Origin of the sequence: Microbacterium sp. 4-7, assembly GCF_014332665.1 — a bacterium.
Lineage (GTDB): Bacteria > Actinomycetota > Actinomycetes > Actinomycetales > Microbacteriaceae > Microbacterium.
On record NZ_MCRH01000005.1, the window covers coordinates 55,926 to 169,812 of the forward strand.

General features: G+C 68.8%; 100 protein-coding genes and 2 tRNA genes (1 of these 102 running past the window's edge). 62 read left to right on the top strand and 40 right to left on the bottom strand.

From position 1 onward, the window contains the following. Nucleotides 1–934, top strand: the final stretch of a protein-coding gene (locus tag BEP68_RS10355) for a glycoside hydrolase family 3 C-terminal domain-containing protein (RefSeq protein WP_187249922.1). Its footprint begins 1,355 nt before the window's first position; the window shows 934 of its 2,289 coding nt (coding positions 1,356–2,289); the start codon falls outside the window, past its left edge; it ends in the stop codon at nt 932–934. 23 nt (nt 935–957) lie between these two features. Here the strand turns inward: BEP68_RS10355 and BEP68_RS10360 are convergent, their stop codons facing one another. From BEP68_RS10360 to BEP68_RS10375, 4 genes are all read right to left on the bottom strand, one after another. Then, entirely contained in the window at nt 958–2,061 is a 1,104-nt protein-coding gene (locus BEP68_RS10360) for a mandelate racemase/muconate lactonizing enzyme family protein (RefSeq protein WP_315985301.1), read from the bottom strand. Beyond that, nucleotides 2,058–2,954: an NAD-dependent epimerase/dehydratase family protein gene (locus BEP68_RS10365; protein WP_187249923.1), complete on the bottom strand. Its 897-nt coding sequence runs from the start codon at nt 2,952–2,954 to the stop codon at nt 2,058–2,060. Before BEP68_RS10365 ends, BEP68_RS10360 begins: the two co-directional genes overlap by 4 nt. Further along, the gene (locus tag BEP68_RS10370; protein WP_187249924.1) at nt 2,951–4,279 is read right to left on the bottom strand and encodes a Gfo/Idh/MocA family protein; all 1,329 of its coding nucleotides are present in this window, start codon (nt 4,277–4,279) and stop codon (nt 2,951–2,953) included. The genes BEP68_RS10365 and BEP68_RS10370 overlap by 4 nt, the downstream gene beginning before the upstream one ends. A gap of 85 nt (nt 4,280–4,364) precedes the next feature. Continuing rightward, complete coding sequence (locus BEP68_RS10375) at nt 4,365–5,369, bottom strand: LacI family DNA-binding transcriptional regulator (RefSeq protein ID WP_187249925.1); 1,005 nt, start codon at nt 5,367–5,369, stop codon at nt 4,365–4,367. A gap of 74 nt (nt 5,370–5,443) precedes the next feature. Here BEP68_RS10375 and BEP68_RS10380 point away from each other — a divergent pair, with 74 nt between their 5' ends. After that, nucleotides 5,444–6,487 (top strand): M24 family metallopeptidase, encoded by a 1,044-nt coding sequence (locus BEP68_RS10380; RefSeq protein ID WP_261987822.1) that lies wholly within the window; start codon nt 5,444–5,446, stop codon nt 6,485–6,487. Nucleotides 6,488–6,579: 92 nt separating this feature from the next. Here the strand turns inward: BEP68_RS10380 and BEP68_RS10385 are convergent, their stop codons facing one another. Next, nucleotides 6,580–7,587: a LacI family DNA-binding transcriptional regulator gene (locus tag BEP68_RS10385; RefSeq protein ID WP_187249926.1), complete on the bottom strand. Its 1,008-nt coding sequence runs from the start codon at nt 7,585–7,587 to the stop codon at nt 6,580–6,582. Between the two features lie 150 nt (nt 7,588–7,737). Between BEP68_RS10385 and BEP68_RS10390 the strand changes: the two genes are divergently transcribed. From BEP68_RS10390 to rhaS, 4 genes are read left to right on the top strand one after another with little or no spacing between them, the layout of a single operon-like run. Continuing rightward, a complete protein-coding gene (locus tag BEP68_RS10390) occupies nt 7,738–9,267 on the top strand; it encodes a sugar ABC transporter ATP-binding protein (protein WP_187249927.1) in 1,530 nt (509 codons plus the stop codon). Then, on the top strand, nt 9,264–10,295 hold the full coding sequence (locus BEP68_RS10395) for an ABC transporter permease (protein ID WP_053098750.1): 1,032 nt from the start codon (nt 9,264–9,266) through the stop codon (nt 10,293–10,295). The genes BEP68_RS10390 and BEP68_RS10395 overlap by 4 nt, the downstream gene beginning before the upstream one ends. After that, a complete protein-coding gene (locus BEP68_RS10400) occupies nt 10,292–11,344 on the top strand; it encodes an ABC transporter permease (protein WP_053098751.1) in 1,053 nt (350 codons plus the stop codon). The genes BEP68_RS10395 and BEP68_RS10400 overlap by 4 nt, the downstream gene beginning before the upstream one ends. Before the next feature lie 55 nt (nt 11,345–11,399). After that, nucleotides 11,400–12,443 carry a rhamnose ABC transporter substrate-binding protein gene (gene rhaS, locus BEP68_RS10405; protein ID WP_056276817.1) on the top strand — a complete coding sequence of 348 codons (1,044 nt, stop codon included), beginning with the start codon at nt 11,400–11,402 and terminating at the stop codon, nt 12,441–12,443. 175 nt (nt 12,444–12,618) lie between these two features. Here rhaS and BEP68_RS10410 read toward each other — a convergent pair whose 3' ends face one another. The 6 genes from BEP68_RS10410 to BEP68_RS10435 form a co-directional block, all read right to left on the bottom strand. After that, nucleotides 12,619–14,016: a rhamnulokinase gene (locus tag BEP68_RS10410; RefSeq protein WP_187249928.1), complete on the bottom strand. Its 1,398-nt coding sequence runs from the start codon at nt 14,014–14,016 to the stop codon at nt 12,619–12,621. After that, nucleotides 14,013–16,049 (bottom strand): bifunctional aldolase/short-chain dehydrogenase, encoded by a 2,037-nt coding sequence (locus BEP68_RS10415; RefSeq protein ID WP_187249929.1) that lies wholly within the window; start codon nt 16,047–16,049, stop codon nt 14,013–14,015. The genes BEP68_RS10410 and BEP68_RS10415 overlap by 4 nt, the downstream gene beginning before the upstream one ends. Continuing rightward, nucleotides 16,046–16,900, bottom strand: a complete 855-nt coding sequence (locus tag BEP68_RS10420; protein WP_315985302.1) for an alpha/beta hydrolase — start codon at nt 16,898–16,900, stop codon at nt 16,046–16,048. The genes BEP68_RS10415 and BEP68_RS10420 overlap by 4 nt, the downstream gene beginning before the upstream one ends. A gap of 74 nt (nt 16,901–16,974) precedes the next feature. Beyond that, nucleotides 16,975–18,141, bottom strand: a complete 1,167-nt coding sequence (gene rhaI, locus BEP68_RS10425) for an L-rhamnose isomerase (RefSeq protein ID WP_053098756.1) — start codon at nt 18,139–18,141, stop codon at nt 16,975–16,977. Beyond that, the gene (locus BEP68_RS10430; RefSeq protein WP_072590718.1) at nt 18,138–18,530 is read right to left on the bottom strand and encodes an L-rhamnose mutarotase; all 393 of its coding nucleotides are present in this window, start codon (nt 18,528–18,530) and stop codon (nt 18,138–18,140) included. Before BEP68_RS10430 ends, rhaI begins: the two co-directional genes overlap by 4 nt. A gap of 95 nt (nt 18,531–18,625) precedes the next feature. Next, nucleotides 18,626–19,591, bottom strand: a complete 966-nt coding sequence (locus BEP68_RS10435; RefSeq protein ID WP_187249931.1) for a serine hydrolase domain-containing protein — start codon at nt 19,589–19,591, stop codon at nt 18,626–18,628. A gap of 65 nt (nt 19,592–19,656) precedes the next feature. Between BEP68_RS10435 and BEP68_RS10440 the strand changes: the two genes are divergently transcribed. The 9 genes from BEP68_RS10440 to BEP68_RS10480 all read left to right on the top strand — a co-directional run bounded on the left by BEP68_RS10440 (nt 19,657) and on the right by BEP68_RS10480 (nt 28,960). Next, on the top strand, nt 19,657–21,432 hold the full coding sequence (locus BEP68_RS10440; RefSeq protein WP_187249932.1) for an ABC transporter ATP-binding protein: 1,776 nt from the start codon (nt 19,657–19,659) through the stop codon (nt 21,430–21,432). Between the two features lie 28 nt (nt 21,433–21,460). Then, nucleotides 21,461–22,552 carry a Gfo/Idh/MocA family protein gene (locus tag BEP68_RS10445; RefSeq protein ID WP_187249933.1) on the top strand — a complete coding sequence of 364 codons (1,092 nt, stop codon included), beginning with the start codon at nt 21,461–21,463 and terminating at the stop codon, nt 22,550–22,552. Continuing rightward, a complete protein-coding gene (locus BEP68_RS10450) occupies nt 22,549–23,478 on the top strand; it encodes a hypothetical protein (RefSeq protein ID WP_187249934.1) in 930 nt (309 codons plus the stop codon). Before BEP68_RS10445 ends, BEP68_RS10450 begins: the two co-directional genes overlap by 4 nt. A 163-nt stretch (nt 23,479–23,641) precedes the next feature. Further along, on the top strand, nt 23,642–24,937 hold the full coding sequence (locus BEP68_RS10455) for an ABC transporter substrate-binding protein (protein ID WP_053098762.1): 1,296 nt from the start codon (nt 23,642–23,644) through the stop codon (nt 24,935–24,937). A gap of 67 nt (nt 24,938–25,004) precedes the next feature. Beyond that, a complete protein-coding gene (locus BEP68_RS10460) occupies nt 25,005–26,006 on the top strand; it encodes a carbohydrate ABC transporter permease (RefSeq protein ID WP_053098763.1) in 1,002 nt (333 codons plus the stop codon). Next, nucleotides 26,003–26,944 (top strand): carbohydrate ABC transporter permease, encoded by a 942-nt coding sequence (locus BEP68_RS10465; protein ID WP_187249935.1) that lies wholly within the window; start codon nt 26,003–26,005, stop codon nt 26,942–26,944. The genes BEP68_RS10460 and BEP68_RS10465 overlap by 4 nt, the downstream gene beginning before the upstream one ends. Before the next feature lie 2 nt (nt 26,945–26,946). Continuing rightward, the gene (locus BEP68_RS10470) at nt 26,947–27,624 is read left to right on the top strand and encodes a hypothetical protein (RefSeq protein WP_187249936.1); all 678 of its coding nucleotides are present in this window, start codon (nt 26,947–26,949) and stop codon (nt 27,622–27,624) included. 42 nt (nt 27,625–27,666) lie between these two features. Continuing rightward, nucleotides 27,667–28,668 (top strand): LacI family DNA-binding transcriptional regulator, encoded by a 1,002-nt coding sequence (locus tag BEP68_RS10475; protein WP_056276845.1) that lies wholly within the window; start codon nt 27,667–27,669, stop codon nt 28,666–28,668. 203 nt (nt 28,669–28,871) lie between these two features. Next, nucleotides 28,872–28,960, top strand: a tRNA-Ser gene (locus tag BEP68_RS10480). Nucleotides 28,961–28,997: 37 nt separating this feature from the next. Here BEP68_RS10480 and BEP68_RS10485 read toward each other — a convergent pair. Further along, entirely contained in the window at nt 28,998–31,622 is a 2,625-nt protein-coding gene (locus BEP68_RS10485; protein ID WP_187249937.1) for an excinuclease ABC subunit UvrA, read from the bottom strand. A 228-nt stretch (nt 31,623–31,850) separates the two neighbouring features. Here BEP68_RS10485 and BEP68_RS10490 point away from each other — a divergent pair, with 228 nt between their 5' ends. The 3 genes from BEP68_RS10490 (at nt 31,851) to BEP68_RS10500 (ending at nt 34,660) form a co-directional block, all read left to right on the top strand. Beyond that, a complete protein-coding gene (locus tag BEP68_RS10490; protein WP_187249938.1) occupies nt 31,851–32,891 on the top strand; it encodes an aldo/keto reductase in 1,041 nt (346 codons plus the stop codon). A 99-nt stretch (nt 32,892–32,990) separates the two neighbouring features. After that, on the top strand, nt 32,991–33,647 hold the full coding sequence (locus BEP68_RS10495) for a GntR family transcriptional regulator (protein ID WP_187249939.1): 657 nt from the start codon (nt 32,991–32,993) through the stop codon (nt 33,645–33,647). A gap of 38 nt (nt 33,648–33,685) precedes the next feature. After that, complete coding sequence (locus tag BEP68_RS10500; RefSeq protein ID WP_187249940.1) at nt 33,686–34,660, top strand: NAD-dependent epimerase/dehydratase family protein; 975 nt, start codon at nt 33,686–33,688, stop codon at nt 34,658–34,660. A 9-nt stretch (nt 34,661–34,669) separates the two neighbouring features. Here BEP68_RS10500 and BEP68_RS10505 read toward each other — a convergent pair whose 3' ends face one another. The 3 genes from BEP68_RS10505 to BEP68_RS10515 are packed head-to-tail and all read right to left on the bottom strand — an operon-like array spanning nt 34,670 to nt 37,049. Further along, complete coding sequence (locus BEP68_RS10505; RefSeq protein ID WP_053098770.1) at nt 34,670–35,065, bottom strand: VOC family protein; 396 nt, start codon at nt 35,063–35,065, stop codon at nt 34,670–34,672. A 39-nt stretch (nt 35,066–35,104) separates the two neighbouring features. Beyond that, the gene (locus BEP68_RS10510) at nt 35,105–36,043 is read right to left on the bottom strand and encodes an NAD(P)-dependent oxidoreductase (protein WP_187249941.1); all 939 of its coding nucleotides are present in this window, start codon (nt 36,041–36,043) and stop codon (nt 35,105–35,107) included. 22 nt (nt 36,044–36,065) lie between these two features. Next, nucleotides 36,066–37,049: a LacI family DNA-binding transcriptional regulator gene (locus BEP68_RS10515; RefSeq protein WP_053098772.1), complete on the bottom strand. Its 984-nt coding sequence runs from the start codon at nt 37,047–37,049 to the stop codon at nt 36,066–36,068. A 99-nt stretch (nt 37,050–37,148) separates the two neighbouring features. On the opposite strand from BEP68_RS10515, the gene BEP68_RS10520 reads away from it, so the two are divergent. Genes BEP68_RS10520 through BEP68_RS10530 form a run of 3 tightly spaced genes read left to right on the top strand, consistent with a single transcriptional unit; the run spans nt 37,149 to nt 40,065 of the window. After that, nucleotides 37,149–38,279, top strand: a complete 1,131-nt coding sequence (locus BEP68_RS10520) for a Gfo/Idh/MocA family protein (protein WP_187249942.1) — start codon at nt 37,149–37,151, stop codon at nt 38,277–38,279. Then, nucleotides 38,276–39,007: a cupin domain-containing protein gene (locus BEP68_RS10525; RefSeq protein ID WP_157538080.1), complete on the top strand. Its 732-nt coding sequence runs from the start codon at nt 38,276–38,278 to the stop codon at nt 39,005–39,007. Before BEP68_RS10520 ends, BEP68_RS10525 begins: the two co-directional genes overlap by 4 nt. Further along, complete coding sequence (locus BEP68_RS10530) at nt 39,004–40,065, top strand: Gfo/Idh/MocA family protein (protein WP_187249943.1); 1,062 nt, start codon at nt 39,004–39,006, stop codon at nt 40,063–40,065. Before BEP68_RS10525 ends, BEP68_RS10530 begins: the two co-directional genes overlap by 4 nt. Nucleotides 40,066–40,201: 136 nt before the next feature. On the opposite strand, the gene xylB is transcribed toward BEP68_RS10530, so the two are convergent. Together xylB and xylA are read right to left on the bottom strand one after the other, a co-directional pair. Continuing rightward, the gene (xylB, locus tag BEP68_RS10535) at nt 40,202–41,488 is read right to left on the bottom strand and encodes a xylulokinase (protein ID WP_187249944.1); all 1,287 of its coding nucleotides are present in this window, start codon (nt 41,486–41,488) and stop codon (nt 40,202–40,204) included. Between the two features lie 5 nt (nt 41,489–41,493). Continuing rightward, nucleotides 41,494–42,681, bottom strand: a complete 1,188-nt coding sequence (gene xylA / locus BEP68_RS10540) for a xylose isomerase (RefSeq protein WP_056276871.1) — start codon at nt 42,679–42,681, stop codon at nt 41,494–41,496. An 86-nt stretch (nt 42,682–42,767) separates the two neighbouring features. Between xylA and BEP68_RS10545 the strand changes: the two genes are divergently transcribed. From BEP68_RS10545 to BEP68_RS10560, 4 genes are all read left to right on the top strand, one after another. Next, the gene (locus BEP68_RS10545; protein ID WP_053098778.1) at nt 42,768–43,937 is read left to right on the top strand and encodes an ROK family transcriptional regulator; all 1,170 of its coding nucleotides are present in this window, start codon (nt 42,768–42,770) and stop codon (nt 43,935–43,937) included. Nucleotides 43,938–44,026: 89 nt separating this feature from the next. Next, on the top strand, nt 44,027–44,890 hold the full coding sequence (locus tag BEP68_RS10550) for an AraC family transcriptional regulator (protein WP_187249945.1): 864 nt from the start codon (nt 44,027–44,029) through the stop codon (nt 44,888–44,890). Between the two features lie 107 nt (nt 44,891–44,997). Next, entirely contained in the window at nt 44,998–45,630 is a 633-nt protein-coding gene (locus tag BEP68_RS10555; RefSeq protein ID WP_187249946.1) for a GyrI-like domain-containing protein, read from the top strand. Nucleotides 45,631–45,697: 67 nt separating this feature from the next. Further along, a complete protein-coding gene (locus tag BEP68_RS10560; protein ID WP_187249947.1) occupies nt 45,698–46,495 on the top strand; it encodes a DUF1206 domain-containing protein in 798 nt (265 codons plus the stop codon). Nucleotides 46,496–46,504: 9 nt separating this feature from the next. Here the strand turns inward: BEP68_RS10560 and BEP68_RS10565 are convergent, their stop codons facing one another. Continuing rightward, nucleotides 46,505–47,152 (bottom strand): LysE family translocator, encoded by a 648-nt coding sequence (locus tag BEP68_RS10565; RefSeq protein ID WP_072590739.1) that lies wholly within the window; start codon nt 47,150–47,152, stop codon nt 46,505–46,507. A 210-nt stretch (nt 47,153–47,362) separates the two neighbouring features. On the opposite strand from BEP68_RS10565, the gene BEP68_RS10570 reads away from it, so the two are divergent. From BEP68_RS10570 to BEP68_RS10590, 5 genes are all read left to right on the top strand, one after another. Further along, complete coding sequence (locus tag BEP68_RS10570; RefSeq protein WP_187249948.1) at nt 47,363–49,888, top strand: prealbumin-like fold domain-containing protein; 2,526 nt, start codon at nt 47,363–47,365, stop codon at nt 49,886–49,888. 67 nt (nt 49,889–49,955) lie between these two features. Further along, a complete protein-coding gene (locus BEP68_RS10575; protein ID WP_053098784.1) occupies nt 49,956–51,437 on the top strand; it encodes a SpaH/EbpB family LPXTG-anchored major pilin in 1,482 nt (493 codons plus the stop codon). Between the two features lie 102 nt (nt 51,438–51,539). Continuing rightward, nucleotides 51,540–52,502 carry a class C sortase gene (locus BEP68_RS10580; protein WP_056276889.1) on the top strand — a complete coding sequence of 321 codons (963 nt, stop codon included), beginning with the start codon at nt 51,540–51,542 and terminating at the stop codon, nt 52,500–52,502. Further along, nucleotides 52,499–53,092: a hypothetical protein gene (locus BEP68_RS10585; RefSeq protein WP_053098786.1), complete on the top strand. Its 594-nt coding sequence runs from the start codon at nt 52,499–52,501 to the stop codon at nt 53,090–53,092. Before BEP68_RS10580 ends, BEP68_RS10585 begins: the two co-directional genes overlap by 4 nt. Before the next feature lie 259 nt (nt 53,093–53,351). Next, nucleotides 53,352–55,250: a sigma-70 family RNA polymerase sigma factor gene (locus BEP68_RS10590; protein ID WP_187249949.1), complete on the top strand. Its 1,899-nt coding sequence runs from the start codon at nt 53,352–53,354 to the stop codon at nt 55,248–55,250. Nucleotides 55,251–55,254: 4 nt separating this feature from the next. On the opposite strand, the gene BEP68_RS10595 is transcribed toward BEP68_RS10590, so the two are convergent. Then, nucleotides 55,255–56,841, bottom strand: a complete 1,587-nt coding sequence (locus BEP68_RS10595) for a PucR family transcriptional regulator (RefSeq protein WP_187249950.1) — start codon at nt 56,839–56,841, stop codon at nt 55,255–55,257. Between the two features lie 154 nt (nt 56,842–56,995). Between BEP68_RS10595 and BEP68_RS10600 the strand changes: the two genes are divergently transcribed. From BEP68_RS10600 to BEP68_RS10635, 8 genes are all read left to right on the top strand, one after another. Continuing rightward, complete coding sequence (locus tag BEP68_RS10600; RefSeq protein ID WP_187249951.1) at nt 56,996–59,017, top strand: RNA polymerase sigma factor; 2,022 nt, start codon at nt 56,996–56,998, stop codon at nt 59,015–59,017. Nucleotides 59,018–59,073: 56 nt separating this feature from the next. Beyond that, a complete protein-coding gene (locus tag BEP68_RS10605; RefSeq protein WP_187249952.1) occupies nt 59,074–60,396 on the top strand; it encodes a cysteine desulfurase in 1,323 nt (440 codons plus the stop codon). Continuing rightward, nucleotides 60,393–60,827, top strand: a complete 435-nt coding sequence (sufU, locus tag BEP68_RS10610; RefSeq protein ID WP_056276906.1) for a Fe-S cluster assembly sulfur transfer protein SufU — start codon at nt 60,393–60,395, stop codon at nt 60,825–60,827. Before BEP68_RS10605 ends, sufU begins: the two co-directional genes overlap by 4 nt. Nucleotides 60,828–60,858: 31 nt before the next feature. Then, nucleotides 60,859–61,806 (top strand): GNAT family N-acetyltransferase, encoded by a 948-nt coding sequence (locus BEP68_RS10615; protein WP_187249953.1) that lies wholly within the window; start codon nt 60,859–60,861, stop codon nt 61,804–61,806. A gap of 56 nt (nt 61,807–61,862) precedes the next feature. Then, nucleotides 61,863–62,504, top strand: a complete 642-nt coding sequence (locus tag BEP68_RS10620; protein ID WP_187249954.1) for an NADPH-dependent F420 reductase — start codon at nt 61,863–61,865, stop codon at nt 62,502–62,504. A 138-nt stretch (nt 62,505–62,642) separates the two neighbouring features. Continuing rightward, entirely contained in the window at nt 62,643–63,293 is a 651-nt protein-coding gene (locus tag BEP68_RS10625) for a GntR family transcriptional regulator (RefSeq protein ID WP_053098794.1), read from the top strand. A 151-nt stretch (nt 63,294–63,444) separates the two neighbouring features. After that, a complete protein-coding gene (locus BEP68_RS10630) occupies nt 63,445–63,690 on the top strand; it encodes a hypothetical protein (RefSeq protein ID WP_072590746.1) in 246 nt (81 codons plus the stop codon). A 10-nt stretch (nt 63,691–63,700) separates the two neighbouring features. Further along, nucleotides 63,701–64,564 (top strand): hypothetical protein, encoded by an 864-nt coding sequence (locus tag BEP68_RS10635; protein WP_315985303.1) that lies wholly within the window; start codon nt 63,701–63,703, stop codon nt 64,562–64,564. Between the two features lies 1 nt (nt 64,565). On the opposite strand, the gene BEP68_RS10640 is transcribed toward BEP68_RS10635, so the two are convergent. After that, the gene (locus tag BEP68_RS10640; RefSeq protein ID WP_187249955.1) at nt 64,566–65,405 is read right to left on the bottom strand and encodes an SDR family NAD(P)-dependent oxidoreductase; all 840 of its coding nucleotides are present in this window, start codon (nt 65,403–65,405) and stop codon (nt 64,566–64,568) included. A gap of 128 nt (nt 65,406–65,533) precedes the next feature. Here BEP68_RS10640 and BEP68_RS10645 point away from each other — a divergent pair, with 128 nt between their 5' ends. Continuing rightward, a complete protein-coding gene (locus BEP68_RS10645) occupies nt 65,534–66,115 on the top strand; it encodes a hypothetical protein (RefSeq protein WP_056276922.1) in 582 nt (193 codons plus the stop codon). Between the two features lie 66 nt (nt 66,116–66,181). Further along, nucleotides 66,182–66,254: transfer RNA gene (locus BEP68_RS10650), tRNA-Arg, on the top strand. A 248-nt stretch (nt 66,255–66,502) separates the two neighbouring features. Here the strand turns inward: BEP68_RS10650 and BEP68_RS10655 are convergent. Continuing rightward, nucleotides 66,503–67,549, bottom strand: a complete 1,047-nt coding sequence (locus tag BEP68_RS10655; protein WP_315985304.1) for a LacI family DNA-binding transcriptional regulator — start codon at nt 67,547–67,549, stop codon at nt 66,503–66,505. A gap of 168 nt (nt 67,550–67,717) precedes the next feature. Between BEP68_RS10655 and BEP68_RS10660 the strand changes: the two genes are divergently transcribed. From BEP68_RS10660 to BEP68_RS10680, 5 genes are all read left to right on the top strand, one after another. Then, nucleotides 67,718–69,043 (top strand): ABC transporter substrate-binding protein, encoded by a 1,326-nt coding sequence (locus tag BEP68_RS10660; protein WP_295101751.1) that lies wholly within the window; start codon nt 67,718–67,720, stop codon nt 69,041–69,043. Between the two features lie 63 nt (nt 69,044–69,106). Then, a complete protein-coding gene (locus tag BEP68_RS10665) occupies nt 69,107–69,991 on the top strand; it encodes a carbohydrate ABC transporter permease (RefSeq protein WP_053098799.1) in 885 nt (294 codons plus the stop codon). Between the two features lie 4 nt (nt 69,992–69,995). Next, nucleotides 69,996–70,901 carry a carbohydrate ABC transporter permease gene (locus BEP68_RS10670; protein ID WP_315985305.1) on the top strand — a complete coding sequence of 302 codons (906 nt, stop codon included), beginning with the start codon at nt 69,996–69,998 and terminating at the stop codon, nt 70,899–70,901. A 1-nt stretch (nt 70,902) separates the two neighbouring features. Further along, nucleotides 70,903–73,527 carry an alpha-L-rhamnosidase gene (locus BEP68_RS10675; protein ID WP_187249956.1) on the top strand — a complete coding sequence of 875 codons (2,625 nt, stop codon included), beginning with the start codon at nt 70,903–70,905 and terminating at the stop codon, nt 73,525–73,527. After that, nucleotides 73,524–74,570: a family 43 glycosylhydrolase gene (locus tag BEP68_RS10680; protein WP_053098800.1), complete on the top strand. Its 1,047-nt coding sequence runs from the start codon at nt 73,524–73,526 to the stop codon at nt 74,568–74,570. Before BEP68_RS10675 ends, BEP68_RS10680 begins: the two co-directional genes overlap by 4 nt. A gap of 6 nt (nt 74,571–74,576) precedes the next feature. Here BEP68_RS10680 and BEP68_RS10685 read toward each other — a convergent pair whose 3' ends face one another. Beyond that, on the bottom strand, nt 74,577–75,509 hold the full coding sequence (locus BEP68_RS10685; RefSeq protein ID WP_056276933.1) for a LysR family transcriptional regulator: 933 nt from the start codon (nt 75,507–75,509) through the stop codon (nt 74,577–74,579). Between the two features lie 71 nt (nt 75,510–75,580). Here BEP68_RS10685 and BEP68_RS10690 point away from each other — a divergent pair, with 71 nt between their 5' ends. Beyond that, nucleotides 75,581–77,311 carry an L-aspartate oxidase gene (locus BEP68_RS10690; RefSeq protein WP_187249957.1) on the top strand — a complete coding sequence of 577 codons (1,731 nt, stop codon included), beginning with the start codon at nt 75,581–75,583 and terminating at the stop codon, nt 77,309–77,311. Nucleotides 77,312–77,387: 76 nt separating this feature from the next. Here the strand turns inward: BEP68_RS10690 and BEP68_RS10695 are convergent, their stop codons facing one another. After that, entirely contained in the window at nt 77,388–77,705 is a 318-nt protein-coding gene (locus tag BEP68_RS10695) for a hypothetical protein (protein ID WP_187249958.1), read from the bottom strand. Nucleotides 77,706–77,823: 118 nt separating this feature from the next. On the opposite strand from BEP68_RS10695, the gene BEP68_RS18200 reads away from it, so the two are divergent. From BEP68_RS18200 to BEP68_RS10720, 5 genes are all read left to right on the top strand, one after another. Continuing rightward, nucleotides 77,824–79,317, top strand: coding sequence for an L-serine ammonia-lyase, iron-sulfur-dependent, subunit alpha (locus BEP68_RS18200; RefSeq protein WP_072590750.1), 1,494 nt, complete (start codon nt 77,824–77,826; stop codon nt 79,315–79,317). Between the two features lie 52 nt (nt 79,318–79,369). Then, nucleotides 79,370–80,122, top strand: a complete 753-nt coding sequence (locus BEP68_RS10705) for an AAA family ATPase (RefSeq protein ID WP_187249959.1) — start codon at nt 79,370–79,372, stop codon at nt 80,120–80,122. 34 nt (nt 80,123–80,156) lie between these two features. After that, entirely contained in the window at nt 80,157–80,753 is a 597-nt protein-coding gene (locus tag BEP68_RS10710; protein WP_053098805.1) for a TetR family transcriptional regulator, read from the top strand. Nucleotides 80,754–80,849: 96 nt separating this feature from the next. After that, nucleotides 80,850–81,626 carry an ABC transporter ATP-binding protein gene (locus BEP68_RS10715; RefSeq protein WP_187249960.1) on the top strand — a complete coding sequence of 259 codons (777 nt, stop codon included), beginning with the start codon at nt 80,850–80,852 and terminating at the stop codon, nt 81,624–81,626. Beyond that, nucleotides 81,623–82,357 carry an ABC transporter permease gene (locus BEP68_RS10720; RefSeq protein WP_053098806.1) on the top strand — a complete coding sequence of 245 codons (735 nt, stop codon included), beginning with the start codon at nt 81,623–81,625 and terminating at the stop codon, nt 82,355–82,357. The genes BEP68_RS10715 and BEP68_RS10720 overlap by 4 nt, the downstream gene beginning before the upstream one ends. Nucleotides 82,358–82,364: 7 nt before the next feature. Here BEP68_RS10720 and hrpB read toward each other — a convergent pair whose 3' ends face one another. The 3 genes from hrpB to BEP68_RS10735 all read right to left on the bottom strand — a co-directional run bounded on the left by hrpB (nt 82,365) and on the right by BEP68_RS10735 (nt 87,300). Then, the gene (gene hrpB / locus BEP68_RS10725; protein ID WP_187249961.1) at nt 82,365–84,917 is read right to left on the bottom strand and encodes an ATP-dependent helicase HrpB; all 2,553 of its coding nucleotides are present in this window, start codon (nt 84,915–84,917) and stop codon (nt 82,365–82,367) included. A 103-nt stretch (nt 84,918–85,020) separates the two neighbouring features. Further along, nucleotides 85,021–86,622 carry an SPFH domain-containing protein gene (locus tag BEP68_RS10730; protein WP_053098808.1) on the bottom strand — a complete coding sequence of 534 codons (1,602 nt, stop codon included), beginning with the start codon at nt 86,620–86,622 and terminating at the stop codon, nt 85,021–85,023. Between the two features lie 249 nt (nt 86,623–86,871). Then, complete coding sequence (locus BEP68_RS10735; protein ID WP_187249962.1) at nt 86,872–87,300, bottom strand: MarR family winged helix-turn-helix transcriptional regulator; 429 nt, start codon at nt 87,298–87,300, stop codon at nt 86,872–86,874. Nucleotides 87,301–87,608: 308 nt separating this feature from the next. On the opposite strand from BEP68_RS10735, the gene BEP68_RS10740 reads away from it, so the two are divergent. Beyond that, entirely contained in the window at nt 87,609–89,192 is a 1,584-nt protein-coding gene (locus tag BEP68_RS10740) for an SLC13 family permease (protein WP_187249963.1), read from the top strand. Nucleotides 89,193–89,209: 17 nt separating this feature from the next. Here the strand turns inward: BEP68_RS10740 and BEP68_RS10745 are convergent, their stop codons facing one another. Together BEP68_RS10745 and BEP68_RS10750 are read right to left on the bottom strand one after the other, a co-directional pair. Continuing rightward, a complete protein-coding gene (locus BEP68_RS10745) occupies nt 89,210–90,112 on the bottom strand; it encodes a PfkB family carbohydrate kinase (protein ID WP_187249964.1) in 903 nt (300 codons plus the stop codon). A gap of 124 nt (nt 90,113–90,236) precedes the next feature. Beyond that, nucleotides 90,237–91,253 carry an NAD(P)-dependent alcohol dehydrogenase gene (locus BEP68_RS10750; protein WP_187249965.1) on the bottom strand — a complete coding sequence of 339 codons (1,017 nt, stop codon included), beginning with the start codon at nt 91,251–91,253 and terminating at the stop codon, nt 90,237–90,239. A 131-nt stretch (nt 91,254–91,384) separates the two neighbouring features. On the opposite strand from BEP68_RS10750, the gene BEP68_RS10755 reads away from it, so the two are divergent. The 4 genes from BEP68_RS10755 to BEP68_RS10770 all read left to right on the top strand — a co-directional run bounded on the left by BEP68_RS10755 (nt 91,385) and on the right by BEP68_RS10770 (nt 95,711). Further along, nucleotides 91,385–92,083 carry a DUF2306 domain-containing protein gene (locus tag BEP68_RS10755; protein ID WP_187249966.1) on the top strand — a complete coding sequence of 233 codons (699 nt, stop codon included), beginning with the start codon at nt 91,385–91,387 and terminating at the stop codon, nt 92,081–92,083. 4 nt (nt 92,084–92,087) lie between these two features. Beyond that, nucleotides 92,088–93,203: a sensor histidine kinase gene (locus tag BEP68_RS18380; protein WP_150115155.1), complete on the top strand. Its 1,116-nt coding sequence runs from the start codon at nt 92,088–92,090 to the stop codon at nt 93,201–93,203. After that, nucleotides 93,200–93,886 carry a response regulator gene (locus tag BEP68_RS10765; protein ID WP_053099383.1) on the top strand — a complete coding sequence of 229 codons (687 nt, stop codon included), beginning with the start codon at nt 93,200–93,202 and terminating at the stop codon, nt 93,884–93,886. Before BEP68_RS18380 ends, BEP68_RS10765 begins: the two co-directional genes overlap by 4 nt. Nucleotides 93,887–94,136: 250 nt before the next feature. Next, nucleotides 94,137–95,711 carry an Ig-like domain-containing protein gene (locus BEP68_RS10770; protein ID WP_187249967.1) on the top strand — a complete coding sequence of 525 codons (1,575 nt, stop codon included), beginning with the start codon at nt 94,137–94,139 and terminating at the stop codon, nt 95,709–95,711. A 66-nt stretch (nt 95,712–95,777) separates the two neighbouring features. On the opposite strand, the gene BEP68_RS10775 is transcribed toward BEP68_RS10770, so the two are convergent. Beyond that, the gene (locus BEP68_RS10775; RefSeq protein WP_053098813.1) at nt 95,778–96,320 is read right to left on the bottom strand and encodes a hypothetical protein; all 543 of its coding nucleotides are present in this window, start codon (nt 96,318–96,320) and stop codon (nt 95,778–95,780) included. 154 nt (nt 96,321–96,474) lie between these two features. Here BEP68_RS10775 and BEP68_RS10780 point away from each other — a divergent pair, with 154 nt between their 5' ends. Both BEP68_RS10780 and BEP68_RS10785 read left to right on the top strand, forming a co-directional pair. Continuing rightward, entirely contained in the window at nt 96,475–97,695 is a 1,221-nt protein-coding gene (locus BEP68_RS10780) for a sensor histidine kinase (protein ID WP_187249968.1), read from the top strand. Then, the gene (locus BEP68_RS10785) at nt 97,692–98,294 is read left to right on the top strand and encodes a response regulator transcription factor (RefSeq protein WP_053098815.1); all 603 of its coding nucleotides are present in this window, start codon (nt 97,692–97,694) and stop codon (nt 98,292–98,294) included. The genes BEP68_RS10780 and BEP68_RS10785 overlap by 4 nt, the downstream gene beginning before the upstream one ends. Before the next feature lie 206 nt (nt 98,295–98,500). On the opposite strand, the gene BEP68_RS10790 is transcribed toward BEP68_RS10785, so the two are convergent. Continuing rightward, nucleotides 98,501–99,217 carry a cation transporter gene (locus tag BEP68_RS10790; RefSeq protein WP_187249969.1) on the bottom strand — a complete coding sequence of 239 codons (717 nt, stop codon included), beginning with the start codon at nt 99,215–99,217 and terminating at the stop codon, nt 98,501–98,503. After that, nucleotides 99,217–99,552, bottom strand: coding sequence for an ArsR/SmtB family transcription factor (locus BEP68_RS10795; RefSeq protein ID WP_053099385.1), 336 nt, complete (start codon nt 99,550–99,552; stop codon nt 99,217–99,219). Before BEP68_RS10795 ends, BEP68_RS10790 begins: the two co-directional genes overlap by 1 nt. 121 nt (nt 99,553–99,673) lie before the next feature. On the opposite strand from BEP68_RS10795, the gene BEP68_RS10800 reads away from it, so the two are divergent. After that, nucleotides 99,674–100,144, top strand: a complete 471-nt coding sequence (locus tag BEP68_RS10800) for a GNAT family N-acetyltransferase (RefSeq protein WP_072590771.1) — start codon at nt 99,674–99,676, stop codon at nt 100,142–100,144. 16 nt (nt 100,145–100,160) lie between these two features. Here the strand turns inward: BEP68_RS10800 and treZ are convergent, their stop codons facing one another. The 4 genes from treZ to BEP68_RS10820 are packed head-to-tail and all read right to left on the bottom strand — an operon-like array spanning nt 100,161 to nt 106,751. After that, nucleotides 100,161–101,918, bottom strand: a complete 1,758-nt coding sequence (gene treZ / locus BEP68_RS10805; protein WP_187249970.1) for a malto-oligosyltrehalose trehalohydrolase — start codon at nt 101,916–101,918, stop codon at nt 100,161–100,163. Next, nucleotides 101,915–104,263 carry a malto-oligosyltrehalose synthase gene (gene treY / locus BEP68_RS10810; RefSeq protein WP_187249971.1) on the bottom strand — a complete coding sequence of 783 codons (2,349 nt, stop codon included), beginning with the start codon at nt 104,261–104,263 and terminating at the stop codon, nt 101,915–101,917. Before treY ends, treZ begins: the two co-directional genes overlap by 4 nt. After that, entirely contained in the window at nt 104,260–106,470 is a 2,211-nt protein-coding gene (glgX, locus tag BEP68_RS10815; protein ID WP_053098819.1) for a glycogen debranching protein GlgX, read from the bottom strand. The genes treY and glgX overlap by 4 nt, the downstream gene beginning before the upstream one ends. After that, the gene (locus tag BEP68_RS10820) at nt 106,467–106,751 is read right to left on the bottom strand and encodes a hypothetical protein (protein ID WP_053098820.1); all 285 of its coding nucleotides are present in this window, start codon (nt 106,749–106,751) and stop codon (nt 106,467–106,469) included. The genes glgX and BEP68_RS10820 overlap by 4 nt, the downstream gene beginning before the upstream one ends. Nucleotides 106,752–106,929: 178 nt before the next feature. On the opposite strand from BEP68_RS10820, the gene thrC reads away from it, so the two are divergent. Then, nucleotides 106,930–108,333 carry a threonine synthase gene (gene thrC, locus BEP68_RS10825; protein ID WP_072592216.1) on the top strand — a complete coding sequence of 468 codons (1,404 nt, stop codon included), beginning with the start codon at nt 106,930–106,932 and terminating at the stop codon, nt 108,331–108,333. A 5-nt stretch (nt 108,334–108,338) separates the two neighbouring features. On the opposite strand, the gene BEP68_RS10830 is transcribed toward thrC, so the two are convergent. The 4 genes from BEP68_RS10830 to BEP68_RS10845 all read right to left on the bottom strand — a co-directional run bounded on the left by BEP68_RS10830 (nt 108,339) and on the right by BEP68_RS10845 (nt 110,622). Continuing rightward, nucleotides 108,339–108,749, bottom strand: a complete 411-nt coding sequence (locus BEP68_RS10830; RefSeq protein WP_187249972.1) for a VOC family protein — start codon at nt 108,747–108,749, stop codon at nt 108,339–108,341. 94 nt (nt 108,750–108,843) lie between these two features. Further along, entirely contained in the window at nt 108,844–109,110 is a 267-nt protein-coding gene (locus tag BEP68_RS10835; protein WP_187249973.1) for a thioredoxin domain-containing protein, read from the bottom strand. 62 nt (nt 109,111–109,172) lie between these two features. After that, nucleotides 109,173–109,571 carry a DUF1801 domain-containing protein gene (locus BEP68_RS10840; RefSeq protein WP_187249974.1) on the bottom strand — a complete coding sequence of 133 codons (399 nt, stop codon included), beginning with the start codon at nt 109,569–109,571 and terminating at the stop codon, nt 109,173–109,175. Nucleotides 109,572–109,611: 40 nt separating this feature from the next. Next, nucleotides 109,612–110,622 (bottom strand): FUSC family protein, encoded by a 1,011-nt coding sequence (locus BEP68_RS10845; protein ID WP_187249975.1) that lies wholly within the window; start codon nt 110,620–110,622, stop codon nt 109,612–109,614. Nucleotides 110,623–110,709: 87 nt separating this feature from the next. Here BEP68_RS10845 and BEP68_RS10850 point away from each other — a divergent pair, with 87 nt between their 5' ends. Together BEP68_RS10850 and BEP68_RS10855 are read left to right on the top strand one after the other, a co-directional pair. Next, nucleotides 110,710–112,053: a M20/M25/M40 family metallo-hydrolase gene (locus BEP68_RS10850; protein ID WP_187249976.1), complete on the top strand. Its 1,344-nt coding sequence runs from the start codon at nt 110,710–110,712 to the stop codon at nt 112,051–112,053. Nucleotides 112,054–112,111: 58 nt separating this feature from the next. Further along, a complete protein-coding gene (locus BEP68_RS10855) occupies nt 112,112–113,566 on the top strand; it encodes an MFS transporter (RefSeq protein ID WP_072590778.1) in 1,455 nt (484 codons plus the stop codon). Between the two features lie 31 nt (nt 113,567–113,597). Here BEP68_RS10855 and BEP68_RS10860 read toward each other — a convergent pair whose 3' ends face one another. After that, complete coding sequence (locus BEP68_RS10860; protein ID WP_072592217.1) at nt 113,598–113,855, bottom strand: hypothetical protein; 258 nt, start codon at nt 113,853–113,855, stop codon at nt 113,598–113,600. Nucleotides 113,856–113,887 lie beyond the last annotated feature (32 nt).

The window sequence follows — 113,887 nt, forward strand, 5'->3', positions numbered from 1 at the left end:
CTCGAACGGCGGCGTCGTCGCGCTGCCCTTCGCCGACCGGGTGCCCGCGATCGTCGAGACCTGGCTGCTCGGACAGGCGGGCGGCGGAGCGGTCGCCGACGTGCTCTACGGCGCCGTGAACCCGTCGGGCAAGCTCACCGAGACGGTGCCGGTGCGTGTGGAGGACAACCCGTCGTTCGGCAGCTTCCCCGGCGAGTTCGGTCATGTCCGCTACGGCGAGGGAGTGCTGGTCGGCTACCGCTGGTACGACGCCAAGGGACTCGATGTCACGTTCCCGTTCGGCCACGGGCTCTCGTACACGGCCTTCTCGTACGGCGAGGCAACGGTCGAAGCGGCCGAGAACGGTGACATCGCCGTGCGCGTCGACGTGACCAACACCGGAACCCGCGACGGCCGCGAGATCGTGCAGGTGTACGCCGCTCCGGTGTCCTCGGTCGTCCAGCGCGCGCCTCGCGAGCTCAAGGCCTTCGCCTCGGTGGCGATCGCCGCGGGCGAGACCCGGACGGTCGAGCTGGTCATCCGTCGCGAGGACCTCGCCTACTGGGACGTCCGCGTCGACCGCTGGATCGTCGAGCCCGGCGAGTACCGCATCGATGTCGCGGCATCGAGCCGCGACATCCGCTCCACCGCGACCGTCGAGGTGGCGGGTGATGTGGTCTCGCTGCCCCTCACCATGAACTCCTCGATCGGCGATGTGATGGCGCACCCCGTCGCGGGGCCGATCATGATGGGCGCGCTCGGCGGCTTCCTGGGCGAACTGAGCGGCGCCGATTCGTCGGCGGCATCGATGATGCCCAACGACGAGGCCATGGAGAAGATGATGGCGTCGTTCCCGATCGGCCGCCTCATCGGATTCCCGGGGGTGGACGTGACGCACGAGCAGGTCGAGGAGCTGCTCGCCGGAGCGAACGCCGGCGCGCTGCCGCAGGCCTGACCGCACGCCTCGGCGCCGAGAACTCAGGCGCCGAGGCGGGCCCCGTCGTCGAGCAGGGGAGCGAAGCGGAGCCCGAGGCCGTGGTGCGGGTTCTCGGTGAGGTGGCCGTCGGCGATCGTCACCGGCGAGGGGTCGGCGAGAGCTCCCAGTGCACCGAAGCCGGCGTCTTCGACGTCTTCGACCAGGACCTCGTGGCCGGTGTCGGGCAGAGTCAGCGCGAGCTGACCCGAGAGCTCGGGCAGAAGGTGCGGGTGCAGGGTCGCACCGTGCGCGGCGACCAGCTCGGCGATGCGGAGGAACGGCGTGATCCCGCCGACCCGCACGATGTTGGGCTGCAGGATCTGCGCCGCACCCGCGCGCAGGAAGTCGCCGAAACGGTGCGCGGTGTGCAGATTCTCGCCGAGCGCGATAGGCACGTCGATGCGCCGTGCGAGTTCCTTATGTCCGTCGAGGTCATCGGCGCGCAGGGGCTCTTCGATCCAGGCGAGGTCGAAGCGCGACAGGACCTCGACGGATGCGGTCGCCCGCGCCAGATCCCACCGCTGGTTCGCGTCGATCATCAGCCCCCGATCAGGGCCGAGCAGCTCGCGGACGGCGGCGACGCGATCGGCGTCCTCGGCGATGTCGGGCTTTCCGACCTTGATCTTGACCGCCTCGAACCCCGCATCGATCCAGCGCTGCACCTGGGCGAGCAGTTCGTCGAGCGAGTAGTGCAGGTTCACGCCTGAGCCGTAGGCGCGCACCCGTTCGCGGCGGCGGCCGATCGACTCCGACACCGAGACGCCGGTCGACCTCGCCTCCGCATCCCACAGCGCCAGGTCCAGACCGGCGAGTGCGATCGTCGTGATCCCCCCGCCTCCGGCTTCGTGCAGGTGCTCCCACATCCCCTGCCAGCTCTCGGCGGGCGTGGCGGAGCGGCCGACCGCGGCGGGAGCGATGTCATGCTCGAGCAGCGCCTGCACGGCGGGCGCACCGATCTGCGGACTCCAGGAGAAGCCCCATCCCTCGCCACCGTCGGAGCGCACGACATGAGTCGCGATCACGCCGACGGAGGTGACGTCGGCAGCCCACGGACGAGTCAGCGGCACTCTCTGCAGACGAGTCGACAGGCTCCGGATCGTGGTCACAGCAGTGCCAGCTCTGCGCGCCAGGTGCGGGACGGGCGCCAGCCGAGGAGTCGGGCGGCCTTGTCGGACGAGAAGGCGGGGGAAGTGTCGGTCAGCGCCGCGGCCGCGTGCTCGGTGCCGGGGTGGAACTCGGGCAGCAGCTCGCTCAGCGGGCGGCGGGCGAGGGCATCGTCGGCTCCCACGAAGAATCTCTCGCCGTTCGGGATGTGGTCGAGCGCGGCGAGGAGGGTGTCGGTGAAGGCTGCGACGTCGCGGGCGTCGACATAGTTGAAGAGCGCCGGCGCGGAGAGCGCCGGATCGTCGAGACGATCGAGAACGGTGTGGCCCTGCTGGGTGAGAGCGCCGGCCCACTCCTCCGGGGCGATCACGTAGCAGGGGCGGAAGGAGGCGAAGCGCACGTCGTCGCCGGCCTGACGCCGCAGCATGTCGACGGTCTGCTCGATGAGCAGCTTCGACAGGGCATAGGCGTTCCAGGGCTCGGTCGGCGACGTCTCGTCGAGGGGGAGGCGCTCAGGGGTCCAGCCGCGAGGTGCGCCATAGCCGACCACGGTGGGACTCGACGCCGCGACGACGCGGTGGATGCCGGCCCGTACGGCTCCGCCCAGCACCGACTGGGCGAGAGCCGCGTTCGTGCGGATGATCACGTCCTCGGGTGCGCTGAAGGGCACCGCGATCGCCGCGAGATGGATCAGTGCATCCGCCGACGTCGCGGCGAGAGCGGATGCCGTGGCATCCGCGTCCGTCAGGTCGAGGGACGCCTGCGTGATCCCGTCCCGGTCGAGGGCCGCGCTCGGCTCCCGGTCGATCGAGACGATCTCGTGCCCGGCATCTGCGAGGCCCGTCACCAGGGTGCGTCCGAGTCTGCCCGAACCGCCGGTGACGATGATCCTCATGGCCGCGCCAGCAGGGCGATCCCGAGCTCGTCGACCTTCACGGGAAGGCCCGTCTCGAGTGAGCGGTTGCCCGCGATGCCCACCGCGATCGAGCGGATGCCGTCGGTCCAGTCGGCCGGACGCGCGAGGGGGTCGTCCCCGGGGCCCTCGAAGACATCGGACAGCAGCAGCTCGTCTCCACCGCCGTGGCCTCCGTCGCCGCCGTCGATCGGCACCTCGTAGGCCTCTTCCCAGTGGCGCTGCACGATCAGACGCTCGCTCTCAGGGCGCAGTGCGGTCGTGCCGTGGCCGCCGGAGAGGCTGGGGTCGATGTGCGGGTGCAGTCCCTCGCCCGCGAGCACGGCGCCGCGCTCGACCACCTCGAGCTCGACCCGGCCGAGGGTGCCGTTTACGGCGACGCGGTAGCCCTCCCAGGGGGAGTGCGCGTTCAACGAGTACGACATCGTCGCGCCGGACGCATAGTCGACGACGAGTGCGAGGTTGTCCTCGATCGTGATGCCTTCGCTGAACACGTCGAGATCGCGCCGGTACCCGTCGTGCTCCTCGGCGTCGAGGTAGAGCGCGGTGAGACGCTCATCGGTGCGCAGGTCGAGTTCGAACAGGTCGCCGTCGTCGTGGGTGCCTCGCGCCGGTCGCTCGCCGAGGCCACGGCCGGCCGCGTTCTCGGCTCCGTAGAAACGCAGGCCGCCGGACGCGAAGACGCGGGTCGGCTGTGAGCGGATCCACCAGTTGACGAGGTCGAAGTGGTGGCTCGACTTGTGCACGAGCAGACCGCCCGAGTTCTTCTTCTCGCGGTGCCAGCGGCGGAAGTAGTCGGCGCCGTGGTTCGTGTCGAGCATCCACGAGAAGTCCACGGACGTGACGTCGCCGATCGTGCCGTCCTGGATCACCTGGCGCAGTGCGCTGTTGCGGGGCGAGTAGCGATAGTTGAAGGTCAGCACGACCTGGCGACCGGTGCGCTCGACGGCGTCTTCGATGCGGGCGGCGCTCGCCGCGTCGATCGTGAGCGGCTTCTCGACGACGACGTCGGCGCCCGCTTCGAGCGACCGGACGATCAGCTCGGCGTGGAGGTCGTCGCGGGAGCAGATGATGACCCGGTCGACCCGCTCGTCGCCGATCACCTGCTCGAGCTCGTCGGGGGTGGCGAGGCGGGGCGCCGGCGCGCCGACCTCCGCGATGCGGTCGGCGTAGTGCCCGGCCCGCACCGGGTTCGGCTCGATGATCGCCACGAGCTCGGCGCGGTCACGGTGCGTGCCGATGATCCCCTCGACGTACATCTGCGCGCGGGCTCCGGCACCGGCGAGGGCGTAGCGGGTCTTCGTCATCGTGATCTCTCTTCGATCTCCGGTCAGGAAACGTTTTCTCGACGATAGCACAGGAGAGGTGTCAGGCCCCGGGACCGCCGACGGTTCAGGGCGTGTGCACGGTGGCGGTGCTGCCGCGCACGATCAGGGTCGGCGTGAAGGTGAGCGCTGCCGTGGGATCGCCGTCGGTGAGCTGGTCGTGCATCGCAGCCCATGCGGCTGCGCCGATCTCGACCGCGGGAACGGCCACGGTCGTGAGCGGGGGTGAGGTGTAGGCGGCGAAGGGAATATCGTCGAAACCCGTGATCGACAGCTGCTCCGGCACGTCGACGCCGCGCACGGTCAGGGCCGAGAGCAGCCCCATGGCGACGAGGTCGTTGTAGGCGATCACTGCGGTGGCTCCGCTCGCGAGAACCTGGTCGGCGACCGCGGTGCCGCTGTCGAAGTCGACGCCTGCGGTGATCTCCTCGACTTCGAGCCCGTCGGTCCGGGAGAGCTCCGCCGCGATCGCATCCTGCCGCGCCCTGTGCGTCACGCTGCGGGTGGCGCCGGCGAGATAGACGAGCCGGCGGTGGCCGAGCGAGGTGAGGTGGCCGACGATCTCGCGCATGCCGGATCCGTAGTCGGCGCCGACCACGGGAGTGCTCGTCTGTGGGCCGCGGTTGATCACGACGGCGGGGGAGAGCATCGGCAGCAGTCGGCCGAGGTCCTCCTCGGGCATTCGAGGGGCGCAGAGGATCACGCCGTCGGTGCGCAGCCTGGTCGCTCGGGCGAGCGCCTGCTCTTCGTCCAGATCCTCACGCGAGTCGGCGACCAGCACGTGGTATCCGTCGTCCGCGGCCGCGCGGCTGAGGCCACGCAGGATCGCCTGGAACGTCGGGTTCTCGAGGTCGGGGATCACGACGGCGATGGTCTGGGTGCGGCCGAGCACCAGGCTCCGTGCCACGGGGTTCGCCGTGTAGCCGAGCTGCGCAGCGGCTGCCTGCACGCGCTCGGCGAGCGCCCGATCGACCGTCGGGTTGCCGTTCATCGCGCGCGACACCGTCGACAGTGAGACGCCGGCGAGTTTCGCGACGTCGGTGATGCCGGGGCGTGTCGATTCGCGTGCCATCGGCATCCCTTCGTGTCCGCGAGAGGTCGCGGCTGTCGTCATACTACGAGAAAACGTTCTTCAGGGAGGGTCTCATGGCTGGAGCATCCGAGGACCGCGCCGAGAAGCAGGATCGGCTGGCGCGCGTGCGCCGAGAGGTCGACGGGGCGCCCGTGGTGCTCGTCTCTCACGAATCGCTGTCGTGGTACCTCGAGGGCGTGCGCACGCATGTGTCGCTCGCGGGTCCTCCGGTGCTCGCGGTGCGGGCGGAGGCGCAGGGCGATGTGCTCTTCATCGCCGAGAACGAGGCCGATCGGCTGATCGCCGAGGAGCTGCTGCCGGAGGATGCCGCGCGCGTGGTGCGCGTGCCGTGGTGGATCCCACCCGCTGCCGCCGCGGCTGAGGAGGCCGGCGTCGCCGAATCGCACGTCGCGGCTGAACTGCGCGCGGCTCGCGCGCGCCTGCTGCCGGCCGAGCGTGCCAGATATCGACTTCTCGGACGGGAGACAGCAGAGGCGCTGACGGATGCGCTCGCCCGCGTCGGTCCGGAGCAGAGCGAGCGGATGGTCGCCGCAATCGTCTCCGCCGAGCTCATCGCCCGAGGGATCGATCCGCTCGTCGTGCTGGTCACCGGTTCCGAACGGACTGCGTTCCGGCATCCGCTTCCGACTGCCGGGCTGCTCGGAGAGCGGGCCATGATCGTCGTGTGCGGGCGTCGGAACGGGCTCATCGCCAACGCGACACGCTGGGTTGGCGCATCCGTCGATGACGAGCCGATCTGGGGCGTGGAGCGGGCTCTCCTCGATGCGTCAGTGCCGGGAGCCCGTCTGAACGACGCGTTCACGGCGGGCATCGCGGCGTACGGCCGCTACGGGTTCGACGCTGACGAATGGCAGCGCCACCACCAGGGCGGACCGACCGGGTATGCCGGTCGCGATCCCCGCGCCACGGCATCCACTGCGGATCTGATCGTCGAGGATCAGGCGTTCGCCTGGAACCCGACCGCACCGGGCCGCAAAGTCGAAGACACCCTGCTGCGCACAGATGACGACTGGGAGGTGCTCACGGTCGATGAGCGCTGGCCGTCGGTCGAGTACGAGGGGCTGCATCGGCCGGTCTCGAGGGCGTACGGGACCTGATCGGGGGCTCGATGGCGGGGCTCTGGGCCGAAATGCATGCTCAGGTTGCGGATGCACGTGAGCCGCCGAGGTCCGGGGAGGGCCGCCCCAGGTCAGCCGACGGTCGAGCTGCGTACGATCAGCTCGGGCGGGAACACGGTCTGACGGGGGATGCTCTCGGGGTCGGCCGCCTCTTCGAGCACGATCCGCAGCGCCGTGCGACCGATCATGCGGCTGGGCTGCCGGATGGATGACAACGGCACCGCGGCGGCGGCCGCGAACGGATTGTCGTCGAAGCCGATCAGCGCGATCTCGTCGGGGACGAGCAGGCGTCCGCCCGACACGAGCGACTGCAGCAGGCCGAGGGCGAGCAGATCGTTGGCGGCGAAGAGCGCGTCGGGCCACTCGCGCCGAGGGCGGGTGAGCAGGCGCGCTCCGGCGGCGACGCCCTCTTCGACCGTCATCGCCGCCGTCGGCACGACCTCGAGCTCGACGTGCACCGCCGCGTTCTCGGCCGCCGCGCGAGCGCCCGCGAGACGGTCGGTGACCTGACGCATGTCGAAGGGGCCCCCGACGAAGGCGATCCGCCGCCGACCGCCCTCGATGAGGTGCTCGACCGCCAGTCGCCCACCCGCGACGCTGTCGACCGACACCGACGAGAACCCGCTGTCGGCGCTGAATCGGTCGACGAGAACCGTCGCGATCCCGCTCGCTCGGAACTTGCGCAGCTGCGTCATGACGTCGCCGTAGGGGGCGATGAGCAGGCCGCGCACCTGCTGCTCGCGAAACAGGTCGAGATAGACCTTCTCGCGGGACGGGTCGTCGTCGGTGTTGCCGTACAGGATCGCGATGCCGTGGCTGGACGCCTCGTCTTCGGCACCGCGCACCACATCGTTGTAGAAGGGGTTCTGGCCGTCGAGCACGACGAATCCGACGGTCGTGCTCACGCCGGCTCTGAGCTTGCGGGCGGCGTCGTTTCGCACGTAGCCGAGCTCTTCTATCGCCTGCGTCACTCGCTCGACCGACTCGCTGGAGACCTCGTCCGGTCGGTTCAGGACGTTCGAGACGGTGCCGACGGAGACGCCAGCGCGAACGGCGACATCGCGGATGCTGACCGGCATTCGGCAGTCCTCTCGTCGTCGGGCGGATCACGCTTCGGCATCGGGGGTTGACCTGAGACCGGCATCACATACACTAGCCTGAAACGAGCTTGAATCGATTCAGGTAAAGTTCATTCCGATCATCATCCCCCTCAACGGAGAGGAAAGCCAGTGGTAGACGCAGCCTCCGCCCGCAGCGCTCCCCCCACCGCGCTCGAGCTGCATCGGGTGGTGAAGTCCTTCGGCCCCGTCGTCGCACTCCGCTCCGGCAGCCTGACGCTCCGCCCCGGCTCGATCCACGCCCTCATCGGCGAGAACGGCGCGGGCAAGTCCACGCTCGTGAAGATCATGGCCGGTCTGTACCGCCGCGACTCGGGCGACTTCCGTCTGCACGGCGACGATGTCGATTTCACCAGCACCGCCCAGTCGAAGGCCGCGGGCATCGCGGTCATCTACCAGGAGCCGACGCTGTTCCCCGATCTCTCGGTCACCGAGAACATCTTCATGGGACGTCAGCCCACCGGCTTCCTCGGCCGCATCGACCGCAAGGCCATGCGCACCGAAGTCGACCGGATCTTCCGCCGCCTGGGCGTGACGCTCGACCCCGACCGCATCACCGAGGGTCTGTCGATCGCCGACCAGCAGATCATCGAGATCGCCAAGGCCATCTCCCTCGACGCGAGCGTGCTGATCATGGACGAGCCGACGGCCGCACTCAGCGGCGTCGAGGTCGACCGACTCTTCGCGGTCGCGCGGAGCCTCCGCGACGAGGGACGCGCGATCCTCTTCATCTCGCATCGCTTCGACGAGGTGTTCGACCTGTGCGACACCGTCACCGTCATGCGTGACGGGGCATACATCGACACCACTCCCATCGCCGAGACCACGGTCGACGAACTGGTGCGCCAGATGGTCGGCCGCGACGTCACCGAGCTGTTCCCCAAGCAGGAGGCCGTCATCGGCGAGCCGCTGCTCGAGGTCACAGCGCTCACCCGTCCCGGCGTCTTCCACGACATCTCGTTCACGGTGCGCGCGGGCGAGATCGTCGCACTGGCAGGTCTCGTCGGTGCCGGTCGCTCGGAGGTCGCCCGCGCGATCTTCGGCGTCGATCCCTACGACGAGGGAGAGGTGCGGATGCTCGGCGCGGGCGTCGCCCGCCGCAACCCGACCGCCGCGATGCGCAGCGGACTCGCGCTCGTTCCCGAGGACCGCCGCAAGCAGGGCCTCGTGATCGACGCGAGCGTCGGAGGCAACATCACGCTCGCCATCCGCCGGCGCCTCTCGAAGTGGGGACTCATCACGAGCGGCATCGAGAACCGTGCGGCGAAGGAGTGGGCGTCGCGCCTCGAGGTGAAGACGCACGCGCTCGACACCGTGGCGTCCACGCTCTCGGGCGGCAATCAGCAGAAGGTCGTGCTGGCCAAGTGGCTGGCCACCGACCCGCGCGTCCTCATCATCGACGAACCGACTCGCGGCATCGACGTCGGCACCAAGTCCGAGGTGCACCGACTGCTGTCGCAGCTCGCCGGCGAGGGCATGGGCATCCTGATGATCTCGTCCGAGCTGCCCGAGGTGCTCGGCATGGCGGATCGCGTGCTCGTGATGCGCGAAGGACGCATCACCGCCGAGATCTCCCGCGACGACGCCACCAGCGAGAACGTCATGTTCGCCGCCACCCACTCATCGGAGCTGCACTCATGAGCACCACCACCGCACCCGCGGCCGCCGCTCCGGCGATCGCGAAGAAGCCCGGCGGCATCGGCCGTGCACGCGAGTTCGGCATCCTCGCCGCGCTCGTGCTCGTCGTGATCGCCGCGACCGTCAAGAATCCGGCGTTCCTCTTCAGCTCCGACGGCTGGCGCGATCTGCTGCTCACGCCGTCGATCCTCATGCTCGTCGCGGTGGGCCAGGCGATCGTCATCATCACGCGCAACGTCGATCTGTCGGTGGGCTCGGTGATGGGCCTCACGGCCTACCTGACCGGACGCCTCTTCGTCGACGTCCCCGGCATCCCCATCGTGGTCGTCGTGATCGCGGCCGTCCTGCTCGGTGCCTTCCTCGGCCTCGTGAACGGCGCGCTGGTCGCCTTCGCGAAGGTGCCGGCCATGGTGATCACGCTCGGCACGCTCTATGCCTACCGCGGCATCAATGTGCTGTGGACCGGCAGCGATCGCATCAACGCCTCCGACATGCCCAAGGACTTCCTCGCACTCGGCACGCAGCAGATCCTGTTCATCCCTGTGCTGACGATCATCGCGGTGATCGTGCTCGCGCTCGCGGCCTGGTATCTGCGCAACATCCGGGGCGGACGCGAGTACTACGCGATCGGCTCCGACCCCTCGGCGGCCGAGCTCTACGGCCTCAAGGTCACCCGTCGGGTGCTCTCCGCGTTCGTCCTCTCGGGTGCACTCGCAGGTCTCGCCGGCGTCTTCTACGCCGCGCGATACGGATCCATCAGCTCGCAGGCGGGAAGCGGCTGGGAGCTGGATGCCGTCGGCGCAGCCGTCATCGGTGGCATCGCGATCACCGGCGGTGTCGGCACGGTCTGGGGCGCGGCCATCGGCGCGATGCTCCTGATGACCATCAACCGCGCGCTGCCCATTCTCGGCATCCCGGACTTCTGGCAGCGTGCCGTGGTCGGTGTGCTCATCATCGGGGCCATCGTGCTCGACCGGGTGCTCGCGGTCAGACAGAGACGCCAGCTCATCGAGGCGAGGGACGAATCATGACCACGACAACGACGACGACGTCGACCCGCGTCATCCGCGACTACGACCGTCCGCTGTGGCGGCGCATCTTCATCAACCGCGAGTTCGCGATCATCGCGCTCCTCGTGCTGGTGACGATCGTGGCGGCCGTCACGATCCGCGGCTTCGCCCAGCCGATCACCGCGAACTACCTCCTCCTCGACGTCGCACCGATCCTGCTCATCGCGCTGCCCATGACGCTCGTCATGATCACGGGCGAGATCGACCTGTCGGTGGGATCCATGGTGGGGCTCGCCAGCGTCGTCACCGGAGTCCTCACCGAGTCGGGTGCTCCCTTCGAGGTCGCCGCCCTTGCGGCCCTCCTCGTCGGCGTCGTCGGCGGAGCCTTCAACGGGTTCCTCGTCACGATCGTCGGGCTGCCGTCGCTCGCCGTCACGATCGGCACGCTCGCACTCTTCCGCGGGCTTGCGGTCGGCCTGCTCGGCACCACGGCCGTCACGGACTTCCCCGAGACATGGACGGCGCTCGCGAAGGCGAAGATCGCCGGGACGACCATCCCGTACATCGTCATCCCGTTCCTGATCCTGCTGGTGCTGTTCGCGGTGCTGCTGCACTTCACGCCCTTCGGCCGTGGTGTCTTCGCGATCGGTCTGTCGAAGGACGCCGCGCGGTTCTCGGGCGTCGACGTCGAACGGACGAAGTTCATCCTGTTCGTGCTCTCGGGCGTGGTCGCCGCCTTCGCAGGCATCTTCTACACGCTGCGGTTCGGCAGCGCCCGAGGCGACAACGCCACCGGGCTCGAGCTGCAGGTGATCGCGGCCGTGGTGCTCGGCGGAGTGTCGGTGTTCGGCGGACGGGGACACCTCCACGGCGTCGTCGCCGCCGTTCTCCTGATCGGGGTGCTGGGCAGCAGCCTGCGCCTCGCCGGAGTCACATCCGACGTCATCAACATCATCACCGGCGGGCTGCTGATCTTCTCGGTCGTCGCAGCGAGCGTCCTCGCCTGGGCGCAGCGCGTCCGCGCGAAGGCCGGTCCGCCACTGCGCGTAGCAGCCTCTCCCGCACCATGAGGCAGCCTCTCATCGCCGGCACCCGCCAGCGGTGATCATCACGAAAGGAAGAACAATGACGTTTGCACGTAAGAAGATCGCGGGGTTCGCGGCGGTCGCCGTGGCCGCAGCGCTCGTGCTGAGCGGCTGCGCCGACACCAGCGGCGGATCCGGAGGCTCGGGTTCAGAGGGTGAAGGCGGATCCGACAACCTCGCGATCACGTTCCTGCCCAAGAACCTCGGCAACCCGTACTTCGACACCTCGAGCGAGGGCGGCAAGACCGCCGTCGACGAGTTCGGCGGCACGTTCGCCGAGGTCGGCCCGGCCGAGGCCACCCCCGACGCCCAGGTCAGCTACATCAACACCGCGACGCAGCAGGCCGTGGGCGCGCTCGTCGTCTCGGCGAACGACCCGAAGGCGATCTGCGACGCGCTGAACGAGGCCCGTGACGCCGGCGTCAAGGTCGTCACCTTCGACTCCGACACGAACCCCGAGTGCCGCGACCTGTTCATCAACCAGGCCGACTCCGAGGGCATCGCCAAGGTGCAGGTCGACCTGATCGCCGACCAGATCGGCGGAGCCGGCGAGGTCGCGATCCTGTCGGCATCCGCCAACGCGACCAACCAGAACGCCTGGATCGACCTGATGAAGGAGTACGTCGCCAGCGAGTACCCCGACATCACGATCGTCGAGACCGTCTACGGTGACGACGACGACCAGACGTCGTTCGACAAGACCGCTGCGCTGCTGCAGAGCCACCCGAACCTGAAGGGCATCATCTCGCCCACCACGGTCGGCATCGCGGCTGCGGCGCGGTACGTGTCCACCTCGGACTACAAGGGCAAGGTCGCCATCACCGGTCTCGGCACCCCGAACCAGATGCGCGAGTACGTCGAAGACGGCACCGTCACCGCGTTTGCGCTGTGGAACCCGGCCGACCTCGGCTACCTGGCCGCGTTCGCCTCCAAGGCGCTGATCGAGGGCGAGATCACCGGCGAAGAGGGCGACACCTTCGAGGCCGGAGACCTCGGCGAGTACACGGTCGGCGCCGACGGCGTCGTTCTTCTCGGCGACCCGTTCGAGTTCAACGCAGACAACATCGGCGAGTTCGACTTCTGAGTCGAGTTCGGGAGGGGCGTCGGGGCTTCGGCCTCGGCGCCCCTTTCCGTGTGCGCCGCGGTGTGCCGTCTCCGGCGCCTGAGAGGGCGGGCATCCGCACCCGCACAGGGATTCGCACCGGCATCCATCGGGGATACGGGCGGTCGGATGAGGGGCTGCGACGGGCGTGAGGGAGTCAGCGCGGGTCGAAGCGCTCCGGTTCGTGCGTCGCGGCGACGAGGGCGCGCAGCTCCTCGAGGGATGCCGGGGCGGCGCCGAGAGCCCGTGCCTGCACGAGCACGTTGCCGAGGGCTGTCGCCTCGACGGGGCCGGCGAGCACGGGACGGCCGGTGCGATCCGCGGTGGCCTGGCACAGCAGACGGTTCAGCGAGCCGCCTCCCACGAGGTGGATGCTGTCGAGTGCGCGCCCTGACAGATCGGCTGCCGTCTGCACGGCATCCGCGAAGGCGGTCGCGATCGACTCGACGATCGACCGGGCGAAGGCGGGTCGCGTCGTCGGAGCCTCGGCCCCGAGCAGTGTCGTGATGCGCGCGGGCATGTCTCCCGGTGCGCTGAGCGACGCGTCGTTCGCGTCGAAGAGGGGCACGTCGTCTGTCACGGCGGATGCCGCGGCCAGCAGCTCGGGCAGGTCGATCCGCGAGCCGTCCTCCGCCTCCCACGCGCGCACGGTCTCGCTCAGCAGCCAGAGCCCCGTCACGTTGTGCAGGAAGCGGTAGCGACGGTCCACGCCGAGCTCGTGCGTGAAGTTCGCCTCGCGCGCGGCATCCGTCAGCACCGGCTCGGTCAGCTCGACGCCGACCAGCCCCCAGGTGCCGCACGAGATGTAGGCGGAGTGCGGGGTCGACAGGGGAGCGGCGACGACGGCGGATGCTGTGTCGTGCGACCCGACCGCGATCACCGGCAGCTTCTTGCCGATGCGCTCGACCAGGTCCGCGCGGAGTGTGCCGATCGTCTCGCCCGGATCGACGAGCGTCGGCAGGATGTGCGTCGGGATGCCGATGCGCTCGGCGAGCTCGGCGTCCCACTCGCCCGACTCGACGCCGAGGAGCCCGGTGGTCGAGGCGTTCGTCCGCTCGGCCACCGCTGTTCCGGTGAACAGGAACGCGATGAGGTCGGGAATGAGCAACGCGGTGTCGGCGTCGGCGAGGCGGGCATCGACGCGGTACTGGTACAGCGTGTTGAACGGCAGGAACTGCAGTCCGTTGCGGCCGTAGAGCTCGGCGAAGGGCGCGACCGTGTGCACCTCCTCGACCCCGCGCGCCGTGCGCGCGTCGCGGTAGTGGAACGGCTCGGCGAGGAGTTCGCCGTCTCGCAGCAGGCCGTAGTCGACGGCCCACGAGTCGATGCCGACGCTCTCGATCGCCGGTTCGCGCCGTACCGCCTCGGCGAGCCCTGCGACGACGTGCTCGTAGAGAGCGCCGAAGTCCCAGTGCAGACCGTCTTCGCGCTCGACGGGCCCGTTCGGGAACCGCGAGACGAGTTCGAGGTCGAGCCGGCCGTCGCCGATCCGGCCGATCATGACGCGACCGCTGGTCGCCCCGAGGTCGACGGCGGCGACGGACCGCACCGTCATCGCAGGAACGCCGCGGCGACGCCGGAGTCGACCGGGATGTGGAGACCCGTCGTGCGGCTCAGCTCGGGACCCGTCAGCACGTAGACGGCATCCGCCACGTTCTCGGGAACGACCTCGCGCTTGAGGATCGTGCGGTTGGCGTAGAACTGGCCGAGGTCTTCTTCGGCGACACCGTAGGTCGCGGCACGGTTCGCGCCCCAGCCGGAGGCGAAGATGCCCGAGCCGCGCACGACACCGTCGGGGTTGATGCCGTTGACGCGGATGCCGAACTCGCCGAGCTCGACGGCCAGCAGCCGCACCTGGTGGGCCTGGTCGGCCTTGGTCGCCGAGTAGGCGATGTTGTTGGGGCCGGCGAAGACGGAGTTCTTCGACGAGATGTAGATGATGTCGCCGCCGAGCTTCTGGTCGATCAGCACGCGGGCCGCGGCCTTCGACACGAGGAACGAGCCCTTCGCCATGACGTCGTGCTGCAGGTCCCAGTCCTTCTCGGTGGTCTCGAGCAGCGGCTTCGACAGCGAGAGACCGGCGTTGTTGACGACGAGGTCGACGCCGCCGAACGCGAGCACGGCGTCGTTCAGCGCCGCCTGGATGGCATCCGCATCGGCGACGTTCGCCGCGACGCCGATCGCGACGTCGGTGCTGCCCAGCTCGGCGGCGGCCGCCTGTGCCTTCTCGAGGTCGAGGTCGGCGATGACGACGCAGGCGCCCTCTGCGGCGAGGCGGGTGGCGATGGCCTTGCCGATGCCGCTGGCGGCTCCGGTGACGAAGGCGATGCGTCCCTGGTGCGACTTCGGCTTCGGCATGCGCTGCAGCTTGGCCTCTTCGAGCGCCCAGTACTCGATGTCGAACTTCTCGGCGTCAGAGATGGGCGAGTAGGTCGACAGTGCCTCGGCGCCGCGCATGACGTTGATCGCGTTGACGTAGAACTCACCGGCGACGCGGGCGGTCTGCTTGTTGGCGCCGTAGGAGAACATTCCGATGCCGGGCACGAGCACGATGAGCGGGTCGGCGCCGCGGATCGCGGGCGACTCGGCGGTCGCGTGCGCGTCGTAGTAGGCCTGGTAGTCGGCGCGGTACTCGGTGTGCAGTTCGTGCAGACGGGCGATCTGCTCATCGGCGGATGCCGTGACCGGCAGGTCGAGGATCAGCGGCTTGACCTTGGTGCGCAGGAAGTGGTCGGGGCAGCTCGTGCCGAGAGCCGCGAGTTCAGGGGCGCGCTCGGAGGCGAGGAAGTCGAGGACGACGTCGGAGTCGGTGAAGTGGCCGACCATCGGCTTGTCGGTCGACGCGATCCCGCGAATGGTGCCGGCGAGGGTCGCTGCGCGCTCACGCCGCTCGGCCTCGGGGAGTGCCTCGAAGCCGGCACGGACGCCGCCGAACGGATCGGCCTTGCCGTTGGCCTCGATGTAGGCGGCCGCGGTGTCGATGATCCAGAGGGAGTTGGCTTCGGCCTCCTCCGACGTGTCGCCCCAGGCTGTGATGCCGTGGCCGCCGAGGATCGTGCCGATGGCCTGCGGGTTCTTCGCCTTGATGGCGGCGATGTCGAGTCCGAGCTGGAATCCGGGGCGACGCCACGGAACCCACACGACCTTGTCGCCGAAGATCTTCGCCGTCAGCTCTTCGCCGTCGGCCGCGGTGGCGATCGCGATGCCCGAGTCGGGGTGCAGGTGGTCGACGTGCGCGGCGTCGACGAGCCCGTGCATCGCGGTGTCGATCGACGGAGCTGCACCGCCCTTGCCGTGCAGGCAGTAGTCGAACGCGGCGACCATCTCGTCCTCACGGTCGAGGCCCGGGTAGACGTCGACGAGTGCGCGCATGCGGTCGAGGCGCAGCACGGCGAGACCCTGCTCTGTGAGCGTGCCGAGGTCTCCACCCGAACCCTTGACCCACATCAGCTCGACGGGCTGACCCGTGACGGGGTCGGTCTCCGTGCCCTTCGCCGACGTGTTGCCACCGGCGTAGTTGGTGTTCTTCGGGTCGGCGCCCAGGCGGTTCGACCGCTCGATGAGGGCGGCGGCGGTGGGGTTGGTCATGGCTGTTCCCTGTTCTGTGGAGACGTGGCGAGGATGCGGGCGGCGAAGCGGTCGATCGATGCTGTCGCTGCCGCGAGTTCGGGCTGATTGAGGTGGCCGTGGCGGGTGCCCGCCTCGGTCGAGATGTCGATTTCGACGCCCGCGTCGCGCAGCAGGGCGCCGAACGCCTCGCCGGAGACACGGAGCTCGTCGACCTCGCCGTTGATCATGATCGTGGCGGGGAAATGCGAGAGCTGGGCGGGGGACGCGGTGCCGGGCACGGCGTAGACGTCGCCACCGTCGACCGGTCCGCCGAGGTAGTTCTCGTACATGCCGCGCACCGGGTCGGGGCCGAACACGTCGGCATCGGGGTCCGCGTCGAGAGCGGCGCGCAGCGCAGCATCCGGGGCTGCCTGCACGGCGTGGAGCGTCGGATAGGCGAGCACCGCGAGCGCAGGGAAGGGCCCGGGGCCGTGACTGAGACGCAGAGCCGCGCCGGTCGCGAGGTTGCCGCCGGCGCTCGCTCCGCCGATCGACCACGGCCCCTCGGCGAGGCCGGAGTCGACCGCCCAGCGGAATGCGGCCTCGACCTCCTCGGAGGCGACCGGGTAGTGCACGCCCTCTCGCTCGGGTGCCCCGGCTGCCGCAGCCCAGGTGCGAGGGAAGGGAGCCAGCGCGTAGTCGACCGACACCAGGGCGATGCCGCGCTCGGCGAAGCTCTGCGCGACCCAGTCGGCCTCCGGCATGTCGATCTCACCGGCGGCGAACCCTCCGCCGTGCACCCAGACGAGTCCGGGTCCGACGGGAGAGGTCGGGGTGTACACCCGCACGCGCAGCGGTCCGTGCGGTCCGTCGAGCACCTGCTCGTTCACGGTGTCATCCGTTCTGTCGGGGGCGTCGGGATGCGGGGATCGGCTCCCGCATCCCGACGGGTCGGGGTGCGGGCTCAGGCGCCCCAGCCGGCCTGCACGCCACCGACGCGGTCGGCGGCGATCTTCTGCTGGTAGCCCGACTCGGCGTAGGCCGCCATCGGGTCGGCTGCGAGGCCGCGCGACTCTCGCCATTCGGCGAGCGCGGGGCGCACGTCGGTGTAGAACGCGTCCATGAAGACGGCGTTGGCGGCGAGCACGTCGCCGGACTTCTGCGCCGCGGTCAGGGCGTCGCGGTCGACGATCAGCGCACGCGCCGTCATCTCCTGCACGTTGAGCACCGAGCGGATCTGACCGGGGATCTTGTCCTCGACGTTGTGGCACTGGTCGAGCATGAACGCCACATCGGGGTTGTTCAGGCCGCCGCCGCGCACGACCTCGAACAGGATGCGGAACAGTTGGAAGGGATCGGCCGCGCCCACGATGAGATCGTCGTCGGCGTAGAAGCGCGAGTTGAAGTCGAACGACCCGAGCTTGCCGAGGCGCAGCAGCTGCATGACGATGAACTCGATGTTGGTGCCGGGTGCGTGGTGGCCCGTGTCGAGGCACACCATGGCCTTGTCGCCGAGGGACGAGACCTGGGCGTAGGACGTGCCCCAGTCGGGAACATCGGTGTGGTAGAACGCCGGCTCGAAGAACTTGTACTCGAGCACGAGGCGCTGGTCGTCGCCGAGGCGTGCATAGATCTGCTGCAGCGACTCCTGCAGGCGGTCCTGACGGCCGCGCAGGTCGGCCTGCCCCGGGTAGTTCGAGCCCTCGGCGAGCCAGATCTTCAGGTCGCGGCTGCCCGTGGCATCCATCACGTCGATGCAGGCGAGGTGGTGGTCGATCGCCTTCTGGCGGATCGACGGGTCTTCGTGGGTCAGCGCGCCGAACTTGTAGTCGTCGTCCTGGAACGTGTTGGAGTTGATGGTGCCCAGTGTCACGCCGAGGTCCTCGGCGTGCTTGCGCAGGTCGGAGAACGAGTCGACCAGGTCCCACGGGATGTGCAGGGCGACCGAGGGCGCGAGCGCCGTGTACTTGTTCACCTGCGCGGCATCCGCGATCTTCTCCCACGGGTCGCGGGGCGTGCCGGGCGTGCCGAACACCTTGAAGCGCGTGCCGGAGTTGCCGAACGCCCAGCTGGGGAGTTCGATGCCCTGCTGTTCGAGGGCGGCGAGGTTGTCGGACGAGAGGATGCTCATGAGGCGCTGCCTTCGGTGTCGGTGCGGTTGTCGATGTCTGATGCGGGGGAGTCGCCGGCGTCGGCGAGCTGGTCTTCGAGGTGGAACACCTCGGCGAGTGCGGTGGCGGCCTGGTCGGGGCGTCCGTCGAGACCGATGAAGAATCGGCTCATCTCGGACTCCCAGCGCGCGGCGACGGGGGAGGCGGCGAGATACGCCTGGGCGGCGGCATCGTCGTCGGTCTCGTAGTAGCCGACGAGCGTGCCGCCCTCGGCGAGGAACAGCGAGTAGTTGCGGCGGCCGGCTGCCGCGATCTCGCCCAGCATCTCGGGCCAGACCGGCGAGTGACGGGCGAGGTATTCGTCGAGCAGTTCAGGACGCACCTGCAACTGGAACGCGACGCGGGTCATGTTGGTTCTCTCTTCATCGAGCGGGTTTTGAATCGTTTCATTCAATGTCTCAACCCTAGACACGGGCGGGCGACGTGTCAAGCGAGCGTCGGCGGTCACACCGCGGTGATGACCGCGTTGTCGAGCTGATCGGCGTCCACGCCCGGGCGCACGGCCGCGTTCGTGAGCAGCACCCAGCAGACGCCCGCCGTCGGGTGCACCCAGAACTCCGTGCCCGCCCACCCGCCGTGGCCGAAGACGTCACGGTCCACCAGCCCCGGCGCTCGTGAGCGCAGGTTGAACGTGAAGCCCCAGTCCTGACCGCGCTCAGAGGGGTACGGGTCGAGGCGGGGGATCGCGCCGGTCAGCGGGCGGAGCATCATGGCCAGTCCCGCCGGAGACAGGATGCCGTCTTTCGCGCCCTGGCCGATGCGCAGCAGCTCGGCGCCGAGGTGCAGGAGATCCTCGGCTCTGCCCAGGAGTCCTGCGCCGGGAGCACGCGTGGCGTGGAACCGGTCGAGGTCGAGTCCGCCGGCCGCGGCATCCGGAACCCCGAGGGACTCGCTCGGGTCGAGGGTCAGGCCGATCGCGCCGATGCGATGCGCCCAGTCGAATGTGCCGGCATCCCAGGTCGAACCGGTCGCGTGCTCGATCAGCGCCGCGATCCCCTCGAAGGCCATGGTGGAATACCGCGACGCGGTGCCGGCGGCGAAGTCCCGCCCCTGGCTGAGCAGCTCGTCGCGCAGCGGAAGCGCGGTGTCGAGAGCCGGCTCGGAGATCCCCGAGGTGTGGGATGCCAGGTGCCACAGCCGCACGATGTCGTCACGAGAGATGCCGAACTGCGGCAGGGCGTCGGCGAGCGGAGTGTTCGGGGTGAGCAGACCCCTCTCGATGGCGCGCGCCGCCGTGATGCCGGTGAGCACCTTCGTGATCGAGAACAGCGGATAGACGGCATCCGTCGCGGCCCCGAAGCCCTCGAGGTCGACGATCCCGTCGGCGGTGGCCATGCCGAGCACGGCTGTCGGCAGGCGCTCCGCCTGCACGTGACCACGTGCCCAGTCGAATGCTGCGTCGAAGGTCATGGCTGCTCCTGCTGATTCGGATGGTCCCGCTTCCCAGACGGGTGCGGTGACTCTACGATAGGACCATGGCACAGAAAGCGCTTTCCCATCCGGCCGCGCTCATCGACGGTGATCACCCGACCCGCTCCGTGCTGCGCCTCGTCGCCCGCCGTCCCTGGCGACTGACCTTCGCGATCACGGCCTTCGCGATCAAGGAGATCCCGCTCTGGTTCCTGCCGGTGATCACCGCCGCGATCATCGACGTCGTGGCGAGCGACGGCGATGTCACCGAGGTGCTGTGGTGGTTCGCGCTGGCCGCCGTGCTGCTGCTGCAGAACTACCCGAACCACATCATCTACACCCGCAACTTCATGACCGTGGTGCGAGACCTCGGTGCCGATCTCCGCAACGCCCTCACCGCGCGACTGCAGAGCCTCTCGATCGGGTACCACACGAGGATGAGCTCCTCGATCGTGCAGACGAAGGTGGTGCGCGACGTCGAGAACGTCGAGCTCATGCTGCAGCAGGTCACGCATCCGCTCCTGTCGTCGACCATGGTGATGCTCGGCGCACTCAGCATGACGGCGGTCACCGTGCCGCAGTTCCTTCCCGTGTACGCCCTCGCCGTGCCGATCGCGATCGGCATCCGCTACGGCATGCGCAATCGATCGCAGCGTCGCAACGAGGTCTTCCGGCGCGAGATCGAGACGCTGTCGGCCCGCGTCGGCGAGATGGCGTCGCTGATCCCGGTCACCCGCGCTCACGGGCTCGAGGAGACGGCGATCAACCGCGTCGCGGGCGGGGCGGATGGCGTGCGCCGCGCCGGACTCGACCTCGACCTGCTGAACGGCCGGGTGGCCTCGATCTCCTGGGTCGCGATGCAGCTGCTCGGCGTCGCCTGCCTCATGCTCGCCGCCGTGTGCGCGCTCACCGGCTTCCTCCCGATCACGCCGGGCGAGGTCGTGATGCTCTCGAGCTACTTCACGCTGCTGACCGGCGGGCTCACCCAGCTGCTCATGCTCATTCCCGTCGGCGCCCGCGGGCTCGAGTCGGTGCGCTCGATCGCCGAGGTGCTGCAGGAGCCCGACGTCGAGCAGAACTCCGGCAAGCGCGTCGTCTCGGCGGTCGCCGGCGAGATCGTGCTCGACTCTGCGACGCATCGCTACGCGGATGCCGACGACGACGCCCTGTTCGAGATCGATCTGCGGATCGCCCCCGGCGAGACGGTCGCCTTCGTGGGATCGTCGGGCTCGGGCAAGTCGACCCTCCTGAACCTCGTGCTCGGATTCGTCCGTCCGACGAGCGGCCGCATCGTGCTCGACGGCGCCGACATGCAGGAGCTCGACCTGCGCACAGTGCGCCGGTCGATCTCGGTCGTGCCGCAGGAGTCGGTGCTGTTCGAGGGATCGGTCTTCGACAACATCGCCTACGGCATGCCCGACGTCACGCCCGATCGCGTCGAACAGGCGCTGCGAGACGCCAACGCATGGGAGTTCGTGAGCGAGCAGTCGCAGGGGTGGGACACGGTGGTCGGCGAGCGCGGAGCGCGCCTCTCGGGTGGTCAGCGCCAGCGTCTGGCGATCGCCCGCGCGCTCGTGCGCGATCCGCGGATCCTGCTGCTCGACGAGGCGACGAGCGCGCTCGACCCCGAGTCCGAGGGACTCGTCAAAGAGGCCCTCGAACGGCTCATGCGCGGTCGCACGACGCTCGTGGTCGCGCACCGGCTGTCGACGATCCGGCAGGCCGATCGCATCGTCGTGCTCGAGCACGGACGTATCGTCGAACAAGGCTCGCACGATGAGCTGCTCGCCGCCGACGGGCGATACGCCCGCCTGCACCTGGTGCAGAACGGCATCAGATGACCCCGGCTCAGCGTCCTGAGGAGGAACGATGACAACCGAGAAGACCCTTCGCGCGGCCCTGGTCGGCACCGGGGCGGTGGCGAACGCGCACGCCCGCGCGGTCGCCGCGTACCCGCGCGCCGAGCTCGTCGCCGTCGCCGACCTCAGCCGGGAGAAGGCGCAGGAGTTCGCCGGCCGATACGGCATCGATGCCGCCTACGGCGACCTCGACGAGATGCTCGCCGCCGAGCACCCCGACGTCGTGCTCATCTGCACGCCGCCCGGGCCGCACCGTTCGCAGTCGCTCGCAGCCTTCGCAGCCGGCGCGCATGTGATCGTCGAGAAGCCGCCGGCACCCTCGCTCGATGAGCTCGACGAGATGCGCGCCGCGGCCGAGGCCGCGGGCAGGCAGCTGGCGGTCGTCTTCCAGCAGCGCACCGGCACGGCCGCGGCGCACGTGCGCGGGCTGCTGCAGAGCGGAGCCCTCGGCCGCCCGCTCGTCGCCGTGTGTCAGACGCTCTGGTTCCGTGACGCCGACTACTTCGCGGTGCCGTGGCGCGGCAAGTGGGAGACGGAGGGCGGCGGAACGACCCTGGGCCACGGCATCCACCAGATCGACCTGCTCGCGCACCTGCTGGGCGACTGGTCGTCGGTGCAGGGCAGGCTCTGGCGGCTCGACCGCGAGACCGAGACCGAGGACGTCTCGACCGCGACCATCGTCTTCGACCGGGGAGTGGTCGCGCAGCTCGTCACCAGTGCCGTGTCGCCGCGAGAGACGAGCTCTATCCGCATCGACACCCAGAAGGCCACGGTCACGGTCGACCACGTCTACGGCCACGGTCATGAGAACTGGCGGATCACCCCGGCGCCCGGCTTCGAGTCGGAGGCCGAGGGATGGGCGCTCCCGGATGCCGAGGAGCGCAGCGACCACGAGCCGCTGCTGCGCGACGTGTTCGACGCTCTGCTGGAGGGAGCAGCCCTGCCTCCTACCGCTGATGCACCCGCACGCTCGCTCGAGATCGTGGCGGCCATCTACGCCTCGGCCGCTGCAGACGGCACGGTGATCACCCCCGAGCTGCTGGGCTCGCACCCCACGCACCGGGCCGGCTTCGCGAGTCCGGTCACCGATCTCCGCAGATGAGAGAGCTCTACCGCGACCCCGTCTACGACGGCGCCACCGACCCGCGGGTCGTGGTCGACGCCGACGGGCTGTGGTGGATGTTCTACACCCAGCGTCGGGCGAGCCTCGCCGATGCGGGACCGGGGGTGTCGTGGGTGCACGGCAGCCGGATCGGGGTCGCGACATCGACCGACGGTCTGGACTGGCGCTACGACGGAACGCTCGAGCCCGCGGCATCCGATCTCGTCCTCGAGCCCGGCCCGCCGCCCGCCGAGGTCGACCGCACCCACTGGGCCCCGGAGGTCTTCTGGGACGGTGCGCGCTGGCGGATGCATCTCACCGAGATCGACGGAATCCCCGACCGCTGGCCGGGGTTCGCTCGCGCCATCGTCGAGTACGTCTCCGACGACCTGCGGCACTGGTCGAGATGCGGCCCGCTCGTGCTGAGCAGCGATCGTGTGATCGATGCGGCCGTCGCGCGCACGCCCGACGGACTGTGGCGCCTCTGGTACAAGGATGAGGCGGCGGACTCGGTGACCATGGTCGCGTCATCGCCCGACCTCGTGGACTGGTCCCTCGACGGCGTCGCGATCGGAGGACGGCCGCACGAGGGGCCGACCGTGTTCGAGCTCGGCGGTCTCTGGTGGCTGATCGTGGACGAGTGGCGGGGGATGGGCGTCTATCGCTCCGACGACGGCACGCGCTGGACGCGTCAGGGTGATGCGGATGCCGTGATCCTCGCTGATCTGCCGACCGGAGGGGTCGGCAGTCACGGCGCGCAGGTGCGCATCGGCGACGACCTGTGGTTCTACTTCTTCGCCGCCGCCGCGGAGCGGGCTCCGGCCCACGCTGCGACGGGCGAGCAGAGGCGATCCGCCGTGCATCGCGTGGGGCTCGAGGTCGAGGGCGGGAAGCTGATCGTGAGAGGATCGAAGACCCCGCGGTAATCGATGTAATCCCCGCCGCGAATTGCCGGTTGCGAAACGTTTCAATCTGGATTAGCGTGCAGGTAAGCGTTTTCCCCGCACGATGGAGATCGCATCCCGCACCACATGGACACAGGCGTTCCGCGGCCCTGCCGAACGAGGACGTTCATCAGAGAGGACAACGATGTTCAGCAAGAAGCGTCTGGCGGCCGCAGCGGCCGTCGCCACCAGCGCAGCGCTGGTACTCGCCGGCTGCGCCGGCGGAGGCAGCCCCGAGGGCGAGCCCACGTACGACCCCGACGAGAAGGTCACCCTCGACCTGGCGTTCTGGGGCAACGACGTCCGCGCCGATCTCTACAACCAGGCGATCGAGGCGTTCAACGAGGAGTACCCGAACATCACGGTGAACGCGACGTTCCTCGGGTTCCCGGAGTTCTGGGAGAAGCGCCAGACCGAGGCCGCCGGCGGCGGACTCCCCGACGTCATGCAGTTCGACTACTCGTACCTGCGTCAGTACTCGGAGAACGGCCTGCTGCTCGACCTCGAGCCCTACCTCGGCTCGGTCATCGACACCGAGCCGCTCTCCGAGAACATCCTCGGCATCGGCGTCGTCGATGACACGACCTACGGCATCACCACCTCGACCAACGCGTGGGGCGTCTTCACCAACCCCCAGCTGCTCGAGACCGCAGGCGTCGAGGAGTTCCCCGGGGGCGACTGGGAGGACTACGACGAGTGGATGGGCGAGATCACCGATGCCGGCGCGGGTGAGTTCTGGGGCGGGTCCGACTGGACGGGGCGCATCCAGAACTTCGAGCTGCAGCTGCGCAGCGAGGGCAAGAACCTGTTCGACGAAGACGGCACGCCCGGCTTCGACGAAGACCGTCTGAAGGAGTTCTGGGAGGCCGGAGACGACATCCGCGACGGAGTCGTCGTTCCGCAGCAGGTCGTCGAGGAGCTCAACCCCCTCACCGCGTTCGACGCCGCGAAGAACGCCAGCGAGCTGACGTGGGACAACTTCGGTGCGGGCTACCTGGCCAACCTCGGCGAGAGCTACACCGAGCTCGGCCTCGTCGCCCCGCCGGTCACGAAGGAGGGCGCGAAGGATCTGTACCTGAAGCCCTCGATGCTGCACACGATCTCGGCCAAGACCGAGCACCCGGAGGCGGCGGCGACGCTCGTCAACTTCCTGGTCAACTCGCCCGAGTCCGGCGAGATCTTCGGCACCAACCGTGGCCTCCCCGCATCCGAGACCGCTCTCGAGGCCGCAGAGCTCGATCCCATGAGCCAGCTCGTCAAGGACTACGAGGAGTCGATCGCCGACCGCCTCGGCGACGCTCCGCCCGTGCCGATCGTCGGCTACGGCACCCTCGAGGAGAAGTTCCGGGTGCTGGGCACCGAGCTGAACTTCGGCACCACGACGGTCGACGAGGCCGTGACGCAGTTCTTCTCCGAGATGGACGTCGTCCTCAACCAGTGATCCCGTCGGTGGGCCGGGTGGCATCCGCCCGGCCCACCGCATCCCATCCACTTCGGAAGGAGCTGTCATGAGCACGACGGCGACCAGGACGATCGTCACGGGCAAGAAGTCCGGGCGAGGGCGGGCGCTGCGCAGCGGCCGCCGCCCCGAGAACGAACTCGCGCGGCCGGGCCAGCGCGCACGTCTGCGGCGTGAGACGGCGACCGGCTATGCGTTCCTCACCCCGTGGCTCATCGGCTTCTTCGGTCTCACCGCCGTGCCGATGATCTACTCCCTGTACCTCTCCTTCACGAAGTACAACATCTTCCAGCCGCCCAAGTGGATCGGGCTGGACAACTACATCCGACTCTTCACGAGCGACCCGAACTTCATCCAGTCGGCGCAGATCACCCTCGTCTACGTCTTCATCGGCACTCCGATCACCCTCGCGGCCGCCCTCGGCGTTGCGATGCTCCTGAACTACCGCGACAAGGGCGCCGGCTTCTTCCGCTCCGCCTTCTACGCGCCGTCCCTCATCGGCGGCTCGGTCTCGGTCGCCATCGTGTGGCGGGCCATGTTCTCCTCCGACGGTCCGGTCGACAGCGGTCTGCAGATCTTCGGCGTGGATCTCGGCGGATGGATCGGCAACCCGAGCCTCGTGCTCCCGATGATGATCCTGCTCGCCGTCTGGCAGTTCGGAGCCACGATGGTGATCTTCCTCGCGGGTCTCAAGCAGATCCCCAAGGAGCTGTACGAGGCCGCAGAGATGGACGGCGCGAACGCCTACCGTCGGTTCCGCGCGGTGACGATCCCGATGCTCTCCCCGGTGATGTTCTTCAACCTGCTGCTCGGTCTCATCGGCGCGTTCCAGGTGTTCGCCTCGGCGTACATCATCTCGAACGGCACCGGCGGCCCCGCCGGCATGACGAACTTCATCACCGTGTACCTGTACAAGCGAGGGTTCTCCGACGGACAGATGGGCTACGCGGCCGCGATCGCGTGGGTCCTGCTCGTCGTCGTCGCGATCATCGCCTTCATCCTCTTCCGCACTCAGAGGTCGTGGGTGCACTACTCGGGAGACGACAAATGAGCACCTCCAATCAGGCGACCACGTCCGGCGCCGCATCCACTCCGGTCTTCGCCGCGCAGCAGACGACGCCCGTCGGTCCGTCCGCCCCGCGTCGCCGCATCAAGCGCAAGACCTGGCAGACCGTCATCTGGTTCATCGGTCTCCTCGTGCTCACCGCGGTGGTGCTCTACCCGCTGCTGTGGCTGTTCCTGTCGACGTTCAAGCCGAACTCCGAGTTCGGTCAGAACCCCGGTCTGCTGCCGCAGGCGCCGACGCTCGACAACTACGGGAAGGTCATGGAGGGCATCGCCGGAGTGCCGATGTGGCGCTTCTTCCTGAACTCGCTGATCCTCGCGGTCTCGGCCGTCGTCGGCACGGTGCTCTCGTCGGCGCTCGCCGCCTACGCCTTCGCACGAGTGCAGTTCAAGGGACTCGGCGTGCTGTTCGCCGCGATGATCGGCACGCTGCTGCTGCCGTTCCACGTCGTGATCATCCCGCAGTACATCATCTTCAACCAGCTCGGATGGGTCGACACCTTCATCCCGCTGATCCTGCCGAAGTTCCTCGCCACCGAGGCGTTCTTCGTCTTCCTTCTCGTGCAGTTCATCCGCCAGATGCCTCGCGACATGGATGAAGCGGCGCGCATCGACGGAGCAGGCCACCTGCGGATCTTCTGGTCGATCATCCTGCCGCTCATCAAGCCCGCCCTGATCACCTGCGCGATCTTCTCGTTCATCTGGGCGTGGAACGACTTCCTCGGCCCGCTGCTCTACCTGACGAGCCCCGAGAACTACCCGCTGCCGATCGCGCTGCGCCTCTACAACGACCAGACCTCGTCGTCCGACTACGGCGCGACGGTCACGGCGTCGTTCGTGGCGCTCGTGCCGGTGCTGCTGTTCTTCGTGGTCTTCCAGCGCTTCCTCGTCGACGGAGTCGCCACGCAGGGACTGAAGGGCTAGTCATGTCGGTCATCAACGCAGAGCGTCGGGCGCACCGGGCGGCGAAGCGCGAGGCGCGGTCGGGCGCCGGCCCGACGGTCGCCGGTGTCGAGCCCGGGGTCAACCCCGGAGCGACCGCCAAGTTCGGTCTGTTCGGCGAGGTGCTCACGGTCGGGCTGCTGATGACGATCATCGCCCTCGGCGTCGTCACGCTGCCGATCGCCCTGGCTGCCGGCATCCGTCACCTGCGTCGCTTCGTCGCCGCGGAGGACTCGCGCACGGCCCTGTTCTGGGACGACGTGCGCACCGGCATCCTGCCCTCGCTCCGCGTCGGGGTGCCGGCGGCGCTGATCGCCGCCGTGCTCACGGTCGACGTCGTGCTCGCAGGCTCGGGCGCACTGCCCGGTGGCGATATCATCGCGGTCATCGGCTGGGCGGGGCTGCTCGCTCTCGCGGTCGCCGTGCTGCTCGCCGCCGGCGCCTGGTCGCCGTCGACCGGGTGGACCGCCGCGGTGCGCGCGGTGCCGGGGATGATCACAGCGGATGCCGCCGGAGCCGCGTACATCGCGGCCGCGGCCGTCTTCACCGGCGTCGTGACCTGGGCGCTCGCGCCCCTGTTCATCGCGGGCATCGGCTGCGCGGCGCTCGCCGTCGTCGCGGTTCCGGGGCGTCGCCGGCGCGGAGTTCACCCCGCGGAATGAGAAGGTAGTCGTGGCGCACGCGCGGACGGACGGAGGCAGGCCATGGCGGTAGGGGTGAAGGACGTGGCGGCTGCGGCCGGCGTCTCGGTCGGCACCGTCTCGAACGTGCTCAATCAGCCCGAGCGCGTGTCCGCCAAGACGGTCGAGCGCGTGCAGCGGGTGATCCAGGAACTCGGCTTCGTGCGCAACGACGCCGCCAGGCAGCTGCGCGCGGGTCGCAGCCGCAGCATCGGACTCGTGGTGCCCGACATCGGCAACCCGTTCTTCGCCGAGGTCGTGCGCGGCGCGGAGGACCGGGCAGCGGATGCCGGCATGACGGTGCTGCTCGGCAACAGCGACGAGCGAGATGAGCGCCAGGTCGCGCACCTCGAGCTCTTCCAGGAGCAGCGGGTCAACGGCGTGCTGCTCACACCCGCCACCGACGACCTCTCGGCCGTGCATCGATTCGCCGCGGGCGGCATGCCGGTGATCCTCGTCGACCGCGAGGTGGAGGAGGGGCTGCTGCCGTCGGTCTCGGTCGATGACGTCGAAGGCGGACGCCTGGCTGCCGATCACCTGCTGGCTTCGGGACGTCGCCGGCTGGCATTCGTCGGAGGACCGCAGTCGGTGCAGCAGGTCGCCGATCGTCTGCGCGGCGTGCAGGCGGCCGTCGCCGCTCACCCCGATGTCACTCTCGAGATCTTCGAGCAGTCCGCGCTCACGGTGCTCCAGGGCAGGGCTGCGGGCGAGGCCATCGCGGCGCGTGGGCCTGAATCGCGCCCGGATGCCGTCTTCGCCGCGAACGACCTGCTCGCCGTCGGGCTGCTGCAGGCGTTCAGCTTCGGCTCCGGCATCCGTGTGCCACAGGACATCGCCATGGTCGGCTATGACGACATCGACTTCGCCTCGGCGACCGTCGTGCCGCTGAGCTCCGTGCGCCAGCCCGCCAGGCTGCTCGGCTGGACCGGGGTGGATCTGCTGCTGAAGGAGCTCGACGGCGTCGAGCACGACCGTCGCGTGCGGTTCCAGCCCGAACTCGTGGTGCGCGAATCGAGCGCCGGCTGAGGGATCGTCTCGGGTCACGCGCCGTCACCCGTGCCGTGTGCATGACCGGAGCACGGATGCGGGAGCATCCGTCGGGTCTCGTCCTGCAGATGTGCTTTCGTCCTGCAGGCGGCCCGGCCGAGGACCCTGAGCCCCGATTCGTTCCAGCCACGGGAACCCGTTATGATTGCAAGGTGCATCCGCTCTTCACGGTTCGGATGCCTGGAGACGTCGCATAGTCCGGCCGAGTGCACCACCCTGCTAAGGTGGAGTCCCCTCACGGGGACCAGGGGTTCAAATCCCCTCGTCTCCGCAGAAAGAATCCCTGCCTCGGCAGGGATTTTCTGTTCTCAGGCGCTGACTCCGAGTTCCTGAGCCGCGATGGCATCCGCGAGGTACGACGCCGTGGTGCTTCCGCTCGCGGAGGCGACGGAACGCGGAGTTCCCTGCGCCACGACAGTGCCGCCGAGCTCTCCGGCTCCCGGTCCCATGTCGATCACCCAGTCGGCCTGTGCGACCACGCGCATGTCGTGCTCGACCATCACGACCGTGTTGCCGGCGTCGACGAGATGCTGAAGATGGACGAGCAGCCGATCGGTGTCCGACGGATGCAGTCCTGAGGTGGGCTCATCGAGCAGGTAGAGGGTGTCGCCGTGCTGGGCGCGCCGCAGTTCGGACGCCAGCTTCACGCGCTGCGCCTCGCCGCCGGAGAGCTCGGTCGCCGACTGGCCCAGCGGCAGATACCCGAGCCCCACGTCGAGGAGGGCATCGAGATGTCGCGCGACGTCGGCATCGTCCTCGAAGAGGACACGCGCGTCGTTCACGCTCAGGGCGAGGACGTCGGCGATGGTGTGCCCGTGGAGCTCGATCTCGAGGGTCTCCGGGTTGTAGCGCGTGCCGCCGCAGGTGCCGCAGGGGGCGTGGACGGTGGGGAGGAAGAGCAGCTCCACCTCGACCGTGCCCTCGCCCTTGCAGGTGGGGCATCTCCCGCTCGCCAGGTTGAACGAGAACCGGCTCGCGGCGTAGCGCCTCCGACGCGCTTCCGGTGTCGCGGCGAACAGCGCGCGGACGCGGTCGAAGAGCCCGGTGTACGTCGCCACGTTCGATCGAGAGGTGCGGCCGATCGGCTTCTGACTGACCTGCACCACGCGTCGCACGCGGTCGGCGGGGCCGGAGGCGCGACCCGTCGTGTGGGCGATCGGTGCGGAGAACAGCGGATCAGCTGCTGCGCTGCCCTGCTCTTCCCTCGTCGACGTGTCGGTCGACGAGCCGTCCACCTCGCTGGAGAGGCTGCTCTGCAGCAGGTCGGGCAGGGCCTGGGTGACGAGAGACGACTTGCCCGAACCGGAGACGCCCGTGACGGCGGTGAGGCAGCCGAGGGGGATCGACACCGAGACGCTGCGGAGATTGTTCCGCGAGACGTCGACGAGCACGAGTTCGGCGTCGGGCTCGCGAGGGGCCCGCCGCTGTGCCGTCGGCTGCTCGGCCCGCAGGTCGTCGGCGAACAGATATCGTCTCGTCTGGGAGCGCTCCGCGTCCCGCAGCCCATCGATCGGGCCGGAATAGACGATCTCACCGCCGGTGGATCCCGCTCCGGGGCCGATGTCGACGATCCAGTCCGCATGCCGGATCACGTCGAGGGAGTGCTCGACGAAGAAGACCGTGTTTCCGGAGTCTCGCAACGAGCGGAGGATGCGCACGAGCGCTTCGCCGTCGGCGGGGTGGAGGCCGGCAGACGGCTCGTCGAGCACGAACATGACCCCGAACAGCTGTGACAGCACCTGGGTCGCGAGCCGCATACGCTGCAGCTCACCCGACGAGAGCGTCGGGGTCGAGCGATCCAGCGAGAGGTAGCCCAGACCGAGCTCGATGATGGGGGAGATCCGATCGCGCAGCTCGTCGACCAGCCGGTGCGCCGCGAGGTTCTTCTCGGGTGGGAGCGCTTCGCCACCGGCACCGGGGGCATCCGTTCCGTTGCCGGAGGAGTCGAGTGCCGTCTCGAGGAGTGCCTCGAGGTCCGCGAGTGGCATCGCGGCCATCTCGGTGATGTCGAGACCGGCGAACGTCACGGCGAGCGCCTCGGGCTTCAGGCGGCGTCCGTCGCACATCGGGCAGCGGACGCTGACCATGAAGCTCGCCGCCTTCTCGCGCATCTTCGCGCTCTTCGAGTTGGCGAAGGTGTTGAGCACGTACTGCCTCACGCCGACGAACGTGCTCATGTACGAGGGCTCGATGCCGGCCGCGACGGCCTTGCGCACCTGCGCCGGGCCGCGGTCGGTGAACACCGGAACCTGAGGCGACTCCTCGGTGTAGAGCACCCACTGACGCTGCTTCTCAGGCAGATCGCGCCACGGGATGTCGATGTCGTAGCCGAGCGATATCAGGCTGTCGATGAGCTGCTTGCCGTGCCAGGCGCGCGGCCAGGCGTCGAGCGCACGGTCGCGGATCGACAGCGACTCGTCGGGGACCATGAGGTGCAGCGGCACGTCGTACACCTGCCCGATCCCGTGGCAGCGCGGGCACGCGCCCTGCACGGTGTTCGCGGAGAAGTCCTCGGCGAACAGCGGCTCCGCCCCACTGGGGTATGTGCCCACTCGCGAGAACAGCATGCGGATGACGTTGCCGATCGACGTGGCGCTGCCGACGGTCGATCGAGCGCTTCCCGCGGTGCGCTGCTGGGGGAGGGCCACCGCCGGAGGCAGCCCGCCGATGGCGTCGACGTCGGGGATGTCGACCTGGCTCATCAGGCGCCTCGCGTAGGGCGCCACCGACTCGAAGTACCGACGCTGCGCCTCGGCGTACAGCGTGCCGAATGCGAGGGAGCTCTTGCCCGAGCCGGAGACGCCGGTGAAGGCCACGAGGGCGTCGCGGGGTATCGCGACGCTCACGTCGCGAAGATTGTGCACCCGTGCTCCGGTCACGACGATGGCGTTCGACGTGCCGGACAGCTTCGACGGTGGGGTGCCGCCCATCATGGACCTCTTCTCGTTTCCCGCGGGGAGCGGGGGTGAATGCGATGATCGCCGTCTCTCCGTCACGCTACCCCGACCGTCGGACTTCGTCGGTGTGGTTGACAGCGGTCGGTCGGGCCTGCGAGCGCGGACACCCGTATGCCGGCGCAGCATGCATCGGAGTCCTGGTTCCGCTGTGCGAGAAAGCGCTATCCTGAAGCTCTTCCCGCCTCGGATCCAGGAGCGTCCCTCATGCCCCTCGCCGCCGATGACCCCCGCCTGACGCATGCCTACGAGGCTGCGGCCACCCGCTACACCGACGTGCCGTTCCAACGCGCAGGCTCCAGCGGGGTGAAGCTGCCGAAGGTGTCGCTCGGACTCTGGCAGAACTTCGGTCGTGACCGCACCTTCGACAGTCAGCGCGAGATCGTGCTGCACGCGTTCGACCGCGGTGTCGTGCACATCGACCTCGCGAACAACTACGGCCCGCCGTACGGGTCCGCCGAGTCGACGTTCGGCGCCGTTCTCGACAGCGGGCTCGCCCGCTACCGAGACGAGCTGTTCGTCACGACCAAGGCCGGCTACGACATGTGGCCGGGGCCGTTCGGCGACGGCGGATCGCGCAAGTACCTCATGCGCTCGCTCGAGCAGAGTCTGCAGCGCATGAACACCGACTACGTCGACGTGTTCTACTCGCACCGCCCCGACCCCGAGACCCCGCTGGAGGAGACGGTCGCGGCGCTCGCCGACATCGTGCGCAGCGGCAAGGCGCTGTACGTGGGCATCTCGAACTACCCGGCCGAGCTGGCGCGTCGCGCGTATCAGCTGCTCGCGGATCAGGGCGTGAGGCTGCTGCTGCACCAGCCGCGGTACTCGCTGTTCGACCGCACTCCCGAGGCCGAGCTGTTCCCGGCGCTGCGCGAGCTGGAGATCGGCAGCGCCGTGTTCTCGCCGCTCGCGCAGGGCCTGCTCACCGGCAAGTACATCGACGGTGACGTCCCGGCCGACTCGCGTGCCGCGAACAGCCATTTCCTGAACGGGTCCGCGCTCACCGACAGCTACCTCGAGCGCATCCGCGGCATCGACCGCGTCGCGAAGGACGCGGGCCTCTCGATTCCCCAGCTCGCCGTCGCGTGGGTGCTGCGGGACTCCGTGGTGACCACCGCGATCATCGGAGCATCGCGCACGGGCCAGATCGACGACGCGGTGGCGGCCAGCCAGGTCGAGCTCTCCGACGACGTCGTCACCGCTCTCGAGGAGTTCGCTGCGGCGCCCGGCGCCAGCGTCGTCTGACTTTTTCCCTGGCGCTGCGTAATATTCCGGGCGGCAGCGAGTCTGTCTAGTGGGGGCCCCTGTCACAGGGGGCGTACACAACGGACCTGGGGAGCACCAATGACCATCGCCTACGCGGATCCACGGACGCACCACTGGACCCATCGCGGTGCCGTGCCACTGCCCGAACTTGCCTTCCAGCACATCCTCGGGGCGATCCTGCGGGGGGACTGCCGGTCGGGCGACACGCTCAACACGATGCGCTTCGCCCGAGAGCTCGACATGTCGCTCAACCCGATCCGCGAAGCGATCATCCGGCTGCGTGACATCGGACTGGTCGAGGTCACTCCCGCGCGCTACACCAAGGTCGCGGACCTCACCGCACCCGAGTCGCGTGCCGCGATCAGCTACGCCGGCGTGCTCGCGGGGACGGCGCTCCGCATGGCACTGCCCACGACTGCGGAAGGTGTCCGCTCCGATCTCGCGGCGTATGCCGAGGAGATCGGTCGCGCGCAGGCCGCACCCGACCGCGACGCCGCGGCCATCGCGTTCCTCACCGCCGTCGACGACCTCGTGCGGCATCCGCGACAGGCGATGCACCTGGTCGAGGCCACGATCCTCGCTCAATGCGCGCTGCAGTTCTCCGAGACTGCGTCCGGAGACGACGAGACGCCCGGGCTGGTCGCTGCGGCCGAAGCCGTCGCCCACGCGATCCGTGCGGAAGATCCGGATGCCGTCGAAGGGGCCGTCCGCGCGCTCTTCGAGCACTTCGCCTAGGCGGCCTCCCCGCCTGACCCGTCGCTAGAGTCGGATGCATGACTGCGACGACGGTGTTGTTCATCGGTGGAACCGGAATCATCTCCTCGGCGGCGAGTGCGCTCGCGGCGTCCCGGGGGATGGAGGTCACTCTGCTGAATCGCGGACAGTCGCAGCGCGAGCCCGCTGACGGCGTCGAGGTGCTGACGGCGGATGTGTCGGATGCAGCAGCGGTCGACGCCGCCCTCGCCGGTCGTGAGTTCGATGTCGTCGCCGACATGATCGCCTTCACGCCGGATCAGGTGCAGCGGGACATCGAGCGCTTCGAGGGCCGGACGGGACAGTACGTCTTCATCAGTTCGGCATCCGCCTACCAGAAGCCGGTCTCTCGTCTTCCGATCACCGAGTCCACACCGCTGCGCAATCCGTACTGGCAGTACTCGCGCGACAAGATCGCCTGCGAGGACCTGCTGACCGCGGCGTACCGGGATCGCGGATTCCCGGTCACGGTGCTGCGGCCTTCGCACACCTACGACAAGTGGACGATCCCGGCGTTCGGAGGGTGGACGGCGATCGACCGCATCCGCCGGGGCGAGGAGATCATCGTCCACGGCGACGGCACGTCGCTGTGGACGCTCACGCACTCGAGCGACTTCGCGGTCGGCTTCGCGGGGCTGCTCGGCAACCCGCTCGCCTACGGCGACACCTTCCAGATCACGAGCGACTTCGTCTACACCTGGAACGAGATCTACGCGATCCTCGGTCGCGCGGCGGGAGCAGAGCCGAAGATCCGGTACGCCACGAGTGCGGCGATCGAGGATGCCGCACCCGACCGCGCCGGGCAGCTCACGGGTGACATGGCGCACTCCGTCGTCTTCGACAACACCAAGGTCCGCCGCCTCGTGCCGGACTTCGCCCCGCTCGTGCCACTGCACACCGCGGCGCGCGAGATCATCGACTGGCACGACGCGCATCCCGAGCTGCAGCGAGTCGACCCGGCCGTGAACGAGCTCTTCGACTCGCTCCTCGCCTGAGAGCGGCGCTCAGCCGGCGGCGAGCACGGCGAGGACGTTGCCGGCGGGGTCCGTGAACCAGGCGATGTCGGGCCCTCGATCGGGACCGCCTCGCAGGATGCCCTTCTCATCGGTGGCGAACTCCGAGTCGTCGTAGATCTTGGTCACGACGCCCCGCTCGTTGAGCTCGTCGACGGCTGCTTCGACGTCGTCCACCGGGAAGTTCAGGATCGTGAAGCTCGCGGGCTCATGGTTCGGCTTGCCGTAGACGAGGATCGATCCGCCGTCGGGCAGGCTGATGTCGAGGAACCCCATGGCATTGGTGGTGACGTCCATGCCGAGGGTGTCGCCGTAGAAGGAGCGGGCGGCGTCGATGTCGTCGACGCTGAACCCGCTGAACGCGTGTGTGGTCTGAAAGGCGGTCATGCCCTCAGCATGCGCCGCTCGCCCCGCGGTGTCCAGACCCTAGGGGTGCACCTGGTTGAGGAGATCATCGCCCGCGAGGAGGCGGGTCACGTTCTGGTCGACCAGGCGTGCCGCTCCGACCGGACGGTTGCCGGCGATGTGAGGGGTGATGAGCAGGTTCGGTGCGTCCCACAGCACGTCGGATGCCGGAAGCGGCTCGGACTTCGCGACATCGATCGCCGCGGCGCGCAGCTGTCCCGACTCCAGCGCCGCGATCAGCGCAGCCTCGTCGACGGTCACACCACGACCGACGTTCACGAACACCGCGCCCGGCTTGAGCGCGAGGAAGAGCTCGGCGTCGAACAGGTCGGCGGTCTCGTCGGTGGCGGGCAGGATCGAGACGAGCACGTCGGTGTCAGCCAGCACGGCGGCTGCATCGGCATCCGAGTGCACCCGATACCCGGATCGCTCTCCGGCGGTGCGGGCGATGCCCTGCACCTCCGCGCCGAGTGCGGTGAGGAACGGCGCGAGCGTCGAGGCGATCGAACCGAATCCCCAGATGGTCACGCGGGCGCCGGACAGCGTGTAGAGCGCGCGAGTGGGCGCGGCGCTCTGCTCCTCGTTGAACGCCTCGTCCCAGACGTGCTCGCGCTGAGCGTCGCGCAGCCGGTCGAGACGTCGAACGGCGCTCAGGATCAGGGTCAGCGCATGCTCGGCGACGGGTCCGTCATGCAGCGAGCGACCGGAGCAGATGCGCACGTCGGCGCCGAACCCGGCGTGGAGAACCGCATCCGCGCCGGAGGCGAGGGCCTGGACGAGACGCAGGCGGGGCAGTGCGCGGGCGGCGGCTTCCCGGAGCCACGACGAGGAGTTGTGCCAGACGACGAGCGCTTCGGCGTCACGGTGCTCGGCGGGAATCTCGGCGTCGATGTCGTAGACGACGGTCTCGACGTCTGCGGTCACCGGCAGCTCGATGGTGTTCGGGATCAGGATCTTCATGTGCGCCTCCAGGTCTCGGCGGTCAGTGGGGAGAATCGGTCGACTCGCGCCAGATGACGGTCAGCAGACCGTCGGGCTTCATCGGCTCATCGCCGCCGCGGACGGCTGCGATCAGACGGTGCATCGAGTAGGCGCCCAGTCTCTCGCGGTCCTGCGACACGCTCGTCAGCGACGGCACGAGGAACGCGCTCTGGGGGTGATCGTCCCACCCCGTGACGGCGACGTCGTCGGGCAGCGTCCATCCGCGTCGTGTCGCCGCTCGGATGGCTCCGGTCGCGATCACGTCGTTGGCGGCGATCACGGCGAGCGGCGGTGCGTCTGCGGGCAGCCTGTCGACGGCGGCCTCGCCGGCGCTGCCGCTCCATTCCTCTCCGAACACACCGAGCGACTCGAGTCCGAGACGCTCGATCGCTTCGAGGTAGGCCGCGCGACGGGCTCGTGCCGACGGGAAGTCGTCGGGGCCGGCCAGATGCACGAATCTCCGATGTCCCTGTGCCGCGAGGCGTTCGATCATCTCGGTGATGGGTCGCGAATCGGTGAATGCGCCGGTCATGTGCATCGCGTCGTCGAACTCGCCGACCGAGAGCACGACGGGGCCGTCGGCGGGGGAGTCGGTGGCGGGCAGCGGCGTGAACGCGAGCACGCCCTCGTACTGCCCCGACCCGATGAGATCGGCGAGGCGATCGTCGCGCGCGGTCGCCTCCTCGGGCAGGCTCACCACCTCCACGACGTAGCCTGCCTCGCGCGCGGCGGAGATCGCGCCGGAGAGCAGAGTGAGCGGATTCATCGTGGCGATCGGCACGACGACGGCGAGGCGGCCGGTGCGCTGGGTGCGCATGGACCGGGCGGCCAGGTTGGGTCGGTAGTTCAGCTCGGATGCTGCGCGAAGCACCCGCTCGCGCGTCGCCTCGGAGATCCCCGGCCGCCCGGTGAAGACGAAAGAGACGGTGGACTGCGAGACCCCGGCGAGGTGGGCGACGTCGTGGCTGGTCGGGCGTTTCTCCACGGCATCCTCCTTTCCGGGCTTGACGTGGCGGGTGTCTGTCTCGATAGTATCTACTACGTCTTAGTAATACGTAGTAACACCTCATCGGGGAGGCAGCGAATGCTCAGGATCGGCATCATCGGCACCGGCGGGATCGCCGACGCGCACATCAGCGGATACCTCGCCTTCGCGGGCGACTGCGAGATCGCCGCGCTCGCCGACGTCATCCCCGGGCGGGCCGCGCAGAAGGCCGAGGCGTTCGGGCTCACGCGGGCGGCGACGTTCGATGATCCGCTCGCGATGATCGCCTCGGGTCTCGTCGACCTGGTGAGCATCGCGACCCCGCCGTCGACGCACGCCTCGCTCGCGACCGCTGCGCTCGATGCCGGCATCCACGTGCTGGTCGAGAAGCCCATGGCTCCGTCCCTCGAGGAGTGCGATGCGATGCTCGCCGCGCAGGAGCGTTCGGGCCGTGTGCTGTCCGTCGTCGCGCAGAACCGATTCCGCGACGATCTCGCCGCGCTGAAGGAGGTCGTCGACTCGGGTCTGCTCGGATCGATCTCGCACGTCCGGGTCGACTCGGCGTGGTGGCGTGGGCTGCCGTACTACGACCTCTGGTGGCGCGGCACTTGGGAGAAAGAGGGGGGCGGCTGCACGCTGAACCACGCCATCCACCACATCGACCTGCTGTTGTGGCTGCTCGGACGCCCGGCCGAGATCACGGCCATGCTCGCCAACGCGCAGCACGACAACGCCGAAGTCGAGGATCTCTCGGTCGCCGTCTTCCGCTACGAACGGGGGCTCGCGCAGCTGACCAGCTCCGTGGTGCACCACGGGGAGGAGCAGGCGATCGTGATCCAGGGGGCGAACGCCCGGGTGTCCCAGCCGTTCTCCGTCGTCGCCGAGCAGTCCCGACGCGACGGATTTCCCGCTGACGGCGGAGACCCCGAGGCCGTCGCACGCATCGAGGAGCTCGTCGCCGGCCGTGCCCCGCTCGCCCACCTCGGGCATGAGGGCCAGATCGGCGACCTGCTCAGCGCGATCCGTGACGGGAGAGTCCCGATCGCCGGCGGACAGGACGGCCGCGATGCGGTCGAGGTGGTGACCGCGATCTACAAGTCCGGCTTCGAGCGCCAGTTCGTCTCGCTGCCGATCACGGCGTCCGATCCCTACTATCGGGCGGGACAGCTGGTGGCGAACGCCCCGCACTTCTTCGAGAAGACCGCGTCGCTCGTGGAGGCGGCGTCGTGACCGCATCCTCGTTCCCCGGCGGCACATCGCTGTCGCACCTCGACGTCTACCCGGATGCCGCGCCGGACGGCATCTGCGGCGGCAGCCCTCACATGCACCTCGTCTCGACCGAGGCCTATGTCGTGATCTCCGGTGAGGGAGCCCTGCAGACGATCGACGCCGCCGGGTTCCATGAGACCCCGCTGAGGTCGGGGTCCGTCGTCTGGTTCACCCCTGGCACCATCCACCGTGCCGTGAACGGCGGCGACCTGCGGGTCGTCGTGCTGATGAGCGACGCCGGACTCCCCGAGGCGGGTGATGCGGTGATGACGTTCCCCGCCGAGATCGTGGGCGACCCCGACGCGTATGCGGCGGCGGCCTCGCTCGGAGACGATGCAGATGAACGCGCCGAGCGAGCGGCCCGACGACGCGATCTCGCCGTGACGGGATTCGAGACGCTGCGGGATGCCGTCTCGGGTGGGGATCACGGCGCGCTCCGCGCGTTCCATGCCGCCGCCGGTGTGCTCGTACGCCACCGCGCCGAGGCGTGGGGCGACCTCGTGCGCCAGGGTCCGCTGGCTCAGGCCGAGCGCTCGGTGGCGCTCGCCGATGCCGTGGCATCCGGTTCGGTGGCGCACCTGGCCGATGCTCGCGTGCACGAAGCCGTACCCTCGGGGGGAGACCGCGGATTCGGCATGTGCGGACGCCTGCGCACCTATGACATGAACCACGAGGAGACCCGGCGATGACCCGCACCTACACCTTCGATCCGCTCCCCGAACCTGTCGTCGCACCCGGCGAGTTCGTCTTCGCCGCGATCGGACTGGACCACGGTCACATCGTCGGCATGGTCGAGCAGCTGATCGAGGCCGGCGCAACCCTTTCGCTGGTCTTCGACGAGGACCCGGTGAAGATCGCCGACTTCCTCGAACGCTTCCCGCAGGCGCGTGCCGCCGCGAGCGAGCGGGAGGTGCTCGACGACTCGGAGGTGCGGCTCGTCGCCAGTGCATCGATCGCGAATCGGCGGGCTCCACTCGGCGTGCGCGTGCTCGACGCGGGCAAGGACTTCTTCGCCGACAAACCCGCCATCACGACGATGCACGACCTGGATGCCGCTCGAGAGGCCGTCGAGCGCACCGGGCGGAAGTTCGCCGTGTACTACGGCGAGCGCGTGCATTCCGAGGCGGCGATCCTCGCCGGCCAGCTGATCGATCGGGGCGCGATCGGCACCGTGCTGCAGGTCGCGTCATTCGGCCCCCATCGCATCGGCACGGGGCGGCCCGACTGGTTCTACGACCCCGAGCAGTACGGCGGCATCATCTGCGACATCGGCAGTCACAACTTCGAGCAGATGCTGTACTACACGGGCGCGACGACCGGCGAGATCGTGAGCTCGACCGTCGCCAACTACGCGCACCCCGACACTCCGGGCCTGCAGGACTTCGGAGACGCCCACGTCGTGCTCGACAACGGCACCACCGGCTACGTGCGCGTCGACTGGTTCACCCCGGCGGGGCTCGACGTCTTCGGCGACGGTCGCACCGTGCTGCTCGGCACCGACGGATACATCGAATTGCGCAAGTACACCGACATCACGACCGACAACGGCGGCGGACAGGTGCTGCTCGTCGATCAGGACGGACAGTTCCGCTTCGACGCGACAGGCAAGACGGGGTTCCCCTTCTTCGGTCAGCTGATCCGCGACTGCATCGACCGCACCGAGCACGCGATGACACAGGCGCACGCCTTCGCGGCGGCGGAGCTGAGCATCATCGCCCAGCGGGACGCCAGGGTGCTGGCCGGCTGACGGCATCCGCCCCGCTCGTGTGCTCGGTCGTTCGGTCGCCCGCTCGGGAGGAGAACTGCGCTTCGGGAGGACGGATGCGGCGAATTCGTCCTCCCGACAAGGAGATCTCCTCCCGACGGGGTGCGTTCCGGCGGGATCAGCCGACGAGCTGTGATGCCTGCCGGGCGGCGCCGAGGGCGACGTACTCGCCGGGCTCGGGCACCTCGACCGGCAGGCCGAGGATCTCCGGCGCGATGCGACGCACGGCCTCCGACTGCGCTCCGCCGCCGATCAGCAGGGCGCGTTCGAGCGGGATGCCGAGATCGCGCAGTGCGTCGAGCCCGGCGCCGAGTCCTCGGAGCATCCCCTCGACGGCGGCGCGGGCGAGGTTCTCCCTCGTCGTCGAGGCGAGTGTCATCCCCGAGAGGGAGGCCGTGGCATCCGGCAGATTCGGGGTGCGCTCGCCCTCGAAGTAGGGGAGCAGAGTGAGGCCGCTCGCGCCGGGGGCGGCCCGCAGCGCGAGGTCGCTGAACTCGCTGTGCGTGACCCCGAGCAGCGCAGCGGTCACGTCGACCACCCGCGCGGCGTTGAGCGTGGCGACGAGAGGCAGGAAGTTGCCCGAGGTGTCGGCGAAGCCCGCGACGGTCCCGGTCGGGTCACTCAGAGGAGTGGTGCTGACGGCGCAGACCGTGCCCGAGGTGCCGATCGACACGACCACATCACCCGGCACGGCGCCGAGTCCGAGCGCGGCGGCCGCGTTGTCACCCGCTCCCGCACCGACGCGCCGGTCGTCGGCATCCGTCACCCACTCGTCGTGGGCGAGCACCCGGGGGAGGATCGCGTCATGGCCGAGCGCCGCCACCAGCAGCTCGCGGTCATAGTCGCCCGTCGACGGGTTCCAGTATCCGGTGCCGGAGGCGTCGGACCGATCGGTCACCAGCTCGTCGAGCACGGGGTTGTCGGGTCCGAACCCGCGCAGACGCCACGTCAGCCAGTCGTGCGGCAGAGCGACGGCGGCGACCCGTGCCGCGTTGTCCGGTTCGTGGTCGCGCAGCCAGCGCAGCTTGGTGATCGTGAACGAGGCGACGGGCACGAGGCCGGTGCGGTCGGCGAGTTCGGACGCACCGAACTCGCCGATCAGATCCTGCGCCGCACCGGCGGAACGTGTGTCGTTCCACAGCAGCGCGTCGCGGATCACCGCGCCCGACTCGTCGAGCGCGACGAGGCCGTGCTGCTGCCCGCCGATCGACCACGCGGCGATGTCGCCGAGCGACCCCGCCTCCGCGATCGCGGCGTTCAGCGCCTGCCACCAGGCTTCGGGGTCGACCGACGTCCCCTCCGGGTGCGACGCGCGACCGGAGCGGACGACCGCCCCGGTCGACGTGTCGACGACGACGACCTTGCACGACTGGGTCGACGAGTCGACCCCGAGAACCAGTGGCATGACGATCAGCGAGCGCCGAGCAGGTGCTCGGTCGCGAGCTGCTGCAGCCGGACGAACCCGAAGCCCTTGCCGCCGAAGTACGAGTTCGCGTCGAAGTCCTCGTATGCCGAGCGATCGGCGAGGAAGTCGTCGTAGCTCTCTCCGGGGTTGAGGGTCGGCGTCGAGAGCTCGTCGACGCGGGCGGCGGCGAGCGCCTCCTGCACCTCGGGGTCGGCGCGGAATGCGGCCGCCCGCTCCTTGAGCAGCAGGTACGTGCGCATGTTCGCGGCGGCCGACTCCCACACGCCCTTCTCGTCTTCGGTGCGGCTCGGCTTGTAGTCGAAGTGACGGGGGCCGTCGTAGGCGGGCACTCCACCGGGGCCGCCGTTCTCGAGCAGATCGACGAGCGAGAAGGCGTTGTGCAGGTCGCCGTGTCCGAAGACGAGGTCCTGGTCGTACTTGATGCCGCGCTGGCCGTTGAGATCGATGTGGAAGAGCTTGCCGTGGAACAGCGCCTGAGCGATGCCCGCGGTGAAGTTGAGTCCTGCCATCTGCTCGTGCCCGACCTCGGGGTTCACGCCGACGAGCTCAGGGCGCTCGAGCGAGTCGATGAAGGCGATGGCGTGGCCCAGCGTCGGCAGCAGGATGTCGCCGCGCGGCTCGTTGGGCTTCGGCTCGATCGCGAAGCGGATGTCGTAGCCCTTGTCGGTGACGTAGTCGCCGAGCAGGTTGACGGCCTCGCGGTAGCGCTCGAGCGCCTGGCGGATGTCCTTGGCGGAGTCGTACTCGGCACCCTCGCGGCCACCCCACATGACGAAGGTCTTGGCCCCGAGCTCGGCACCGAGATCGAGCTGACGGAACACCTTGCGGAGCGCGTAGCGGCGCACGTCGCGGTCGTTCGAGGTGAAACCGCCGTCCTTGAAGATCGGCGCGCTGAAGAGGTTGGTGGTGACCATCGGCACGACGAGGCCGGTGTCGGAGAGCGCACCCTTCAGGCGGTCGATCTGAGTCTGGCGCTCGGCATCGGTCGAGCCGAAGGCGAACAGGTCGTCGTCGTGGAAGGTCAGGCCGTACGCGCCGAGCTCGGCGAGCTTCTCGACGGCGTGCACCACGTCGAGCGCCGGGCGCGTGGGGCCGCCGAACGGGTCGGCGCCGTTGTAGCCGACGGTCCACAGGCCGAAGGAGAACTTGTCGTCACGGGTGGGGGTGGTCATGGCTGCTCCTGTGCAGGTCATCGAATAAGTTGTGATTCACAACATATCTCATGACAGAAGGTGCGTCCACCCCCTACAGTGAAGGGATGCCGACGCAGCCGAGCCCCGCGCTGGGCACCCGCCCGCACAACCTCGCCCTCCTCCTGCGGCTCGTGCACGAGAACGGCGCGCAGTCGAGAGCCGCGCTGACCGAGCAGACCGGGCTCAACCGCTCGACGATCGCCGACCTCGTCGCAGAGCTCGTCAGACGCGGTCTCGTCGACGAGCGCATACCCGACGTACCCGGCCGTGTGGGGCGTCCCTCACCGGTCGTGACGGCGTCGGCTCGCGTCGTCGCCATCGCGGTGAACCCTGAGGTCGACGCGATCGAGATCGCTGCGATCGGCCTCGACCGCAGCATCGTCCTGCGCGAGCGCCTGCCGAACGAGACCGTTCCGACGCCGGATGCGGTGGTGTCGACGATCGCCGATCGCATCGCCGCCTGGCGCGAAGGGGCGCTCGCCGCGGCACGGATCGCGGCGATCGGTGTCGCGGTCCCCGGCCTCGTGCGAACATCCGACGGTGTCGTGCGCAATGCGCCTCATCTCGGCTGGACCGATGTGCCGCTCGCCGATCTCGTCCGTTCGGCGACGGCGTCTGCGGCCTTCGTCGACAACGACGCCACGCTCGGAGCCATCGCCGAGCACCGCTACGGCGCCGGCCGGGGGATCGACGACGTGGTCTACCTGAACGGAGGTGCGTCGGGTATCGGAGGCGGACTGATCATCCACGGGAGGCCGGTCGCCGGGGCGGGTGGGTACGCGGGGGAGTTCGGTCAGAACAGACCCCGGATCTCGGCAGACGCCGACCGCCGCACTCGCGACGGTGTGCTCGAGGCCGAGGTGAGCCGCCGGCTGCTTCTCGATGCGGTCGGCCTCGACTCCGCCGACGATGAGACGCTCGCCGCCGAGCTCTCCGAATCCGACTCTCCGGTGGTGGCCGCCGAGATCACGCGTCAGGCGCATGTGCTCGCGAGCGCGCTGGCCAATGCCGTCAACGTGCTCAATCCTGCTCTCGTGGTGCTGGGCGGATTCCTCGCCACCCTCGCCGATCTGCGGGCGGATCAGATCGTCGACGATGTGACGGCGCTCGCGATGTCGGAGAGCGCCGAGGCGCTCGAGATCCGCCCGGCCGCTCTCGGCGCTGACCGGCTGCTGATCGGCGCGGCCGAGCTGGCATTCGCCGACCTGCTCGCCGATCCGGGCGAGCGGAGCTGACCTCCGAGAGGCGATCGATCGGATCCGACACGGAAAGTCGGGTCGCAGATCGCCCTCGGGCCGCACGATGGTGGGGAAAGGAGGACCTCATGATCGGAACGCTCAACGCACTGGTCGATCTCGTCGAGGCAGGCACCGGCGACGAGATCGACGTCGCCGGGTTCGCTCGCGTGCACGGCACGACGGAGTACCACCTGCGCCGGATGTTCTCGGCTCTGGCGGGGATGCCGCTGTCGGAATACGTCCGCCGTCGGCGGATGACGCTGGCCGGCGCAGAACTCGCCGCCGGCGCCCCGAACGTGCTCGACGTCGCCGTGCGACACGGGTACGGCTCGATCGAGGCGTTCGGCCGGGCGTTCCGCGCCGTGCACGGGATCAGCCCGGTCGATGCGCGCCGAGACGGGGGTCCTCTCCGCACACAACCCACGCTTCGGTTCCGCCTGAGCGTCGAAGGGAGCACCCCGATGCACGTCACCATCACCAACACCCCCGAGCTCGTCCTCGTCGGCCATGCCGCACGAGTGCCGCTCATCCACGAGGGCACCAATCCGCACATCCAGGCGCACATCTCCTCGATCGCCCCGGAGGAGCATGCTCGCCTCAAGGCGCTGAGCGATGCGCAGCCCGAGGGGATCCTGGCCATCACGGGGGACATCGCTCAGGATGCGCCGGAGGGCACCGAGCTCACCTACCTGCACGGAGTCTCCGTGCGGCCGACCACCTCGGTGCCCGACGATCTCGATGTCGTGAGGGTCGAGGCGGGCGCCTGGGCGGTCTTCGCCGCCACGGGGCCGTTCCCGGAGACCCTGCAGACGCTGTGGGCGGCGACGGCGACGGAGTGGTTCCCGTCGAATCCGTGGCGGCTGCGGCCCGCGCCCTCGATCGTCCGGTACCTCGAGTTCACCGGGACGCACGCGTCCTGCGAGCTGTGGCTCGCGGTCGAGGCCGCCTGAGCGCGTCAGGGTGGTCGGCGCGGATGCGCGCCGACCACCCGACGTCCGTCGCCCGTGCGACACTGTGCCGACGGTCGGATGCCGATTCCGCCGTGAGAGGACCCGCGATGGCGCTCGACCCGAAGAAGACCCTCGACGCCTATCAGGCGAAGCACGGGGAGTTCCGCATCCTCGATGTTCCCTCGATGCAGTATCTGATGGTCGACGGGGCGGGCGATCCCAACACCGCCCAGGCATACCAGGAGGCAGTGTCCGCACTCTTCCCGATCGCCTACGCGCTCAAGTTCGCGAGCAGGGAGCAGCTCGGGATCGACACGGTGGTGATGCCGCTCGAGGGGCAGTGGCACGCGCCCGACATGGAGTCGTTCACATCGCGCCGCGACAAATCGGCGTGGCGGTGGACTCTCCTGATCATGGTGCCCGACCACGTCACCCCGGAGATGTTCGACCACGCGGTCGACACGGTCGAGGCGAAGCTGGCGAAGAAGAAGCAGCCTGCACCCGCCCTCCGCTCCGTGCGTCTCGAGACCCTCGACGAAGGGCTCAGCGTGCAGACGCTCCATATCGGCTCCTACGACGACGAGGCCCCGGTGCTCGACGAGCTGCACCATCGATTCATCCCCGAGAACGGCCTGTCGATGACGGGCCTGCACCACGAGATCTACCTCAGCGATGTCCGACGGGTCGAACCGGCGAAGCTCCGGACGATCCTGCGCCAACCCGTCGGGAGAGCGACCTGACGAGGGCGGCTCTCGGCACCGACGCAACCCCCTCCGACGTCTTCGCGCCGACAGATATCCTGCTCGGATGACCTCAGCGAAGGGTGCCGCGCGCACGGCGCAGCGATCCGATGCCTTCCGGCGCGTGGCGCGGGCGGGATTCGTGGTGATCGGCCTCGTGCACATCATCATCGGGGCGATCGCCGTGTCGATCGCCAGCGGCGGCGGTGGAGACGCCGATCAGGACGGCGCGATGGAGCAGATCCGCTCGACGCCCGTCGGCGGGCTGGTCCTCGGCGTGATCGCGGTGGCCCTGATCGCGCTCGCTGTCTGGCAGGTCGCCAGCGGTCTCCTCACCGGCGGCAAGGAGACCAGGAAGTGGGGGATGAGGATCAAGCTGATCGGCATCGCGGGCGCGTACCTCGTGATCGCCGGCTTGGCCCTGATCTTCGCCTTCGGCGGGCACGTCGAATCCGAAGACACCTCTCGGGCGCTCAGCGCCGTCGTGCTCTCGGCGCCGGGTGGCATCGTGGCGCTCATCGTCCTCGGTCTGACCGTCGCGGGTGTCGGCATCGGATTCATCGTCATCGGATTCACTCGGGGCTTCGAGAAGACGATGGATGTCCCGACGGGCCCGTCGCGGCCCGGGATCATCGCCCTCGGGGTCGCCGGCTACATCGCCAAGGGAATCGCGATCGCGGTCACCGGTGCGCTCTTCGTGGTCGCCGCGTGGACGCAGGATCCGCAGAAGGCCGCCGGTCTCGATGCGGCTCTGCGGAGCCTCGTCGACCTGCCCCTGGGCCGAGCGATCCTCTGGCTCGTCGGGGTCGGACTCGCGATCTACGGCGTCTTCTCGATGGTCCGCGCCCGCTTCGCGCGTATGTGAGTCTCGGCCTCAGGCGTTCGCAGGCTTGTCGTTCCACAGCAGGAGGAACGCGCCGAGCCCGATCATGAGCACGCCGCCGGTGGCGCCCATCGCCTCGATGCGTCGCGGAGAGCGTCCGAACCATTCGCGCGCGGCGCTCGCCAGCAGCACCCAGATCGCATCGCAGGCCACTCCGATCGCGACGACGATCGTGCCGAGCACGAAGAGCTGCATCGGCACCGACCCTGCGTGCAGGTCGACGAACTGAGGAAGGATCGCCAGGAAGAAGGCGATCGACTTGGGGTTGGTGACCCCGACGACGAACCCCTCACCGAGCAGACGCACGCCTGATCGCCGCGCCACAGGTCCTGTCACCGTGGCCGCGGCATCTTTTCGATGCCGGATGGCCTGGACGCCGAGGAACACGAGGTAGCCGGCGCCCAGCACCTTCACGATCGTGAACAGCACGATCGACTGCGCCACGACGGTGCCGACGCCCAAAGCGACGGCGACGACGAGCAGGATCGAGCCGAGCGCCGTGCCCAGGATGCTGAGGAACCCGCCCAGTCTCCCCAGGGCCATCGCCCGGCCGATCGTGAACAGCACTGTCGGTCCGGGGATCACGACCATGACGAACGCGGCCACGACGAAGGTCGCGAGGGTCTCGGCGCTGAACATGGTGCGAGCTTAGGGCAGCCCGAAGAGGCCCCCCGAAAAGTTTTCTCCCGCGCCCGTCATAAAAAGTCCGCGCCGGGGTCTGGGTATGTGACGGGCGGCTTCTGCTTCCTGTCTCGCACTGGGGACACACACGACTTTCGGGGACAGGCATCCGCCTCTCGCGCTCCGCCGTATCCGGCGGGTCGAGGGCATGCCGGGATTGGGACATTCATGAGCATTCGCTCGCACCACCGCACGACGGAGCGGCCATTACGCTCCGCAGTCGCGCCTCGCCGACGGGCGATCACGCGGCTGCTCGGCGTGCTCGCCATCGCCGGCGTGCTCGTCGCCGGAGCGACGCTCGCCCCCAACAGTGGAATCACAGCCGCGGCGACGGTGCCCGGCACACCGGGAACCCCTCAGCCGGGTACTCCGGTGTACACCGAGGACTTCTCGAACCAGAGCGCAGCACTCGCCGCACGGTCGATCACCACCTACGTCGGCGGTGCGGCAGCCGCGAACTCGACGTACACGGCTTCGACGCAGTACACCCCGGCCGGCAACCAGTGCAACGGCTGGATCATGAGCGGTGCGACTCCGACGGCGCCCGTCACTGACCTGGGCTGCCTGAACAACGTCAGCACGACGTGGACGACGCTGCAGCAGATGGCTCGTGCGCTCGGAGTCGCGCAGGGCCAGACGACGACGCAGGCCGCGACCAACCAGGTGCTGACGTCGTACACGAATGCGACGAACGGAGCGATCGCCGCGGGCACGCAGTTCCGTACGGTCAACACCATCCCGGCCATCGGCGGTCACTACTACGCGGTCTCCGCATACTTCGCTGCGGTCAACTGTCCCGCAGCCGGCGGAGCGAACCAGCCCAAGGAGACCTTCAGCCTCCTCGTGAACGGCACCCCGATCGTGCTCAGCACGGGACTCAACCCCTGCACGAACAACACGGTGTGGGAGACGCAGATCGCGAAGCTGCAGTCGGCCGCCTACCAGGTGCCCGTCGGAACCACGGCGAACCTCGGTCTGATGCTCTACAACGCGACGGCCACCGGCGCGGGCAACGACGTCGCCTTCGATCTGCCGCAGATCGTCGATGTGACCCCACAGCTCGACAAGGCGTTCAGCCCGACCGTGATCACCAACGGCTCGACCTCGAAGATGACGCTGACCGTCACGAACACGACCGACCTCATGGCCAAGAGCGATTGGACCATCACCGACGCGCTGCCGACGAACCTCAAGATCGCGGCGGCCCCGAACGTCGGCGGCACCTGCACGCAGCGCACCGGTGCGGCTTATGTGGTCACGGCGCCGGCCGGCGGAACCTCGGTGTCGGTCACCGGCGGCGACCTCGCCCTCGGGCAGGCATCGTGCACCATCACGGTCGATGTCACTTCGACGGTGAACGGCACCTACATCAACGGTCCCGCCAACATCACGACGAACTTGAACCCGCCGGCCAACGCGTCGCTCGAGGTCATCCAGCCGTCGATCGACATCGTCAAGAGCATCACCGCCGTGAACGGCGTCGCCGTGACGAGCGACACCGATCCCGACAAGGTGTACTCGAAGGTCGGCGACGTCATCACCTACAGCTTCGTGGCGACCAACACGACTCCCAAGGCCGCGACGAACACGACGCTCAACACGAACCTCACGAACGTGCGGATCACCGAGGACACGTTCTCGGGTGCGGGCGACATGACGACGCTGTCCTGCACACCGATTCAGGGATCCACACTCGCCAGTGGCGCCAAGATGACGTGCACGGCCACCTACGTGGTGCAGCAGGCGGACCTCGACAGCGCTCCGCTGACGAACGTCGCACGGGCCACCGGAACGCCGGCGGTCGGACCGAACGTCACGGACACCGATGACGAGATCATCCCCGCCACCTGGACGCCCGCTCTCGTGCTCGACAAGACCGCCTCGGTCGTGGACATCGATCAGGACGGCGTGACCGGGCTCGGCGACCACATCATGTACGCGTTCACCGTCACCAACACCGGAAACATCACGGTCGCGAACATCACCGTGGTCGATGACCGCCTGACGCAGCGCAACATCACCGTCACCTGCACGCCCACGACGATCGCGCCGACCCAGATCTCGACGTGCGCCGCGAATGCGCCGTACGTCATCGGTCAGGCAGACGTCGACGCGAAGAAGGTCATCAACACGGCCTACTCCACGGGAACCGACCCCAAGGGCGGTCCGGTGCGCTCGAACAACGACAGCACCGAGACCCCCGTCGAGCCGTTCCGCATCCCGCTGAAGGTCGAGAAGGTCGGCGAAGCGGCAGCGAACACCTGGGTGCGCATGGACGGCTCCTCGTTCGCGGTGCTCGCAGACGCGAACGGGCAGCCGGGCACGGCGCTTCCCTTCACCATCAACGGGGTCGAGACCGGTCTGTTCCAGATCGACAGCATCCCGGCCGGCACGTACTGGTTGAGCGAGCTGACGGCACCCGACGGGTTCAGCCTGCTCGCCGCTCCCGTGAAGTTCGTCATCAACCCGGACCGCACGGTGAGCATCACCGCAGGCGGCGATCAGGCGGTGACCTCCACCGGTCAGATCATCACGGTGCGCGACGTGCCGGCGCTGACCCTTCCGACCACCGGAGGGACGGGCGCACTGCCCTACATCCTCGCCGGTTCCCTGACCGTGCTCGGCGCGGGCGGGCTGGCCCTCTGGGTCCGCCGACGCAACACACGTGCCGACACCACAGACCCGCAGATCTGATCTGCACTTCTCACAATCCACCATCTGTAACCCACCAGGGCGACCTGGCCACCTAGAGAGAGACACAGTGAACACTCCCAACAACGGACGCGGATCCCGCGTCGCGGCAGGTCTGCTCGTCGCAGGCGTCGCCGCGCTGACCCTCGCAGCGCCTGCAAGCGCCGCGACGCCCAACCTCGTCGACCCGGACGCCGTCGGTTCGCTGACGATCCACAAGTTCGAGGCACCCGAGACGCCCACCGGCCTGCCGAACGACGGCACCGAGCAGAACGTCGCACTGGCACCGCTGCCGGGCGTGGGCTTCACGGTCTACAAGGTCGACACGATCGACCTGACGAGCAACCAGGGCTGGGTCGACGCGAACGATCTCGCCGACCTGAACCCCGACAGCGTCGCTGACATCACGGCTGCCGGATACACGGCCAGCGCGATCGGCGGTCAGACCCTGACCGACGCGAACGGTGAGATCGCCCTGGCGAACCTCGACCTCGGCCTCTACTTCGTGGTGGAGACCGCTCCGCTCGCTGGCTCCACCGGTGTGGCCCCGTTCCTCGTGACGGTCCCGCTGACGGACCCGGCCGATGACAGCACGTGGCTGTACGACGTGCACGTCTACCCGAAGAACGCCCTCACCGAGGCGACCAAGACCGTCGAGGACTCGGCCGACATCAAGCTCGGCGACGAGATCGACTTCACGATCACGGCAGGCATCCCCAACGTCGCAGTCATCGACGGCTACAAGATCGTCGACACGCTCGACGCCAAGCTCGACTACGTGAGCGCCGCTGTGACGCTCGTCGACGGGACCCCGCTCGCTGCGGGTGACTACACGGTCGTCCACGACGCCGCCACCAACGCGGTGACGGTCGAGTTCACCGCTGCGGGTCGCGCAGTTCTCGCGGCTCACCCGGCCACCGAGGTTCAGGTCGTCATCACCGCCGAGGTCAACACGGTCGGCGAGATCGCCAACACGGCAGTGCTCTACCCGAACGCCGGTTCGTACACGGTCGCACCGGGCGAGCCCGGCGGACCCACCGTCACCCCCGAGGTCATCACCAAGTGGGGCGACATCACGGTCGAGAAGACCGACAAGGCCGGCGCACCGCTCACCGGTGCAGTGTTCTCGGTGTACCCGACCCAGCAGGACGCGATCGACGGCACCAACGCCATCGCTCTCGCCGGTTCGACCGAGTTCGCGGTCGCCGCTGACGGCACCGTGACCATCTCGGGTCTGCGCTACTCCGACTGGGCTGACAACGCCACCGTCGCCGTGGGCGAAGACGGCTACCAGTCGTACTGGCTCGCTGAGATCGTCGCACCCGACGGGTTCGAGCTGCTCGCAGCTCCGATCGAGTTCACCGTCACCGCCGCCACCTCGGCTGTGGGCGTCGACCTCGAGGTCGTCAACGTTCCCTCGAACGCCGGCTTCACCCTGCCGCTGACCGGTGGCACCGGCACGACCCTGTTCCTCGCCGGCGGCGTCATGCTGCTCGGTGGAGCGGTCCTGCTCGCCATCCGCAGCCGTCGCAAGGCCGCAGCACAGGCGTAATCCGAAAGACCGGCCGTGCGGGGGAGGTGAAGAGATCCCTTCCCCCGCACGGCCCATTCGTTTCCACCTACTTCTTCTCCAGCTCCGATCAGAAAGCGCAGCATGACCCTCATCGACGCGTCCGCACCGGACGCCCCAGCGCGACCCGCTACGGGTGCCACCGCCCAGAAGGCGCGGTGGGGATGGAGCCAGTCGATCGTCATGCTCATCGCGACCATCGGCATCGTGGTCCTCGTCTACCCGACCGCGGCCTCCTGGTTCTCGGCCTGGTCTCACGACACCGACGTCGACGGGTACATCCAGTCCGTCGAGCAGATCCCCGATGAGGCGGTCGACGAGATGCTCGCCGCCGCTGAGGAGTACAACGAGAATCTTCCGACCGGGCCGCTGCGCGACCCGTATGCCCTCGGAGCAGACGGACAGCAGACGGCGATCGGCGAGGGGGCCTCGGCGTACTTCGACACTCTGACCACCGAGGGAACCGACACGATGGCGCGGATTCGCATTCCGAGCATCCACGTCGATCTGCCGGTCTTCCACGGCACCGATGAAGACACACTGTCTCGCGGTATCGGGCACCTCTACGGCTCATCGCTTCCTGTCGGTGGACCGGGGACGCATTCGGTGCTCACCGGCCACAACGGCTTCGTGCAGGCCACCCTCTTCGATGACATCGATGAACTCGTCGAGGGCGACGTCATCATCGTCAGCGCACTGGGCGAAGACCTCTACTACGAGGTCGATCAGACCAAGACCGTGCTTCCCGACGACGCGGAAGACCTGCGTCAGGTCGCCGGCAAGGACTACCTCACGCTCGTCACGTGCACGCCCACCGGCGTCAACACGCACCGCCTGCTCGTGCGCGCAGAGCGCATCGATGCTCCGACCGAGGACTCCGCCGTGACGACCATCGCGGACACCACCGACCCCGCCGGCTTCCCGTGGTGGGCGCTGCTCGTCGTCGGGGTGCCGGCACTCACGTTCATCGTCGTCAAGCCTCGCCGTGCCCGGAAGAACCGCAGCGGCCGACGAGCGACGCACGTGTCCGCTGGCTCCGACTCATGACGGTCGACGTCGCAGTGGACCGCACCGCCGCGAACGGCGACGAACCCGGCGAGCCCGTGACACGCCGCCGCCCGCGGCGACGCATCGGTCTGCTGTCGACCAGCATCCTGCTCGTCGGACTGGGAGCATCCTTCCTCTCCGCATCCGTGCTCGCCCCCGATGCGGTCGACAAAGTGACCGGTGACGTCAAAGTCTCGGTGCTGAAGACGTTCCATGAGGTCTTCGCGCCCGACGAGCTTCCCGTCATCAGGCTCGGGGTCGAGGGCGGGATGGTCGAGCTCGACCGATGCGACGGCACGTTCACCGAGATGGTCAGCTACCGCATCGACGACGTGCTGCCGCTGTTCGCCGCACACAACAACTGCGGGGGAGACGTGATCCTCGGCTGGGAGCTCGGTCAGCGGGTCACCGTCGAGGGCTCCGACGTGATCTACGAGGTGGTCGAGGAGCGGCACACGCCCAAGTGGTCGAACGTCGAAGAACTCACCGGTATGACGGGGGAGTTCATGGTCCAGACGTGCTTCTACGGCGAGAACAAGATGCGCTTCCTGTCGCTCGCGCCCGTGGACCCGGCGGCGAGCGGCAGCTGATGTCCTGCACAGCGAGAATCTCGGGTTCTGACCGTCACGATTTCCGGTCATACCGGTCTTGTAGGTATGGCCATCGGCCTCGCGTCGGGTTCCCGGCCGACGCCCGCACAGCAGAGGTCGACCACTCCCCGGCCGAACCTTCTCAGAGCGGATTCGACCCTTACGAGAGTCGGAGGGACGAGGCATCCCCACTGCCTCGTCCCTCAACCGTCTCCGGCGCTGCGCTCGCGATGCCGGACTCGACAGCATCCGGAGCAGCATGATCCTCGGTACGTATCTCGACGACGACGACATCTCGGGTGAGCCGTCCGATGCCGAGATCATCGAGGCGGTGCGGGGTGGCGACATCGGCGACTTCGCCCTCCTGTGGCGCCGGCATGTCGAATCCGCGCGCCGAGCCGCGCGAGCGATCTCGCCCTCGGCGGATCCCGACGATCTCGTGAGCGAGGCGTTCGCGTCGATACTCCGGGTGACCAAGGCGGGCGGCGGGCCGAGCGACGCGTTCCGGCCGTATCTCCTCGCCACGCTGCGCAACACGGCCGCGCGCTGGTCCCGCAACGGGACCGACCTGTCGATCGACCTGATCTCGGAGGGCGATCTGTCGTCGGAGGGCGGCGATGCCTTCGAGCGCATCGCCGAGCGATCCAGCATCGCGGCCGTGTTCGGCACGCTGTCGGCTCGGCATCGCACGCTGCTCTGGTATCTCGAGGTCGAGGGCATGAAGCCGCGAGAGCTCGCGCCCCTGATGGGGATGACGGCCAATGCGGTCTCCGCTCTGGCGGCGCGCGCACGCGACAGCTTCAAACGCGCCTGGCTCGAGGCGCACATCCACGATCCCTCGCGGTCTGAGGACTGCAGGTGGTTCTGCGAGCGCGTGGTCGACCGTCGCGGTCGTCCGGTCGCGGTCGGCGACGCCGACCGTTTCAGAGAGCACATGAGCGTGTGCGGCGGATGCCGGATCGTCGCCGCGGAGATCGATACCGTCTCGCAGCGGCTGCGGGCGATCCTGCCTGCCGCGCTGTTGGGAGGCGTGGCGGCGGCGATCTACACCGGTGATGCCTCCGCGGAGGCGCAGGTCATGGGCGCGAGCTCCGTGGTGGGGTCCACCGGGTCGTCTGGCTGGGCCGATGCAGCAACCTCCTCGATCGGCGCGGGGGCGCCTGTCGCCGCGCACGGAGCAGCGGCGGTGGTACCGGCCGGTGGCTTGGCCGCCTTGGCGGCGACCGCCGTCGTCGTGGTCGGCGCCGTCATCCTGGCGGGCAGCGTCCTGAGTCTGTCGGCCGAGGAATCGGACGATTCGGAACTCACCCGGTCGATCTCCGAGGCGTCGGTCTCCGGTGAGGCGGGCCCGGTTCTCGAAGATCTGCCGCGCTTCCCGACTCAGCCGCCCGCATCGGAGCCGATGCCCGAACCGCAGCCCCTGCCGTCGCCGGAGCCCGAGGTCGATGCGGGACTGGAGCCCGATTCGGACGCGAGCCGTGAACCGGAGACTCCAGGACCCGGCGAGAGGCAGCCCCCACTGACCCCGCTCAGTATCGCCCCGGCCCCGTCGACAGCGGTTCCGACCCCGACCCCGACCCCGACCGACGCTCCGTCGGATACACCGCCGCCCATCGACCTGGCGGAGTTCCGCATCACCCGGTCGATCGCCCAGGACTCTCTCGTGCCGGATCTGATCGAGGGGGTCGGCGCTGCAGGCGCGGTCGTCACGGTGACCGACGAGAGCGGCGTCATGCTCGACACCGGGGTGATCGACGAAGACGGCGCATTCGTGCTCGACGTCTCGGGCGAAGCCCTGCGCCAGGGCATGACGCTCAGCGTGAGGCAGTACGACGCGGCGACCGGAGTCACCGAGTGGGCGGAGGCGATGGGGCCGCTCACCTTCGCGACGCCCACGATCGCGGCCGCGGACCAGGATGCCTGTCCTGAGGCGTCCCTCGGCGCTGTCAGCTGTCTGCATCTGAGCGCCGCACCGGATGCGTGGGTCGAGCTGCTCGATGAGCAGGGGCGATCGCGCACTGTGCGGCTCGCGACCGACGACATCGACGGGATCGTCGTGCGATCCGGTGTCGATGAGCCGTTCGTCGCCGCCCGGTACATCGAGCCGTCCACGGGTCGTGCCGGAGTGACCGTGCTGCTGCCGGCGGCGATCGAATGAGTCCTCACACTGCGGTGCGCGCGGTCGCCGACAGCCGGAGCCAGAGCCAGAGTCGCGTGGCCGGCGAATCGATGTCGATCCCGAGCTCGTTGCGCACGACATCGAGCCGATACCGGACGGTGTTCTGGTGAACGTGCAGTGCGCTGGCGGTCTCACGCACACTGCCGAGCTGGTCGAGGAAGACCCGCATGGTGTGCGTCAGACGGGTGCCCTGCGCGGCATCATGCTCGGCGAGGATGCTCGCGGCGTCGCCGACCGTGGCATCCAGGCCGTCGATCAGGTCGGCGACCTGGAGGATCGCCAGGCGATCGCGCATCTCGTCGAAGGTCGCGATACGGAGCTCATGGTCGTCGCGGAGCGACGAACTCACGAGCACGCCGGCCGTGGCCCCGGCCTCACGATAGGAACGGCCGATGCCGTTGATGTCGTACGCGCGCGTGCCGATGCCGGCGATCAACGCGTCGTCGATCCGGATCACCGCCTGGGTGAAGGTCTCGACCGCAGCCGCGTTCGGGCCCGGGATGAGCGTCACGACCTCCGGGCCGACGACCGCGCTGTGGGAGCCGGGGAAAGCGGCGCCGGACACGCTCATCGCCAGATGGAGTACTCGCTGCAGACCGCGCATCGCCTCCACCTCGTCGAACGTGGTGATCCGGAAGCACACGACCGTGCATCCGGCTTCGGGACGGATGAGGAGCTGCGACGCCGCGCCGCGGGCATGCCGTCGATCTTCGAGAAGCGTGCGGAGCAGGTCGGATGTCCGACGGTCCCGGTCGCCCGCCTCCGCTCGAGCACGAAGCAGATGCTGGGCCACGATCGGTTCCATCTCCTCCAGCAGGGACCGGGTCCGGGCGGCCGGCGATGGATCGATCTGGATCACCCAGAGAGAGCCGAGCAGCTCGCCGGACGCTCGCACGGCGATCCCGACGCGTCCGAACTCGTCGGTGCTCGAGGGGAAGTGCCGTGCCTCGCTGGCGCGGAGCAGCGACCGGTAGCGCGAGTCGGATGCGATCGAGATGTCCTCCTGCAGCAGCAGAGTGGTGCGTCGACGGACGTCGTCGATCGGCTGCTCGCTGTGCGTGGAGTAGCCGACGATCTGACCGGTCGAGTCGACGATGCTGACGGCACCGTCCGCGAGGGTGGCGATGGCGTTGGCGAGGCCGAAGAGGTCTCCCAGTCGCACACCCGAGACCCGGCCGATCGAGTGACCGCTCAGCAGCGACCGCAGGACGTTCGCCAGCTGTGCCCAGTCCCCGTCACTGTGGTGGAGGACAGGCAGGGCGACGTGCAGATCGAGGGCAATGCGCTCCAGGCCATCGCCGTCATCGGGAGCGCGCACCACCAGCGCGGCCGCCCCGACATCGGCCAGCTCGGCGACGAGGGCCGGAACGCTCGTCGTCGCGACACCGGCCCCGAGGACGATGCGATCGGTGTAGTCGGATGCGGATGCCGACGGATCGTAGAACTCCACGCCCACGTACGTCCTGGCATCGAGCCGCGTGTTTCGACGGGGGGAGAAGAGCCTCCCGTCGCTCAGACGGAGCGCGTCGCGCAACGTGGGAGCTTCGGCGCGGATGTCATCGAAGGCCATGGAATCTTCTCTATTCGGTGTCAAGAACTCTCGTATGAATCTACATACCGGTCAGATCGCGATGTCGCGAGACTGACAGTAAGAAGTCGAAAGGGATCCCTGTGAACGACCCGTCCGTTGCTCCTGCCTCGATTCGCGCCGAACGGGTCGCGCCATGAGCTCGTCGACAGTGCGCGAGCGGCGCACGCGGATCGATCCCGAGACGAGTGACGACGAGCTCGTCCTCGCGACCCGAGCGGGGAACAGCAGTGCGTTCGGCGTGCTGTGGGATCGTCACTCGCCGGCAGCCCTCCGCGCGGCGCGTTCGATCACGAGCTCGATCGACCCCGAGGATCTCGTCAGTGAGGCGTTCGCCAAGACCTTCAGCGCGATCCGCAATGGCGGAGGTCCGACGGATGCGTTCCGTCCCTACATCTTCGCGGCCGTGCGCAGCGCGGCCGCCACATGGGGAGGAAAGCAGAAGGACGTCGTCGCGCTCGAATACATCGAGGAGCTTCCGACCGAGCACACGGAGGATTCGCTCGACCTGCTCTCTGACAAGGCGCTGCTGACGGTGGCGTTCAAGGACCTCCCCGAACGGTGGCGCACACTGCTCTGGTACCTCGAGGTCGAGGGCATGAAGCCGCGCGAGATCGCGCCGCTCATGGGCATGACTCCCAACGCCGTCTCGGTGCTGGCGGCCCGGGCGCGCGAGGGCTTCAAGCTCGCCTGGCTGCAGGCCCACATCAAGGAACCGGGACGTGACCCGGAATGCCGGTGGGTCTGCGAGCGCATCGTGGCGCAGGGGCGCAGGCGCCATGTGGCGCGTGCCGACCGAGCGCGATTCGACGCGCACCTGGAGCGCTGCCAGCGGTGCACGATGGCGAGCGCCGAGATCGAGCAGGCGTCATCGAAGCTGCGCGCCGTGCTGCTTCCCGTGATCATCGGCGGACCGGCGGCGTTAGCCTATTCGGCCGGATCTCCTGCGCCTGCGACGGCTGCGTCTGCGCCGGCCTGGATGCCCAGGGGTACCGCTCGGTGGCTGGTCGTCGGCGGATCCGTCGCGGCAGCCGGGGCCGTCGTCGCGGTCGCAGCGGTGGCCGCACAGCTGGCGCCCGTGGGCGCGCCGAACGCCGAGGAGTCGTCGACACCGTCGTCCGCGCTCGTCGTCGCATCTCCGGCGCCGATCATGTCGCCCGAATCGACGGCGGTCCCGAGCCCGATCGCGCCGGCGGAGGAGGCCGAGACGGGTGTCGACCCGCAGACGCCCGTGACCGTTCCCGAGGAGCACGCCGGCCCCGAGGTCGTCATCGACCCGATCATCGTGGTTCCCCCGGTGGTCGACCCGTCCGTGGTCGCGCCTCCCGCCGGCGGCCCCTCGGTCATCGCGCCTCCCGTCGTGAAGGCGCCGGTCGTCGACCCTCCTGTCGTCGACTCTCCGGTGGTCGACCCGCCGGTCGTCGAGCCGCCGGCGGTCGACCCGCCGGTGGTTGACCCTCCTGTCGTCGACCCTCCGGTGATCGACCCTCCGGTGATCGACCCTCCGGTCGTCGACCCGCCGGTCGTCGAGCCGCCTGCCGTCGACCCGCCGGTCGTCGACCCGCCGGTGATCGACCCTCCGGTCATCGAGCCTCCCGTCGTCGAGCCGGTGACGATGGACTGGAGCATCCTGCCGGGGACGACTGTTACCCCGACCATCACCGGCACGGGAACTCCGGGAGCAGCGGTGCAGATCATCGACGAGACCGGCCTCGTGATCGCCTCCACCCTCGTCGGTCCTGACGGAGATTTCTCGGTGCGCCCCGATGTCGACACGCTTCACCAGGGCATGTCGATCTCGATGCGCCACACATCCCGGACCACCGGTGTGCGGACGGTGAGTGATCCGACGGGGCGCCTCTACTTCCCGGTCCCTGGGCTCGCCGAAGACTCGGACGGTGCGATCTCCCGCGTCGACTCCGACGGCGACGGGCGACGGGATGACCTCTCGCTCGACGTCCGCGGCGTCGCCGGCTCGACGGCATCCGTGTCCCTGGACGGGGAGACGGCGTCGCTCGCGCTGCTCGACGACTCCTCGACCATCGTGTCGTTCATCGACATCCGGCCCGGGCTCCATCGGATCACCCTGCGCTACGTCGACCCGGCGACGGGGGTCCTCGGCATCTCGGACACGGACTACATCCTCGTCGTTCCCTGACCGTCGCCCCGTGTGCGCAGGGCCCCGCGGGGTGCGCCAGATGAGAAGCTAGAAGGATGAGCATCTCCCGCGAATCCGACGTGATCGCCCCGACCGGGGGCGGCCCGCTGACCGATGTCGAGGTGAGGCGACTCCGCGAGGACTTCCCGATCCTGCGCTCCGAGGTCAACGGGCACCCGCTCGTGTATCTGGATTCGGGTGCGACGTCGCAGCGTCCGCTCGCCGTGCTCGACGCCGAACGCGAGTTCGCCACCACCCTCAACGCGGCCGTTCACCGTGGTGCGCACACTCTCGCAGCCGAGGCCACCGAGGTGTTCGAGGACGCTCGGGCCGCCGTCGCGCGGTTCGTGGGTGCCGACGAGGGCGAGATCGTGTGGACGTCGAACGCCACCGAGGCGCTCAACCTCATCGCGTATTCGATCTCGAACGCCTCGCTCGGCCGCGGGGGAGCGGCAGCCGAGCGCCTGCGTCTGCGCGAGGGCGACGAGATCGTCACGACCGAGATGGAGCATCACGCCAACCTCATCCCGTGGCAGGAGCTCGCGGCCCGCACAGGAGCGACCCTGCGGGTCATCCCGCTCGACGACGACGGTGCCCTCCGGCTCGACGCCGCCGCAGATCTCATCACCGACCGCACGAAGCTCATCGCCGTCACGCATGTGTCGAACGTGCTCGGCGTCATCAATCCGGTCGAGCATCTTGTGGCGCGTGCGCGCGCCGTCGGCGCGCTCGTCGTGCTCGACGCCTGCCAGTCGGCACCCCATCTGCCGCTGGATGTCCGCGCACTCGACGTCGACTTCGCCGTGGTGTCCGGCCACAAGATGCTCGGGCCGACGGGAATCGGCGCGCTCTACGGGCGGCGTGAGCTGCTCGAGGCCATGCCGCCGTTCCTGACGGGCGGATCGATGATCACCACCGTCACCACGACGGAGGCGGAATACCTGCCGCCGCCGCAACGGTTCGAAGCCGGCACCCAGCGGGTGTCCCAGGCGGTCGCGCTCGCCGCGGCGATCGACTATCTGACCGCGGTGGGGATGCCGCGCATCGCGGCGCACGAGGCTGCATTCGGCGCGCGACTCGTCGAGGGGCTCACGGCCATCGATGGGGTGCGCGTGCTCGGTGCCGGCATCGATCTGCCGCGTGTGGGCCTGGCGAGCTTCGACGTCGAGGGCATCCACTCGCACGACGTCGGGCAGTTCCTCGATGATCGCGGCATCGCGGTGCGTGTCGGACACCACTGCGCACAGCCGCTGCATCGTCGCCTCGGCGTCACCTCATCGACGAGGGCCAGCACGTACCTGTACACGACCGATGACGAGATCGACGCCGTGATCGACGGCGTCCAGGGTGCGATCGACTTCTTCCGGAGGGGCGCATGAGCGACCTGCAGAACCTGTATCAAGAGCTCATCCTCGATCACTCCCGCACCCCGCACGGGTTCGGGCTCCGGGGTGAGATCGCCGCGCAGTCGCACCAGGTGAACCCGACCTGCGGTGACGAGGTGACTCTGCAGGTGCACCGCGGCGCCGACGGCGGCATCGAGGCGATCGCGTGGGAAGGGCACGGATGCGCCATCTCGCAGGCATCCGCGTCGCTGCTCGCCGAGCTCGCCGAGGGGCTCACGGTCGACGAGCTCGAGATCCGCATCGCCGCGTTCCGCGAGGCGATGCGTTCGCGCGGCAAGATCGAACCGGATGAAGAGCTGCTCGGCGATGCCGCTGCTCTCGGGGGCGTCTCGCGATACGTGGCACGGGTGAAGTGCGCCATGCTCGCCTGGGTCGCTGCGGAGGATGCACTCCACAAGTCCTGAGCACCGAGGCGATGCGGTGCAAGATGGAATCATGCCTCTTGAACTGACTCCTCTCACCGCAGACGCCTTCGACGACTGGCGCGAGGCCACGAGAGCACGACTCGTGTCGCTGCGGCAGGAGTCCGGGATGCACGTCGGCGACGATGCCGTCTCGCACGTGGACGCCGTGCTCGACGAGCTGCTCCCCGCAGGGCACGACACCGAGACCTCGCTCATCCTCACGATCGATGACGGCGACGCCCGGATCGGCACCGTCTGGCTCGCCGCGAACAACGGCGTGCTGTTCATCGTCGATCTCGCGTTCGCGACCGAGCCGAGTGGCCGACAGCTCGACGGCCTCCTCGACGAGCTGACGACGCTCGCGCGGAGGCAGCAGGTCGGTCGTCTGAGTGTCGCCCTGCATTCGTCCGACACCGCTGGTCGCGGTTTCGTCGAGGGGAGGGGATTCGAGGTCGCGTCGATCCAGATGCTTCTCGAACCGCTGCCGTCTCGGGCGGCACAGCCGTCAGACGGCGCGTTCGTCGTGGAGCCGATGACCCCGGAGCGCTTCGCGAGCTTCGCTGCCGCGTCCGAGGCGGCCTTCGCGGAAGACCTGGTGGCATCCGGTCGGTATTCGGCGGAGGATGCCGTCGTCGAGTCGCACCGGCAGATGGAGCTCGAGCTGCCGGACGGCATCGATTCGGAGGGGCAGAAGCTGTTCACCGCCCACGTGGACGGCATCGAGGTCGGGGTGCTGTGGATCGGCATCCGTCGGCGAGGAGGGCGCCCGCACGGGTTCATCCTCGACATCGAGGTCGCCGAGGACCAGCGCCGCAAGGGCTATGGTCGTGATCTCATGCTCGCGGCCGAGCGCGAGGCCGCACGACTCGGTGCCGACTCGATCGGGCTGCATGTCTTCGGTTTCAACGCCTCCGCGATCCGTCTCTACGAGAGCCTCGGCTATCGGCGGGTCGAGGAGCGCTTCCTGCTCACGGTGTGATCGCGACACGCGGGGTCGCGCGGGAATAGCGGCGCGGGACGGGCGTTGGGCCCCACATGACTACTCTCGGAATCATCGGTGCAGGACACATCGGCAGCCAGATCGCACGGGTCGCCGTGGCGAACGGCTACGACGTGGTGATCGCGAACTCCCGTGGACCGGAGACGCTCTCGGATCTCGTCGCAGAACTCGGCGATCGAGCGACTGCCGCAACCGCGGTGGATGCGGCTGCGGCCGGAGACGCCGTGGTCGTCACCGTCCCCCTGGGCAAGATCGACGAGCTGCCGGTCGAGCAGCTCGCGGGCAAGATCGTGCTCGACACGAACAACTACTACTTCGAGCGCGATGGGCACATCGAGGCCCTCGACCGCGGCGAGACCACCACATCGGAGCTCCTGCAGGCGCAGCTGCCGACGTCGCGCATCGCCAAGGCGTTCAACCACATCCTCGCGGCCGACATCACGACCGACGGATCGCCCGCGGGCACACCCGATCGACGCGCCCTCGCCACAGCGGGCGATGACGCCGAGGCCGTCGCCTTCGTCACCCGCTTCTACGACGACGCCGGCTTCGACACGGTCAACGTCGGACCCCTCAGCGAGTCCTGGAGGGTCGAGCGGGATCGCCCGGCATACGTCGTGCGCCAGAACGCCGACGAGCTGACGGCGAACCTCGCGATCGCCAACCGTCTGCCCTGACGACACGGACGAGGGGAGCGGATGCCGAGGCATTCGCTCCCCTTTTCTCTGTCCGCCCCCGATGGAGCACCCGTAACATATGCGCCGCGTTGGGATACCAAACTTGTCGGGCGGTTCTCCGAGTGAGACAATTCGGTCATGGCGGGGGTGGGGACTACCGGCGAACTCGAGTCGGTGCGGGTGACGCGCGTTCTTCGCGATGACATCGTGCTCGGTCGGCGCGCCCCCGGTTCCCGGCTGGTCGAACGAGATATCGCGGCCGAGCTCAACGTCTCGCGGCTTCCGGTGCGCGAGGCCATCCGCACTCTCGTCGGCGAGGGAGTGGTCGTCGCACGCCCGCGGACCTGGGCAGTCGTGCGGGAGTTCACGCATCGGGACATCCGGGATTTCGGGGAGGTCCGCGAGGCGATCGAGACCCTGATCTTCGTCTTCGCCGCCGAACGTCACACCGACGAGGGGATCGCGCGGCTTCGGGCGGCCTATGAGCGCGAATTCGCCGCAGCATCCGCGGGCGAGATCGAGGCGGCGCGAATCGCTGCGGGCGAGTTCCACGAGATCTCGGCCGAGCTCGCCGGCAACGAGATGCTGGGCGAGCTCATCGCGGTGTTCGTCACACGGCTGCGCTGGCTCTTCGGGCAGCACGACGATCTGCTCGCGATGGCCGAGGAGCATCGGCTGATCCTCGAAGCGGTCGCCGCACGTGACACGGACGCCCTGCGCGTGATGGTCCCGCGCCATCTGGCCAGCGGGCAGGAAGCCGCCGAGCGACGCCTCAGCGACCAGGCCTAGTCGATCTGAGCGTCCCGGCCCGGCGTGCCGCGCGAACGCAGCGCACGACCGCGCCGCGCGGCCGACCACCGACCGGCCTGGAGAGCGGTCTCCCGCGGGGATATATTGGCCATACGGAATGGTTCCGGAGAGTCGTGTCCTGGGGAGCGATATGAGAGGCGTCGCCGTCGTCGCGGGGGGACTGCTGCTCCTCGGCGGAACGGTGCTCATCGCTGTCGCGGATCAGCAGCGTGTGGATGCCCTCGCCGAGGCGAGGGCGGCTGTCGTCCAGGCGGAAGAGCGGCTCGAGCTCGCGCGCGAGGTGAACCTCCGTCTCGCCGAGCAGCTGACGGCACTGCGCACCACCATCGCCGAACAGGAGACGCTGCTCACCGACACCTCCGGGTTCCTGCCATGAGGCGAACTCTGTGATCCGGCGGTTCCTCTCCGTCACGATCGTCGCAGCAGTGATGCTGACTGCGGGCGTCGTCGGTCGCGCCGCGGCCCTGGACGAGGACAGGGCAGAGGCGATCGCCGAGCTGCAGTCGCTGGCGCAGTCGATCCGTACGGCGGAGATGCGCACGGACCACCTCGACGGATCGATCGCGATCGCCGAGAAGGACACCGCAGCGCGTGCCGCAGTCCTCGAGGTGCGGCCCGCGTTCGTCGACGAGATCGCGGCGCTGACTGCGACGATCGAGGGAGCAGTCGGCAAGGTCGACACCTCGGCACACAGGGCCTCCGCGCAGTCGGCCCAGCAGTCAGTGCTCGACGAGCGCAAGAACCCGGCGACCGTGGTCGCCGCCACAGCCACCGTGCATGCCCTCATCGACAAGGTGGGTCAGGACATCGGCAGCTGGGAGACGGCGCAGTACGCCGCTCCCTCGGGCCCCGCGTGGGCATCGAGCGGTCCGGACGGGTACGCGCGCGTGCGTGCCGCTCTCGACCAGGTCGGCGGCGGGGCGGTCGGGCTCTACGAATCGGCTTCCTGTGCGGGAGGGACCGCGCCGGCGTGCGCGAACAGCGGCGGCTTCATCAAGTACCGCGCCGACATCGTCGACTGGAGTGCCGACCGACTGAACTGGGCGATGGCGCATGAGCTGGCGCACATCTACCAATTCCGGGTGTGGGGCGCCCTGACGTCGTCAGATGCCTACTACTCCGCGTTCGGAGGAGACGCCGAGTTCCTTGCGAACTGCATGGCGGTGGTTCGCGGATATCCGGGATCTGTCGGGTGCGACGCCGACCAGCAGGCGTGGGCGTCCGGGATCTGGGTCGGCGCAGTCGGCTGACTCAGGCGATCGGCGTCGTCGTGTCGATGGCCTCGCGCAGGGGACGCCGCATGACCCTCCAGTAGCTCGACGGGGCGACGCGGGTGAGCACATCGATCAGTCGCGCCTCGCGTCCGACCATCGTGCGGGCGCGGCGACGTTCGGTCGCGCGCACGATCAGCGCCGCGGCATCCGCGGGCTCCGTGTGGTACATCGCCGCCTGGGCGGCCGCGGCTCGCGCGGCGACGGCCGGCTCGATCGCCGCGGCATACCGTCCGTGCAGGATGATGCCCGTGCGCACGCCGGCGGGATACACCGCTCCCACCGTCACCGAGGTGCCGTCGAGTTCGTGGCGCAGGGCCTCGGAGAACCCGCGCACCGCGAACTTGCTCAGGGAGTAGGGGATGCGTCCCGCGGGGGCTGCCAGCGCGTAGACGCTGGCGAGGTGAGTGATGTGGGCAGCCGGCGCCGCGCGCAGGGCGGGGAGCAGCGCCTTCGTGATCGACACCGTGCCCCAGAGGTTCACATCCGTCAGCCAGCGCATCTCCTCCATGGTCAGCTGGTCGAGGTCGCCGAGCATCGAGGAGCCTGCGCACGTGATCAGAGCATTCGCCCTGGGGTGCGCCGCGGTGATCTCCGCGGCCGTGGCGAAGACGGCGTCGTCGTCGCGGAGGTCGACCACATGGGTCGTGACGATGGCGCCCGTGAGCTCGGCGGCGATGGCTGCGAGGCCGTCGGCGTTGTGGTCGATGAGCGCCAGATGCACGCGTCGGCGAGCGAGCAGCCGGGCGATGTCGGCACCCATCCCGCTCGCAGCGCCCGTGATGACCGTCGTGCTTCCGGTGAGCGTGAGACGCTTCATCGCATCCCTCCTGGCGGCGATCGGGAGAGCAGCCGGTCGTGGAGCGGGTCGGAGAGACCCGATTCCGATCCATTCTGGCCCACTGCATCCCCGAGCGATACCGGTACGCTCGAAGGGAGGAGGTAGGGGTGGGACGAACAGCGGATGCCATCGCCGAAGGCGTTGCGATCGCGACCGCTGCGGCGCGCCTCGCCGTGAAGAATCACATCCTCATCGGCACGATCGCCGAGAACGGCGTCTTCGACACGGACAAGTACGTCGCCGATGCGCGGGAAGCGCTGCGGGCGATGGCCGAGGAGTCCGAAGAGGTCGAGCGCAACCTGACCGAGCTGCGCAAACGCGCTCGCGGTCGCCATTCCGACCCCTCGGGAACCCATGACTACCGGGACCGCGACGTGCGCAACCTGCGTCGGAGGGCCAAGCAGTCGCACGGGGTCGCGACCAAGCTGCGCGACATGATGGAGGACGAGGCCGCCCTGCGCGTCATCGTCGAAGAGGCGCGCGAAGGCGCCTGGGCCGACGTGCGGCACAACCTCGATCGTCGGCTGCGCGTCGAGGGCATGCGACCCGATCAGGACCCCGATTACGACCGGATGCGCGAGGCGCGGATGCAGGCGCTGCGACTCGTCGACCTGCAGGCGCTGTCGTCTCTGCAGCGTGCGAAAGCGAAGCGGAAGAACAAGCAGAACACGCCCGACGGTGACGAGTGAGCGCTCGTTTCGCTTTCGCGTCTCGTCTGTTGTAGGCTGTTCTACGGCCCGCTGAGCGGTCCAGGAGCGCCCGTAGCTCAATGGATAGAGCATCTGACTACGGATCAGAAGGTTAGGGGTTCGAGTCCCTTCGGGCGCACATCAGCTGAAACCCCCGTCGCGCAAGCGGCGGGGGTTTTGCGTTGTCCGGCATCCATGCGGTCTCCATCTTCGGCTCCACTTTTCGGCCCTCATGCCCGTCCAGCGAAGGCCCGTCCAGCGAACGCCCATCCAGCGAACGCCCGTCCAGCGAAGGAGAACTCACGCTGCGAAGGAGCGGATGCGAGTTTCAGACCTTCGGTACGGGTGATCTCCGTCGCAGCGAGGGAGCGGTGACATGACTGCAGGTCAGTCCCTGCGCCACATCTCGCCGAGGGTGGACGTGCGGGGGAGCAGGCGCGGCTCGAGGGTGACGCTGCGCGCCGCCGCACCAGGGTCGGCGATGCGCTCCAGCAGGAGATCTGCTGCGACGGCGCCCATCTCCTCGCCCGGCTGACTCACCGTGCTGATCGGGATCGCACTCTCGGACGCGAAGTGGTTGTTGTCGTAGCCGGTGATGGCGATGTCGTTCGGAACCGAGAATCCGGTCACCTCGTTGAGGATCTGGATGAGGCCGATGGCCACGAGATCGGATGCTGCGACGATCGCGTCGTAGGTGCCCGCACCGCGGGCGAGGATCTGCCGTCCGGCATCCCGTCCGTGCCTGATGTTCACGCCTCGCGTCTCGAGGATCTCGATGCGCGCGTCGGGGTGCGCGGCGGTCGCCTGCTCGGCGCCCTCCCAGCGCTGGTTGACGGCCGTGAGGAAACGCGGACCGCCCACGAAGAGAAGTCGTCGGCGCCCGAGCGCGATCAGGTGCGATGCGGCGAGCGCCCCGCCGTGGCGCTCGTCGACGGTGACTCCCGGGTACGCGAGAGACGGGGACTCGAAGTTCACCAGCACGGTCGGAGTGGTGCGGTTCTCGGGGTGCGGCGACTTCGCGAGCGCCGTGTCGAGAGGGGCGAGGATGATGCCGGCCACGCGCGAACGGTCGAGCAGCTCGAGGTTGTGCACCTCGCGATCGGGGTCGACGTCCGAGTTGACGATCAGCACGTCCATCTTGTGGCGCCGCAGCGCTCTCTCGGCGCCGCGCGCGATGTCGACGAAGAAGGAGTTGCCGAGGTCGGCCAGCACCAGGCCGACCGAGGTGCTGTTTCCCGCGGCGAGAGAGCGCGCAGCATCATTGCGGACGAATCCGAGCTCGGCGATGGATGACAGCACCTTGCGACGGGTCGCCTCTCGCACCTTCTCGGGATTGTTGAGGGTGTTGGACACAGTGCCGAGGGCGACTCCCGCGTGAGCGGCGACGTCCGCCATGCTGGGCTTCGAGCGCCCGGGCGGGGGAGTGTCGGTCACGTCATCCTCCTCGGCATCGTCGCCATGACCTGGCCCTTCAACTCTAGAGCATCACTATTCGTGAAGCGCTTCATTTGTGATGCGTAACTCTCTTGACAATGCCTTTTTTTCTATGGCATGGTGTGAATGAAGCGCTTCAAAAGAGGCGTCGCTCTTCAAGGAGGAACAGTGACCACAGCAATGAGGCGCGCCCGTCGCCTGGCCCCCGCAATCGCGCTCATCGGCGTCGGCGCTCTCGCGCTCTCCGCCTGCTCCGGCGGCTCCGGAGGATCGGGCTCCGAGTCCGGCGCCGGTTCCGGCGAATTCACCTATCTCGGCCAGACCGAGAACACCACGATCATCAGCACGCTCGAGACCCTCGCCGGCGACCAGTGCAAGGCTGCGGCCGACGCGGCGCCGCTGACGTCCGATGACATCTCGGGCACGCAGTGGGACCAGCAGCTCCAGCTGCTCGCGAGTCAGGACGGTCTGTCGGACATGCAGATGGCTGCCGGCACCCCCGCGCTCATGTCGGAGTTCATCGACGGGGGCAAGGTTCTCGACCTCTCCCAGGCACTCGACGACCTGGGCGTCTCCGACCGGCTGCTGCCCGCGGCTGAATCGACGGTCAAGGCGCTCTATGGTGACGGTGCCCTGTACGCGCTGCCGACCGAATTCAACATCGAGGGGTTCTGGTACAACAAGGAGCTTCTCGAGAAGAACGACATCGAGGTGCCCGAGACGTGGGACGACCTCGTCGATGCCGCAGCCACGCTCAAGGACGCCGGCGTCCAGCCGTTCGCCACCGCGGGCAAGGACGGCTGGCCCGTCACCCGCCTCGTCGGCGACTACATCTTCCGCACGCTCGGCCCCGACGCACTCCAGAAGGTCGCGGACGGCGATGCGAAACTGACGGACCCCGAATACGTCGCCGCCGCAGACGCGGTCGCTGAACTCGGCAAGGCCGGATACTTCGGTGACGCCGTCGGCTCGATCGACTACAACGCCTCGATGAACCTGTTCCTCAGCGGGAAAGCCGCCTTCTACTACATGGGCAGCTGGGCGCTGGCGAACTTCAACGACGAGGAGCAGAACCAGATCGGGGTCGACAACGTCGGCTTCGCGCGCTTCCCCGCAGTCGAGGGCGGCGAGGGCAGCATCGACCAGATCCCGGCCAACGTCGGCATCCCGGTGATGTTCGCCGAGAAGAACTACGACGATGAAGCGGCCGCGTGGCTGAAGTGCATCGCTGAGGGCTACGGCGACACGGCGCTGAACGAGAGCGGTGTCGTCTCGGGCTTCGTGGTCGACAACCCTCCCGCCGATCTGCCCTCCACGACGCAGACCGTGCAGGACGAGATCGCGAACGCTCCGTCGAGCGTGCTCTGGTTCGAGGCGCTCTTCACCCCGAAGGCGACCGGCATCAGCCAGAACAACGGTGCAGGTCTCGCCAACGGCAGCCTCTCCGGCGAAGAGTTCATGACGCTCGTCCAGGCCGCCAACGACGAAGGCTGACCCACTCTCGGGGCGGGCATCCGCCCGCCCCGAGACCGTCCTCGTCGCATCAGGAGATCCACCATGCACAAAGTCCTCGGTGACAAGCGCGCCATCTTCGTCCTGCTCGGACCCGCGCTGCTCGTCTACTCCCTCGTCATGCTCGTCCCGATCGTGTGGTCGCTGTTCTACACGGTGCAGGACGGCAACCCCATCACGGGCTTCACCTTCAACGGGTTCGACAATTTCACCAAGTTCTTCCAGGACCCCGCCGCCTGGGACGCGATCTTCTTCACCCTGAAGTACGCGCTCATCCTCACCGCCCTGCAGGTGATCGTGGGCTATCTGCTCTCTCTGATGTACGTCTTCTGGCTGCGCAAGGGATCGGGGATCATCCGCACGATCGTGTTCTTCCCCGTGGTGCTCCCCACGGTGGCGGTCGCGCTGCTGTTCCAGCGACTGTTCGAGGCCGCGCCGACCGTCGGACCGGTGAACTCGTTCCTCGGGATCCTCGGAGGGCAGAACCTCGACTGGTTCGGCACCCCCGACGCCTCCTTCTGGGTGATCATCGCGATGGACCTCTGGCGGTCGATGGGCTTCTATGCCGTGCTGTTGTACGCCGGACTCGTCGACATCCCTGACGAGCTCATCGAATCGGCGCGCATCGACGGGGCATCCGGCTGGAAGCTCATCCGCACGATCGTCCTGCCGCTGTCGCTGCCCGTGCTGCTGTCATCGATCATCTTCAGCATCAACGGCACGCTGAAGGTCTTCGACACGGTCGTGGCGCTGACCAACGGCGGACCCGGCAACGCGACCACGCCGCTGACCCTGTACATGTTCCGCACCTCGTTCGCCTACGGCGACTACGGGTACGGGAGCACGATCGCCCTCATGTTGACGATCCTGTGCCTGCTGTTCACGGTCTTCATCTTCCGCTCCACCCGCCGCGATCTGACGAAGGACTGAACCAGTGAGTGCGACAACCGCCATCGTCACGGGCACCCCGCTGCCCACCCGCCGCGACGTCGATCCGAACCGTCGAGGCGCCAGAGACTTCTTCCGACGGCTGCCGATCCGGCTGCTCATCGCCGTGCTGCTCATCGTCGAGGTCTATCCGATCCTGTGGATGCTGCTCGGGTCGTTCAAGACGCAGAACGAGTTCCTCAACGAGCCGTTCTGGGCTCTGCCGCAGTCGTGGGACATCGTCAACTACATCGAGGTGTTCACCACCGGCGAGTTCGGCAAGTACATCCTCAACAGCGTCGTCGCAGTGTTCCCGTCGCTGGCGATCATCCTGATCTTCGGCACAGCAGCCGGCTTCGCGCTCGAGGTCATGGTCTGGAAAGGGCGCGGCACGGTGCTGCTGCTCTTCCTCGCGGGCATCATGGTGCCTGCGCAGATGATCCTGCTGCCGCTGTTCACGATCTACTTCCGCACGAACATGACCGGCACGCTGTGGCCGCTCATCATCACCTACGTGGCGCTGGGGATGCCGTTGACCGTGTTCATGATGGCGACCTTCTTCCGCTCGGTGCCTCGGGAGATCTTCGAGGCGTCGACACTCGACGGCGCATCCATCTTCCGTTCGTTCTTCTCGATCGGCCTCCCGCTGGTCAAGAACGCCCTGTTCACGATCGGTCTGGTGCAGTTCTTCTTCCTCTGGAACGACCTGCTCATCGCCCTGACGTTCACCAACAGCAGCGACCTGCGCACGATCCAGGTCGGACTGCTCAACTTCACCGGAGAGTACGGAGCGGTGCAGTACGGGCCGACCTTCGCCGCGATCTCGGTCAACGTGCTCGGGACGCTGCTCATCTACGTGTTCCTCAACCAGCAGGTCATGAAGGGCCTGACCGCCGGATCGGTGAAGGGCTGACATGACGAACATCATCGAGATCTGGCTGGAGAACAGGCGCGGAGGCAAGACCCTCGGCATCGGCGAAGCCAAACCGCGGATCTCCTTCGTGGCGGATGCTGCGGCAGACGCCTTCGAACTGGAGTTCGTCGCCGACGACGGAACGGTGCGCGCCGAGCGCACGACGTCGACGCAGCGCGTCGCCTGGCCGTTCGCGCCTCTCGCGCCACGCGCCGGGGGAGACCTGCGCATCCGCGCCCTCGATTCCGGCCCCTGGAGCGAACCGGTGCGGATCGAGTCCGGGCTCGGTGACGACTGGCAGGTCGACTTCGCCTCGTCCTCGGTCGTGGCCGACCGCATGGCACCGCGGCCCGCGTATCTGCTTCGGGCTGCCATCGCCGAGGGTGCACTGCCCGGCGACATCGTGCGGGCCCGGATCCACTCCACGGCGCACGGCGTGTACGAGCTCGAGGTCAACGGTGAGCGTGTCGGGGACGACGTGCTCGCACCGGGGTGGACGAGCTATGGCCACCGTCTGCGCTACCAGACGCACGACGTCACCGCGGCGCTTCGCGTCGGCGAGAACGTGATCGGCGCATGGCTCGCCGACGGCTGGTATCGCGGTCACATCGGGTTCGACGGGGGCGTGTGGGACATCTACGGATCGGATGTCGCGCTGCTCGCGCAGCTCGAGGTCACCACGGCGGACGGTGTCACTCGACAGGTGGCCCTCGAGTGGCTCACGGCGCCGTCGCCGATCACCGCGGTCGGGTTGTATGAGGGCGAGAGCTTCGATGCGCGGTTGACGGAGGACGGCTGGTCCGCGCCGGGATTCGACGCCTCCAGCTGGAGTCCGGCGGCCATGTTGCCCCGAACCGACTTCCCGGCGGCGATCGAACCGCCGACCGCTCTGCCGGTGCAGGAGATCGAGACGCTGCGCCCGGTCTCGGTCGAGCGTCAGCCGGGCGGCCGCATCCGTCTCGACTTCGGTCAGAACATCTCGGGGGTGCTCCGTATCCGGGTGCGAGCGGATGCCGGTCACACCGTGACGCTCCACCACGCGGAGGTCATCGAGAACGGCGAACTCGGCATCCGGCCGCTCCGTGCGGCGACGTCGGTCGACAGCTACACCGCCGCGGGTTCGGGTGAGGAGATCTACACCCCTCGCTTCACGATCCACGGCTTCCAGTACGCCGAGCTCGAGAACTGGCCGGGCGAGCTCCGCGACGGAGACGTCGAGGCGGTGGTGATCCACACCGGCATGCAGCGCACGGGCTGGTTCGAGTCGTCGAACGACGGGCTCGACAGGCTGCACTCGAACGTCGTGTGGAGCATGCGCGACAACTTCGTCGATCTGCCGACCGACTGCCCGCAGCGTGACGAGCGCGTGGGGTGGACCGGCGACATCCAGGTGTTCGCGCCCACCGCGCTGCGCCTGTTCGCGGCCCACGGCACTCTCACCGGATGGCTGCGCGACCTCGCTGTCGAGCAGGCTGATCAGGGGCACGTACCCAACTTCGTACCGTGGGTCGAGTGCGGCTTCCCGAACTTCCCGACGGCCGCGTGGGGCGATGCGGCCGTGATCGTGCCGTGGGAGATGTACCGCAACGACGGCGACATCCGGATCCTCTCCGACCAGTACCCGAGCATGCGCGCCTGGGTCGACCTGGTCGACGAGCTCACCGATCACACAGGACTCTGGAACACCGGCTTCCAGCTGGGCGACTGGCTCGACCCGACCGCACCACCGGAGGACCCCGGCAAGTCCCACACCGACAAGTACCTGGTCGCGACGGCCTATCACGTGCGCACGGCGCGCATCGTGGCCGACGCTGCTGCTCTGCTCGGCGAAGAGGCGGATGCCGCGCACTATCGCGGTGTCGCCGAACGAGCGTCCCGGGCCTTCCAGGATGAATTCCTCAGCGACAGCGGCCGCGTGGTCAGCGACACTCCGACCTCGATCGCCGTCGCGCTGGTGTTCGAGCTCTTCGAGAACGAGGAGCAGGTGCGGCGGGCCGGTTCGCGGCTGCAGGAGCTCGTCGGAGCGGGCGGCTTCCACATCTCGACCGGTTTCGTCGGCACCCCGATCATCTGCGATGCGCTGGTGCGCGCCGGGAGCATGGACTACGCCTATCACCTGCTGCTGCAGGACGAGCTGCCGTCTTGGCTGTATCCGGTCAGCATGGGCGCGACGACGATCTGGGAGCGCTGGGACAGCATGCTGCCGGACGGATCCATCAACCCCGGCGACATGACGTCGTTCAACCACTACGCGCTCGGAGCCGTCGCCGACTTCCTGCACCGGGTGGTCGCGGGGCTCGCGGCGGATGCGCCCGGGTGGGAGAGGATCCGCTTCGAGCCGCAGCCGGGCGGTCGTCTCGAGCACGCGAGCGCGCGGTACGACAGCGTTCGCGGCACGGCGTCGATCGCGTGGCGGCGTGACGGCGAGCGCCTGTCCATCGACGTCGAGGTGCCCGCGGCATCCATCGGCGTGCTCGTTCTTCCGGGATCCGCGGAGGAGATCCCCGTCGGCCCCGGACGCCACTCGTTCACCACGACGTTCCGCGCCGTGGAGGACGACCCCGAACGGCCGTTCTTCGGCTGGCGCAGACCGGAGCCCGTTCTCGAGACCGAGGGAGCAGCATGACTCAGCAGCACATCCGGCCGGGGCAGGTGTGGCTCGACACGAAAGGCGAGCGCATCCACGCCCACGGCGGATCCGTCATCACCGTCGACGGCGTGCACTACTGGTACGGCGAGAACAAGGAGTTCTCGACGCCGGGGAGTGGGATCTGGCACTGGGGAGTGCGGTGCTACTCGTCGATCGACCTCGTGAACTGGGACGACCGGGGCGTCATCATCCCGCCGGACGAGGACGACGAGTCCTCACCGCTGCATCCGACTCAGGGGCTCGACCGACCGCACATCATCTTCAACGCCGAGACCCGCACGTACGTGTGCTGGGTCAAGGTCATGACGAAGGGATCGGTTCAGCGCTCGACGGTGCTCACCAGTGACAGCATCCTCGGTCCGTACGAGATCCAGCGCACCTGGCTGCGTCCGCTCGACATGAGCGCCGGGGATTTCGATCTGGTCGTCGATCCGCACGACGGCAAGGGGTACTACTACTTCGAACGGGTGCATTCCGAGATGATCTGCGCCGACCTCACCAGCGACTACACCGATGTCACCGGGTACTACTCGACCCACTTCCCGCAGCCGCAGCCGCCGTACGTGCGCGAGGCTCCGGCGCACTTCCAGCGCGGCGGACTGCACTACCTGCTGACCTCCGGCACCACGGGGTACTACCCGAACCCGTCCGAGTCGGCGGTGGCGCGCAGCTATCACGGTCCGTTCGAGGTGCTCGGCGACCTGCATCCGGGCGACGAGTCGCGCACCTCGTACCACTCCCAGATCTCATCGGTGTTCCGGCATCCAGGAAAGAAGGACCTCTATATCGCCGTCGCCGATCGGTGGCTGCCGCGGTATCTCGAGCACGGCGACCGCGCGCGACAGGCGTTCATCGAGCATTTCGCACCGGGGAAGGACGGCGACGAGCCGATGGAGGAATTCGCCTACGTCGACACCTCGATCGCCGACTACGTCTGGCTGCCGATCCGATTCGAGGGCGACCGGCCGATCATCGACTGGCGCGACGAGTGGTCTCCCGACGAGTACGAAGACGCCTGAGCGACCTCAGTCGAGCAGGCTCGTGATGGCAGGGTCTCGGCGGGCGACCTCAGCGGCCGTGCCGACGATCACGTGACGCATCGCGGCCACCGCGACGGCCGGCGTGACGTCCGCACGGTGGGCCAGGCTCACCGTGCGCCTCATCATCGGGTGCGAGATCCTGACCGACCGCAGCGCCGGCTGATCGAGCAGCACCATCGCCGGAACCACGGCCACGCCGACGCCTCGTTCGACGAAGCGGAGCAGCGCGTCCATCTCGGCGCCCTCGAGGACGAAGTTCGGGGTCAGCCCTGCCGAGCGGAAGGCCGCATCTGTCGTCGCCCGCAGCTCATAGGTCTCGTCGAGCGCGATCAGCGGCAGGGTGGCGAGGTGGGCGAGGCTCATCACCGTGGAGGTCGAGACGGGAGGCTCGGATGCCGCGGACACGACCACCAGCTCTTCGGTCAGCAGCGGCATGCGCGTCAGGCTGAAGCCCGACGGCGGCGGACCCTCCGACTCCGTGATGAGAGCGATGTCGACGGCACCCACGGCCAGCTGATCGACGAGCAGCCTCGACCCGCTCTCGGTGAGGTGCAGGTCGACGCCCGGGTGGGCGGCGTGGAAGGTGCTGATCGCCTCGGCGACGAGGCTGATGCAGAGGGTGGGCGGTGCGCCGAGTCGCACGCGGCCACGGCGGAGTCCGGCGAGTTCGGCCATCTCCTCGCGGATCGCGTCGGACTCGGCGAGCATGCGCTGAGCGCGGGGGAGCAGGGCCTCTCCGGCGGCGGTGAGTCCGATGTGCCCGCGCGCCCGGTGGAAGAGCTCGGCGCCGAGCTCGCGTTCGAGTGTGGAGATCTGTCGGCTCAGCGACGGCTGGGCGAGGTGCAGGTGCTCGGAGGCGCGGGTGAAATGGCCGAGGCGGGCGACCTCGACGAACCCGCGGAGCTGCTCGAGGTTCATGTTTTCAGTGTATCGATACCAGTAGAACAATGCATTGGAGTTATCGGGACACCGTACTTAGCGTGGAAGGCATGAGCACTCGCGAACGTCAGATCTCCACCACGGTCCTGGTCATCGGCACCGGCGGCTCCGGGCTGCGGGCGGCGATCGAGGTCGCCGAGCACGGCATCGACGTCCTCGCCGTCGGCAAGCGCCCGCGCCAGGACGCGCACACCTCTCTCGCCGCCGGCGGCATCAACGCCGCGCTGGGCACCATGGACGAGGCCGACAGCTGGCAGCAGCACGCCGCCGACACAATCAAGGAGAGCTACCTGCTCGCCAACCCGCACACGGTCGAGATCGTGACGCAGGGGGCCGAGCGCGGCATCCGGGATCTCGAGCGCTGGGGCATGGACTTCGCCCGCGAGGACGACGGCCGCATCTCGCAGCGGTTCTTCGGGGCGCACACCTTCCGTCGCACGGCCTTCGCCGGCGACTACACGGGTCTCGAGATCCAGCGCACCCTCGTCGCGAAGGCCGAACAGCTCGAAGTGCCGATCCTCGACCACGTCTACATCACGCGTCTGCTCGTGCGCGACAACGTCGTCTTCGGCGCCTATGGCTTCGACCAGTCGGACGGCACGCGCTACCTCATCCACGCGGATGCCGTGATCCTCGCCGCGGGCGGGCACAACCGCATCTGGCGCCGCACCTCGTCACGACGGGACGAGAACACCGGAGACTCGTTCCGGCTCGCGGTCGATGCGGGCGCCCGCCTGCGGGACCCGGAGCTCGTGCAGTTCCACCCGTCCGGGATCATCGAGCCCGAGAACGCCGCCGGGACCCTGATCTCGGAGGCGGCCCGCGGCGAGGGCGGGATCCTGCGCAACGCCCTCGGTGAGCGCTTCATGTCGAAGTACGATCCTGAGCGCATGGAGCTCTCGACACGCGACCGTGTCGCGCTCGCCGCGTACACCGAGATCGCCGAAGGGCGGGGCACCGAGAACGGCGGCGTCTGGCTCGACGTCTCGCATCTGCCGCGCGAGACGATCATGACCCGTCTGCCCCGCGTCTACCAGACGATGATGGAGTTGCAGATGCTCGACATCACGACCGATCCGATCGAGATCGCGCCCACCGCGCACTACTCGATGGGTGGCGTGTGGGTGCGTCCCGACGACCACCAGACCGACGTCGACGGGCTCTACGCGATCGGCGAGGCATCGAGCGGCCTGCACGGAGCCAACCGCCTCGGCGGCAATTCGCTCATCGAGCTGCTCGTCTACGGGCGCATCGTCGGGCAGGCGGCCATGGCGCATGCCGCGGGGCTCGACGCTCAGCGCCGCTCGGCGGACGCGGTCGCCCAGGCCCGTTCCGAGATCGATGACCTTCTCACGGCCGACGGTCGCGAGAATGTGCGAGCCCTGCAGCGCGCGATCCGCAACACCATGACCCAGCACGCCGGTGTCGTGCGGTCGGAGGACGGACTCCGTGCCGGCCTCGCCGAACTCGACATGATCGAGGGGCGGATGGAGGACATCGGCATCCACCCGGACATCGCCGGATTCCAGGATCTCGCGCATGCCTTCGACCTCAAGGCATCGGCGCTCGCCGCCCGTGCCACTCTCGAGGCGGCGCTGGAGCGTCGGGAGACGCGCGGATGTCACAACCGCAGCGACTACCCCGACACCGACCCGACGCTGCAGGTCAACCTCGTCTGGTCGCCGACCGGCGGAGTCACGCGCGAGTCGATCCCGGAGATCCCCGCCGAGATCGCCGAGCTCATGCGCGAGGTCGACACCGAGGGCAAGCTCGTCGAATAGCCGCATCCGAACTCGCTCCCGTCGCAGGGTGCATCGCGACGGGAGCGGTGGGGTGGTCGAGCGAGGTAGGAGTCGCTCAGTCGCCCTCGTCGGTCTCCGGACCGTCGATGACCCCGATCCCGACCGCCTCATGGTCGGGCTCGGGGTCGTTTCGCGACGGAGCCTTGGGCTCTTCCGAGGGCTCCTTCTCGGTGCTCGGCTCTTCGAGTTCGTCGTTGCTCGGAACCTCCGACGGATCCGCGTCTTCGGGGGACTCCGCCTCCGCCGGCTTCTCGGCGGTGTTCGCCGGATCCTTGAACTCGCCGGCATCGCCGGACGAGGGCGTCGGAGTGGGAGTCTGGGCCTCGGGGTCGAGGCCGGAGGTCGGGTCCTGCTCGGGCGTGCTCTTCGTCATGATCGTCCCTTTCGCATCGAGTGCACCCCCAGCATCCGTCAGCGGCCGCGAGGCGAGAAGGGCCTTGACGACAGCCTCCGGAGCGTCCGTCTTCCTGCGCACGACGTAGGCTGAAGAGGTGACAGCGTACGTCTCGGCCTTCGATCTCTTCTCCATCGGAGTGGGCCCCTCGAGCTCCCACACGGTCGGGCCGATGCGGGCGGCCCTCGCGTTCGCTCAGCGCCTGCGCTCGTCCGGAGCTCTCGATCGCGTCGCACGCATCGGATGCACGCTGTACGGCTCTCTCGGCGCCACCGGAATCGGTCACGGCACGCCGGATGCGGTCGTCGCGGGCCTTCGCGGGCTGTCGCCGGAGAGCTGCGACCCGGCCGACGTGCGCGCCGCCTGGACCGACCTTCGCGACGGCGCCACGGTGCGCGTCGACGGGGTCCATGAGATCCCGTTCTCGAAGGCCGACATCGTCTTCGAGCCGCGAACCCGGCTGCCCGGTCATCCGAACGCGATGACCATCACTGCCCGGGACGATGCCGGCGGTGTCGTCGCCGAAGAGACCTATTACTCCGTCGGCGGCGGGTTCATCCGCCGGGACGGCGAGGAGGCGAAGCTCGCCTCGGCCCCACTGCCGTACTCGTATGCCGACGCCGCGTCGCTGCTCGCACTGTGCGACGAGCACGGACTGTCGATCGCCGAGATCGCGCGACTCAACGAGACCGCTGAGCGCTCGGAAGAAGAGGTCGCCGCCGGACTCGATGCGATCTGGGACGCCATGGCTGCCTGCGTCGAGAACGGACTGCACTCGGACGGCGTGCTGCCGGGGATGCTCAAGGTCAAGAGGCGGGCGAGCATGATCCGCGCGCAGCTCGAGGAGGCGGAGGCCGACGGTCATCGCGAGCTGCCGGGAGAGTGGCTCGGTGCCTTCGCGCTCGCGGTCAACGAAGAGAACGCGGCGGGCGGTCGCGTCGTCACGGCGCCGACCAACGGTGCCGCCGGCATCCTCCCCGCCGTCGCGATGTACTGGTGGCGGTTCCTGGCGGACTCGGGCCTCGGTGCGGGCAATGCCGTGACGCCGTACGGAGAACTCGTCGGCAGTGCGCTGCTCGGCTTCGACGGCACGCGGGCGATCGAGGCGGCGCAGGCCGAGGACGACGACGCCGTCGCCGACGCGAACCGCCGCCGTGGCATCCGTCGGTTCCTCCTCACGGCCACGGCGCTGGGCTCGCTGTTCAAGGCCAACGCCTCGATCTCGGGGGCCGAGGGCGGCTGCCAGGCCGAGGTCGGCTCGGCCTGCGCGATGGCTGCCGGAGGGCTCACCGCCGTGATGGGCGGCACCAACCGGCAGATCGAGAACGCCGCCGAGATCGCGATGGAGCACCACCTCGGGCTCACCTGCGACCCGATCGGCGGCCTCGTGCAGATTCCGTGCATCGAGCGCAATGCGATCGCCGCGTCGACGGCGGTCACGGCCGCCCGTCTGGCGCTGCGCGGCGACGGCAGCCACTACGTCTCCCTCGACGCGGTGGTCGAGACGATGCGCCAGACCGGAATCGACATGTCGACCAAGTACAAGGAGACCAGCGAGGGTGGTCTCGCGGTCAACGTCATCGAGTGCTGAGTCACGCCGGGCGCGTCGGCGGCTGCGGATAGCCTCCTCTGAGGAGGCGCGCATGGAATCGATCTGGACCCCGGGCAGTCGCAGGCGGCGGGAGCAGCCCATCGTCGCCGTGCGCGCGAATGGTGACGCGCCGGGTTCCGGCCGCATGTGGCCGACCACCATTCCCGCCGTCGCCCAGGTGCTCGAGGAAGGCATCGATCTCGCTCCCGGGGTGACCTTCCTCGTCGGCGAGAACGGCAGCGGCAAGTCGACGATCGTCGAGGGCATCGCCGTCGCCTACGGACTCTCGCCCGAGGGAGGGTCCCGCCAGGCGATGCACAGCACGCGCCCCAGCGAGTCGCCGCTGTCGGAGTGGCTGCAGCTGCAGCGCGGAGTCGGAGCCAACCGCTGGGGATTCTTCCTGCGAGCCGAGACGATGCACTCGTTCTACACCTACCTCGAAGAGAATCCCTCCGCGAGGGGCGACGTGGCGTTCCACGAGATGAGCCACGGCGAGTCCTTCCTCGCTCTGCTCGACAGCCGATTCGATGAACCCGGCTTCTACTGTCTCGACGAGCCAGAGGCAGCGCTCTCGTTCCAGTCCACCCTCGCCCTCATCGCGGTGCTGCAGCGAATCGTCGACGACGGTGGTCAGGTGCTGTGCGCGACGCACTCGCCGGTGCTCGCCGCGCTGCCGGGAGCTCGCATCCTCGAAGTGGGGGAGTGGGGCATCCGTCCCGCCGAGTGGAACGACCTCGAGCTGGTGAACCACTGGCGGTCGTTCCTGCAGGACCCGCCGCGGTACCTGCGGCATCTGCTCGACTGAGGGGAGCGCGCAGATCTGGTCGTAGGCTGGCGCCATGACCGAGCAGCGTGCGCCCAAGAAGCGCGGGCGTCCGCGTGGCGTGTCCGATGCGCGCGAACGCATCATCGCCGCCGCAGTCGACGAGTTCGGCGAGCACGGATACGACGGCACGACGGTGCGCTCGATCGCGGCTCGTGCCGACGTCGACTCGGCGCTCGTGCACCACTACTTCGGCACGAAGGCAGACCTCTTCGCTGAGGCGGTCGGCATTCCGCTGCGCCCCGACATCGACGTGCCGGCCATCGTCGCGGGTCCGCGTGACGCCGTCGGCGAGCGTCTCGTGCGGTACGTGCTCGAGGCCTTCGAGCAGCCCGACATCCGTCGCCGCGGGGTCATGCTCATTCGGACGGCGATCGGCAGCCGGCTCACCACGCCCCTTCTCGCGGGGTTCCTCTCTCGCGAACTCATCGGCCGGATCGCGAAGACGCTCGGCGTCGCGGATGCCGAGCTGCGCGCCACACTCGTCGCCTCGCAGATCGCCGGCCTGCTGCTCACGCGCTACGTGCTGCGGCTCGCGCCGATCGCCGCGGCATCCGTCGATGACATCGTCTCGCGGGTCGGACCGACCGTGCAGCGCTACCTCTTCGAATAGCGCGGGCCACGCGCCGCACTGCCGCCTGCATCCCGCCTCGGCTTCGGGCACGAGTACCCGTTGACCCCGCGACTCGCGCGGCGCATAATTCATCACATGATGAATAAAGCGGCGGTCGAGATCTCGGGGCTGCGAGTGCGACGGGGAAGGACGCAGGTCTTCGACGGTGTCGACCTGGTGATCCCCCGGGGCGAGATCACCGGCTTGCTGGGTCCCTCGGGATGCGGCAAGACCACGCTGATGCGCTCGATCGTGGGTGTGCAGCGGATCACCGCCGGAATGGTGACGGTGCTGGGAGAACCGGGCGGATCGCCGCGGCTGCGGCATCGGGTGGCGTACGGAACACAGGGTGCCGCCGTGTACGGCGATCTCACCGTCCGGCAGAACCTCTCGTACTTCGCGGCGGTGCTGAAAGCACCGAAGGGCGACGTCGACCGGGTGCTCGACGAGGTCGGGCTTCGGGCGCAGGCCGCCCAGCTCGTCGACTCGCTCAGCGGTGGCCAGGCGACGCGCATCTCGCTGGGGATGGCACTGATCGGATCCCCCGAGCTCATCGTCCTCGACGAACCCACGGTCGGCCTCGACCCCGTGCTGCGCGCCGAACTGTGGGACCTGTTCCGCGGCCTCGCCGCGCGCGGCGTCACCATGATCGTCTCGAGTCACGTGATGGACGAGGCGCTGCGATGCGATCGGCTCGTGCTGATGCGGGGCGGGCGGATCATCGCCGACACGGACCCAGCCGGACTCCTCGCCGACACGGGCACGACGGAGCCCGAGGCGGCGTTCCTCGCCCTGATCGAGCGGGACAGCCGAGCGACCGGGGGTCCAGCGGCGGGCAGCACCCGGCGCGCACGGCGGGAGGCCTCGGAATGAACGGCGGTCGGATGCTCGCCACCGCCGCCCGGGTGCTCGGACAGCTGCGGCACGATCCTCGCTCGATCGCGCTGATGCTGATCGCGCCGAGCCTGCTGGTCGGACTCTTCGCGTGGCTCTTCAGCGATCAGGACGGTGTGTTCGATCAGTTCGGGGGAGCGATCCTCGCACTGTTCCCGTTCATCGTGATGTTCCTGATCACCTCGATCACCACTCTGCGGGAGCGACGCTCCGGCACCCTCGAACGTCTGATGACCACTCCGCTCGGCAAAGCCGACTTCATTCTCGGCTATGCCCTGGCGTTCGGGCTGATGGCGCTGCTGCAGGCGATCATCACCGTGTCGTTCGCGGTCGGCGTCTGCGGGCTCGACGTCGACGGTGAGCTCTGGCAGCTCGGGCTCGTCGCCGTCGTCGACGCTCTCCTGGGCACCGCGCTTGGGCTCCTCGCGAGCGCGTTCGCGCAGACCGAGTTCCAGGCGGTGCAGTTCATGCCGCTGCTCGTCTTCCCGCAGATCATCCTCGGCGGGCTCTTCATGCCGCGCGATCAGATGCCCGACGTGCTGTACGCCATCTCGGACTGGCTGCCGCTGAGCTATGCGATCGACACGATCAACGCCGTCACGGCCGGCGACGAGGGGTGGGACGTGTACGGACCCCTGCTGGTCGTCGTCGCCTTCGGAGTCGGGGCGCTCGTCCTCGCATCGCTGACCCTGCGACGTCGCACCGCGTGAGGCAGGGTCAGCGCGCGGCGCGGTTCTTGGTGTGCTTCGTGGGCACGGCCGCCCACGGGTCCTCCGGCCAGGGATGCCTCGGGTAGCGCCCTCGCATCTCGGCGCGAACCTGGGCGTAGGGGCCCGACCAGAACGAGGCGAGGTCGTCGGTGACCGCGAGAGGGCGCCCCGCGGGCGACAGCAGGTGGAACAGCACCGGCACGCGTCCGTCGACCAGTCGAGGGGTCTCGGCCCAGCCGAAGCACTCCTGCAGCTTCACGGCGACGACCGGGGGTGCCGAGGTGTCGTCCGGGTCGGGGTAGGTGATGCGGATACGGGATCCGCTCGGCACCGCGAGGCGCTCGGGTGCGAGCTCGTCGAGGCGCGCCGCCTCGGGCCAGGGCAGCAGTCGACGCAGAGCCGAGGACAGATCCACTCGCGCTGCGGGGGTGCCGCCCGCCAGGGTGTCGAGCTCGGGAGCGAGCCAGTCATCGAGAGTGCCGAGCAGCCCGGCATCCGACACGTCGGGCCACGGGCCGCCGAGCTCTCGCCGCAGCAGGGCCAATCGGCGTCGGAACGCGGTCGCGGCATCCGACCAGGCGAACATGCCGAGCCCGTCGCGCAGGATCGCGCGGCGCACGGCATCCCGCCCCTCTCGAGCAGAGGGTCGCACGGGCGAGGACGAACGCAGGATCGCACCGACGCGGCGCTCACGGCGCGCCTGGACGCGACCTCCCGTGAACTCCGCCTCGACTCGGTCGGTCAGCACGTGGCTCGCAGCGCGTTCCATCTGGGCTTCCGTGAGCACAGCCGCGGATCGGATGATCGCGCCTGACCCTGCCGCCACTCGCGCCGTGGTCCGCGCGACGTCGGCGACCGCGAGCCACTCGACTGCGGCGAGCGGGCCAGTCACTCCGGCACGGGTTCCGGACGCCAGGAGGAAGACCGCTCCGTCGGCGGTGCGCTCGACGCGATGCGCGATCCGGTCGGGGAACGCGAGTGCGATCACGAGTCCGACGCCCTCGAGATCCGATCGCACGTCCCGCGCCGGAGCGACCATGCGCTCGAGGCGGTTCGTGTCGTCGCGCCAACGGCGAGCGTCCGGTGTCCGTCCGCCGCGCATGGTGATGAGCGCCTGTGCGACGTCGGCCTCAGCGATGCGCAGGTCGCCGCCGAGCACTGCGACGACCTCTGCGGCGAGACGGCTGCCGACGACCGGGCCGCCGTCACGGAGAGCGCGGGCGAGCCGGGGGTCGGCGGGGATCCGGGCGAGAGCTCGACCCTCGGCCGTGGCGCGGCCCTCGTCGTCGATCGCGCCGAGACCGCGCAGCACCGAGACGGCATCGGCCAGGTTGTCTCGGGGCGGCGGGTCGATCATGCGCAGGCCTTCTGCACCCGGGGCACCCCAGCAGGCGAGCAGCAGGGCGGCATCCGCGAGGTCGGTCACCGCGATCTCGGGTGTCGGGCGGGCCGGGGCGGCCGCATAGGTGCGTTCGTCGACGCAGCGGATGACGATGCCCGGGCCCTGGCGCGTGGCGCGACCGGCGCGCTGCACGCATGACGAGCGCGACGCGGCAGTCGTGACCAGACCCGTCATGCCGCGCGCGGCATCACGCTGCGGATGCCGCGACAGACAGCTGTCGACGACGAGGCGCACTCCGGGCACGGTGAGCGACGACTCCGCGAGCGAAGTCGTCACGATGATGCGCGGAGGCTCGTCCGGTCGACGGCCGCGGATCACGGCATCCTGCTCCGCCGCGGGGATCTGACCGTGCAGCTCTCGCACGTCGAACGCCGCGCTCGCATCGCGGATGCGGCGGGCGATCTCCGACACCTCCCGCGCGCCCGGAGCGAACACCAGCACATCGGCCCGAGGGTTCTCGCGGACCAGCTCGAGTGCGGCCGCTGTCGTCGTGCGTGCGACGTGGTCGAGGAAGCCCCAGGTGACACCGCGCTCATCGAGGCGCGGCGTCGGGCTGGGAGCCCAGCGCTCGGTGAGAGGGAACGCCGGCACAGCGTGGTCGACGATCGGCGCGGGCAGGTCGTCGGTGCCGAGGACGGAGGCGATGCGCGCGGCATCCAGCGTCGCCGACATGGCGACGACCACGAGGTCGTCGCGCAGCTCGCGGACCTCCGAGAGCAGGCCGATCAGCAGGTCGGTCTCGAGTGCGCGCTCGTGCACCTCGTCGAGGATGACGGCATCCACACCGTCGAGGCCGGGGTCGTCGATCATGCGACGCAGCAGCACTCCGGCGGTGACGAACTCGATGCGGGTCGCCGCACCTGCCGAGCGCTCGCCGCGCACGGTGAAGCCCACGCGGGTACCGAGCGCCGAGCCGTCGAGATGAGCGAGGCGGCGGGCTGCGGCGCGAGCCGCGACGCGGCGAGGCTGGGTGACGATCACGCGCCCGGACGACCGTGACGCCAGCAGCGGCGGCACGAGAGTGGTCTTGCCCGTGCCGGGCGGGGCGCTCACGACCACTGATCCGCTCCCGTCGAGCGCGGCCCCGAGTTCGTCCAGCGCGGCCGCGAACGAGAGCCCGGCGCCGATGGCGGCGAGGTCGAAGGCGGCGGCGGTCATTCCCTCAGTCTGCCTGGTCTCCGGAGTCATCGAGCACGGGTGGCGGAGACGACGGATGCCGCGACCTAATCGGCCGCGGCATCCGCTGTGCGCTGTGTGCTGACTACTCCGCTGCGGGAGCCGGAGGTGCCGGCGGCGGCGGGGTGGTCGGCGCAGACTGGCGGGTCGGCGTGGACGGTGCGGATGCCGCAGCCACGCCTTCGCCGATCCCGCGACCCACGGCCTGGCCCTGGATGATCGACGCGAGGTCGAGGCCCGTCGCCGCGCTGACGCTGTCGAACACCGACTTGAGTGCCTTCGCGCTGTCGGCGCCGACGACGCTCGACGCGCCGTCCTCGCCGGAGCCGCCGATGATCGAGACGCTGCCGATCGCGGCGTAGCCCTTCGAGAACTCGGCCATGATCGACGGCAGGGTGTCGAGCACCCGCTGCGACAGGAACGCGTCCTGGTTCGAGGCGATGGCCTTCGCCTCTGCCTCGACGGCGGCGGCTCGCGCCTCACCCTCGGCGCGGATGGCGTCTGCTTCGGCGTTCGCGCGCAGTCGGCGGGCCTCGGACTCGGCCTCGGCCTGCGCACGCAGTGCGTCGGCCTCACCGGTGGCTCGGGCGATCGCGGCTGCGGCCTCACCGTCGGCCTTGGCCTTGTCGGCCTGCGCCTGCTGCTCGGCGATGCGGGTGCGGGCCTCGGCCTGCTTCACCTGCTCGATCGCGCCCGCCTCCGCCGCACGCTCACGCGTGTAGAGCTCGGCCTGTGCCCGGGTCTCTGCCTCATAGCGCTGTGCGTCGGCGACGCGCTTGACGTCGGCGTCGAGCTGGGCCTGGCGGTTCTCCGCCTGCTGCTGCAGCACGGCCTGCTGAGCCTGCTCGCGGGCGAGATTCTCGGCCTGCTCGGCCTCGGCGCGAGCCCGACCGATGCCGGCGTTGGCGTTGGCGGTGTTCGTGTCGAGAGCCGTCTGCTCGACCAGGTTGGCTTCCTGGTTGGCGATGTTCTTCTGGTTGATCGCGCGGTCGGCATTGGTCTGCGAGATCTCGGCAGACTGACGCTTCGCCTGGATCTCGGGAGCACCCAGCGACTGGATGTAGCCGACCTTGTCGGTGATGCCCTTGATCTGGAACGAGTCGAGGATCAGACCCTGCTCGGCGAGCTCCTGCGAGACGTCGGCGGCGATCTGGTCGGAGAACTTCTTGCGCTCGCGCATGAGCTCGACGACAGACAGCGTCGCGACGATTCCACGGAGCGCACCTTCGAGCTGCTCAGTGGTGAACTGCTCGATCGCCTTGTCCTGTGAGGCGAAACGCTCGGCGGCGCGGCGCACGAGGATGGGGTCGGAGCCGATCTTCACGATGGCGACGCCGTCGACGTTGAGGGTGACGCTGTCGAGCGACTGGGCCTCGGCGTTGAGCGACACCTGACGCGAGCGCAGCGAGATGATCTCGTGGCGCTGGGTGATCGGGTTGACGAGGGACTTGCCGTTCACGATGACCGTGACGGGCGACTCCGACATCTCGTCTCTGGTCGTGCCGTCGGCCGAGATGACGGCCCGCTGCACCTTCTGCTTGCGCCCCGAGATGACGAGCGCCTCATCGGCGCGAGCCACCTTGATCCAGCTGCGTGCGAACAGCAGCAGGATGAGCAGGACGACGATAGCGATGGCTATGCCGATCCCGACGATGATCAGGATGCCGACGATTCCGGCGATCTCCATGGATGACCTCCCTGGTTCCCCCGAGGGGGCGGTCGTGGATGCCGGCGCGGCCGCGCGGGCGTTCACGCTCCACCCTGCCAGAAAAGAGGGGAGGGTGTCGGGGCGGGATGCCGCCGGATCTCGGCGATGCGGAGGAGATCTGCGATACGGAGGAGGCTCAGCGCCGCGACATCCTCCGTACGGCGGAAACCCTCCGTATGCGCCGAGCTCGTTCGGTCAGCGACCGCGGACTGCGAGCGTGCGTCGGGGTCAGCGACCGCGTAGCTTCTCCGCCAGATCGCGGAGCGTCTTCAGCTCGGCGTCGTCGAGGCGCGACATCCGCTCGGCGATCGACCGGCCATGCACCGTGGCGACGCTGCGGAACTGGCGCACACCCGCGTCGGTGGCCCTGATCAGCGCACCGCGCCCGTCGTCGGGGTCGGGGCACTTCGAGACGAGTCCGCTGGCGACCATGCGGTCGACGAGGCGCGAGACGCTCGGCTGGCTGATCAGCATGTTCGCCGTGACGTCGCGCAGGCGGGCCGACATGCCGGGGGAGCGGGTCACCGTGAGCAGCACGTCATACTCCGCCTGCCCGAGATCGGTGTCATCGAAGTCGGTGTTCATCTCCGTGAACAGCTCGTGCTGTGCACGGAACAGGCTCTCCCAGGCCTCGAGGGCGAGCTTGCGATCGGTCATGGAGAACAGCGTACTGGCAACAGTAAAGGGCCGGTCGGAGAGGCTCCCGACCGGCCCTTGTCCCTTGCACCAAGAGTGTCCTGCAATCACATGCGGTGTATGCCACAGCAAACATTCACCGTGCGATCACTCTATAACGGCGAGGTAACGAATGCAACGGTTTGGTCACGGAAATCTCGACGGGCCTGCGCAGCGGTCCAGCTGAGGGCAGGCGAAGATGGTGATGTCTCCTGAACAGGGGACGACGCGCTCGCCGCCGACAGCCTTCCCATTCGCTCTCATGCGCACCCCGACACCGGAGACACACGATGAACCCCGAGATCATCACCTTCCTCATTCTCGGTGCGGCCGTGATCGCGTTCGTGTCGAACCGCATCCCGATGGTCATCGTCGCGATGGCGGTGCCCATCGCTCTGTGGGCGACGGGAGTGCTCTCGCTCGGCGACGCCTTCGCCGGGTTCGGCGATCCCATCGTCCTGTTCATCGTCGCTCTGTTCATCGTCAGTGAGGCGCTGGATGCCACGGGCGTCACGTCGTGGGTGGGACGGCAGCTCATGCGCCGCGCCGGCAAGAGCCGTTCGCGCCTGCTGCTCATCGTGTGTCTGCTGGCCGCCGTGCTGTCGGCGGTGATCAGCATCAACGGTGCCGTGGCTGCCCTCCTTCCGATCGTGGTGCTCGTCGCGGTACGGGCAGGCATCGCGCCGTCGCGCATGCTCCTCCCGCTCGCATTCGCCGCCGGCGCGGGGTCGCTCCTCACGCTCACCGGAACGCCGGTCAACATCCTCGTGTCCGAGGCGGCCGCAGAGGCCGGTGGGCGTGCGTTCGGGTATTTCGAGTTCGCGATCGTCGGTATCCCGATGGTCGTCCTGACGGTCGTGCTCGTGCTCGCGCTCGGAGACAGGCTCCTGCCCGAGCGCGTTCCGGACCGTCTCGAGGAGCCCGCCGACCCGAGTCACGATGCACGAGCCTGGCGCGAGACGTATGACGTCGCGCTCGATACGGGCAGCCTCTTCACGGTCGGCGAGGGCGTCGCAGAGGTGCTCATCGGGCCGAGGTCGAGCCTGATCGGCCGGGTCGTCTCGCCCGGGATGACGACGCGACAGGAGGACCTGGTGATCCTCGCGCTCCGGCACGGCAGCCGTCCGGGCGATGTCGGCGGAAGGGCGATCGGCGCGGTCACGCTGCAGGCCGGTGACTCCGTGCTCGTCCAGGGGCCGTGGGAGGCACTGCACCGCTATACGAGCTCACCCGATGTGATTCCGGTCAGCTCGCCCCAGCAGATGCAGCGGACAGTGCCGCTCGGCCGGGGTGCGCGACGCGCGCTGGTGATTCTCGGAGCGATGGTCGTGCTCCTCGCCACGGGTGTCGTCCCGCCCGTCATCGCTGGCCTTCTCGCGGCCGGTGCCCTCATCGTCACGCGGGTGCTCACCGTGACGCAGACGTTCTCGGCGATCTCGTGGCCCACTGTCACGCTCATCGCCGGGATGATCCCGCTGTCATCGGCGTTCGTCTCCACCGGCGCCGCCGATCTCGTCGGCGACGCGGTTCTCCAGCTGGTCGGCAACACCTCGCCCTATCTCGCTCTCCTCACCATCTGCGTCGCGTCGGTGATCCTCGGGCAGTTCATCTCGAACGTGGCGACCGTGCTCGTCATCGCGCCGATCGCGGTGTCGGTCGCATCGAGCATGGGCGTCAGCGTGCAGCCGTTCATGATGGCGCTCACGGTCGTCGGAGCGGCTGCGTTCCTGACGCCGATCGCGACACCCGTCAATCTCATGGTCATGCAGCCGGCCGGCTACCGATTCGGTGACTACTGGCGTCTCGGTCTTCCACTCGTCGCGATCTACGTCGCCGTCGCGGTGCTCTACGTCCCGCTCATCTGGCCGTTCTGACTCCCGATCACGCGGCATCATCGCACGAGGTGCGCGAGTTCCGGCCGGCCGCCCAGCCGTGCCACGGTCGACGCGGCAGCCCGTGCAGCGAGATCCGCGACGCGATCCATCGACCACCCGTTCGCGATACCCCGCACGAGTCCCACGAAGAACGCGTCGCCGCCTCCCGTGCGGTCCACCACCGTCTCGTCGTCGTCATGTGCGCGGTAGGCGCTGCCGTCCTCCCAGACGACGAGGTCGCCTTCGCCTGCCACCTCCACGGCCGCTATGCGGGGTCCGCGAGCGAGCAGCCACCGGCACGCCTCGTGAGCCGAGTCCAGGTTCGACACGGCGATCCCCGTCAGTCCTTGGGCTTCCGTGGCGTCGGCACGCACGACGTCCGCTCCGGCGAGCAGTTCGTCGCGAACCTCCGGCTCGGGCGCTCCGTCGAGCGCCACCGTCGCGTCCGCTCGTCGCGCGATCATCAGAGCGGCCGACAGTGCATCGCCCGGTTGCTGAGACTGCAGACAGATCGTGCCTGCACGGCTGACGGCACTCGCCGATGCCTCGACATCCGTGACGGTCAACAGCGACGTCGGCGGGACGTGCTCGAGCAGCATGCGCCGCGATGCCCGATCGACGACGTCCACCAGCACGGCCGAGCCCCCGCGCCGCACCACCCCGCAGACATCGATCGCGTCGTGCAGCAGGGCGGTGACGAGCCGCTCTCCGATGTCGTCCTCTCCGACCACGCCGACGATCGCGACCGAACCCCCGAGCTGACGAAGGCCTACGCCCTGGTTCGCGCCTTTGCCGCCGAGGAGCCGTCGCAGCTCCGAGACGCTGACGGACTCATCCGGCTCGGGGAGCGCATCGCCCCTGAGGACCAGATCCTGGGCGATCTGGCCGAACACCGCGAAGCGGTCTCTTCTCTCCGACATGCGTGCGCCGCCCTTCGACCGTCGTGACAGCACGAGGCTAAGCGTCGACGACGCCGACCGAGAGGGCATTGCGCGAGCGGGGCGCCGCTGTTAGCCGCGATGTCGAGCGAGATGCTGCCGGTCATCACCCATGCGCGTGGTTCGCTCCGGGCTGGGGGATGCGCAGCACCACGTTTCCCCGCTTGCGGCCGGTGTCGACATAGCGGTGCGCCTCGACGATGTCGGCCAGCTCGAAGGTCCTGTCGATGACGGCCCGGAAGCGACCGGAATCCGCGAGGCTCACGAGGTGGGCGAGGTCCTCCGCGCCCGGCGTGCCGACGTTCCAGGTGACGAGCTTTCCCGACCGGCGAGTGTGCCCGCGGCTCGTCAGCATCGACCGCAGATCGCTGATGACGAGCAGTAGTGCACCGCCGGGGTTGATGAGTGTCTCCACCCGGCTGAAAGGGGCATTGCCGACGCAGTCGACGATCACGTCGTACGTGTCGCCCCCCGCCGCGAACTCCTCGCGGGTGTAGTCGATGACCCGATCGGCGCCGAGGGACGCGACCAGTGGGACGTTGCCGCCGCTCGTGACGGCGGTGACGTCTGCTCCGAGCTGCTTCGCGAGTTGTATCGCGGCAGTGCCGACCGCGCCGGATGCTCCGTTGACGAGCACGGAGGTGCCGGGGCCGATCGCGACCTGGGCGAAGAAGCACTGCGCGGTGATGCCGCCGAACACCAGCGTCACCGCCTCTTCGAAGCTCATCGTGTCGGGAGCTCTGGTGATCGGGCCGTCGGCAGACACGCGCACGTACTCGGCATGACCGCCGAACGCTCCGCCGGTCGAGGCGATCACCCTGTCGCCGGGTGCGAAGGCGGTGACGCCCGAGCCGACAGCCGCGACGACGCCCGCGGCATCCATGCCCAGGATCGGCCGACTGGGACGGAACACGCCGAGTCCGACTGCGGCGAGCACCCCGAGGCCGGCCGGGATGTCCCGAGCGCGGGCGCGATGATCGCCGACGCTCACGGTGCTCGCGTGCACCCGGATGAGCACATCTCCGGGCCGGGGCGTGGGGACCGCCCGCTGTTCGAGGCGGACCTCCTCAGGGGCGCCGAAGCGGTGGTAGACGGCCGCGGTCATGGTCGTGTCAGTGGTCATGTCTCGATGCTGGTCGTCCCGGGGATGCTCGTCATCGGCCAGGAAGCCCGGATCCGCTCGGCCGAAAGTACGGTTCCGAGTCCGTGCTGACGGCCGATGCCCCGGACTGTCGATGAGACGAGCATCGAGACATGTCGCAGCAGATGAAGGCCGCCCGATCGACTCCCGAGCAGAAGGAGCGGCGTCGGCGATCGAAGAGCGGGTGGCCGGCGATCACCGGCCTTCTGCTGCTCAGCGTGCTTCCCGTGATCGGTGGAGTGCTTCGTCTGCAGGAGGTGAGCGGGGAACCCGTGAGGACTCTCCTCCTGGCGTCGACGGTCGCGATCGTCGCGCACATCGTGGCGATGACCGTCTACTGCGTTCTCGGGGCGTTCCAGTTCTCACCCGCGCTGCGAACGCGGCATGCCTGGCACCGCGTGGCCGGCCGCGTGCTGATTCCCGCAGGATTCGTCGCGGCGCTCTCAGCCGCCTGGCTCGCGGTCTTCTTCGGTGGTCCACCTGAGGAACTCGCGCTCGCGATGGTTCGTCTCGTCTTCGCCGTGGCAATGACCCTGTTCCTCGTGCGGGGCGTGATCGCGATCACACGACGCGACTTCGTGGCGCACGGAGCCTGGATGACCCGCGCCTACGCCACCGCCGTGTCGGGAGGAACCCAGGCGCTCGTCTTCGCGCTGTGGACGATCCCCCTCGGTGAGGTCGACGCCTTCGGTGAGGCATGGCTCGTCGCCGCCGCGTTCATGATCAACAGTGCCGTGGCGGAGCTGCTCATCCGGCGCCGCTCTCGCCGGCGGACGCGCGGGGTGTCGCGCCGTGGTGCGCTTGTATCATGACAGCGTGACCGGGCTCGTGCGTTCCGTGTGGAGTGCGCCGAGCGCTGTGCCCCCTCCGCCGTCCCGAGTCTGGCGGGATTGGGTGCTGCTGGCCCTCGTCGCCGTCCTGGCCGTGGTCGAGGGCATCGTCCGCACCGACCTGACGCAGCCGCTGTTCGCGGTGATCGCCCTCCTCGTCGTGCTGCCGACCGTGCTGTGGCGCCGCACGAAGCCGCTTCTCATGCTCATCATCGTGATGGTGCCGGTCGATCTGCTCCTGCCCGACTCGGCGCTGTACTCGAGTCTCTTCGTGATGGTGAACGTGTACGCCGTGTACCGGTGGGGGGCAGGTCGCGACCTCGTGATCGGGTCGGCCATCCTCCTGGCGAGCCTCGCGCTGACATTCGTCCGCGGGGAAGGCTTCGATGAACTCGTCGGGGGGTTCGCGCTGCTGCTGACGGTCGCCCTGTTCGGCATCGCCTTTCGCTACCGGGCGGGATCGAGACGACGAAGCCTCGACCGGATCCGGATGCTGGAGCGCGAGCACCTGGCTCGCGACCTGCACGACACGGTCGCCCACCATGTCTCGGCGATCGCGATCCGCGCCCAGGCGGGCATCGCGGTGGCCGGGCGGGACTCGCGCGCAGCGCAGGATGCGCTCGGCGTGATCGAGGCGGAGGCGGCCAGGACGCTGAGCGAGCTGAGGTCGATGGTGCGAGTCCTGCGGCAGGGCGAGACGGCCGAGCTCGCGCCGAGCGCGCAGCTGGACGACATCGCGCAGCTCGCCGGAACGCGGCCGGGCGGAACGGTCGTCGTCGTCGAGGTCGCGCGCAACGATGACAGCATCCCGCCACCCGTGGCTGCCGCCGTCTTCCGTCTCGCGCAGGAATCGGTGACCAACGCCCTCCGTCACGCGCGACAGGTCACCCGCGTCGACGTCCGCGTGGAAGCAGACGCGGGTGGTGTGCGCCTGAGAGTGACGAACGACGGAGACGTGGCCGCGTCGCCGACTCCCGGCTTCGGCATCATCGGCATGAGGGAGCGTGCTGCCCTCCTCGGCGGTGCCTGCGAGGCGGGTCCGGCGTCAGGCGGCGGATGGATCGTCAACGCGGTGCTGCCCCGCGCCGGGTGGGCGCCATGATGATCCGAGTGCTCGTCGCCGACGATCAGGAACTCGTGCGCACCGGACTGAGCATGATCCTCGGCGCCCAAACCGACATCGAAGTCGTCGGTCAGGCGGCCGACGGCACCGAAGCGGTCGCCCTCGCCCGCAGTCTGCGACCGGACGTGTGCCTGTTCGACATCCGGATGCCCGGCCTCGATGGCATCGAGGCGACCCGGATGCTCGCCGGCCCAGGGGTGCCCGATCCCATGGCGGTCGTCCTCATCACGACCTTCGACCTCGACGAGTACGTCTTCGCGGGATTGCGGGCCGGCGCCAGAGGGTTCCTGCTCAAGGACGCCGGGTCGGAGCTGCTCGCCCAGGCGATCCGCGCCGCAGCGAGCGGTGATGCCCTGATCGCCCCCAACGTGACGGTGCGCCTGCTCGAGGCCTTCGCCGGATCGGCCGCCGCCGCACCATCGCCGCCGCCGGTCGAGTCGCTGACCGAGCGCGAGGAGCAGGTGCTCGCGAAGGTGTCTGCGGGTCTGAGCAACGGCGAGATCGCGCGCGAGCTGTTCATCACCCTCAGCACGGTGAAGACGCACGTGGCGAGCCTCATGACCAAGCTCGGGGTCCGCAATCGCGTCGAGATCGCCATCTGGGCGCATCAGACGGGGCGAATGAGCCCGCGAGCCACGGGCGAGGAACACCGGAATCGATGACGGCCGGGACGCGTCGAGGCAGTCCCCGGTACGCCGCAGCCAACACCGCATCCCGGTATATCGGAGTTGTATACCGGTTGCCGCGTAATCCCCCCGCTTTTTCCTGATCTCTTAGATGTGTCGCATTGGGAGCGACGCGAATCGGATGGGGAGAACGATGACTGGGGAGCGTGGTGTCGTGCGTGCACGGACGAAGAGGATGAATGAGGCCAGGAGAGCCGGGGGAGCGAGGCCGCGACAGCGCGGCATCGTGGCGATCATCGTGGGGATGGTCTTGGCGATCGCGGGGCTGCTCGGCTCCACCGCGCCCGCAATGGCGGCTCCGTCCGTGACCTATCCGGGGGCGATCGGCAGCGTCTCGCTCGAGAACGAGAACGGCGGTGGCCCGCTGGTGCAATGGCAGACCGTGCGGATCACGGGCGAGTGGGCCGTCCCGACCGGGGCGCAGGCAGGGGAGACCTTCGGGATGACCCTGCCCGCGGAGTTCAGCCGTCAGTCGGCCGGTGAGTTCACGATCACAGACCCCGTGACGGGTCTGGTCATGGCGAACTGCGTCGTCGCTGCCGGCCAAGGGCCGGACATGGTGTGCACTCTGACCGAAGCGGTCGACGGCCTCGAGGAGGTCGGCGGCTCGTTCTGGATGGAGGCGCGGGCTTCGCAGTCGACGACCAGCGAGACCGTCGAGTTCGACCTGGGCGACACGATCGAGATCGTCGACCTGCCCGGTGACGGTGGAGTCGTACCGGGAGATTCGGCGGAAGAGGACGAGCCCTACAAGTTCGGCGGCGCGACCGCGACCGACGGGTTGCTGAGATGGGTCATCGGGATTCCGAGCGGCTATGTCGACGATGGCGCCTTCACGATCACCGACACCCTCGATGCCGGACTGACCGAGCACCGCTACACCGGGGAGTTCCATCTGGCGCGACGCGCTGTCGAGAACGGTGCAGTGGTCGGCGACTGGAGCGCGGTCGATTCGTCGGCCTACGTGATCGATCTCGCCGACGACGGGCGCTCATTCGAGTTCGCCGTCACCGATCTGCCGACCGGCGGATTCGCTTACGAGCTCGTGTACTTCACGCAGGCGGATGCGCCGGTGTCCGAGGGAGATGTCTTCGGCAACCACGCGATCGTCAACACGTTCGCGACCTCGGCGACCCACACGGTCGTCGAAACGGGTGGTGGCGACGGCAGTGGTGTCTCGTACACGACGTTCGGCATCACGAAGGAGCTCACCGGCGCGCAGGCGGATGCCGCTCGGGATGCGACCTACACCGTGCGCTATTCGGTCGAGGGTTCGGATGCGGCAGCCACCACGATGACGGTTCCGGTGGGGGAGTCGGTGCTCAGCGGACGTGCTCCGCTCGGTTCGACCTTCGTGATCGAGGAGATCGATCTGCCTGAGATCCAGGGTGTGACCTGGGGTGAGTGGACGATCACCGGCGACGGCGTCGTCGACGTCGGAGACGGCACCTTCGAGGTCACGCCGGAAACCACGGCCGGTATCGAGCTCACCCTCACCAACATCGCCAACCCGGTGCCCGTCGTGACGCCGACGCCGACGCCGACGCCGACTCCGACTCCGACGCCGACGCCGACGCCGACCCCGGCCACGCCGGTTCCGACCCCGACCCCGACGCCGGTCGCAACTCCGGCACCGACTCCGGCGCCGACGCAGACCCCGGTCGCGGCTCCCGGCGAGCTCGCTCTGACGGGAGGCGAATCGGGCGCGGCATTCCTGTCGTTGGCGGTCGCACTGATCGTCGGTGGCGGACTGGCCACCGGAATCGCCGCCAGGCGCCGTTCGAGCGCCGGACGTCGCTGACCCCGACACGCACGGAAGCCCACTCGCGTTCGGCGAGTGGGCTTCCGTGCGTTCGACGTCGTTGTCTCAGCGGATCGCGTAGACGGCGCTGCCGACGATCACCGCGACGATCGTCGTCCAGCCGATGATCGCGACAGCCTGCCAGATGAGGATGCGGACCTTGCCGACACCCGCCGCGGCGAGCATCGTGGCGGTGAACTGCGTCGGCAGCAGCAGCGGACCGAGCAGGCTGACCCCCGGCACGCCGTAGCGCTCGAACGCCCGCTGGAACTTCTCGCGGCGGGCGCCACCGCGGTCGGAGTCGATCGTGTCTGCGGGTGCCGCCTCGACGGCTCCGCCACCGGCCGCAACGGCCTGCCGGCTGCGGGACCGGTTCACGATCGCGGTGCGTGCACCGGAGCTCGCGATGACGAGCACGGCCACGCAGAGGAAGTTGCCGACGATCGCCGCGACGGCCGCGATCACCGGATTGATGCCGCCGATGATGCCGATCGACACGGCTCCCTCGCCCTCGATGAAGGGGATGGCGCCCGCGAGGGCGACGATGAGCGGCTGAATGAGTTCAGGCACCTGGGCGACGAAGCCCTGGAAGGTCTCGATGAGATTCATGGGTGGCTCCTGCCGGTCTGAGCGACGGTGTCTCCGTCGCGATGCATCCAGTCCACCGTCTGGCGTGGCGCTGCGGCAGTGCCGAACCGTCACTGCTTTCCGGGTGGTTCGCCCGCGGCATCCATGACATGTGTCACGCCCGTATCGTGGGGGCATGCGCAGCACTTCTCCGGTCGTCGATTCTGCCGACGACCCACCCCCGGGAGCCCGCCAGCTCGCCAGAGGCATCACGGCGACCTGGTGGTACACGGTGTCGGCCGTGGCCTTCCTCGAGCTCTTCCTGGTGCTGATCTGGACGCTGCAGGCGCTCGCCGTGCCCGGCGATGCGACGGCGGCGTTCGTCGTCGGCGTGGGTGGCCTGCTCTGGTGGGGCTCCACCATCGTGCTGCTCGCGGACTATCGGCACCGGCTGGATGCCGAGCCGGGCATCGCGTGGACGCGCATCGCCCTTCCGCTGCTCATCGCGGTCGGCTACGGGATCGCGGGCGGCCTCGTGCTCGACAGCTGGCTGCTCGCGCTCATGCCCATCGCTCAGTCGGTGCTGCTGCTCAACTGGCCCAAGGGGGTGCGCCTGCGGATGGTCGTCCTGACCACCGTGGTGCTCGTGCTCGTCGCCGTCGCCGACGCCGCTCGGGGCGCGACCGAGATCGCGCTCCCCGGCTGGATCCCTGCGCTGTACGCGATCCTCATCCCGGCGATGTCGGTGAGCTCGCTCTGGTGGTGGGATGTGCTGGTCACCGTCGATCGTGCGAGGGCGTCGGAGGCCCGCCTCGCCGCGACGCAGGAGCGTCTGCGCGTGGCGACCGACGTGCACGACCTCCAGGGGCACCACCTGCAGGTGATCGCGTTGCAGCTCGAACTGGCCGAGCGCCTGATGAGGATCGATCCCGACGCCGCTCTCGAGCAGCTCCGGGCCGCGAGGGTCAGCGTCGACGAAGCCAGACAGGGGACCCGAGATCTGGCGACGCGCTTCCGCTCGGTGCCGCTGGGTGACGAGGTGGCGAATGCCCGAGACCTTCTCGCCGCGGCCGGACTCTCCGTCGAGGCCGACATCGCACCCGACGCCGATGAGGCGCCGTCATCGGCTCTCGGTCCCGTCATCAGGGAGACGACCACGAACGTCCTGAGGCACGGGGCCGGGCGACGGGCTCGGCTCGACCTTCGCAGGGTCGACGACGGGTGGCGCTACGAGGTCGCGAACGATGTGGTGACCGGCGTGGCGACACACCCCGTCGGGTCGGGCCTCGACGGAGTGCGACGCCGGATCTCGGAGGCGGGAGGAACCCTGGAGATCCGCGAGGATGCCGACGAGTTCATCGTCTCGGTGACGGTTCCGCGATCCGATGTGTCGACCGCAGATGGGCAGAGCCGATGATCCGTGTGCTCCTCGCTGACGACGAGGGGATGATCCGTTCGGCGCTCGCCGCCCTGTTGCGTCTGGAAGGCGACATCGAGGTGGTCGCCGAGTGCGCCGACGGTGAGCAGGCGCTCGCTGCTGCGCTCGCTCTGACGCCCGACGTGTGCCTGCTCGATCTCGAGATGCCCGGTCTCGACGGTGTGGAGGTCGCGGAGCGATTGAACCGAGCCATCGTCACGCGCTGCGTGGTGGTCACCCGTCACGCGCGGCCCGGGGTGCTTCGGCGGGCTCTCGCATCGGGTGTCGCGGGCTTCCTGCCGAAGTCACGAGGAGCGGATCAGGTCGCCGATGTCATCCGCAGGGTCGCCGCGGGTGCCCGCTACGTCGACCCTGAGATCGCGGCCGACGCGCTGAGCGACGAACGGTCGCCCCTCACGGATCGGGAGCTGGACGTGCTCCGCGCCGGGCGCCGCGGTGAGACGACGACCCAGATCGCCAGGACCCTCTCGCTCGCGCCCGGCACGGTGCGCAACCACATCTCGGCGGTGCTCGCGAAGCTGTCGGTCGGCACCCGCCAGCAGGCGGTGCTGATGGCCGAGGAGCGCGGCTGGATCTGACTGCGCGGACGCCTGACCCGTGAAGCCCGGAAGGGCGGGTGGGGCCGTGGGAGTTGCCCCACCCGCGAGCCGCTCAAAGGGGAGAGTGCGGCTCAGACCCGAAACCGGCTCGTATCCCCCCAGGCCGACTTCAGGTCTCGTATGCAAGACCCCGAACTCGACGGAAAGTGACGCGGGCGGGAATTCTTTCTGGAACTCCGTGGTCTTCAGTGCATGTGACGCGCGTCGTCGTGACGGTGGTCGTCGTGCACGTGCTCGTGGTCGTGGTCGTGGTGCTCGTGCTCGTCCTCGAGGATCATGCCGATCGAAGTGGCACAGGCGTCGCCCTTCCAGGCTTCGAGACCCTCGCGTACCGCGAAGACCGCGATGACGAGGCCGGCGACGGCATCCGCCCACCACCACCCGAACAGGCTGTTGACGCCGAGTCCGATGAGCACGGCGGCCGAGAGGTAGCTGCAGATCAGCGTCTGCTTCGAGTCGGCGACGGCCGTGGTCGACCCGACCTCGAGGCCGGCGCGTCGCTCGGCGAATGAGACGAGTGGCATCACGATCACACTGACCGCGGTCAGCACGAGACCGACCGTGCTGTGCTCCGGCCGATCATCGCCGAGCAGCGACAGCACCGACGACGTGACGACATAGGCCGCGAGAGCGAAGAACGCGACGGCGATGACACGGAGGGTGGGCTTCTCCCAGCGCTCGGGGTCGCGTCGCGTGAACTGCCAGGCCACGGCCGCTGCCGAGAGCACCTCGATGCTCGAGTCGAGCCCGAACCCGATCAGCGCGGCCGACGATGCGACTGACCCTGCGGCGATCGCGACGGCCGCCTCGATCACGTTGTAGACGATCGTGAACGCCACGATGAGGCGGATGCGGCGGTGCAGAGTCGCGCGCCGTTCGGCGGTGAGAGTGCTCGTCGACATCAGCAGCTGCACCCTTCGCCGTCGCAGCAGTCCGGTTCGACGATCAGCGTGATGCGCATGAGCTCGTCGAGCGCGGTCGCGAGATGCGGGTCGGCGAGGGCGTAGCGGCTGCGGCGTCCGTCCTGAACGCTTTCGACGAGTCCGCAGCCTCGAAGGCACGCGAGATGGTTCGACAGGAGCTGTCGGCTGACCCCGAGCTCGTCCGCGATGTCGGACGGGTACGCCGGCGCCGCTCGAAGCGCCAGCAGGATGGCGGCGCGCGTCGAGTCCGACAGGGCATGACCCAGGCGGGCGACGGCGGCGGTATGGGTGGGCGAAGCGGCGAGGGTCACGATGCAACTGTACAGAAAAGCGTGAATTAAGAGAATCGTGAATCAATGATGAGGAGCGGCAACATCCCCGACATCTTCGCTCGGTACCGTGAATCGGGCGGCGACATCGGATCGAGAGGGCGACATGGGAGTGACGGTCGAGCGGGTGACATGGTCGCATCCGGATGCGGAGCGGCTCAGGGCCGCGCAGCGCAGCGAACTCGATGCGCGGTACGGCAGCGACGACCATGAGCCGGGCGTCATCCCCTCGGCGGACGACGTGCCCGTCTTCCTCATCGCACGAGAGGAGAGCGGGCTCGCCATCGTATGCGGCGGTCTCCGACCCCTCGATCCGGCCGTGCTCGGAACCGACATCGCAGAGATCAAGCGGATGTACGCGGCTCCCTCCGCGCGCGGGACGGGCGCAGCCGTGGCGCTGCTGCGCGCACTCGAGGGAGAAGCGCGCCTGCTCGGCATCCGGTCCCTCGTGCTCGAGACGGGCACTGCTCAGCCGGATGCCGTGCGCTTCTACGAACGCGAGGGCTACGGACCGATCCCGCTGTTCGGCCACTACATCGGCAGCGGTCTGTCCCTGTGCTTCGCCAAGTCTCTCTGACCTGGCCGAAAGGCGATCAGCGCGCAGGTGCGACGATCGCCGCGGACTCGGGTGCGAGCACGATGGTCCGCGCGATCGTCCGCACGGGCGCCGTCTCCAGCAGTATCCGCGAGTCGGGGGCGAGATCGAACTCCACCTCCTGCTCGGCGAGATTCACGAGCACCGACACCTCGCCTCGTTCGATCCGGTAGGCCCGGTTCTCCGGTGCGCCCTCCGTCTTCGACACGATGACGTGGTTGTGCGACATCTCGGGATCGGTCAACTCGGGCACCTCGCGCCGCAGGGCGATCAGGCGTCGATACAGATCGAAGATGCGGGCGTGCGATGCCGATGCGAGCTCGCTCCAGTCCAGCCGCGATCGCTCGAACGTAGCCGGGTCCTGTGGGTCGGGCACGGCGGCCGGGTCCCACCCCATGCGCGCGAACTCCGCGATCCGCCCCTCCGCGGTGGCTTTCGCGAGCTCCGGTTCCTTGTGCGAGGTGAAGAACTGCCACGGGGTGGACGCAGCCCACTCCTCGCCCATGAACAGCATGGGGGTGCCCGGTGCGGTCAGGGTGAGAACCGCGGCGACGGCGAGTCGATCGGAGGAGAGCGAAGCGGTCAGCCGATCTCCCGCTGCACGGTTGCCGATCTGGTCGTGGTCCTGCGCGAATGTGACCAGTCGCCAGGCAGGGACGCTCGGCGGCAGCGGCGCGCCGTGCGTGCGCCCGCGGAACGACGAGTACGTCCCGTCGTGGAAGAACCCGGTCTGAGTGACCTTCGCCAGCGCGTCCGGCGCGGCGAAGTCGGCGTAGTACCCGTCGGTCTCGCCGGTGAGCGCGACGTGCACCGCGTGATGCCAGTCGTCTGACCACTGCGCGGTGAGGCCGTTCCCTCCCTCCTCGTGGGAGAGGACCATGACCGGGTCGTTCAGATCCGACTCGGCGATCAGGCTCAGCGGGCGATCGACCTCGCGAGCGAGCGCATCTACGCGCTCGGACAGCTCGTGCAGGAGGTGCGGGGTGCTCTCGTCGTGCAGTGCGTGCACGGCGTCGAGCCGCAGCCCGTCGACGTGGAAGTCACGGAGCCACATCAGCGCGTTCTCGATGATGTACTCGCGCACGGCCGGATCGTCGAGGTTCACCGAGTCGCCCCACGCCGTGTGCCGGCCCTCGCGCAGATACGGACCGAACTCGGGCAGGTAGTTGCCGCTGGGTCCGAGGTGGTTGTAGACGACGTCCTGGATCACCGCGATGCCGCGTGAGTGGGCGGCGTCGACGAACCGCTGATATGCGGCGGGTCCGCCGTACCCCTCATGCACGGCGTACCAGAGCACGCCGTCGTAACCCCAGTTCCAGTCGCCGCTGAACGCGTTGACCGGGAGCAGCTCGACATGCGTGATGCCGAGTTCGACGAGGTGATCGAGATGCCCGATGAGCGCGTCGAGCGTGCCGTCCGGTGTGAATGTCCCGACGTGCAGCTCGTAGATCACGCCACCGTCGAGCGGCGCACCGCGCCAGTCCCCGTCGGTCCACTCGAAGCGGGCCGGATCGAAGAGAGCCGAGGGCCCGTGCACGCCCCGCGGCTGCCGCAGCGACCGCGGATCAGGGCGCAGGTCGGTGCTGTCGCCGAGGAGGAAGCCATAGCGCTCGCCCTCGGACATCGCCACATCGGTGCTCCACCATCCCGAACCGTCATCAGCCGACGTGAGGTCGTGCTCCGAGATCGTGGTGCACGCGGGTGTCAGACGACGCAGCCGCACGCTGTCGGCGCGGGGAGCCCAGACCGAGATCATCGCTCGTCCACCAGCAGCGCGACCGGATACGTGTCGAGCAGGTCGGCCAGCCGGACCGGACCGCGGCCGAAGCGGCGACCGGTGATCGCGTCCGTCGCCGGCAGTTCGCGGAGCAGCAGCACGGTGTCGCCCCATCCGCCGCGGCGCTCGAGTCCGACGGGCAGACGCGACGCCACCGCCAGCACACCGCCCCGGTCCATCGCGACCACATGATCCGACGCCTCACCGGCGACACCGCCCGGGCGATACCGGTAGAAGAGCTCGGGGTTGTCCCGGCGCAGACGCAACGTGCGCGACGTGACGAGCATCTTCGCGAGGCCCGAGTCGTCGATGGGAGGAAGGATGCCGCGAGAGACGTCGGCATCGAGTCGACCCAGCATCGCCGAACGCGCTGCGAAATCGACCGGCCGCCGGTTGTCGGGGTCGACGAGCGAGTGGTCCCACAGCTCGGTGCCCTGGTAGACGTCGGGCACACCGGGAGCTGCGAGCTGCAGGAGCTTCGCGGACAGCGAGTTGACTCGACCGGGGTCGACGATCTCGCCGACGAATCCCTCGAGGATCGGTCGAGCCCGCCCGTTCGCCGCCTCGGCGATCGCTTCGACGCCCTTCTCGAACTCGAGATCCGGATGCTGCCATCCGGTCGATTCCGCAGCCTCGCGCGCGGCCTTCAGCCCGTAGGCGAGCAGGCGCTCCGACGAGATCGGCCATGCTCCGACCGCGGCCTGCCAGAGAAGGGAATCGAGTGGCCCGTGTCCTGTCGAGGCGACGGCACGGAGCTCGGTCAGCACCTGCGCCCAGCGGTCCGGAATCTCGGAGAGCACCGACAGACGCGCACGGACGTCCTCGGATCGCTTGGTGTCATGGGTCGACAGAGCGGTGAGCGAGTACGGCCACGACGCGAGCCGCGCCTGCTGGGCGTCATGGAACTCGTCGACCGAGACGGAGGCGATCGAGGGATCGCCGCCGACCTCGGTGAGGGTGCCGAGGCGGGTGTGGCGGTAGAACGCGGTGTCCTCCACGCCCTTGGCCATCACCGCTCCCGTCACCTGCGGAAAGCGCTGCGACACCTCGAGCGAGGTGTCGAGCAGCAGGGGCGTCAGCTCGGCGATCGATCCCGCGAGGTCGGGGCGGCGCCGTGCGGCGTCGTCGATCGCGTGCTGCAGATGCTCGCGTCCCGCCGGGAGGTAGGACCGGTAGACCGGGAAGCTCGCCACGATCTCGGCGAGCGCGTCCTCGGCGCCGACCACGCCGAACGGCAGAGCCCTGACGAGGCGTCGCACCTCGGACTGCAGGAGGTCGTCGGCGATCATCCGCTTCGTGGAGTGGATCAGGTCGGCCCAGGACTTCGCGGCCGGCAGACCGGTCTCGTCCCGCAGCCGCGAGTCGAGGAGGTCGAGGGCTGCGACTCCGTCGCCGTCGATCAGCACGCGGTCGATCTCGCCCATCGCGTCGTAGCCGGTCGTGCCGTCGGTGCGCCACCAGGACGGCAGCTGCTCACCCGGTTCGAGGATCTTCTCGACGACCGTGTACGCGCCGCCGGTGATGTCGGCGAGTCGCTCGAGGTACTCGCCGGGATCCGTCAGCCCGTCGGGATGGTCGACGCGGAGTCCGTCGGCCAGACCGTCGGTGATCCACCGGGCGATCTCGCGGTGCGACTCCTCGAAGACATCCGGGATCTCGACGCGGATGCCGGCGAGCTCGGACACGGCGAAGAACCGACGGTAGTCGAGGTCGGTGTTCTGGTCCTCCCAGAACCGCAGCTCGTAGTGCTGGGCGTCGAGGAGGGCAGGCAGATCGTCTGCGAGCTCTCCCGATCCCGGTGCCAGGGGAAGCACGTGGTCGAAGTACGACAGCGTTCCGTCGGGGGCATCGTCGGCGGGGGTCGTGTCGACGACGATCTCATCGGCTGACAGCACCTCCGCGAGCGACGACCCGAGGATCGGCAGTCGCACCCGTCCGTCGGACAGTCGCGGGTCGACGTCGAATGCCAGCGCATGGCGCGATGAGCGCCCGAGTCGCAGCAGATCCCACCACCAGAGGTTCGCGCGCGGGACGGCCACGCCGACGTGGTTCGGGACGATGTCGACGAGGACCCCGAGCCCCGCTGAGCGGGCCGCGGCGGAGAAGCGCTCGAGCCCCTCGGGGCCACCGCGGGCATCGTCGACCCGGGAATGATCGACGACGTCGTAGCCGTGGTCCGACCCCGGCACGGCCGCGAGCAGCGGTGAGAGGTACGCCCACGAGGCACCCAGCTCGGTGAGGTACTCCGTGATCGATGCCGCGTCGTCGAGCGTGAAACCCGCTCGGATCTGCAGACGATAGGTCGAGAGCGGGCGGTGGGTCATCGCGGCAGCTCCGGGGTCGGGGCGGGTGACGGAGCTTCGGCGCGCTCGGTCTGGATGCGCAGCGAGGCCTCGACGGAGTCGTCCGTCGGCACCTCGGTCTGATCGACTTCGCGCAGCACCAGCATCGAGTTGGCTTCGAGGGTCACCGGAGCGCCGGCGTCGATCGCGTCGCCTCCGGCACGGTCGCCGGCGGTGTCGACGGCGACCTCCCACGCACGCCCGTGGCGCTCGTCGGGGAGCACGGCGTCGATCGCCTCCGTCCCGCTGTGGAAGTAGACGAGGAAGTTCTGATCCGTCACCGGCTGTCCACGGCGGTCCTTCTCGCGGATGCCCTGTCCGTTCAAGAACATGCCGATCGCGAGACCGAATCCGGAATCCCAGTCCTCGGGCTCCATCCGGCGGCCGTCGGGTCGCAGCCAGACCACATCCGGCACTCGTTCGCCGTCCTCCGACCGCACCGGCCGGCCGTCGAAGAACCGGCTGCGGCGGAACGTCGGGTGCATGCGGCGCAGTCTCGCCACCGCTGCCGTGAACTCGACGAGAGGACGATCCGCCGCCTCCCAATCGACCCAGGTGAGCTCGTTGTCCTGCGCGTAACCGTTGTTGTTGCCGTCCTGGGTGCGACCGAGCTCGTCGCCGTGCGCGATCATCGGCACTCCCTGCGACAGCAGCAGTGTCGCGAGGAAGTTGCGCTGCTGTCGGGCGCGGACGCGGTTGATCGTCTCGTCGTCGGTGGGCCCCTCGACGCCGTTGTTGCTCGAGCGGTTGTGGGATTCGCCGTCGTTGTTGTCCTCGCCGTTGGCCTCGTTGTGCTTCTCGTTGTACGACACGAGGTCGCGCAGCGTGAAGCCGTCGTGAGCGGTGACGAAGTTGATCGACGCCACGGGACGCCGACCGGAGTGCTCGTACAGGTCGGCGGAACCGGTGAGACGCGATGCGAACTCGCCGAGCGCCTGCGGCTCACCGCGCCAGAAGTCGCGCACGGTGTCGCGGTACTTGCCGTTCCACTCCGTCCACTGCGGAGGGAAGTTGCCGACCTGGTATCCGCCGGGGCCCACATCCCACGGCTCGGCGATGAGCTTCACCTGCGAGACGATCGGATCCTGCTGCACCAGCTCGAAGAAGGCCGCGAGACGGTCGACGTCGTAGAACTCGCGCGCGAGAGTCGAGGCGAGATCGAAGCGGAAGCCGTCGACATGCATCTCCGTGACCCAGTACCGCAGCGAGTCCATGATCAGCTGCAGCGCGTGCGGGTTGCCGGCGTTGAGGCTGTTGCCCGTGCCCGTGTAGTCGGTGTAGTAGCGACGGTCCTCTTCGAGGCGGTAGTACGCCTCGTTGTCGATGCCCCGCATCGACAGCATCGGCCCCATGTGGTTGCCCTCGGCGGTGTGGTTGTAGACCACGTCGAGGATGACCTCGATCCCCGCCGAGTGCAGTGCGCGCACCATGGCCTTGAACTCCTGCACCTGCTGACCGTGCTGCCCGCTGGAGGAGTAGTCGTTGTGCGGCGCGAAGAAGGCGAGCGTGTTGTAGCCCCAGTAGTTCGTGAGGCCCTTCTCCTCGAGGGTCGAGTCGTAGACGAACTGATGCACCGGCATCAGCTCGATCGCGGTGACGCCGAGGTGCACCAGGTGCTCGATGACCGACGGGTGGCCGATGGCCGCATACGTGCCCCGCAGCTCCTCGGGGATGTCCGGGTGCAGCTGGGTCAGTCCCTTGACGTGCGCCTCGTAGATCACGCTCTGTGCGTAAGGGGTCTTGGGCAGTCGGTCGCCCGCCCACTCGAAGAACGGGTTCACGACGACGCCCTTGACCATCGTCGCGGCGGAGTCTTCATCGTTGCGGGAATCGGGGTCGCCGAAGTCGTAGCCGAACAGGGGCTGCCCCCAGTCGACCCGGCCGGCCACGGATTTCGCGTACGGGTCGAGGAGGAGCTTGTTCGGGTTGAATCGCTTTCCCTGCGCGGGGTCGTACGGTCCGTGCACGCGGTATCCGTAGAGCTGTCCTGGTTGCACGGAGGGCAGATAGCCGTGCCAGACGAACGCGTCGACCTCTTCGAGCGGGACGCGCTCCTCGCTGCCGTCGTCGTCGAACAGGCACAGTTCGACCTTCTCGGCGCCCTCGCTGAACAGGGCGAAGTTCGTGCCCTGGCCGTCGAAGGTCGCGCCGAGCGGGTAGGGGGAACCGGGCCAGACCTCGTGGCTCACTGAGCGCGCCGCTTCGAGACGGCGCGGTGCAGGACAGTCCTCACCGCGTCGTGGAAGTCATGCACCTGAGCGATCTCGTCGGCGTGCGGGTAAGGGTGGCCGACATAGCAGACGAAGACAGGATGCACGTGCTCGACGTATCCGACGGGGCCGTCGTGCAGCACGACGTAGCGATCGAGGTCGACACGCTCGTAGAGGGGTTCGGCCGGCGTCGAGGCTGTCGTGGGAGCCTGGCCGTCCGCGGGCTTGTGGTCATGCGCGGTATGGGTCTTCGCAGTCATGAGGGCTCCTGTTCTGTTGATGGGGTCCACGCTAAGAGATACGAGTTCACAGCGGAACACCATTGCCTCCGCGCGATGAACGCGCTATGTCGTGAGACGCGCATCCTGATCGTGAAATCACCCCGCGCCCACCTGCGACAATGGAAGCCCCGTGCCGATCCCGAACCGAGGAGCTCCCGTGCAGTACATCTCCACCCGAGGCGGCATGCAGCCGCTGCCGTACTGCGAGACCCTGCTCGAGGGGCTCGCGCCCGACGGAGGACTGGCCGTCCCCGAGACGATGCCCACGGTCGACGGAGAGACGCTCGAGCGCTGGCGTGCCCTGACGTATCCGCAGCTCGCCACCGAGGTGCTCGGTCTCTTCGCCACGGACATCCCGCGGGCCGATCTCGCCCGCATGACGGAGGCCGCCTACGAGCCGTTCCCTGAAGAGGTCGTGCCCCTGCGGTCGATCGGCGACGATCTCACCCTGGTGGGCCTCTCCGAGGGGCCGACTCTCGCTTTCAAGGACATGGCCATGCAGTTCCTCGGGCAGGTCGTCGAGTACGCGCTCGAGCGCAAGGGCTCTGTCCTGAACATCCTCGGCGCGACCTCGGGAGACACCGGCTCGGCTGCCGAGCACGCTCTTCGCGGCAAGGACCGCATCTCGGTGTTCATGCTGTCCCCGAAGGGGCGCATGAGCGCGTTCCAGCGCGCGCAGATGTTCTCGCTCGACGATGACAACATCCACAACATCGTCGTCGACGGCGTGTTCGACGATTGCCAGAACCTCGTCAAGTCCCTCGCCGGCGACCTCGACTTCAAGCGCGCTCAGCACCTCGGTGCGGTCAACTCGATCAACCTCGCCCGCATCACCGCCCAGGTCGTCTACTACTTCTGGGCGTGGCTGCGTGCGACGGACGCCGGCGGATGGACCGAGGTGTCGTTCACGGTGCCGTCCGGAAACTTCGGCAACATCCTCTCGGGGTTCTTCGCGAAGGAGATGGGGCTGCCCATCCGTCGCCTCGTGCTCGCCGCCAACGAGAACAACGTGCTCGACGAGTTCTTCCGCACCGGCGTCTACCGGCCGCGGAGCGCCGCGCAGACGCTCGCCACCTCGAGCCCGTCGATGGACATCTCGAAGGCGTCGAACCTCGAGCGCTTCATCTTCGAACTCGTGGGTCGTGACGCAAGCCGCGTCGTGAAGGCCTGGCAGGAGCTCGACACCCAGGGGTTCTTCGATTTCACCTCCGATCTGGCGCGTTTCGTCGAGGAGTTCGGCATCGTCAGCGGCACCTCGACGCACGACGACAGGCTCGCGACGATCAGGTCCGTCTACGAGGCGACGGGAGACATCATCGACCCGCACACCGCCGACGGTGTCAAGGTCGCTCGCGAGAACGTCGAGCCCGGCGTGCCCATGCTGGTGCTCGAGACGGCGAAGCCGCAGAAGTTCGCCGAGACGATCCGCGAGGCGATCGGCGTCGAGCTCGAGTACTCCTCAGAGCTGCGCGCGATGCTCGACGCTCCGCAGCGCCGGACCGAGATGGCCGACGACGAGCACGAGCTCCGAGCGTTCATCGAGGCCGAAGCCCTGCGCTGAGCGACTCACTCGGGGTCGCCGTGCAGCATCCAGGGCACTCCGAAACGATCGACGAGCATTCCGAACGTGCCGCCCCACGGCGGGGTGTCGAGCGGCATGGTGATCGCCGCACCGTCGGACAGGGCGTCCCAGACCTGTTGCGTCTTCTCCTGCGAGTTGCCGCTGAGTGAGACCGAGAATCCCTGGGGCGGCTCGAACGGGATGCCGTCGGGGGTGTCTGAGGCCATGAGCACCAGGCTGTCCGGCGTCGTGAGCTGCGCATGCATCACGAGATCGTGCTGATCCGGGTTCTGGACCATGTCGGGGAACTCGCCGAACACGTTGATCTCGAGATCACCGCCGAGCACGCCCTGATAGAACTCCATCGCCTGTCGCGCCTCGGTGCGGAACGAGAGATAGGGATTGAGATTGGCCATGACTGCCCCCAGCCTTGTCAGGCGGGGCCGCCGTCGGTCCCGCTGCGGCTCATTCTGCGCCGGGGGTCGGACATCCGCAAGAGCGACGTCGCGCTCAGGCGGGGAGGGCCTTCACCGCCGCCGTGAGCACCTGAGGCAGCGTCGGCACACCTTCGGCACGGAACACTTCTACGCCCGAATCATCGCGGATGATGACGGTCGGGGTGAAGCGGATGTCGAGCGCCTCCGCGGCATCCGGTTCTCTCGCGACGTCGATCTCGGTGACGGTCGCGTCGGGAAGGTAGTGCACGGCGTCCTCCACGACCGAGCGGGTGCGCGAGCACGCTCCGCAGAACGCGGAGGTCACGAGCGTCAGTTCCATGGCTCTCCTCTCGGCTCTCGAGGTGCAACCGCGCACCGTCTCGCGGTGTTCCCGAGCCGCGATCAGAACGAGGTGCGCTTGACGAGGCCCCGGTTCGTGCGGATGTGCTCGTAGTCCCATTGCACGACCCGCGACTCCGACAGCCAGACGGTGAGCCGGTCGGTGTCGATCTCCGAGGCGGAGGTGAATCTCTTCTCGGCGGCCTCGAAGGATCCTGAGGCGACGAGTCCGGGCTCTGCGAACGACTGGCCGCTCCAGAACATCAGTCGGACGGCATCCTTCAAGCGGTCGTATCCGACGATCGGATTGCCGTCGAGGAACCAGACCGGGTGCGCGTGCCAGACCTTGGCGGCGGCGTCGGGGAGTGCTCGGTCGATCTCGTCCGCGAGGAGGTCGCAGATCAGCCGATCCTCCGAGCTGAGCCTGCGGTGGTAGTCGGCGATCTCAGGCGCACGGGTCATGCTGCGAGTATGGCGCGTGCGACGGCAGACGTCGAGAGAGTCACACGGAAGACGTGGTCGCGCGCGGATGCAGCAAGCCGGAGATCGCACCCAGAGCAGCTCCGACGAGGGTGTCGACGATCCTCTCCCCGGCGACGTCCATCGAACCGATCTCGCCCGTCGCTGCGCCCGTCAGCAGAAGCACCAGAGGGGTGATGAAGACGAGCGCGAGAGCGTAGTGCCTGACGACGACGAGCTCGATCGTGAACTGCAGCGCGCCCAGCAGCAGAGCGAGCCACAGCCCCGACGGATGCAGCAGCGCGAGCAGCGCGTACACGCCGGCCCCGACCACGGTTCCGAGCATGCGATGGAGTCCGCGCTGGACGGCGGCGCGACGGGCGGCGGCCACGCCGATCACCGCCACCGCCGACCCCACGATCCAGTACGTCCGGGTGGGGTCGATCACCAGTCCCAGCAGGACGCCGATGACGGAGACGATCGCGACCCGGATCACGAGCATGCGCGAATCGGGGGTGAATGCGGGGCCCGGGAGCAGCTCGCTCAGCGGCCGAGCGGAGATCGAGCGCGCTCGAGGACGCAGAAGCGGCGCCATCGCGACCAGATAGGAGAACACGCAGCCGGCCGCGAGTGCCCCGAGGTAGGTCAGCGGTGCCAGGGGCGAGCTCGCCACGACGTGCGCCGACAGGCCGAACACCAGCACGAAGAAGAGCGGTCCGGGCGGTCCGAGCCGGAACCCGAACGCCAGGGCAGCGCTGACGACCGCGACCACCACGACGCCGATGCTCACGAGCCAGGCGTTGGCGGAGACAGCCACTCCGAGAGCGGCGCTGACGATGAGGCCCGCGGCCACGAACGGCAGGATCCTCGCCCGATCGATCACCGGTGCCGTCCCGGCGAAGAGGACCGTGAACGCGCCCGAGGCCGCGACGTAGCCGAGCGACGGCTCTCCGAGCACGGTCATGACCGCTATCGGCACCGCGATGCCCAGCGCCGCTTGGGTGGCGAGATGCCAGCGCGGACCGCGCTTGGGTGCCAGGGCGAACAGGCTCATCCCTCCATTGTCTCGCGGCGCCGGCGCCGAGCAGGACGGACGTCGACCGGAGTACGGCGAGCCGGCGGGAATCGCCCCGGCGATACGATGGCCGACGTGACGGAACCTCGACCGGGAATCGCCGAACGGCTTTCGCAGATGATCCAGCTGCCGACCGTGTCGGCCGAGGTCGAGGAGCGCGGAACCGAGCCGTTCGAGTCGTTCGTCGCCCTGATCGCGCAGCTCTACCCGCTCGTCCACGAGCATCTCGCACTCGAACGGCACACCGATTTCGGGCTGCTCTTCCACTGGACGGGCAGGGACGCCGGCGCTGCGGGGCCGGTCGTGCTGATGGCGCATTATGACGTCGTCCCCGTCGACGAGAGCGACGCATGGACGCATCCCCCGTTCGAGGGCGTCATCGCCGACGGAGTCGTCTACGGTCGTGGTGCTCTCGATGACAAGGGTCCGCTGATCGTCGTGCTCGAGGCGGTCGAGAACCTGCTCGCCGACGGGTTCACCCCCGCACGGGACGTCTACCTGTCGTTCGGGGGCAATGAGGAGACCTTCGGTCGAGCAGCCGAGGAGATCGCCCGCGTCCTGCGCGATCGCGGCATCATCCCGTGGCTCGTGGTGGACGAGGGCGGCGCCGTCGTGGATGCGCCGCTGCCCTTCGTTCCGGGACGGGCGGCGATGATCGGCGTGGGGGAGAAGGGCGTCATGACGCTCACGCTCTCGGCGCGTGGTGAGGGCGGTCACGCCTCGGCACCGCCCGCTCTCACAGCGGTCCGGCGCGTGGCGAGGGCCGTCGATCGGCTCGGCCCCCGCACGTTCCGACCGCGCCCGTCGAAAGCGATCGGACGGATGCTGTCGCAGCTCGGAGCTCAGACTCCCGGTCCGGCAGGGCATCTGCTCAGGCTGCTCGGCTCGGCCCCGCCGGTCACCGGGCGGCTGTTCGCCGCGCTCGGCGGCGAGCCCGCAGCACTCGTGCGCACAACGGTGGCTCCGACCATGCAGTCGGGCGGCACTGCCGCGAACGTCCTGCCGTCGCAGGCCTCGGCGACGGTCAACCTGCGCATCGCGCTGGGTGAGACGACGCAGCAGACGGTGCTGCGGGTGCGTCGGCGCATCCGGGATCCGCTCATCACCGTATCCGTCGAGGAGGCGAGCGAGCCGTCGCCCGAGTCCGCGACCGACAACGCTCAGTTCACGCTGCTCGCCGACGCTCTCGCCGTCTCTCACCCGGGAGTCCCCGCGGTGCCGTACGTGATGATGGCGGCGACGGACTCCCGCCACTTCCACCGTTTCGCCCCCGCCGTCTACCGCTTCGCGCCGCTCGAGATGTCGAACGCACAGCGGGCGTCGATCCACGGCGTCGATGAGAACGTCGAGATCGCCGCGCTCGAGCGGGGGGAGCGGTTCCATCGGGCGCTCCTCGAGCGGCTAGGGTGATCTCACCCCTCCGCGGGCGCTTCGGTGCCCGATCCAGTCCTTTCATCGAGGAGCCGCGATGACGCGCACCCGAACTCTGGGAACCCTCGCCACCGTCGTCGGCTTCCTCGCCTTCGTCGAGTTCACCAGCGGCGTGCTGCAGGGCTACTACACGCCCATGCTCACGGACATCGCGCGGCACCTCGGCATCCACGACGCCGATGTCAACTGGCTCGAGGGCACGCAGCTCATGCTGTCGGCTCTGGTGGTGCCCGCTTTCGCGAAGCTCGGCGACATGGTCGGCCACAAGCGGATGCTGCTCATCTCGACGGCGCTCACCGCCGCGGCGGCGCTCGTCCTGCCCTTCACCGATTCGTTCCCCGTGTTCCTGGTCGGCTGGACGCTGATGGGGTTCTACGTCGTCTGGCTGCCGCTCGAGATCGCGCTCATCTGGTCGCGCTCCCGTCGCATGGAGGGGCGTTCGTCGATCACGGCGAAGGCCGCCGGACTCCTCGTCGCGGCGCTCGAAGGCGGCGCGATCATCGGTGCACTCGTGGGTGGAGCCCTGATCGATGTCCTGCCTCTGACGGTGGTGCTGCTCATCCCCGCCGTGCTCATCGTCGTGTGCTTCTTCGTGATCCTGTTCGGGGTGAAGGAGTCTCCCGATCCGACCGGCGGTGTCTTCGACACTGTCGGCGTCGTGCTGATCTCGCTCGCGCTGATCTGCTTCACCGGGGGTCTCAGCCTGCTCCGTCTCGAGGGCGGACTCGTCAACCCCTGGTCCTGGGCCGTCGTCGTCCTCGGCCTTCTGCTCGTCATCCCGTTCGTGCTCTGGGAACTGCGCTGCGACGACCCGCTCATCGACGTGCGCATGTTCCGCTCGCCGGCACTCGGCCCGGTCTTCCTCACCGCTGGCCTGTTCGGGGTGAGCGTGCTGGGTGCACAGGCGCCGCTGTCGACGTTCGCCCGCACCGACCCCGGTGTCTACGGCTACGGGCTCGGAACCACGGGTTTCGCGACGTCCCTGATCATCGGGCTCTACCTGATCGCGATGATCGCGGGAGCACTGCTGTTCCCGCTCATCGCTCGTCTGCTGACTCCCCGGATCACCCTGATGGGCGCATCCCTGCTCGTCGGCATCGGCTTCCTGCTGTTCCTCCCGTTCCACGATTCGTACGTGCAGGTGGTGACCAACATGGTCATCGTCGGCCTCGGCTCGGGTGCTCTCGTGGCCGCCCTTCCCGCGGCTGCGGCATCGGCGGCTCCGGCGACCCAGACGGGCGTCGCGACAGGCCTCACGAACTCGGTCAAGACCGTGGGCGGAGCGATCGCCTCGTGCATCTTCGGGATCGCGCTCCTCAACGGCGTGAGCGGGGCGGTCGAAGGCACTGCGGGATCATTCGCCGGGTACATCACCGTGTGGGTGGTCTGCGGTGTGACCGCGCTGATCGCCGCCGCGATCCTCGTCTTCGTTCCGAAAGAGGCCTTCACCGACCGCACGGATGCCGAGGCCGTCGCCGCACCCGTGGTCTGAGCTGCGGGCGGCCGGCTGCCGGTGTCAGTTGTCAGTCGCGGTCGAGGCCGAATGAGCGCTTGACGACGGCCTGCATGTCGCGGTCGAGTCCGTCGATCCGCGTGTTCACGGCATCGAAGCGGGCGTTCATCTCGCCCCGGAGTCCGCCGATCTGTGCGTTCATCTCCCCGCGCAGCCCGCCGATCTCGGTGCGCACCACGCGGATGAACAACGTCGAGACGACCGTGAGCATGCCGAACATGAGCGCGGTGAAGCACCCGATCATGGTCCAGATCTGAGCGTCGTTCATGAGGTGCACCGTGTCATCCTCGCATCGTTCCA

Bases quoted from the DNA above. Each gene is read 5' to 3' on its own strand.
- BEP68_RS10365 (WP_187249923.1), bottom strand. From the start codon at position 2,954: ATGAGGATCATCGTCACCGGCGGTTCGGGCAGACTCGGACGCACCCTG.
- BEP68_RS10370 (WP_187249924.1), bottom strand. From the start codon at position 4,279: ATGACGAAGACCCGCTACGCCCTCGCCGGTGCCGGAGCCCGCGCGCAG.
- BEP68_RS10375 (WP_187249925.1), bottom strand. From the start codon at position 5,369: ATGGCACGCGAATCGACACGCCCCGGCATCACCGACGTCGCGAAACTC.
- BEP68_RS10380 (WP_261987822.1), top strand. From the start codon at position 5,444: ATGGCTGGAGCATCCGAGGACCGCGCCGAGAAGCAGGATCGGCTGGCG.
- BEP68_RS10385 (WP_187249926.1), bottom strand. From the start codon at position 7,587: ATGCCGGTCAGCATCCGCGATGTCGCCGTTCGCGCTGGCGTCTCCGTC.
- BEP68_RS10395 (WP_053098750.1), top strand. From the start codon at position 9,264: ATGAGCACCACCACCGCACCCGCGGCCGCCGCTCCGGCGATCGCGAAG.
- BEP68_RS10400 (WP_053098751.1), top strand. From the start codon at position 10,292: ATGACCACGACAACGACGACGACGTCGACCCGCGTCATCCGCGACTAC.
- rhaS (WP_056276817.1), top strand. From the start codon at position 11,400: ATGACGTTTGCACGTAAGAAGATCGCGGGGTTCGCGGCGGTCGCCGTG.
- BEP68_RS10410 (WP_187249928.1), bottom strand. From the start codon at position 14,016: ATGACGGTGCGGTCCGTCGCCGCCGTCGACCTCGGGGCGACCAGCGGT.
- BEP68_RS10415 (WP_187249929.1), bottom strand. From the start codon at position 16,049: ATGACCAACCCCACCGCCGCCGCCCTCATCGAGCGGTCGAACCGCCTG.
- rhaI (WP_053098756.1), bottom strand. From the start codon at position 18,141: ATGAGCATCCTCTCGTCCGACAACCTCGCCGCCCTCGAACAGCAGGGC.
- BEP68_RS10430 (WP_072590718.1), bottom strand. From the start codon at position 18,530: ATGACCCGCGTCGCGTTCCAGTTGCAGGTGCGTCCTGAACTGCTCGAC.
- BEP68_RS10435 (WP_187249931.1), bottom strand. From the start codon at position 19,591: ATGACCTTCGACGCAGCATTCGACTGGGCACGTGGTCACGTGCAGGCG.
- BEP68_RS10440 (WP_187249932.1), top strand. From the start codon at position 19,657: ATGGCACAGAAAGCGCTTTCCCATCCGGCCGCGCTCATCGACGGTGAT.
- BEP68_RS10445 (WP_187249933.1), top strand. From the start codon at position 21,461: ATGACAACCGAGAAGACCCTTCGCGCGGCCCTGGTCGGCACCGGGGCG.
- BEP68_RS10450 (WP_187249934.1), top strand. From the start codon at position 22,549: ATGAGAGAGCTCTACCGCGACCCCGTCTACGACGGCGCCACCGACCCG.
- BEP68_RS10455 (WP_053098762.1), top strand. From the start codon at position 23,642: ATGTTCAGCAAGAAGCGTCTGGCGGCCGCAGCGGCCGTCGCCACCAGC.
- BEP68_RS10460 (WP_053098763.1), top strand. From the start codon at position 25,005: ATGAGCACGACGGCGACCAGGACGATCGTCACGGGCAAGAAGTCCGGG.
- BEP68_RS10465 (WP_187249935.1), top strand. From the start codon at position 26,003: ATGAGCACCTCCAATCAGGCGACCACGTCCGGCGCCGCATCCACTCCG.
- BEP68_RS10470 (WP_187249936.1), top strand. From the start codon at position 26,947: ATGTCGGTCATCAACGCAGAGCGTCGGGCGCACCGGGCGGCGAAGCGC.
- BEP68_RS10475 (WP_056276845.1), top strand. From the start codon at position 27,667: ATGGCGGTAGGGGTGAAGGACGTGGCGGCTGCGGCCGGCGTCTCGGTC.
- BEP68_RS10485 (WP_187249937.1), bottom strand. From the start codon at position 31,622: ATGATGGGCGGCACCCCACCGTCGAAGCTGTCCGGCACGTCGAACGCC.
- BEP68_RS10490 (WP_187249938.1), top strand. From the start codon at position 31,851: ATGCCCCTCGCCGCCGATGACCCCCGCCTGACGCATGCCTACGAGGCT.
- BEP68_RS10495 (WP_187249939.1), top strand. From the start codon at position 32,991: ATGACCATCGCCTACGCGGATCCACGGACGCACCACTGGACCCATCGC.
- BEP68_RS10500 (WP_187249940.1), top strand. From the start codon at position 33,686: ATGACTGCGACGACGGTGTTGTTCATCGGTGGAACCGGAATCATCTCC.
- BEP68_RS10505 (WP_053098770.1), bottom strand. From the start codon at position 35,065: ATGACCGCCTTTCAGACCACACACGCGTTCAGCGGGTTCAGCGTCGAC.
- BEP68_RS10510 (WP_187249941.1), bottom strand. From the start codon at position 36,043: ATGAAGATCCTGATCCCGAACACCATCGAGCTGCCGGTGACCGCAGAC.
- BEP68_RS10520 (WP_187249942.1), top strand. From the start codon at position 37,149: ATGCTCAGGATCGGCATCATCGGCACCGGCGGGATCGCCGACGCGCAC.
- BEP68_RS10530 (WP_187249943.1), top strand. From the start codon at position 39,004: ATGACCCGCACCTACACCTTCGATCCGCTCCCCGAACCTGTCGTCGCA.
- xylB (WP_187249944.1), bottom strand. From the start codon at position 41,488: ATGCCACTGGTTCTCGGGGTCGACTCGTCGACCCAGTCGTGCAAGGTC.
- xylA (WP_056276871.1), bottom strand. From the start codon at position 42,681: ATGACCACCCCCACCCGTGACGACAAGTTCTCCTTCGGCCTGTGGACC.
- BEP68_RS10545 (WP_053098778.1), top strand. From the start codon at position 42,768: ATGCCGACGCAGCCGAGCCCCGCGCTGGGCACCCGCCCGCACAACCTC.
- BEP68_RS10550 (WP_187249945.1), top strand. From the start codon at position 44,027: ATGATCGGAACGCTCAACGCACTGGTCGATCTCGTCGAGGCAGGCACC.
- BEP68_RS10555 (WP_187249946.1), top strand. From the start codon at position 44,998: ATGGCGCTCGACCCGAAGAAGACCCTCGACGCCTATCAGGCGAAGCAC.
- BEP68_RS10560 (WP_187249947.1), top strand. From the start codon at position 45,698: ATGACCTCAGCGAAGGGTGCCGCGCGCACGGCGCAGCGATCCGATGCC.
- BEP68_RS10565 (WP_072590739.1), bottom strand. From the start codon at position 47,152: ATGTTCAGCGCCGAGACCCTCGCGACCTTCGTCGTGGCCGCGTTCGTC.
- BEP68_RS10570 (WP_187249948.1), top strand. From the start codon at position 47,363: ATGAGCATTCGCTCGCACCACCGCACGACGGAGCGGCCATTACGCTCC.
- BEP68_RS10580 (WP_056276889.1), top strand. From the start codon at position 51,540: ATGACCCTCATCGACGCGTCCGCACCGGACGCCCCAGCGCGACCCGCT.
- BEP68_RS10585 (WP_053098786.1), top strand. From the start codon at position 52,499: ATGACGGTCGACGTCGCAGTGGACCGCACCGCCGCGAACGGCGACGAA.
- BEP68_RS10590 (WP_187249949.1), top strand. From the start codon at position 53,352: ATGATCCTCGGTACGTATCTCGACGACGACGACATCTCGGGTGAGCCG.
- BEP68_RS10595 (WP_187249950.1), bottom strand. From the start codon at position 56,841: ATGGCCTTCGATGACATCCGCGCCGAAGCTCCCACGTTGCGCGACGCG.
- BEP68_RS10600 (WP_187249951.1), top strand. From the start codon at position 56,996: ATGAGCTCGTCGACAGTGCGCGAGCGGCGCACGCGGATCGATCCCGAG.
- BEP68_RS10605 (WP_187249952.1), top strand. From the start codon at position 59,074: ATGAGCATCTCCCGCGAATCCGACGTGATCGCCCCGACCGGGGGCGGC.
- sufU (WP_056276906.1), top strand. From the start codon at position 60,393: ATGAGCGACCTGCAGAACCTGTATCAAGAGCTCATCCTCGATCACTCC.
- BEP68_RS10615 (WP_187249953.1), top strand. From the start codon at position 60,859: ATGCCTCTTGAACTGACTCCTCTCACCGCAGACGCCTTCGACGACTGG.
- BEP68_RS10620 (WP_187249954.1), top strand. From the start codon at position 61,863: ATGACTACTCTCGGAATCATCGGTGCAGGACACATCGGCAGCCAGATC.
- BEP68_RS10625 (WP_053098794.1), top strand. From the start codon at position 62,643: ATGGCGGGGGTGGGGACTACCGGCGAACTCGAGTCGGTGCGGGTGACG.
- BEP68_RS10630 (WP_072590746.1), top strand. From the start codon at position 63,445: ATGAGAGGCGTCGCCGTCGTCGCGGGGGGACTGCTGCTCCTCGGCGGA.
- BEP68_RS10640 (WP_187249955.1), bottom strand. From the start codon at position 65,405: ATGAAGCGTCTCACGCTCACCGGAAGCACGACGGTCATCACGGGCGCT.
- BEP68_RS10665 (WP_053098799.1), top strand. From the start codon at position 69,107: ATGCACAAAGTCCTCGGTGACAAGCGCGCCATCTTCGTCCTGCTCGGA.
- BEP68_RS10675 (WP_187249956.1), top strand. From the start codon at position 70,903: ATGACGAACATCATCGAGATCTGGCTGGAGAACAGGCGCGGAGGCAAG.
- BEP68_RS10680 (WP_053098800.1), top strand. From the start codon at position 73,524: ATGACTCAGCAGCACATCCGGCCGGGGCAGGTGTGGCTCGACACGAAA.
- BEP68_RS10685 (WP_056276933.1), bottom strand. From the start codon at position 75,509: ATGAACCTCGAGCAGCTCCGCGGGTTCGTCGAGGTCGCCCGCCTCGGC.
- BEP68_RS10690 (WP_187249957.1), top strand. From the start codon at position 75,581: ATGAGCACTCGCGAACGTCAGATCTCCACCACGGTCCTGGTCATCGGC.
- BEP68_RS10695 (WP_187249958.1), bottom strand. From the start codon at position 77,705: ATGACGAAGAGCACGCCCGAGCAGGACCCGACCTCCGGCCTCGACCCC.
- BEP68_RS10705 (WP_187249959.1), top strand. From the start codon at position 79,370: ATGGAATCGATCTGGACCCCGGGCAGTCGCAGGCGGCGGGAGCAGCCC.
- BEP68_RS10710 (WP_053098805.1), top strand. From the start codon at position 80,157: ATGACCGAGCAGCGTGCGCCCAAGAAGCGCGGGCGTCCGCGTGGCGTG.
- BEP68_RS10715 (WP_187249960.1), top strand. From the start codon at position 80,850: ATGATGAATAAAGCGGCGGTCGAGATCTCGGGGCTGCGAGTGCGACGG.
- BEP68_RS10720 (WP_053098806.1), top strand. From the start codon at position 81,623: ATGAACGGCGGTCGGATGCTCGCCACCGCCGCCCGGGTGCTCGGACAG.
- hrpB (WP_187249961.1), bottom strand. From the start codon at position 84,917: ATGACCGCCGCCGCCTTCGACCTCGCCGCCATCGGCGCCGGGCTCTCG.
- BEP68_RS10730 (WP_053098808.1), bottom strand. From the start codon at position 86,622: ATGGAGATCGCCGGAATCGTCGGCATCCTGATCATCGTCGGGATCGGC.
- BEP68_RS10735 (WP_187249962.1), bottom strand. From the start codon at position 87,300: ATGACCGATCGCAAGCTCGCCCTCGAGGCCTGGGAGAGCCTGTTCCGT.
- BEP68_RS10740 (WP_187249963.1), top strand. From the start codon at position 87,609: ATGAACCCCGAGATCATCACCTTCCTCATTCTCGGTGCGGCCGTGATC.
- BEP68_RS10745 (WP_187249964.1), bottom strand. From the start codon at position 90,112: ATGTCGGAGAGAAGAGACCGCTTCGCGGTGTTCGGCCAGATCGCCCAG.
- BEP68_RS10750 (WP_187249965.1), bottom strand. From the start codon at position 91,253: ATGACCACTGACACGACCATGACCGCGGCCGTCTACCACCGCTTCGGC.
- BEP68_RS10755 (WP_187249966.1), top strand. From the start codon at position 91,385: ATGTCGCAGCAGATGAAGGCCGCCCGATCGACTCCCGAGCAGAAGGAG.
- BEP68_RS10765 (WP_053099383.1), top strand. From the start codon at position 93,200: ATGATGATCCGAGTGCTCGTCGCCGACGATCAGGAACTCGTGCGCACC.
- BEP68_RS10775 (WP_053098813.1), bottom strand. From the start codon at position 96,320: ATGAATCTCATCGAGACCTTCCAGGGCTTCGTCGCCCAGGTGCCTGAA.
- BEP68_RS10780 (WP_187249968.1), top strand. From the start codon at position 96,475: ATGCGCAGCACTTCTCCGGTCGTCGATTCTGCCGACGACCCACCCCCG.
- BEP68_RS10785 (WP_053098815.1), top strand. From the start codon at position 97,692: ATGATCCGTGTGCTCCTCGCTGACGACGAGGGGATGATCCGTTCGGCG.
- BEP68_RS10790 (WP_187249969.1), bottom strand. From the start codon at position 99,217: ATGTCGACGAGCACTCTCACCGCCGAACGGCGCGCGACTCTGCACCGC.
- BEP68_RS10800 (WP_072590771.1), top strand. From the start codon at position 99,674: ATGGGAGTGACGGTCGAGCGGGTGACATGGTCGCATCCGGATGCGGAG.
- treZ (WP_187249970.1), bottom strand. From the start codon at position 101,918: ATGATCTCGGTCTGGGCTCCCCGCGCCGACAGCGTGCGGCTGCGTCGT.
- treY (WP_187249971.1), bottom strand. From the start codon at position 104,263: ATGACCCACCGCCCGCTCTCGACCTATCGTCTGCAGATCCGAGCGGGT.
- BEP68_RS10820 (WP_053098820.1), bottom strand. From the start codon at position 106,751: ATGACTGCGAAGACCCATACCGCGCATGACCACAAGCCCGCGGACGGC.
- BEP68_RS10830 (WP_187249972.1), bottom strand. From the start codon at position 108,749: ATGGCCAATCTCAATCCCTATCTCTCGTTCCGCACCGAGGCGCGACAG.
- BEP68_RS10835 (WP_187249973.1), bottom strand. From the start codon at position 109,110: ATGGAACTGACGCTCGTGACCTCCGCGTTCTGCGGAGCGTGCTCGCGC.
- BEP68_RS10840 (WP_187249974.1), bottom strand. From the start codon at position 109,571: ATGACCCGTGCGCCTGAGATCGCCGACTACCACCGCAGGCTCAGCTCG.
- BEP68_RS10845 (WP_187249975.1), bottom strand. From the start codon at position 110,622: ATGAGCCTGTTCGCCCTGGCACCCAAGCGCGGTCCGCGCTGGCATCTC.
- BEP68_RS10850 (WP_187249976.1), top strand. From the start codon at position 110,710: ATGGCCGACGTGACGGAACCTCGACCGGGAATCGCCGAACGGCTTTCG.
- BEP68_RS10855 (WP_072590778.1), top strand. From the start codon at position 112,112: ATGACGCGCACCCGAACTCTGGGAACCCTCGCCACCGTCGTCGGCTTC.
- BEP68_RS10860 (WP_072592217.1), bottom strand. From the start codon at position 113,855: ATGAACGACGCTCAGATCTGGACCATGATCGGGTGCTTCACCGCGCTC.